93 protein-coding genes, 4 tRNA genes and 1 pseudogene are annotated in these 98939 nt (G+C 45.9%); 42 read left to right on the top strand and 56 right to left on the bottom strand.

The window, feature by feature from the left end:
- Positions 1–104 precede the first annotated feature (104 nt).
- Positions 105–1136 (bottom strand): L-threonine 3-dehydrogenase, encoded by a 1032-nt coding sequence (tdh, locus tag ACJB0T_RS13920; protein WP_418642975.1) that lies wholly within the window; start codon positions 1134–1136, stop codon positions 105–107.
- A 60-nt stretch (positions 1137–1196) separates the two neighbouring features.
- Positions 1197–2393, bottom strand: coding sequence for a glycine C-acetyltransferase (locus tag ACJB0T_RS13915; protein WP_479293246.1), 1197 nt, complete (start codon positions 2391–2393; stop codon positions 1197–1199).
- A gap of 166 nt (positions 2394–2559) precedes the next feature.
- Here ACJB0T_RS13915 and ACJB0T_RS13910 point away from each other — a divergent pair, with 166 nt between their 5' ends.
- The 5 genes from ACJB0T_RS13910 (at position 2560) to ACJB0T_RS13890 (ending at position 7506) form a co-directional block, all read left to right on the top strand.
- Positions 2560–3489, top strand: coding sequence for a LysR family transcriptional regulator (locus tag ACJB0T_RS13910; RefSeq protein ID WP_479293244.1), 930 nt, complete (start codon positions 2560–2562; stop codon positions 3487–3489).
- Positions 3490–3498: 9 nt separating this feature from the next.
- Positions 3499–3891: an SMU1112c/YaeR family gloxylase I-like metalloprotein gene (gloA2, locus tag ACJB0T_RS13905; protein ID WP_479293241.1), complete on the top strand. Its 393-nt coding sequence runs from the start codon at positions 3499–3501 to the stop codon at positions 3889–3891.
- A 360-nt stretch (positions 3892–4251) separates the two neighbouring features.
- Positions 4252–5346, top strand: a complete 1095-nt coding sequence (gene pdhA / locus ACJB0T_RS13900; protein WP_479293238.1) for a pyruvate dehydrogenase (acetyl-transferring) E1 component subunit alpha — start codon at positions 4252–4254, stop codon at positions 5344–5346.
- Positions 5339–6367, top strand: a complete 1029-nt coding sequence (locus tag ACJB0T_RS13895; protein ID WP_479293236.1) for an alpha-ketoacid dehydrogenase subunit beta — start codon at positions 5339–5341, stop codon at positions 6365–6367. Before pdhA ends, ACJB0T_RS13895 begins: the two co-directional genes overlap by 8 nt.
- Positions 6364–7506 carry a dihydrolipoamide acetyltransferase family protein gene (locus tag ACJB0T_RS13890; protein WP_479293234.1) on the top strand — a complete coding sequence of 381 codons (1143 nt, stop codon included), beginning with the start codon at positions 6364–6366 and terminating at the stop codon, positions 7504–7506. Before ACJB0T_RS13895 ends, ACJB0T_RS13890 begins: the two co-directional genes overlap by 4 nt.
- A 183-nt stretch (positions 7507–7689) precedes the next feature.
- Here ACJB0T_RS13890 and ACJB0T_RS13885 read toward each other — a convergent pair whose 3' ends face one another.
- From ACJB0T_RS13885 to ACJB0T_RS13860, 6 genes and pseudogenes are all read right to left on the bottom strand, one after another.
- A complete protein-coding gene (locus ACJB0T_RS13885) occupies positions 7690–8055 on the bottom strand; it encodes an MmcQ/YjbR family DNA-binding protein (RefSeq protein ID WP_479293232.1) in 366 nt (121 codons plus the stop codon).
- Between the two features lie 15 nt (positions 8056–8070).
- A complete protein-coding gene (locus tag ACJB0T_RS13880) occupies positions 8071–8508 on the bottom strand; it encodes an NUDIX hydrolase (protein ID WP_479293231.1) in 438 nt (145 codons plus the stop codon).
- Positions 8501–8899 (bottom strand): ACT domain-containing protein, encoded by a 399-nt coding sequence (locus ACJB0T_RS13875; protein WP_479293229.1) that lies wholly within the window; start codon positions 8897–8899, stop codon positions 8501–8503. The genes ACJB0T_RS13880 and ACJB0T_RS13875 overlap by 8 nt, the downstream gene beginning before the upstream one ends.
- A gap of 462 nt (positions 8900–9361) precedes the next feature.
- Positions 9362–9796 carry an electron transfer flavoprotein subunit alpha/FixB family protein gene (locus ACJB0T_RS13870; RefSeq protein WP_418643008.1) on the bottom strand — a complete coding sequence of 145 codons (435 nt, stop codon included), beginning with the start codon at positions 9794–9796 and terminating at the stop codon, positions 9362–9364.
- 41 nt (positions 9797–9837) lie between these two features.
- Positions 9838–10306 (bottom strand): annotated as a pseudogene (locus ACJB0T_RS13865) (electron transfer flavoprotein subunit alpha/FixB family protein); the annotation flags it as partial.
- A 19-nt stretch (positions 10307–10325) separates the two neighbouring features.
- Complete coding sequence (locus ACJB0T_RS13860) at positions 10326–11075, bottom strand: electron transfer flavoprotein subunit beta/FixA family protein (protein WP_479293227.1); 750 nt, start codon at positions 11073–11075, stop codon at positions 10326–10328.
- Between the two features lie 115 nt (positions 11076–11190).
- Between ACJB0T_RS13860 and ACJB0T_RS13855 the strand changes: the two genes are divergently transcribed.
- Complete coding sequence (locus ACJB0T_RS13855; protein WP_479293226.1) at positions 11191–12876, top strand: electron transfer flavoprotein-ubiquinone oxidoreductase; 1686 nt, start codon at positions 11191–11193, stop codon at positions 12874–12876.
- Between the two features lie 23 nt (positions 12877–12899).
- Here ACJB0T_RS13855 and ACJB0T_RS13850 read toward each other — a convergent pair whose 3' ends face one another.
- Positions 12900–13829 (bottom strand): alpha/beta hydrolase family protein, encoded by a 930-nt coding sequence (locus ACJB0T_RS13850; protein WP_479293224.1) that lies wholly within the window; start codon positions 13827–13829, stop codon positions 12900–12902.
- A 191-nt stretch (positions 13830–14020) separates the two neighbouring features.
- Between ACJB0T_RS13850 and ACJB0T_RS13845 the strand changes: the two genes are divergently transcribed.
- The gene (locus ACJB0T_RS13845) at positions 14021–14251 is read left to right on the top strand and encodes a PAS factor family protein (RefSeq protein WP_479293223.1); all 231 of its coding nucleotides are present in this window, start codon (positions 14021–14023) and stop codon (positions 14249–14251) included.
- Between the two features lie 70 nt (positions 14252–14321).
- Here the strand turns inward: ACJB0T_RS13845 and ACJB0T_RS13840 are convergent, their stop codons facing one another.
- Together ACJB0T_RS13840 and ACJB0T_RS13835 are read right to left on the bottom strand one after the other, a co-directional pair.
- Complete coding sequence (locus ACJB0T_RS13840) at positions 14322–14585, bottom strand: hypothetical protein (RefSeq protein WP_479293221.1); 264 nt, start codon at positions 14583–14585, stop codon at positions 14322–14324.
- A gap of 79 nt (positions 14586–14664) precedes the next feature.
- Positions 14665–15858: a C45 family autoproteolytic acyltransferase/hydrolase gene (locus ACJB0T_RS13835; RefSeq protein WP_479293220.1), complete on the bottom strand. Its 1194-nt coding sequence runs from the start codon at positions 15856–15858 to the stop codon at positions 14665–14667.
- Positions 15859–15993: 135 nt separating this feature from the next.
- On the opposite strand from ACJB0T_RS13835, the gene ACJB0T_RS13830 reads away from it, so the two are divergent.
- The 4 genes from ACJB0T_RS13830 (at position 15994) to ACJB0T_RS13815 (ending at position 18014) form a co-directional block, all read left to right on the top strand.
- Positions 15994–16407: a helix-turn-helix domain-containing protein gene (locus ACJB0T_RS13830; RefSeq protein WP_479293218.1), complete on the top strand. Its 414-nt coding sequence runs from the start codon at positions 15994–15996 to the stop codon at positions 16405–16407.
- Positions 16408–16540: 133 nt separating this feature from the next.
- On the top strand, positions 16541–16933 hold the full coding sequence (locus ACJB0T_RS13825) for a hypothetical protein (protein ID WP_479293216.1): 393 nt from the start codon (positions 16541–16543) through the stop codon (positions 16931–16933).
- Between the two features lie 63 nt (positions 16934–16996).
- Positions 16997–17506 (top strand): hypothetical protein, encoded by a 510-nt coding sequence (locus tag ACJB0T_RS13820; protein ID WP_479293214.1) that lies wholly within the window; start codon positions 16997–16999, stop codon positions 17504–17506.
- Between the two features lie 10 nt (positions 17507–17516).
- Complete coding sequence (locus ACJB0T_RS13815; RefSeq protein ID WP_479293212.1) at positions 17517–18014, top strand: outer membrane beta-barrel protein; 498 nt, start codon at positions 17517–17519, stop codon at positions 18012–18014.
- 130 nt (positions 18015–18144) lie between these two features.
- Here the strand turns inward: ACJB0T_RS13815 and ACJB0T_RS13810 are convergent, their stop codons facing one another.
- The 6 genes from ACJB0T_RS13810 to ACJB0T_RS13785 form a co-directional block, all read right to left on the bottom strand.
- On the bottom strand, positions 18145–18903 hold the full coding sequence (locus ACJB0T_RS13810; protein ID WP_479293211.1) for an SDR family oxidoreductase: 759 nt from the start codon (positions 18901–18903) through the stop codon (positions 18145–18147).
- Between the two features lie 13 nt (positions 18904–18916).
- Positions 18917–19831 carry a 3-hydroxyisobutyrate dehydrogenase gene (gene mmsB / locus ACJB0T_RS13805; RefSeq protein ID WP_479293209.1) on the bottom strand — a complete coding sequence of 305 codons (915 nt, stop codon included), beginning with the start codon at positions 19829–19831 and terminating at the stop codon, positions 18917–18919.
- Positions 19832–19892: 61 nt separating this feature from the next.
- Positions 19893–21062, bottom strand: coding sequence for an enoyl-CoA hydratase/isomerase family protein (locus tag ACJB0T_RS13800; protein ID WP_479293207.1), 1170 nt, complete (start codon positions 21060–21062; stop codon positions 19893–19895).
- 8 nt (positions 21063–21070) lie between these two features.
- The gene (locus ACJB0T_RS13795; RefSeq protein WP_479293204.1) at positions 21071–21853 is read right to left on the bottom strand and encodes an enoyl-CoA hydratase; all 783 of its coding nucleotides are present in this window, start codon (positions 21851–21853) and stop codon (positions 21071–21073) included.
- A 30-nt stretch (positions 21854–21883) separates the two neighbouring features.
- Complete coding sequence (locus tag ACJB0T_RS13790) at positions 21884–23038, bottom strand: acyl-CoA dehydrogenase family protein (protein ID WP_479293202.1); 1155 nt, start codon at positions 23036–23038, stop codon at positions 21884–21886.
- Between the two features lie 54 nt (positions 23039–23092).
- A complete protein-coding gene (locus tag ACJB0T_RS13785; protein WP_479293199.1) occupies positions 23093–24328 on the bottom strand; it encodes a thiolase family protein in 1236 nt (411 codons plus the stop codon).
- A 200-nt stretch (positions 24329–24528) separates the two neighbouring features.
- Between ACJB0T_RS13785 and ACJB0T_RS13780 the strand changes: the two genes are divergently transcribed.
- From ACJB0T_RS13780 to ACJB0T_RS13760, 5 genes are all read left to right on the top strand, one after another.
- Positions 24529–24900: a MerR family transcriptional regulator gene (locus ACJB0T_RS13780; RefSeq protein WP_479293196.1), complete on the top strand. Its 372-nt coding sequence runs from the start codon at positions 24529–24531 to the stop codon at positions 24898–24900.
- Positions 24901–24948: 48 nt separating this feature from the next.
- Positions 24949–26118, top strand: coding sequence for an isovaleryl-CoA dehydrogenase (locus ACJB0T_RS13775; RefSeq protein WP_479293194.1), 1170 nt, complete (start codon positions 24949–24951; stop codon positions 26116–26118).
- A gap of 63 nt (positions 26119–26181) precedes the next feature.
- Positions 26182–27732, top strand: a complete 1551-nt coding sequence (locus tag ACJB0T_RS13770) for a carboxyl transferase domain-containing protein (protein WP_479294532.1) — start codon at positions 26182–26184, stop codon at positions 27730–27732.
- A 9-nt stretch (positions 27733–27741) separates the two neighbouring features.
- Complete coding sequence (locus ACJB0T_RS13765) at positions 27742–28539, top strand: enoyl-CoA hydratase-related protein (protein ID WP_479293192.1); 798 nt, start codon at positions 27742–27744, stop codon at positions 28537–28539.
- Positions 28536–29441 (top strand): hydroxymethylglutaryl-CoA lyase, encoded by a 906-nt coding sequence (locus ACJB0T_RS13760; RefSeq protein WP_479293190.1) that lies wholly within the window; start codon positions 28536–28538, stop codon positions 29439–29441. The genes ACJB0T_RS13765 and ACJB0T_RS13760 overlap by 4 nt, the downstream gene beginning before the upstream one ends.
- On the opposite strand, the gene ACJB0T_RS13755 is transcribed toward ACJB0T_RS13760, so the two are convergent.
- From ACJB0T_RS13755 to ACJB0T_RS13745, 3 genes are all read right to left on the bottom strand, one after another.
- Positions 29413–29652 (bottom strand): putative quinol monooxygenase, encoded by a 240-nt coding sequence (locus ACJB0T_RS13755; RefSeq protein WP_479293188.1) that lies wholly within the window; start codon positions 29650–29652, stop codon positions 29413–29415. The two genes, ACJB0T_RS13760 and ACJB0T_RS13755, sit on opposite strands and share 29 nt — an antisense overlap.
- Positions 29653–29720: 68 nt before the next feature.
- Positions 29721–30572: a glyoxalase III HchA gene (gene hchA, locus ACJB0T_RS13750; protein WP_479293186.1), complete on the bottom strand. Its 852-nt coding sequence runs from the start codon at positions 30570–30572 to the stop codon at positions 29721–29723.
- 114 nt (positions 30573–30686) lie between these two features.
- The gene (locus ACJB0T_RS13745) at positions 30687–31307 is read right to left on the bottom strand and encodes a hypothetical protein (protein WP_479293184.1); all 621 of its coding nucleotides are present in this window, start codon (positions 31305–31307) and stop codon (positions 30687–30689) included.
- 555 nt (positions 31308–31862) lie between these two features.
- On the opposite strand from ACJB0T_RS13745, the gene ACJB0T_RS13740 reads away from it, so the two are divergent.
- Positions 31863–32093, top strand: coding sequence for a hypothetical protein (locus ACJB0T_RS13740; RefSeq protein ID WP_479293182.1), 231 nt, complete (start codon positions 31863–31865; stop codon positions 32091–32093).
- Between the two features lie 151 nt (positions 32094–32244).
- On the opposite strand, the gene ACJB0T_RS13735 is transcribed toward ACJB0T_RS13740, so the two are convergent.
- Both ACJB0T_RS13735 and ACJB0T_RS13730 read right to left on the bottom strand, forming a co-directional pair.
- Positions 32245–33183, bottom strand: a complete 939-nt coding sequence (locus ACJB0T_RS13735) for a LysR family transcriptional regulator (protein ID WP_479293180.1) — start codon at positions 33181–33183, stop codon at positions 32245–32247.
- Between the two features lie 88 nt (positions 33184–33271).
- Positions 33272–34678: a DUF1214 domain-containing protein gene (locus ACJB0T_RS13730; RefSeq protein WP_479293179.1), complete on the bottom strand. Its 1407-nt coding sequence runs from the start codon at positions 34676–34678 to the stop codon at positions 33272–33274.
- Positions 34679–35046: 368 nt separating this feature from the next.
- On the opposite strand from ACJB0T_RS13730, the gene ACJB0T_RS13725 reads away from it, so the two are divergent.
- Both ACJB0T_RS13725 and ACJB0T_RS13720 read left to right on the top strand, forming a co-directional pair.
- Positions 35047–35766, top strand: a complete 720-nt coding sequence (locus ACJB0T_RS13725; RefSeq protein ID WP_479293178.1) for a hypothetical protein — start codon at positions 35047–35049, stop codon at positions 35764–35766.
- Positions 35767–35815: 49 nt separating this feature from the next.
- Positions 35816–36157 (top strand): hypothetical protein, encoded by a 342-nt coding sequence (locus ACJB0T_RS13720; RefSeq protein WP_479293176.1) that lies wholly within the window; start codon positions 35816–35818, stop codon positions 36155–36157.
- An 88-nt stretch (positions 36158–36245) separates the two neighbouring features.
- Here the strand turns inward: ACJB0T_RS13720 and ACJB0T_RS13715 are convergent, their stop codons facing one another.
- On the bottom strand, positions 36246–37295 hold the full coding sequence (locus tag ACJB0T_RS13715) for a cysteine synthase A (RefSeq protein ID WP_479293175.1): 1050 nt from the start codon (positions 37293–37295) through the stop codon (positions 36246–36248).
- Positions 37296–37599: 304 nt separating this feature from the next.
- Here ACJB0T_RS13715 and ACJB0T_RS13710 point away from each other — a divergent pair, with 304 nt between their 5' ends.
- Entirely contained in the window at positions 37600–38451 is an 852-nt protein-coding gene (locus tag ACJB0T_RS13710; RefSeq protein ID WP_479293173.1) for a patatin-like phospholipase family protein, read from the top strand.
- On the opposite strand, the gene ACJB0T_RS13705 is transcribed toward ACJB0T_RS13710, so the two are convergent.
- From ACJB0T_RS13705 to ACJB0T_RS13695, 3 genes are all read right to left on the bottom strand, one after another.
- The gene (locus tag ACJB0T_RS13705; RefSeq protein ID WP_479293171.1) at positions 38441–39925 is read right to left on the bottom strand and encodes an EAL domain-containing protein; all 1485 of its coding nucleotides are present in this window, start codon (positions 39923–39925) and stop codon (positions 38441–38443) included. The two genes, ACJB0T_RS13710 and ACJB0T_RS13705, sit on opposite strands and share 11 nt — an antisense overlap.
- A 121-nt stretch (positions 39926–40046) precedes the next feature.
- Positions 40047–41240 (bottom strand): acetate/propionate family kinase, encoded by a 1194-nt coding sequence (locus ACJB0T_RS13700; protein WP_479293169.1) that lies wholly within the window; start codon positions 41238–41240, stop codon positions 40047–40049.
- Between the two features lie 279 nt (positions 41241–41519).
- Positions 41520–43442, bottom strand: coding sequence for a DEAD/DEAH box helicase (locus tag ACJB0T_RS13695; protein ID WP_479293167.1), 1923 nt, complete (start codon positions 43440–43442; stop codon positions 41520–41522).
- Between the two features lie 433 nt (positions 43443–43875).
- On the opposite strand from ACJB0T_RS13695, the gene rnb reads away from it, so the two are divergent.
- Positions 43876–45888: an exoribonuclease II gene (rnb, locus tag ACJB0T_RS13690; RefSeq protein ID WP_479293166.1), complete on the top strand. Its 2013-nt coding sequence runs from the start codon at positions 43876–43878 to the stop codon at positions 45886–45888.
- A 100-nt stretch (positions 45889–45988) separates the two neighbouring features.
- Here rnb and ACJB0T_RS13685 read toward each other — a convergent pair whose 3' ends face one another.
- The gene (locus ACJB0T_RS13685; RefSeq protein WP_479293164.1) at positions 45989–46336 is read right to left on the bottom strand and encodes a DUF3024 domain-containing protein; all 348 of its coding nucleotides are present in this window, start codon (positions 46334–46336) and stop codon (positions 45989–45991) included.
- A gap of 178 nt (positions 46337–46514) precedes the next feature.
- Between ACJB0T_RS13685 and ACJB0T_RS13680 the strand changes: the two genes are divergently transcribed.
- Both ACJB0T_RS13680 and ACJB0T_RS13675 read left to right on the top strand, forming a co-directional pair.
- Positions 46515–47327, top strand: a complete 813-nt coding sequence (locus ACJB0T_RS13680) for a phosphate ABC transporter substrate-binding protein (protein WP_479293162.1) — start codon at positions 46515–46517, stop codon at positions 47325–47327.
- A 156-nt stretch (positions 47328–47483) separates the two neighbouring features.
- Complete coding sequence (locus tag ACJB0T_RS13675) at positions 47484–47804, top strand: heavy metal-binding domain-containing protein (protein WP_479293160.1); 321 nt, start codon at positions 47484–47486, stop codon at positions 47802–47804.
- Positions 47805–47885: 81 nt separating this feature from the next.
- On the opposite strand, the gene pulA is transcribed toward ACJB0T_RS13675, so the two are convergent.
- The 9 genes from pulA to ACJB0T_RS13630 all read right to left on the bottom strand — a co-directional run bounded on the left by pulA (position 47886) and on the right by ACJB0T_RS13630 (position 55805).
- Entirely contained in the window at positions 47886–51896 is a 4011-nt protein-coding gene (gene pulA / locus ACJB0T_RS13670) for a pullulanase-type alpha-1,6-glucosidase (protein WP_479293157.1), read from the bottom strand.
- Between the two features lie 329 nt (positions 51897–52225).
- Positions 52226–52873 (bottom strand): hypothetical protein, encoded by a 648-nt coding sequence (locus ACJB0T_RS13665; RefSeq protein ID WP_479293155.1) that lies wholly within the window; start codon positions 52871–52873, stop codon positions 52226–52228.
- 20 nt (positions 52874–52893) lie between these two features.
- On the bottom strand, positions 52894–53286 hold the full coding sequence (locus ACJB0T_RS13660) for a hypothetical protein (protein ID WP_479293153.1): 393 nt from the start codon (positions 53284–53286) through the stop codon (positions 52894–52896).
- Positions 53273–54424 carry a hypothetical protein gene (locus tag ACJB0T_RS13655; protein ID WP_479293151.1) on the bottom strand — a complete coding sequence of 384 codons (1152 nt, stop codon included), beginning with the start codon at positions 54422–54424 and terminating at the stop codon, positions 53273–53275. The genes ACJB0T_RS13660 and ACJB0T_RS13655 overlap by 14 nt, the downstream gene beginning before the upstream one ends.
- A gap of 286 nt (positions 54425–54710) precedes the next feature.
- Positions 54711–54784: transfer RNA gene (locus ACJB0T_RS13650), tRNA-Cys, on the bottom strand.
- Positions 54785–54823: 39 nt separating this feature from the next.
- A tRNA-Leu gene (locus ACJB0T_RS13645) sits at positions 54824–54910 on the bottom strand.
- 63 nt (positions 54911–54973) lie between these two features.
- Positions 54974–55079: transfer RNA gene (locus ACJB0T_RS13640), tRNA-Gly, on the bottom strand.
- Positions 55080–55247: 168 nt separating this feature from the next.
- On the bottom strand, positions 55248–55493 hold the full coding sequence (locus ACJB0T_RS13635; RefSeq protein WP_479293149.1) for a nitrite reductase: 246 nt from the start codon (positions 55491–55493) through the stop codon (positions 55248–55250).
- Positions 55494–55731: 238 nt separating this feature from the next.
- Positions 55732–55805: transfer RNA gene (locus ACJB0T_RS13630), tRNA-Cys, on the bottom strand.
- 257 nt (positions 55806–56062) lie between these two features.
- Between ACJB0T_RS13630 and ACJB0T_RS13625 the strand changes: the two genes are divergently transcribed.
- Together ACJB0T_RS13625 and ACJB0T_RS13620 are read left to right on the top strand one after the other, a co-directional pair.
- Positions 56063–57001 carry a LysR family transcriptional regulator gene (locus ACJB0T_RS13625; RefSeq protein WP_479293147.1) on the top strand — a complete coding sequence of 313 codons (939 nt, stop codon included), beginning with the start codon at positions 56063–56065 and terminating at the stop codon, positions 56999–57001.
- Positions 57002–57230: 229 nt separating this feature from the next.
- On the top strand, positions 57231–58442 hold the full coding sequence (locus ACJB0T_RS13620) for a NupC/NupG family nucleoside CNT transporter (RefSeq protein WP_479293145.1): 1212 nt from the start codon (positions 57231–57233) through the stop codon (positions 58440–58442).
- Positions 58443–58522: 80 nt separating this feature from the next.
- Here ACJB0T_RS13620 and viaA (ACJB0T_RS13615) read toward each other — a convergent pair whose 3' ends face one another.
- The 3 genes from viaA (ACJB0T_RS13615) to viaA (ACJB0T_RS13605) form a co-directional block, all read right to left on the bottom strand.
- Positions 58523–59968 carry an ATPase RavA stimulator ViaA gene (gene viaA, locus ACJB0T_RS13615; RefSeq protein ID WP_479293143.1) on the bottom strand — a complete coding sequence of 482 codons (1446 nt, stop codon included), beginning with the start codon at positions 59966–59968 and terminating at the stop codon, positions 58523–58525.
- Positions 59969–60025: 57 nt separating this feature from the next.
- A complete protein-coding gene (locus ACJB0T_RS13610) occupies positions 60026–61687 on the bottom strand; it encodes an ATPase RavA domain-containing protein (protein WP_479293142.1) in 1662 nt (553 codons plus the stop codon).
- 172 nt (positions 61688–61859) lie between these two features.
- Positions 61860–63353 carry an ATPase RavA stimulator ViaA gene (gene viaA, locus ACJB0T_RS13605; RefSeq protein ID WP_479293141.1) on the bottom strand — a complete coding sequence of 498 codons (1494 nt, stop codon included), beginning with the start codon at positions 63351–63353 and terminating at the stop codon, positions 61860–61862.
- A gap of 193 nt (positions 63354–63546) precedes the next feature.
- Between viaA (ACJB0T_RS13605) and ACJB0T_RS13600 the strand changes: the two genes are divergently transcribed.
- From ACJB0T_RS13600 to yjeH, 4 genes are all read left to right on the top strand, one after another.
- On the top strand, positions 63547–64065 hold the full coding sequence (locus tag ACJB0T_RS13600; RefSeq protein ID WP_479293140.1) for an NUDIX hydrolase: 519 nt from the start codon (positions 63547–63549) through the stop codon (positions 64063–64065).
- Between the two features lie 10 nt (positions 64066–64075).
- The gene (ltaE, locus tag ACJB0T_RS13595) at positions 64076–65080 is read left to right on the top strand and encodes a low-specificity L-threonine aldolase (protein ID WP_479293139.1); all 1005 of its coding nucleotides are present in this window, start codon (positions 64076–64078) and stop codon (positions 65078–65080) included.
- Positions 65081–65219: 139 nt separating this feature from the next.
- Positions 65220–65561, top strand: a complete 342-nt coding sequence (locus ACJB0T_RS13590; protein WP_479293137.1) for a c-type cytochrome — start codon at positions 65220–65222, stop codon at positions 65559–65561.
- Positions 65562–65680: 119 nt separating this feature from the next.
- On the top strand, positions 65681–66919 hold the full coding sequence (gene yjeH, locus ACJB0T_RS13585) for an L-methionine/branched-chain amino acid transporter (protein WP_479293135.1): 1239 nt from the start codon (positions 65681–65683) through the stop codon (positions 66917–66919).
- A 99-nt stretch (positions 66920–67018) separates the two neighbouring features.
- Here the strand turns inward: yjeH and ACJB0T_RS13580 are convergent, their stop codons facing one another.
- Positions 67019–68311, bottom strand: coding sequence for a DEAD/DEAH box helicase (locus tag ACJB0T_RS13580; RefSeq protein WP_479293133.1), 1293 nt, complete (start codon positions 68309–68311; stop codon positions 67019–67021).
- An 81-nt stretch (positions 68312–68392) separates the two neighbouring features.
- On the bottom strand, positions 68393–68974 hold the full coding sequence (locus ACJB0T_RS13575) for an acyl carrier protein phosphodiesterase (protein ID WP_479293132.1): 582 nt from the start codon (positions 68972–68974) through the stop codon (positions 68393–68395).
- A gap of 362 nt (positions 68975–69336) precedes the next feature.
- Here ACJB0T_RS13575 and ACJB0T_RS13570 point away from each other — a divergent pair, with 362 nt between their 5' ends.
- The 10 genes from ACJB0T_RS13570 (at position 69337) to ACJB0T_RS13525 (ending at position 81401) form a co-directional block, all read left to right on the top strand.
- Positions 69337–70866, top strand: a complete 1530-nt coding sequence (locus tag ACJB0T_RS13570) for a hypothetical protein (protein WP_479293130.1) — start codon at positions 69337–69339, stop codon at positions 70864–70866.
- Between the two features lie 153 nt (positions 70867–71019).
- Positions 71020–71763, top strand: coding sequence for a VP0952 family biofilm-associated protein (locus ACJB0T_RS13565; RefSeq protein WP_479293128.1), 744 nt, complete (start codon positions 71020–71022; stop codon positions 71761–71763).
- Positions 71764–71946: 183 nt separating this feature from the next.
- Positions 71947–72552, top strand: a complete 606-nt coding sequence (locus tag ACJB0T_RS13560) for a DUF6198 family protein (protein ID WP_479293125.1) — start codon at positions 71947–71949, stop codon at positions 72550–72552.
- A 238-nt stretch (positions 72553–72790) separates the two neighbouring features.
- Positions 72791–73825, top strand: a complete 1035-nt coding sequence (locus ACJB0T_RS13555; RefSeq protein ID WP_479293123.1) for a TRAP transporter substrate-binding protein — start codon at positions 72791–72793, stop codon at positions 73823–73825.
- 18 nt (positions 73826–73843) lie between these two features.
- Positions 73844–74365: a TRAP transporter small permease gene (locus ACJB0T_RS13550; RefSeq protein ID WP_479293122.1), complete on the top strand. Its 522-nt coding sequence runs from the start codon at positions 73844–73846 to the stop codon at positions 74363–74365.
- Positions 74362–75660 carry a TRAP transporter large permease gene (locus tag ACJB0T_RS13545; RefSeq protein WP_479293121.1) on the top strand — a complete coding sequence of 433 codons (1299 nt, stop codon included), beginning with the start codon at positions 74362–74364 and terminating at the stop codon, positions 75658–75660. Before ACJB0T_RS13550 ends, ACJB0T_RS13545 begins: the two co-directional genes overlap by 4 nt.
- A gap of 294 nt (positions 75661–75954) precedes the next feature.
- On the top strand, positions 75955–76329 hold the full coding sequence (locus ACJB0T_RS13540; RefSeq protein WP_338166239.1) for a hypothetical protein: 375 nt from the start codon (positions 75955–75957) through the stop codon (positions 76327–76329).
- A gap of 170 nt (positions 76330–76499) precedes the next feature.
- The gene (locus ACJB0T_RS13535) at positions 76500–78479 is read left to right on the top strand and encodes a peptidase U32 family protein (RefSeq protein ID WP_479293119.1); all 1980 of its coding nucleotides are present in this window, start codon (positions 76500–76502) and stop codon (positions 78477–78479) included.
- Between the two features lie 193 nt (positions 78480–78672).
- Complete coding sequence (locus ACJB0T_RS13530) at positions 78673–80058, top strand: TldD/PmbA family protein (RefSeq protein WP_479293117.1); 1386 nt, start codon at positions 78673–78675, stop codon at positions 80056–80058.
- Positions 80058–81401: a TldD/PmbA family protein gene (locus tag ACJB0T_RS13525; protein ID WP_479293115.1), complete on the top strand. Its 1344-nt coding sequence runs from the start codon at positions 80058–80060 to the stop codon at positions 81399–81401. The genes ACJB0T_RS13530 and ACJB0T_RS13525 overlap by 1 nt, the downstream gene beginning before the upstream one ends.
- 137 nt (positions 81402–81538) lie before the next feature.
- Here the strand turns inward: ACJB0T_RS13525 and ACJB0T_RS13520 are convergent, their stop codons facing one another.
- The 12 genes from ACJB0T_RS13520 to ACJB0T_RS13465 form a co-directional block, all read right to left on the bottom strand.
- The gene (locus ACJB0T_RS13520; protein WP_479293113.1) at positions 81539–82000 is read right to left on the bottom strand and encodes a PACE efflux transporter; all 462 of its coding nucleotides are present in this window, start codon (positions 81998–82000) and stop codon (positions 81539–81541) included.
- A 358-nt stretch (positions 82001–82358) separates the two neighbouring features.
- Positions 82359–84062, bottom strand: coding sequence for a protein adenylyltransferase SelO (locus ACJB0T_RS13515; protein WP_479293111.1), 1704 nt, complete (start codon positions 84060–84062; stop codon positions 82359–82361).
- Positions 84063–84392: 330 nt separating this feature from the next.
- Positions 84393–85397 carry a substrate-binding domain-containing protein gene (locus tag ACJB0T_RS13510; protein ID WP_479293109.1) on the bottom strand — a complete coding sequence of 335 codons (1005 nt, stop codon included), beginning with the start codon at positions 85395–85397 and terminating at the stop codon, positions 84393–84395.
- A gap of 54 nt (positions 85398–85451) precedes the next feature.
- Positions 85452–86372: a ribokinase gene (rbsK, locus tag ACJB0T_RS13505; RefSeq protein WP_479293107.1), complete on the bottom strand. Its 921-nt coding sequence runs from the start codon at positions 86370–86372 to the stop codon at positions 85452–85454.
- A gap of 189 nt (positions 86373–86561) precedes the next feature.
- Complete coding sequence (rbsB, locus tag ACJB0T_RS13500; RefSeq protein ID WP_479293105.1) at positions 86562–87440, bottom strand: ribose ABC transporter substrate-binding protein RbsB; 879 nt, start codon at positions 87438–87440, stop codon at positions 86562–86564.
- A gap of 78 nt (positions 87441–87518) precedes the next feature.
- Positions 87519–88511, bottom strand: a complete 993-nt coding sequence (rbsC, locus tag ACJB0T_RS13495; RefSeq protein WP_479293103.1) for a ribose ABC transporter permease — start codon at positions 88509–88511, stop codon at positions 87519–87521.
- The gene (gene rbsA / locus ACJB0T_RS13490; protein ID WP_479293101.1) at positions 88508–90013 is read right to left on the bottom strand and encodes a ribose ABC transporter ATP-binding protein RbsA; all 1506 of its coding nucleotides are present in this window, start codon (positions 90011–90013) and stop codon (positions 88508–88510) included. Before rbsA ends, rbsC begins: the two co-directional genes overlap by 4 nt.
- 47 nt (positions 90014–90060) lie before the next feature.
- A complete protein-coding gene (gene rbsD / locus ACJB0T_RS13485; RefSeq protein ID WP_479293099.1) occupies positions 90061–90480 on the bottom strand; it encodes a D-ribose pyranase in 420 nt (139 codons plus the stop codon).
- Between the two features lie 390 nt (positions 90481–90870).
- Positions 90871–92475 carry a putative bifunctional diguanylate cyclase/phosphodiesterase gene (locus ACJB0T_RS13480; protein WP_479293097.1) on the bottom strand — a complete coding sequence of 535 codons (1605 nt, stop codon included), beginning with the start codon at positions 92473–92475 and terminating at the stop codon, positions 90871–90873.
- A 246-nt stretch (positions 92476–92721) separates the two neighbouring features.
- A complete protein-coding gene (locus ACJB0T_RS13475; RefSeq protein WP_479293095.1) occupies positions 92722–93291 on the bottom strand; it encodes a sugar O-acetyltransferase in 570 nt (189 codons plus the stop codon).
- A 139-nt stretch (positions 93292–93430) separates the two neighbouring features.
- Complete coding sequence (locus ACJB0T_RS13470; RefSeq protein ID WP_479293093.1) at positions 93431–94123, bottom strand: type 1 glutamine amidotransferase domain-containing protein; 693 nt, start codon at positions 94121–94123, stop codon at positions 93431–93433.
- 131 nt (positions 94124–94254) lie between these two features.
- Positions 94255–94872 (bottom strand): glutathione binding-like protein, encoded by a 618-nt coding sequence (locus ACJB0T_RS13465; protein WP_479293091.1) that lies wholly within the window; start codon positions 94870–94872, stop codon positions 94255–94257.
- Positions 94873–95080: 208 nt separating this feature from the next.
- On the opposite strand from ACJB0T_RS13465, the gene ACJB0T_RS13460 reads away from it, so the two are divergent.
- Entirely contained in the window at positions 95081–95674 is a 594-nt protein-coding gene (locus ACJB0T_RS13460) for a TetR/AcrR family transcriptional regulator (protein WP_479293090.1), read from the top strand.
- 212 nt (positions 95675–95886) lie between these two features.
- Here ACJB0T_RS13460 and ACJB0T_RS13455 read toward each other — a convergent pair whose 3' ends face one another.
- From ACJB0T_RS13455 to ACJB0T_RS13445, 3 genes are all read right to left on the bottom strand, one after another.
- Entirely contained in the window at positions 95887–96129 is a 243-nt protein-coding gene (locus ACJB0T_RS13455; protein WP_479293088.1) for a hypothetical protein, read from the bottom strand.
- 39 nt (positions 96130–96168) lie between these two features.
- Complete coding sequence (locus ACJB0T_RS13450) at positions 96169–96384, bottom strand: DUF3820 family protein (protein ID WP_446567164.1); 216 nt, start codon at positions 96382–96384, stop codon at positions 96169–96171.
- 265 nt (positions 96385–96649) lie between these two features.
- A complete protein-coding gene (locus ACJB0T_RS13445; RefSeq protein WP_479293086.1) occupies positions 96650–96967 on the bottom strand; it encodes a cupin domain-containing protein in 318 nt (105 codons plus the stop codon).
- 229 nt (positions 96968–97196) lie between these two features.
- On the opposite strand from ACJB0T_RS13445, the gene ACJB0T_RS13440 reads away from it, so the two are divergent.
- A complete protein-coding gene (locus tag ACJB0T_RS13440) occupies positions 97197–97814 on the top strand; it encodes a TfoX/Sxy family DNA transformation protein (protein WP_479293084.1) in 618 nt (205 codons plus the stop codon).
- Between the two features lie 513 nt (positions 97815–98327).
- On the top strand, positions 98328–98834 hold the full coding sequence (locus tag ACJB0T_RS13435; protein ID WP_479293082.1) for a hypothetical protein: 507 nt from the start codon (positions 98328–98330) through the stop codon (positions 98832–98834).
- The last annotated feature ends 105 nt before the right edge of the window (positions 98835–98939 follow it).

Raw genomic sequence — 98939 nt, 5'->3', positions numbered from 1 at the left:
ACGTATGACGTATGACGTATGACGTATGACGTATGACGTATGACGTATGACGTATGACGTATAGATATAAAAAAGCACCCCATCAGGAGTGCTTCCGCTTTTTGTTATTCCCAGTCAAGAATAACCTTGCCAGACTGACCACTGCGCATGACGTCGAAGCCTTCTTGGAAGTCGTCAACCTTGTAGTGGTGAGTAATGATTGGCGTTAGATCCAGACCAGACTGAATCAAGCTAGCCATCTTGTACCATGTTTCGAACATTTCACGACCATAGATACCTTTAATTACAAGACCTTTGAAGATAACTTGGTTCCAGTCAATGCCCATGTCTGATGGTGGAATACCTAGAAGTGCGATACGACCACCGTGGTTCATGGTTTCTAGCATTGAGCTAAAGGCCGCTTGTACACCAGACATCTCTAGACCTACATCGAAACCTTCGGTCATGCCTAGTTCAGCCATCACGTCTTTTAGGTTCTCATTCGCTACGTTAACTGCGCGCGTTACGCCCATTTTCTTAGCAAGGTCTAAACGGTACTCGTTTACGTCAGTGATAACCACGTGACGAGCACCAACGTGTTTTGCAACCGCTGCCGCCATGATGCCGATAGGACCTGCACCGGTGATCAGTACATCTTCACCTACTAGGTCGAAAGAAAGCGCTGTATGTACTGCGTTACCAAACGGGTCAAAGATAGACGCTAGGTCATCAGAAATACCTTCTGGGATCTTAAACGCGTTAAACGCAGGGATAACTAGGTACTCAGAGAATGCGCCCGTGCGGTTAACACCGACACCTACAGTATTACGACATAGGTGAGTACGACCGCCACGACAATTACGGCAGTGACCACATGTGATGTGTCCTTCACCAGATACACGATCGCCAATTTCAAAACCGCGAACTTCTTGACCGATACCGACGACTTCACCCACATATTCATGACCAACAACCATAGGAACAGGGATCGTGTTTTGTGACCACTCATCCCAGTTGTAGATATGGACGTCAGTACCACAGATAGCGGTCTTTTTGATACGGATTAGGATGTCGTTGTGACCAAGCTCAGGCTTGTCTACTTCGGTCATCCAGATGCCTTGTTCTGGCTTAAGCTTTGAAAGTGCTTTGATTTTCATAATATTTACCAAACTGTGCCCCAAGCCAAAGCTCAGGGCTAAAAATCAATGAAAGAGCGATTACTTGATAAGACCCATGTCTTTACCCACTTCGATGAATGCATCGATAGCGCGATCTAGTTGCTCACGTGAGTGTGCTGCTGACATTTGAGTACGGATACGTGCTTGACCCTTAGGTACAACTGGGAAAGAGAAACCAATGACGTAGATGCCTTTCTCTAGAGCACGCTCAGCGAACTCAGCCGCTACTTTCGCATCGCCTAGCATGATTGGAATGATCGCGTGGTCTGCACCACCCATAGTAAAGCCAGCGCCTTCCATACGAGTACGGAAGTGAGCTGCGTTTTCCCATAGATGCTCACGAAGGTCACCGCTTTCTTGTAGCAGGTCTAGAACGCGGATAGACGCGTTAACAATGGCCGGTGCTACAGAGTTAGAGAATAGGTATGGACGAGAGCGCTGACGCAACCAATCAATTACTTCTTTCTTACCAGAAGTATAGCCGCCTGACGCGCCGCCCATTGCTTTACCTAACGTACCCGTAATGATGTCGATACGGTCAACCACGTCGTGAAACTCGTGAGTACCTGCACCGTTTTTGCCCATGAAGCCAACTGCGTGAGAATCATCAACCATAACCAGTGCGCCGTACTTGTCAGCAAGGTCACAGATAGCTGGTAGGTTCGCGACCACGCCGTCCATTGAGAAAACGCCATCAGTCACGATAAGCTTGTGGCGAGCACCTGCTTCAGTCGCAGCGATAAGCTGCTCTTCAAGCTCTGCCATGTTGTTGTTTGCGTAACGGTAACGCATCGCTTTACATAGACGAACGCCATCAATAATAGATGCGTGGTTTAGTGCGTCAGAAATGATTGCATCTTCTTTGCCTAGAATAGTTTCGAACAGACCAGTGTTTGCATCGAAACAAGACGTGTAAAGAATGGTGTCTTCTTTACCTAGGAATGTAGACAGCTTTTGCTCAAGTTCTTTGTGAATGTCTTGAGTACCACAGATAAAGCGCACCGATGCCATACCGAAGCCATTTTTATCCATGCCCGCTTTACCCGCTTCGATAAGCGCAGGGTGGTTTGCTAGACCAAGATAGTTGTTCGCACAGAAGTTAAGGACTTCTTCACCTGTTGAGATTTCAACAGCCGCTTGTTGTTGAGACGTGATAACACGCTCAGACTTGTACAAACCTTCCGCTTTTACTTCTTCAATCTGATCTTGGATTTGCTTATAAAACGAAGCAGACATAGTAGATTCCTTTTTCAATCCTATTTATCAATAGGTTATGTAGGGGGTGAGAGTGCCAATTTCTATTGATTAGGTGTATCTCACGAATGCCATCATTTTAGTTCATTGTGCTGAAAACGATTATCCCTTAACATGGAAAACCATTAGTGAATCTGAGGCACGAATCATGTTTAGTCAGAAACTTATCGCGCTCCTGCCCGACTTAGCATCGTATATTTTGGTGGTCAACGAGGGCAGTTTCACCGCCGCAGCCAAGAAGTTAGGTGTCACACCCTCCGCACTCTCCAAGACAATCACTCGACTTGAAAGCGCCCTATCAGTAAAGCTGTTTGAACGAACTACTCGAAAGCTGCTCATAACTCAAGCAGGAAGAAAGGTTTATGATCAAAGCGTACTCATGGTCAATGCCGCTCAGCAAGCCATTGAAGTCTCTCAGTCGGATCATGCTGAACCAAGTGGCTCTCTTACCATTGCGGCACCAGAGGCCTTTCTCAACTCCGTATTGCAGCCATTTATCGCCCCATTTTTGCAGCAGTATCCAGAGATCCAACTTAAAGTGCGCGCTATCGATGGCAACTATGATTTGCTCAATTTAGGTATCGATGTCGCATTTAGGCTCACAGACAAGCCCGATGAAAACCTAGTAATGAAAGAGTTGGGTCCAACAAACTTGGTGCTTTGCGCCAGTCCGGATTACATCACCGCTAATGGCCTGCCTACTTCACCCAGCGAACTCGAACACCACGACTGCCTCTATTTAGCTGAAGTCGATAGAGACAATGTATGGGACTTTCTCAAAGACGATGATTTTCACACGGTCACTGTGTCCGGCCGTTACGCCATTAACCACTCGCAAATGCGTCTTAGTGGTGTAAAACAAGGTTTGGGCATCGGTATTTTTCATGACTTCGTGATAAAAGAATCACTTGATGATGGAAGCGTAGTGCCTGTACTTCCTGATTGGACAATAAAGAGTAACTATCATGGGGCGATTGCAATGCAGTACGCTCAAACTAAGTACATGCCAGCAAGGCTGCGCGTCTTCATAGACTATGTTGCCCGTGAGTTGCCGTCTAAACTTATCAAACACAACTAGGATCCGACCATGCTCAAAGGAACGCATCACATTGCCATCATTTGTTCTGATTATCCAAGATCGAAGCAATTCTATACCGAAGTTTTGGGGTTAACGGTATTGGAGGAGAACTACCGCGAGGCGCGTGATTCGTATAAACTCGATCTCGAACTGCCAGACGGTACCCAGATTGAATTGTTCTCTTTTCCTGGCTCGCCGCCACGTCCAAACTTTCCTGAAGCACAAGGCTTAAGGCACCTTGCCTTTGTAGTGGATGATATGGAACAGGCCGTAAACAAACTCGTCGGTCATGGAATCGCAGTCGAGCCCATCCGCATCGATGAATATACAGGCAAGCGCTACACCTTTTTCCAAGACCCAGACGGACTGCCTTTAGAGCTCTGTGAAGAGGTGACATTGTAACCTCCCTTTCATCAACAGACGATAAAAAGGCCAACACCATTGGTCTTTTTTGCTCAAACCTCGACGACTTTATACGTTTTTCTCCAAATTCTCATTCAGAATCATATTTCAGTTCGAAAGATCTCATCCTTTAAAATCTAGAATATTACACTGCTCTTAGCTCAATAATTAGCACTTAACATCCACAGACTAGCCCTGTAAGGTTTTATTTACTAAAAACCCATTTCTCTTTTGAAGCAAAATTTAACAATTTGTTTACACTTATGGTATCCAAGCGTTTGAAACATTGCGTATAAACACGTACTGGTTTCAGCCTTATCGACATCACTCTTATCCAGAGTATGTGAAAAGGAGTTCGAGATGAACGTACAAGCATTACCCATGCATCGTTTTATCGACTACCAAGGACACTTAGTTAGCCCACTACCCGATTGGGCTAACGAAGCAACCCTAAAGAAGCTGTACCGCGACATGGTAGTCGCAAGAACGTACGATGCTAAAGCCGTTGCCCTTCAACGCACCGGTAAACTCGGCACCTACCCTTCGCACCTTGGTGCCGAAGCAATAGGGATCGCCATTGGCCACGCCCTGTCTCACCGAGATGTTTTCATCCCCTACTATCGTGACATGCCCGCCATGTGGGTTCGTGGCATTCCCATGGAAAAAAACCTGCAATATTGGGGGGGTGATGAACGCGGCAGCAATTTTGAATTCACCAATAGCGAGAATCCCTGTACCGACCTCCCTTTTTGTGTCCCTATAGCGACTCAGTGCACCCACGCCGTAGGCGTCGCAGCGGCACTGAAGATCAAAGGCCATCACGATGTCGCGCTGGTGACGTGCGGTGATGGCGCCACTTCAAAAGGCGATTTTCTAGAATCTATTAACTGCGCCGGAGCTTGGAACATTCCTTTGGTCTTTGTGGTGAACAACAATCAATGGGCGATTTCAGTCCCTAGGGCACTGCAATGCGGGGCAGAATTCCTCGCTGATAAAGCCCAAGGCGCTGGCATTCCTGGACTCAAAGTCGATGGTAATGATGTCGTCGCCATGTTAGATGCAATCGGCGTCGCCATTGCCAATGCGCGCAAAGGTAAAGGTGCTACGCTGATTGAGGCGATAAGCTATCGACTCAGCGATCACACCACCGCCGATGACGCCACGCGTTATAGAAGCGATGACGAACTTGATACCGCTTGGGAGTATGAGCCAATTCAACGACTCAAGACCTTATTGGAAGCTCAAGGTTGGTGGCAAGATTCCGATGAAACTTCGCTCGTCACGGAAAGCAAGGTACTGGTTGAGGAAGCCGTCGCTCGCTATCTCAATACCCCACCTCAAGCACCAGAAACCGCGTTTGATTATCTCTACGAGCAACCCACCAAAGAACTTCGTCCGCAGCGCGATGAACTCATCAACAAATCGATGCGCATGCAAGGAGGACAACATGGCTGATCAACTGCATATTGAACCCCTAGCAAGCCCTATCGCCTCAGTAGAATCCACGCTGGTCGATGCGGTGAATTTAGCACTCCATCATGAAATGGGCAGAGACAAACGCGTTGTACTGCTTGGAGAAGACGTTGGCGATAACGGCGGCGTATTCCGCGCTACCGTTGGTCTTAAAGAACGTTTGGGGCTTAAGCGCGTTATCGATACCCCCCTCGCCGAAGCACTCATCGGCGGCGTTGCGGTAGGTATGGCAACTCAAGGGCTGCGACCTATTGCTGAATTCCAGTTTCAGGGGTTCGTGTTTCCTGCGATGGAACACATCATTTGTCATGCGGCTCGAATGCGCAATCGCACCCGCGGGCGCCTCTCTTGCCCAATTGTGTTTCGCGCGCCATTTGGCGGTGGCATACATGCGCCAGAACATCACTCCGAAAGTGTCGAAGCACTGTTTGCTCATATTCCAGGCCTGAGGGTTGTTATCCCGTCATCACCGCAACGCGCCTACGGTTTGTTGCTATCGGCAATACGCTGCAACGATCCGGTTATGTTCTTCGAGCCCAAACGCATCTATCGCACCGTTAAATCGAATGTGGTTGATAATGGTGAAGCCCTGCCTCTTGATACTTGCTACACCCTTCGCAAAGGGCGGGATTTAACGCTTGTGACTTGGGGAGCATGTGTTGTTGAGTCACTTCAGGCCGCGGATACACTGTCTAAAGCTGGTATCGAAGTGGAGGTGATTGATCTAGCGAGCATCAAACCCATTGATATGGAAACGATATTAAAATCACTTGAGAAAACCGGGCGTTTATTGGTCGTTCATGAAGCCAGCAGAAGCTGCGGCGTTGGCGCAGAGATCATTACTCGAACTTCAGAGCAAGCCATGTGCATGCTCAAAGCGCCGCCTAAGCGAGTAACCGGCCTTGATACCGTGATGCCTTACTACAAAAATGAAGACTACTTTTTGATCCAAGAGACCGACATCGTACAAGCAGCAAGAGAGCTAGTGGAGGGTTGGAAATGAAGTCATTTTTATTGCCAGACTTAGGGGAAGGACTCGCAGAATCTGAGATTGTCGAATGGCATGTGAACGTCGGCGACGATGTCGACTTAGACCAAGTCATCCTTACCGTTGAGACCGCTAAAGCCGTTGTCGAAGTTCCCGCGCCGTACAGCGGAAAAATAGTCAAACGTTATGGCGAAGAAGGCGATGTCATCAGTATTGGCAGCCTATTGATTGAAATCGAAGAGGCGGTCACGGAAGGTGCTAACCTTAGTGACTCATCAAGCAACAATGATGCAGCAACCGTTGTCGGCAATGTGTCCAACCACACACATCACGTTGAGGTCGATGACTTTTGGGTTGGCGCGGCGCACCACAACGCAGAGGAAAACGCGATTACCGCCATGCCCTCTGCTCGGCTGCTAGCGAAGAAGCTCGGAATCGATCTGCTTCGCGTCAAAGGCAGTGGCCAAGATGGCGTGATCACAGACAATGACATTTACGATCAAATAGACAAACAAGCACCCGGCACGGAAGTTCTTAAAGGCGCACGTCGAACCATGGTTGGCACTATGTCGCAGTCGCACCACTCCGTTGCTTCTGTCACCATCACTGAAGAAGCTATGCTAGACAACTGGCAAAATAACGAAGACATCTCAGGAAGGCTTATCAAAGCCGTGGTGCACGCATGCCAAACAGAGCCCGCTCTTAATGCGTGGTTCGACGCAGAAACCATGACCCGATGCGTCCATTCCAACGTAAACATTGGTATTGCCGTAGACAGTAGCCATGGGCTGTATGTCCCAGTGCTCAGAAACGCCAATGAATACGATCAAGCTGGCATCCGACACTGGTTAAATGAAACTGTCCAAGGCATAAGAGCCAGACGAATTGGACGAGAGCAGTTGCAACACGCCACCATCACCCTGTCTAACTTTGGTGCTATCGCAGGGATATTCGCGACACCCGTGGTGACACCACCTCAGGTCGCGATCGTGGGTGCGGGTCGAATTATTGAGAAAGTAATAATGCGGGATGGACAAGCGGTTGGAGTTAAAGCTTTACCGCTTTCGATAACTTTTGACCATAGAGCGTGCACAGGTGGTGAAGCTGCTCGCTTTGTTAAGGTGTTGGTGGAGCACTTACAGCAAGGTTTGTAATGACAAAGGACACTGTGGAAAGTGTCCGTCATTCGCTTGCAAAAGGGAATCTGGTACAGCGTGATTAAGAGGTTGTTTACGTGAATTAGTCTGCGTACTTTGGTAAGTCAAACGCTTTGGAAGATCTTCACTTACGTGAAGATGACGAGTCTAAATTATAAGTGGCTTCCTAGAGTAACTTCATCACTCCACAACAATCCCTAACTCCACTCTCTTTCGCTTACTAAGCCCCTTAGACACAATTTTGTATGACTCGCTGATGTAGTAACGAAGCTCCTCATCTAAATGACCGCTGGTATCTGTCTGCTGAATCCACTTCATTCCACGATTAGCAAAGTAAGGAGCCGGTCTGTATCCTTCATGATCGGAAAGAAAATCGAAGTTGAGATCCGAAGTTTTGAAGATATAAGCCTCACTCCCCTCCTTACTCCAGCCACCAATCGCGAACACCTTTCCGCCCACTTTCCACACGTGTGCATCTCCCCACTGAATCACATGTGAGGTAGCGGTAAAGGAACCACAATACTCATTAAACTCATCGTATTTCATTGAATCTCCTTTTCATCAACTCGTCGGTTGTAGCATAGACAGAATACCGTCTGGGTATACGGGAATCGATCCACTGATCACGTCCTCTTCTGGCACCCATCTTACGGTAAACTCAACGCCATTCGTCTCTATGCCCTTAAAACGTTCTTTCTGATAAAGATCGGGTTTTACAAGAATACCTTCGAAGACAAAAACCACTTCATGTCCGGGAACGCCATCGAACGTGAACCTGTTCTCACTCACGCCAAGTAAGTTTAAGTCTGAGACATCCGCACCTATCTCTTCGCGAACTTCACGAATCGCTGCTTGTTCAGCAAGCTCTCCAAACTCAACCCCGCCACCAATCGGCATCAAATAGTGCTCATTTTTTGTCGGATCATAACCTTCCGCCAGCAGTATTTTTCTATCATATCGACAAAGACAGACTGCTTTTACTCGAATAGGTTTACTCACTTAGGAACTCCTTAAGCGCAGCGAGCGCCGCATCTGCTTTGGAAGACTGGACAAAGATATGGTCATGATAATAGGCTGCTACCACGTTAGCGCTAATATTCCGCTCCGCAAGTTTGTTGGACACCGCTGCCGTTAAGCCGACCGCTTCAAGACTGGAGTGAACGTTCAAAGTGATCATTCTAAACACCCCTTCATAGTCGAGTTCAGCTTGCTCTGCCTGAAGCTTTGGAAGTATTAGAGTCAAGCCTTCCTGTTCTTTAAACGAACCTAAGATATCGAGCATAAGGTATTCAGCCAGTGAGCCTTTCACTGTACAAAACACAAATTCCCCATCGACTAAACGTGGCTCCATTGATGCGAGTAACTGTTCTAAATCGGTAATTCCTGACATCGTTTGCCCTAAGCGTTTCCACACATTTTCAACATGTTGCGCTTCGAAAACGCCTACGGCAAGCATCAACACTTCAAAGTATTTGCACCATCACGAAACCACCGTCGTCCGTATGATATAGTCGCAGCCTTCAGATAAATTGGAACACTGGCTCCAATTCAAAAATAGTAATCTAGATAGGAAGCTGTTCGTTTTGAATCGAGAATCAAAGCTACTCGTTGTCGCAATCGCTATTGCTGTGCTCAACATAGTGTCACATCTTTTGTTGTCAAAGTTCTTTGCTGAGTATTCGTGGGTCGAAATGTCTTTGGCTTCGATACCCTTTATTATGATGTTGATGTGTGTTTTTGCGGTTCGCTACGCGGCCAAAACATTAAAGGAAAGCGACAAACAAGAAGGCTAAGGTCGCTTGCAACAAACCTTAGCCCTTTCAGATAGTATGTTTGAACAACGAAAGATAGGCTAAGGCACCTTATCAATCAGCTCCGGCATGATTTCGAATAAGTCTCCAACTAACCCATAGTCTGCCACCTCAAAGATCGCTGCATCCGGGTCACTATTAATTGCCACGATAACCTTCGAGTCCTTCATTCCCGCCATGTGCTGAATAGCTCCGGAGATACCAATAGCAATATAGAGCTCAGGAGCGACAATTTTGCCCGTCTGACCTACTTGCAGGTCGTTAGAAACAAAACCGGCGTCGACCGCAGCTCTTGATGCGCCAATGGCACCACCCAGTTTGTCGGCCAAGCGCTCAACGAGAGCAAAGTTTTCTTTACTGCCTAGACCTCGACCTCCTGATATAACGACTTTTGCTGACGACAAGTCGGGGCGCTCTGATACCGTCTGTTGAGAATCAATAAAGCTAGCCAGGGTTTGTTGAGAAGTCTTTGACACAAGCGCTTCAACTGATGCATTTTCTTGGCTATCCGTACTCGCTGAATCAAACGCTGAGCCACGAATCGTCATCACCAACTTGGAATCGTTGGACTTTACTCTCGCTAGCGCGTTGCCGGCATAAATCGGACGAATAACAGTATCGGGTGATTCGATTTGAATAACGTCTGACAACTGCCCAACATCCAGCAGCGCTGCCACTGTCGGCATAAGGTTTTTGCCAAATGTTGTTGCTGGTGCAAGAAAATGAGTAAACACCTCGCTCAACTCAACAATAATAGGAGCGACATCTTCAGCGGTGGGATGTTTGAATTGCTCGGCATCGACACGGAATACCTGCGTTACTCCCTTCACTTTTGATAAGCTTTCCGCTATTGCTGTAACCTTGTTGCCTACCACAAGAACAGCAATATCACCGCCTATCTGGCTTGCAGCATGTAGCGTTTTCAGCGTATCTGCGGCGATATTGCTATTATCATGCTCAGCAATGACCAATGTTTTACTATCCATGATTTACCCTCCCCCTTAGTCAAAGCACTTTGGCTTCATTACGGAGCTTATCCACCAGCTCGTCGACACTCGCTACCGATTGACCCGGTGCGCGTGATTTCGGAGCCATCACTTCTAACACCTCTTGACGCGACTCAATATCAACCGCTAATGATTCAATGGGAGCGACATCTAGCGGCTTCTTTTTCGCTTTCATTATGTTGGGCAAAGAGGCATACCTTGGTTCATTGAGGCGTAAATCAGTGCTGATAATCGCTGGTAACTGCAAACTCAATGTTTCCAATCCGCCATCCACTTCTCTTGTCACTAATGCAGCATCTCCTTCGATAACAAGTTTCGATGCGAATGTACCTTGTGGACGATCAGTCAGAGCGGCGAGCATCTGAGCAACTTGGTTGTTGTCAGTATCAATAGATTGTTTGCCCACTAACACCAATTGAGGCGATTCTTGTGACATAACTTGCTTAAGCACTTTTGCCACGGCTAAAGGCTCTAACATTGACTCGGTTTCAACATGAATGGCGCGATCAGCCCCTAAGGCAAGTGCATTACGAAGTGTCTCTTGAACAGCAATATCACCGATACTGACGACAACGACTTCCGTTGCAACACCCGCCTCTCGCAACCGAATCGCTTCTTCGACTGCAATCTCACAAAATGGGTTCATCGACATCTTCATATTGTTGGTTTCAACCCCAGACCCATCGGCATTTACTCGGATTTTTGCATAGGGATCGATGACACGTTTAACCGCCACTATTACCTTCATACACCCTCCTGTTTTGAACTCAAACGCCATAAAGTGGTTATAAAATGAGCTTAGCCAAGTTTACGTTTACGTCAACTGCACTATAGTTATACGTAACATCTTTAAGATCCGATGGATGGCAACCAAGGTGTACAACATGCAAAGAGAATCAATGAAATTTGACGTGGTGATTGTAGGTGCGGGCCCCGCTGGGCTCTCGGCTGCCATTCGACTAGCTCAATTGCAGCAGCAAGAAAAGCCACTTTCAATCTGCGTGATAGAAAAAGGGGCTGAAGTCGGTGCGCATATACTCTCCGGTGCCGTTTTTGAAACTCGTGCATTAGATGAGCTTTGCCCCGGTTGGGCAAGCCTCGGCGCTCCAGTTAAAAACCCCGTCACCAATGATGAATGTTTGTATCTCACCACTTACCTTAATCATGTCGTAATACCTGAATTTCTGACCCCGAACAGTTTAAAAAACAGCTCAGACAACCATGTCATAAGCCTTGGTAATTTATGTCGATGGTTAGCAGATCAAGCAGAGCAGTTAGGAGTCGAAATCTTTCCTGGTTTCGCAGCGAGTAAGGTCTTATATGATTCAGCGAACACCGTGGTTGGTGTGCAAACCACTGACATGGGTCACGACAAAAACGGAGAGAAAAAATCTAACTTCGAGCCCGGTATTGATCTCATATCTCAATACACCATTTTTGCGGAAGGAGCTCGCGGTCATCTAGGTAAATCACTCATCGACAAGTATTCTCTCGACCATGACAAGCAGCCCCAACACTATGCGCTTGGATTTAAAGAGCTATGGCAACTGCCAAAAGACCATCCGCATTATAAACAAGGAAACGTTGTCCACGGTGTAGGTTGGCCACTCAATGAAACGGGCAGCACTGGTGGTAGCTTTTTATACCACTTACCCAATAACCAGGTTGCGGTTGGTTTGATTATCGACCTCAATTACCGCAACCCTCATCTCAATCCTTTTGAAGAATTCCAACGCTTTAAACATCATCGAGCTATTGCCAAATATTTGTCCGATGGCGAGCGTTTATGTTTTGGGGCAAGAGCCATTGCCAAGGGGGGATTGCGTTCACTACCGAAACAACAGTTTCCCGGTGGCCTGCTCATTGGCTGTGACGCTGGTACGCTCAATATGGGGAAAATTAAAGGCAGCCACACGGCTATGAAATCAGGTATGTTGGCGGGAGAAGCAGTATTTAAGTCTCTAGTGGCACCGCAACCAGAACGTGAGCCTGACTATCAAAGTGAATTTGAATCTTCATGGCTTTATGATGAGCTGGCAAGCACCCAAAATTTTGGTGCTAACCTTCATCGGTTTGGTGAACCCATTGGCGGGCTAGTCAATGTAGTCGAACAAAACTGGTGGCCAAAGCTATTCAAAAGATCTGCACCATGGAAAGTGCAGGATCTTACGGAAGATCATGCCTGCCTAGATCGAGTCAAACAGTCCAAGCCCATCGACTACCCTAAGCCAGACGGCAAACTAAGCTTTGATAAACCTTCCTCGCTGTTTCTCTCTGGTACGCAGCATGAAGAAAACCAGCCGTGTCATCTTCTTCTGCATGATCCAGATCTGGTTATCGAGACCCACCTACCCCAATACAACGAACCGAGTCAGCGCTACTGCCCAGCAGGTGTCTATGAAATCATCAATTCCGACGGACAACCACAGTTGCAAATCAACGCGACCAACTGCCTTCACTGTAAGACCTGCGACATAAAAGACCCATCGGCAAACATTAACTGGACATCACCTGAAGGCGGTGGAGGACCAAGCTATCGTGGAATGTGATCAGCAAGAAAATGGCTTTATCATCACGACTGTTTTTTTAGCCAGATTTGAATATCCTCAATCACCAGACTAAGAGCATCATCTCCCGTAGAGCGCTTCAATCCGTGGTTAAGATCACTGTATAACTTGAACTCTATATTGGGATTGCTACTCGCGATATCTTTGGCCATCTCGATAGCCGAATCGACCGAGACGTTTTCATCCTGACCAGCTTGGATGAGTAAAACAGGTGTATTGATTTGCTTTATTACCTCAACTTGGTCGACTGAGAATACACCTCGCCACCATTTATAACCGTGATTACTCATATCCAGTTCAAAGGGCTCACTGTCTAATAGGTGATTATAAAAACCCATAAACCCCTGACTTTCTTGTTCAAATACCTCTTCAGAAGAAGCGTTAACACGAATACTGTGGATTACGTCATCAATAAACTTTCTACCACCGCTATTAATGGAAACAGTATAAGAAATACGATCCGTGTTCGCTGTTAGCATATTGGCAATCAGTCCGCCTTCACTCCCTCCAACAATCATGACTCTATCGTAATGCTGGCCTGCTTCCACATGAGCCAACACTTGCAAATAATCACTGACACGTTGCTCAGGTGAATCATTGTCAATATACGCCTTAGGACAGCCCGCTCTCTCAATCTCCTCACTCAAACGTAAGCTTGCATCAATACCATACTTTTCGACAGTCAATACATCGGCGTTGGGGAGTATCTTTGGTAACTCTTGATTAATTCGGGCGTTTTGAGTAACGCTATTACAGTCTGAGCCTTGAACTAGAATGAGTAAGTCATCATGGTTTGGGGTATTCTTTTTTAAATAGTATTGAAGCTTTGAACCATCTTCCCTCAGTAGCCCAAGGGCTTCTAGAGCGAAGGTATGGTTTGAATACGACAGCAGCACCAAAAACAAAACAGAACTTACTTTATATACAACACTCATCACGCTTCACCCACTATCCGTCTAAGAATTAAACATCAAAGCATTACGCTAACCATGAGGCAAACCTTAGTTCAAAAGCTGCGAACAGTTTCATGTTAACTATCATTAGTGTGACAGTTGCATAAGAAACTTGCTTTAAAGCCCGATACAATCACGCTCCCCCGTAGTAAAAAAAGAAAAATGGATACACCATGAAGGATTTAATTTATCAAACGCTTGTAAGCCTCTCCAACAATACCCCAGAAGAACATGCCCAAATCAGACAGCATCTATATGAAGAGTTAGATTTACCTTTCAATAAACAAGCAGACCTTTATGCCAATGTACTTGGCCCTGCTGGTTCAGGTAAGCTTCAAGATGATCAGGCAATGAGTGCGGCTGTAGAAAGTGCCATTCGTTTGTTAGAAACACCTGAACATTAATCGATACAATGGCAGCCCTTTGTTAGGGCTGTTTTTGCCAATTTAATTACGACTTAAGCTGCATCAAAACCTAATCCACTTCATGCCTTAGCGAGTGCTCCACACTCCATAGAAAACGTCTAGCCTCGACTTCTTTTATCATTTCACGTTTGGCATCTCCGCATTCTTTATCAGTGGCAGACTGCCCTCTTCTCTCTAGTTCGCTGACCACCGCCTCATCGTAGCCATAAGCAAGCGATTGGCAGAGTTCATAGGAACCTTGATGTTCAATTGGCGTGCCAGCGCACCCAACCATCAAGGTGGCACCAAACCACATCACTAATGCACGTTTCATCATCACTTCCTAAAAACGCGCAAACCTAGAAAGGATTGCGCGTGACTATCTTATTCAGATTTACCGGTCGAATTTCAAATTACTTGTCAAGACATACTCGCTGGAAATCATTCCAATCACCCACACCTGGAGCCACTTCCATACAGCCCTCTTTGGCATCCATTACCGCTGTCAGTGTTGAAATAAAATCAGAACCATAAGCGGCATGCTGCGCGATTGGTTTGGTATTCAGAACATATTTGGCGGCATCAACATTGCCCTCTGGCGTGTTGTCGATGAACTGCTGCGCGAACTCTGCACGCCACTCGGTATACGCCGTCGCAATCGTGCGTTGTACGCTTTTCTCACCTAGACCAACAGACTCTGCGAAGGCTTGCATCACACCTGGACGCTCTGAGTGGTTGGCGTGGCCAACACCAGCAGGACGTTTGATCACATAGTTCTCACCATCAAGCATTTCAACGCCAACGGTATTACCGTTACTATCCGCAAAGTTAAAGTGAGAAGCGACCACTGTGCGGTATTGGTCTAGGATCTTTTCGGCATCATCAACATTCTTAGCATTTCGCACGAGATAGTTTTGAAGTGCACCTAGCTCAATCGCACTGTCTGCTTCAAGCCCAACACCTTTAGAGTCAGTGCCTTGGAAGTTAATCACAACGCCAATATCTTTACCGAGCGTCTGACCTGAGCCATAGAAGCCAGATGCCATCACTTGTACATAATCATCCGCTTGCAATACCCAGTAGTTACCCCCAGAAAGTGATGGCGTGTCGTTTACCTGACCAACCACACCCGTACCAGCGAAACTTACCGTGGTACACCCACTTAATGCAGACTGAGCGGCCGACGCCAACGCTGCATCTAATTGCGATAGAGTGAACATGGTTTCCAGTGAAATGCCACCCACTTTGGCCAGCGCTTCAACGATTTCAAAGTACTCAGGATTTAACTTTCGTGAATTTTCTAGTACCTTCATTGAGCTTTTCTCAAACTCGACAACATCAATCCCTGCTAGTTTATAGACGTACTGCGCTTCCTTAATACCACGTCGAACTTCTTCTCCTACCTGCTTTTCAAACAGCTCAGCGTACTCCGCTGGTTTTACGCCACGAATGTCCACAATTGGTAGGCTTTCTTGCTGCACATACGCCTGAGGCGCATAGTACGGCTGATTCACGTCCAGTCCTGGTGCTGGTTCAAGAGAAATCGCCTGAGCTGCGCCAGAGAGTGCAAGTGCGGTAGCAAGGATTGCGCGTTTCGTCGTTAGCATAGTGTTTACCCTTATATAAATGGTTAGTCAGTTGAAACGGTATGTGTCTTCGTGTCTGGCTATTAAATTATCATTTCAAATTTCCGAATTTCAGATACCATTAAAGGACTGATTCCAGAAAAACGGACAAAGGCGATGGCAGAAATAGAAACAGAAGGATTCGAGTTTTTTGGCGTTGAAGAGACGGTATTTCGAAAAATGGTCATAGAGCGAATCGAGGCGCTCATGGTTCAAGAGGGACTATCCAAAAACGGGCTGGCAAAAAAGGCGGACATTGGCCGTTCTGCCCTGTATGAGAAGATGGATCGAGAAGCGAAGAGTCATTTCACCATTTTGGACTTTTTCCGAATTGCCAAAGCACTCGATGTGAGCTTACTGCAATTGTTCCCTATGACTCAGTTAGAGCGTCTACATGGTGGTCAACTGCCGCTTTCGGCAAGTACGCTAAAGTTTCTCGATCTCATGCTAGCAGCGCCTAAAGAGGACATCGAGTTTCTCTCTAACTTCTACGCTTCTTTACAAAAGCGCGATGGTGACAACGAAGACTAATACCCAAAAGTCACATCCATAATTCATACAATTTACTCCGTTCCTTTCCGAATAATGGAAAATCTCTCTAGTAATCTAAGCCTCAGTCGCACACAACGTGCTTACTTTGAGCCCGAGATTACTGGAGGCAGCCATGAAAGCCATTCATAAAGTTTTTCTAACCCCTTTATTGACACTTGCCATGTGCTCAACTGCATTGGCTGCTAAGTCGCCAGAACCTAACTCGCCAGAACCTAAGTCTAGATCAAACCAAACCGAGCAATATGCGATGGTTATCGCGTCGGGGAAAATGCTCAGCCTTACCCAATGGAAAGTAGAAGTAGATTTCGGTCAAGCGCTCAAAATCGGCCTCAAAAATAAAGACCTACTTAGAGATGAGGAAGGCAAAACCCTTTCCTTTAACTCTCCAATGGATGCGCTCAATTATATGAACAGCCAAGGCTGGGTATTAGTGTCCGCCAATTCCACTGACAATCGATTTACTGCAGTCATCAAACGCAAGGTGATTGAAAGTGATGCTGAATAACACCGGGTTAGTTGCCACTCAAATTTGTTATTACTGAATTGAGCAATATAAGGCGGACTTCACGTGGAAAATAGACGAATTATACCGAGCATTTTTATTTCGGAAGCACATAGCAGTTTGATGCAAGAATCATTAGAAAACAAAGTGATCATTCCTGATCTATGTGCTCTATCGGCATCAAGTTATTCATCGCAAATTAGGCCAGCTCATTTATTAGATCATAATCAAGTAGCTGGCTTGTCATCAGAGAGACGCAAACTACTCGAGTCTGATACAAACCGACTAAGAATCAGAGCATTAAGCTGCTTGATTTTGAAACATCAACAGGAGTTTGAAGCCTTAAAACTGCCCCTGCTATCCGCACTCAAAGGCGACAAGCTCGACGTTGAACCGTCATGGGAGCTTGATCAAAGCCGACGACTATCTCTAATCCAGATATTGCATCTACTCAGCAATATGGTTAGCCGAAGAGAGTATCTAAGTAGCTCTTTAATTAGCACCGGTTTTACCGCTGCACTTAGTATTTTTGAATCATTAGATTTGGAAAAAACATCATTACACAACAATCGTTAGGAAATTGTATATGAAACTTAAGAATAAACTTTTATTACTATCAACATCACTATTTGCATTGCCAACGCTCGCACAAGGTTTGTATGCCGGAGCAAGCATTGGTTATGGAAACCAACAAAGTATCGTTAATGATGCAAGCACCGGTACTGGATATTTAATGGCTGGCTATCGATTTAATGACAATATTGGCGCGGAATATCGTTTCGGCGGTGTTGATAGCCATGATAGCTATATCAATGACCTTAGATCTTACAGCAGCCTATATGTGCGCGGAAGCTACGAAATCGATCCAGGATTTGAAGTTTATGGCCTTGCTGGCTTTACCAATGCTAAAGGTGGAGACGTTTATTCAAACGGTAGTAGAAACATCAATAGCCCTAGCGTTGGTCTCGGTGCACGTTACGAAATAGCAGATGACTTAGGATTAAACGCTGAATACGTGTCCGTCATTTCAAAGCGCGACTATTCATTGTCTGCGGTTTACTTTGGTATCGATTACCGCTTCTAATACCTCAATGACTAAGTGCACGGATGCACTTGCTCAGTCCAACCGAGCAATCAACCAGTTCTTTAAAAGAAAAGCAGCCCCCCAGAAATCATCCAAGGGACTGGAGTCACCTCACAGTTAACATCCCGCTTTAAATAACCAACCCACCATCCACTTCAATCACTCGGCCATTAACGTACTCATTTTCCAAAATGAAACGTACGGTATGAGCAATCTCTGTTGGATCCGCCATTCGACGTACTGGTACCATATTTTCCAGACGTTCACGCGCTTCTGGTTTCATCGAGGCTGTCATCGAAGTCTCCACAACGCCTGGTGCAATAGCAACAGAACGGATGCCGTAGCGAGCAAGTTCTTTACCCCATACGGATGACATCGTCGCGACTGCTGCTTTGGAAGCCGCGTAGTTGGTTTGCCCCATGTTGCCTGCTCTCGACACGCTGGAAATATTAATAATGACACCACGTGAATCGGATTCAATCATCTGTACAGCCGCTTCACGGCCGCACAGAAACGTACCGGTAAGATTGACATTGATAACGGCATTAAAGTCACCCAGAGACATTTTACTGATTTCACCGTCTCGAGATTTGACCAGCATTCCGTCTCGCAAGATGCCCGCATTGTTAACTAACCCATTCAAAGAGCCGAATTCCATGACAATGTCACGAAATACACTTTCTACTTGCTCTTCATTGGTGACATCGACCTGATATGTTTGCGCTTTTACCCCAAATGCCTCACAAAGTTCTTTTGTCTCTGTTAAGGCGTCTTGATTGACATCGAGCAGTGCTAAGCTCGCTCCTTGCTGAGCTAAGCTAGTCGCCATAGTTTGACCTAATCCTTGTCCTGCACCCGTAATAGCGATAACGCTCTGTTCAAGTTCCATTTACTTCTCCCTTCTACTGCTTATTGCGAAAAAACTCAAAAAGACTTGAGAAATCCAACTCCGCATTTCCGTTTCGGTTATGGAGTGCGTAGAGACTATGAGCTAACGCTCCCATAGGCACCGAAGACTGGCTCATTTTTGCCGCTTCTAGCCCAAGCCCCAAATCTTTTGACATCAACTTACACATAAAACCGGGAGTATATTGGGCACTCGCTGGCGCGTGCTCAATCACTCCCGGACAAGGGTTATATAGTTCTAAAACCCAGTTTCTGCCAGAGCTTTGCAGAATAATATTCGATAACACCTCAGGATTGAGACCGTTATCCACACCAAGACTAAGGGATTCACAAGTCGCTGCCATGACAGAGCCGAGGATCAGATTGTTGCAAATTTTGGCCATTTGCCCATCACCCGCTTTGCCCGCATGAAACACATTTTTACCCATGAAAGACAACAGGTTATTCGCTTTGGCAAACCCTTCATCGCTGCCACCAACGATAAACGTAAGCGTTCCTGCAGCAGCACCAGCAACACCACCGGACACAGGGGCATCGACAAACTCCAACCCTTTGCTTTGAGCTTCTCTTGAAACTAGGCGCGCAGAGTCAGGATCAATGGTTGAACAATCAATAAGAAAAGTGTCAGTCGTTGCAAGTTCAATGATGCCTTTCTCATCATCGCTGCCTAGATAAACCGCCTTGACGTGCTCACTGGCTGGTAGCATGGTCACAACAACGTTCGCGGAATCGAGCACCTGTTCCAGGCTATGGCAAACAAGAGCGCCCTTGTCGCCAAGAGGTTGCGATAACGCCGTTACGCGATCGTAAACTTGCACGCCAAAGCCTGCTTTGAGCAAGTTGTTCGCCATTGGACTGCCCATATTTCCTAGTCCAATAAAGGCAACCTTTGTGTCTGTTGGCTGACTCATCACAACCTCCTTGGCTGTTTCAATTCATCGATGGTTTAAACTCACTATTTACCAGCGCGAGTTAATGATGCCCTAGCAACGCAAGTGGATGCTCTTGCTCACGCCACAGTGAAGTGAACAAGTTGTCGATCACTGACTTTGGCACCTGGCTGATGTGCGCGTATGTCCAATGGGGCATGCCGTCTTTGTCCACTAAGCGTGCACGCACCCCTTCCTGAAATTCACCATGCTCGACGCTGCGCAGCCCCAAGATCAGTTCAAGCCTAAAACAATCGGCCAATGACAAATGGTGATACTGTTTTAACTGGCGAAAACAAATGTGCGCCGTAATTGGACTGCCATCCATCAAATTGCGCTGGGCCGTTTGCATCCATTTTTCGTGACAAGGTAACGCCTGAATGTTATCAAACACTTCTTCAAGCGTATCGGACGCACAAGCACGTTGAATGTCAGGAATTAACGGCAGAAGATGAGCAGCTGGTTTGGCGATGTTGGCATTGTCTGCAAGCTCGGAGAGTACTTCTGTTAAGTAGTCGTAGCTGTCTTCGATGCTGTTCCAATCCGTTTGCTGCAATTGATGCAGTAGCTTTTGTTTATCCGTCGGTGCGTTCATGTGATTGGCAAGACCAACGTCCAGAGCATCGGTGCCATTCATCATTACCCCCGTAAGCCCGAGGAATAAACCAATGTCATCGTCGAGACGGTTCAGAAAATAGGTCGCACCAACATCGGGAAACAAACCGATATGAATCTCTGGCATGGCAAGGCGGGAATCTGGTGTCACCACTTTGTGAGACGCCCCCATAAATAGCCCCATCCCACCCCCCATTACGATACCTTCGCCCCATGCAATAATAGGTTTGCTATAAGTATGGATGAGATAATCACATTGATATTCTGTACCAAAAAACGCTTCAGCATAGGCTTTTGCATCTTCTATTGGCGCGTATTTCATTTTGTCATGCAGAGTACGCACATCACCACCGGCACAGAAGGCTTTCTCTCCTTCACCGTACAGTATCACACACAGCACCGCGTCATCGTCGTGCCACTTTTCAAGTTGGCCATTAAGCAATACCAACATATTGTGAGTAAGCGCGTTGAGAGCTTTAGGGTTGCATAGTGTCGCAACGGCAATTTTGCTCTGTTGGTCGCTACAAATGATTTCTTGAAATCGAACGGTATCTTGAGTCGCTGGCGACGAACTTGACGTTGAATTGCTTATAGACATGACGCCTCCTAACGATTTTTCCATTGTGGTGAGCGCTTTTCTAAAAAGGCGTTGACGCCTTCTCGCTGATCTTCAGTATCAAACAACTGAATGAACAGCTCACGCTCTTTGACCAGCCCGTGAGAAATAAAATTCTGGCGGTTGTTTTGGATTAGAGATTTACAAGCAGTTACTGAAGACGGCGATTGGTGGGCAACTTGATTAGCAAGATTGGTCGCCGCAGTTAACGCCTCTCCCGAATTCACTATCTCTTCTACCAGACTTATTTGAAGGGCTTTTGACGCATCAACCTTCTCCCCGCACAAGATGATCCGCTTCGCCCAACCTTCTCCCACTAAAGCAGTTAAGTTCTGGGTACCGCCTGCACAAGGCAGTAGGCCAACTTTGGCTTCAGGCAGCGCCATCACTGCGTGCTCCTCGGCAATTCGAATATCACACGCTAAAGCAACTTCAAGTCCGCCTCCCATGGCATACCCGTTGATCGCCGCAATTGAAACGCCCCGAAAGTTAGACAGCGCTTCAAACGCTTCTCCAAAGACGCGAGACATGCGGCACGCACTCTCCTTGTCTCCAGCAGCAAACACATTCAAATCCGCACCTGCTGAGAAAAACTTGCTGCCTTGCCCGGTAATCACCAATGCATAGACTTCTCGGCTTCGATTAAGCTCCTCAACAAGCTGCTTGAGTGCCACTAAGCTGCCTGCAGTCCAAGTATTAGCTGGCGGGTTGTCGATGGTAATCGTTGCAACGTGCCCTTTAATCGTGTGTGGAATGAGTGTCGCTTCTGACATAACCATTCTCCCTTGGTTTGTTGAGCATCTTCATAGTAATGACTCACCGTCACTTAAGGCGCGTCTAGCGATGATCAGCCGCATGATTTCGTTAGTGCCCTCTAAAATTTGGTGGACACGAACATCCCGAAAGTGACGCTCTAACGAATACTCTTTGATATAACCGTAGCCACCAAATAGCTGCAATACACCATCACACACCTTAAAACCTACATCGGTAGCAAAACGCTTTGCCATTGCACAATACGTCGTGGCATCCGGATGTCCATGGTCTAGCTTAAACGCAGCTAATCGAACCATTTGCCGTGCTGCCACCAGCTCTGTCACTAAATCTGCGACATTGAATTGCAGCGCTTGAAAGCTAGCGAGCGGTTTTCCGAACTGCTTACGCTCTTGTAAATATTGAATCGCTAGGTTTAGAGCATGTTGCGCAGTACCTATCGAGCACGTCGCGATGTTAATTCGCCCACCATCCAGCCCCTTCATCGCAAAGGTAAAACCTTCACCCTCTTGGCCTAGGATTTGTGTGGCTGGCACAACGACATTGTCAAGCGTGACCGCTCTGGTGGGTTGGCTGTTCCAGCCCATTTTGGGCTCTTTCCGCCCATAGCTTAAGCCTTCGCTTGTTGCATCCAGTACAAAAGAGGAAATACCTTTGGCTCCCGAGTCACCAGTTCGAGCCATGACTACCAGAACCTCAGTCTCACCAGCACCAGAAATAAAGGCTTTAGAACCCGTTAAAATGTAGTTGTCGCCCTGTTTGACTGCCGTTGTTTTTAGTGATGCCGCGTCAGAGCCCGCTCCTGGTTCCGTTAAGCAGTAGGAACCAAGCCACTCACCTGTCAACAGTTTTGGTACGAACTGCTTGCGGATTTCATCATTGGCAAAACTGGCTACCATCCAAGTCACCATGTTATGAATCGTCATAAAGGCGGTCGTCGAGGTGCAGCCCATCGCCAACTGCTCAAAAATAATCGATGAGTCAAGACGGCTCAAACCCAATCCACCTTGCTCTTCACGGGTATAAAGACTCAAAAAGCCTAACTCGCCCGCCTGTTTAAGGACCTCTTTAGGAAAGTGGCAATCAGCGTCCCAGCGACCAGCATTTGGAAGCAGATTATCCATCGCAAACTGCTGAGCTGTCTCGGCGAATGCCCTTTGATCTTCGTTGAGTTCAAAATTCATTTCCGACCTCCATATAAAAGTAACGAGCTCACTATCTTGTTAATAACAACGTTTTCAATCTTTTTGACGGGTGACCGGCGCCACTTCTACTGCGATAGCCGTAGCTTCGCCGCCTCCGATGCACAACGTAGCGATTCCTTTCAACGGCTTACTGACTTCAATCTTCGTAGCTCGTGATTGCAATGCATGTATCAAGGTCACCAATATCCTCGCGCCGCTGGCTCCTATCGGGTGTCCTAGTGCACATGCCCCGCCGTTTACGTTGACCTTTGCTTCATCTAGACCAAGCGAATCAATCGCAATCTGAGTCACCACCGCGAACGCCTCGTTGATTTCCCACAAATCGACATCACCGCTTTGCCATTCAAGCCTATCGAGAAGCTTTCGAACTGCATCGACAGGTGCCAAGGTGAACTCTGAAGGTTGGCGAGCAGACGTTGTGAATCCTTTGATCACAGCGAGAGGTGAAATACCCAGCTCTAATACCTTGGTTTCGCTCATTAAAACAAGCACTGCCGCACCATCCGAAATCGCACTGGAGTTCGCCGCCGTGATAGACCCATTGACTTTAAAAACAGGTTTAAGCGCAGGAATTTTCTCTAGCTTGATGGTTTTGGGCAGTTCATCTTCATCAATGGAGCGCCCACCTCTTGAGGTAACGCTACAAATTTCAGATAGGAAATGATGATTCTCGACGGCATCCTTAGCTCGAGTCGCAGAGCGTGTTGCCCACCTGTCCATCTGCTCACGACTGTAGCCGAGCTTGTCTGCGGTTCTCTGTCCAAACACGCCCATAAGCTCCCCTTCATAAGCGTCTTGCAAACCGTCTGTAAACATATGGTCTTGAGTTTGATGGTGCCCAATGCGCAGCCCTGAACGAGCGCCACTAAGCAGGTACGGCGCATTGCTCATGCTCTCCATTCCACCCGCTATCACGCAATCAGCCTCACCTGCCTGTATTTGGGTACTCGCTAGCATCACGGTTTTCATCCCTGAGCCACACACTTTATTAACCGTTGTGCAAGGCGTATGGTTTTCTAGACCGGCCCCAATTGCTGCTTGCCGTGCGGGGGCTTGTCCTAAGCCAGCGCTGAGCACACAGCCCATTAATACCTCATCCACCAAGCTTGATGTCTTACCAACGGCGTTAATCGCATTCTCAATCGCAATACTGCCGAGCTCAGTTGCACTCAAGTGGGAAAGCGCTCCCTGAAACTTGCCCATTGGCGTGCGCTTCGCTGCCACAATGCATACGGCGTTTTGGCCTATGGCCTGCTGCAGTCGTTCCATCTTTGCCCTCCTCCTTGGAACTCGATGTGTTGGAGTTCTCAACGATTAGCTTGACGTTTTAGTAAGCATAGCACTAACATTTACGTAAACGTAAAGAAACAAATTTAAAACCTGGCTCAATAATCACAGTGATTGTGAACAACAGTGGTTGAGCATGTGTGGATTAAGACCCCAGACCCTAGCCCCCGGAGAGTTGTAACGTGGACACCTATAAGATCAGTGAACTGGCAAAAGAATTTGATATCACCACAAGAAGTATCCGTTTTTACGAAGATGAGGGGCTGATCCAACCGGACCGAAAAGGCACCATGCGCGTTTATCAACGTCGCGACAAAATACGTTTAAAACTTATTCTACGCGGGAAACGCCTTGGCTTTTCTTTAGCGGAGATCAGGGAACTGTTCGAGCTGTACGATACCCATCAAGAAGATGACCAGTTAACCAAAATGCTGAAAATCATTGATGAGAAGGAAGCCGTACTCAAGCGCCAGCTCGACGACATCAATACACTACTGGAAGACTTAACAACGGCGCGTGAACGCTGTAAGGCTGCGCTCGCTAAAGCGAAATAGCACCGTAACTACTCAAAGTTAAGTCCATGTCCAGTATGAGGAGGAACCATGTTCACTCATTATCGCGCCATGGATTTTGGCTTGGACGAATCCATCAATTTACTTCGTGACCATGTAAGCGCCTTTGCTCGCGAATGCATTGCCCCAATTGCCGGCGACATTGACCGCGACAACACATTTCCCAACCCACTATGGCCGAAACTCGGCGAGATGGGCCTCCTTGGCGTGACAGTGAGCGAACAATATGGTGGCGCTGACATGGGCTATTTGGCTCATGTTGTTGCCGTTGAAGAAGTTAGCCGCGCGTCAGCTTCCGTAGCTCTCTCCTATGGCGCACATTCCAATCTCTGTGTGAATCAAATTTACCGAAACGGAAATCAGGCTCAAAAAGAGAAGTATCTTCCTAAACTGGTTGATGGCTCCCAGATCGGTGCACTTGCCATGAGTGAGGCCAACGCTGGTTCAGATGTCATCAGCATGCAGCTTAGAGCCGAGCGCCGTGAAGACCACTTCATTCTGAATGGCAGCAAAATGTGGATCACCAATGGTCCCGATGCAGATGTGTTGGTTGTCTATGCGAAAACCGATCCGAACGCAGCTCAACACGGTATTACCGCCTTCATTATCGAGAAACAGTTTGATGGATTTAACCATGCGCAGAAGCTGGATAAGCTCGGTATGCGCGGATCAAACACCTGCGAATTGGTTTTCCAAGATTGCAAAGTGCCCATCGACAATGTGTTAGGTGAAGTCAATCGCGGTGTTGAAGTATTAATGAGTGGCCTCGACTACGAGCGTGTTGTACTCGCGGCTGGCCCACTAGGGATTATGCAAGCTTGCCTAGATTTGGTGGTTCCTTATGTTCATGAACGTAGGCAGTTTGGCAAGGCTATCGGCCAGTTTCAACTCGTACAAGCCAAGCTTGCTGATATGTATACGCGCTGTAACGCGGCGCGTGCTTACCTTTATGCTGTTGCTAGTGCCTGCGATAGAGGCGATGTGACTCGCAAAGACTCGGCAGGCGTTATTCTCTACACCGCAGAGCTCGCCACGCAAATGGCGCTCGATGCGATTCAACTGCTTGGCGGAAATGGCTACATCAATGATTACCCGGCAGGTCGTCTACTTAGAGATGCCAAGCTCTACGAGATTGGTGCGGGTACATCGGAAATACGCCGCATGCTCATTGGCCGTGAACTGTTTGACGAGTCGATGTAAGGAGCGCTTATGCCACAAATCGTCACTAAGATTAAACGCGACTCTGAGCTCTATCGAGACAATATGCAGGCCATGAACACGCTTGTCGAAGAGATGGAAACAAGAGTGACACAAATCAAGCAAGGCGGCGGAGAAAAGGCCATCGAACGCCAAAGAGCAAAAGGTAAGCTTCCCGTTCGTGAACGTATTTCTACCCTGCTCGACCAAGATTCCGCGTTTCTCGAAATCGGCCAGTTTGCTGCTTGGGAAGTTTACGATGAAGCGATTCATTGCGCGGGCGTTGTCGCTGGAATAGGCAAAATCAGCGGTATTCATTGCATGGTGATTGCTAACGATCCTTCCGTCAAAGGCGGTACCTATTATCCGTTGACGGTTAAAAAGCACCTAAGAGCTCAAGAGATAGCCGCTAAATGCCAACTTCCCTGTGTCTATTTGGTGGACTCTGGTGGTGCCAATCTTCCTCATCAAGCTGAAGTGTTTCCTGATAAGGAGCACTTTGGGCGCATCTTCTTTAATCAAGCACGCATGTCAGCTAAAGGTATTCCCCAAATCGCCGTTGTGCTCGGACTTTGCACTGCCGGCGGCGCTTATGTCCCTGCCATGGCGGATGTCGCCATTATGGTCAAACAGCAAAGCACTATCTTCCTAGCAGGCCCCCCTTTGGTAAAGGCTGCGACAGGCGAACAAGTGTCAGAGGAAGCCCTTGGTGGTGCTGATGTACACTGTAAGAAATCCGGTGTTGCCGACTACTATGCAGATAATGAGCACCAAGCGCTCGGTATGGCGAGAGAAGCTATCTCGAATACCGGTCAGTTGGCTCCATCGCAAGAGAGACACCAAGCGACTTTACCGAAATACGATGCTGAAGAACTGTATGGCATCGTCAATCGAGATTTGCGTCTTTCGTTTGATGTTCGCGAGGTGATCGCAAGGCTTGTTGACGACTCAGATTTTGATGAATTCAAGGCATTGTTTGGTACTACGCTTGTTTGCGGGTTTGCGCGAATTGACGAGAAGCTTATTGGTATTGTCGCCAACAACGGTATTTTGTTTTCAGAGTCAGCACAAAAAGGCGCGCACTTTGTTGAGCTGTGCGCGAAACGAAAGATCCCGCTGCTTTTTTTGCAAAACATCACTGGGTTTATGGTGGGTAAACAAGCTGAAGAAGGAGGCATTGCCAAGCATGGGGCCAAGCTTGTTATGGCCGTATCCTGCGCAGATGTTCCCAAGTTCACCGTCATTATTGGTGGCTCCTACGGTGCTGGCAACTATGGTATGTGCGGCAGAGCTTACGATCCCACCATGATGTGGATCTGGCCGAATGCGCGCATCTCGGTAATGGGCGGCATGCAAGCGGCTAACGTGTTGGCGCAGGTGAAACACGATGTTAAGCAGCGTCAGGGACTTCAATGGGATCCCGCTCAAGAGCAGGCATTCAAACAAGGTATCATTGACAATTATGAGCGTGAAGGTAGTCCCTACTACGCCAGTGCGAGACTTTGGGATGATGGCATTATTGACCCAAAAGAGACGCGCTATGTTCTAAGCCAAGCACTAAACGCCACGTTGAACGCACCAATACCAGACAGCGAGTTTGGTATTTTCAGAATGTAAGGCCGCACGATGAGTGAAGATCTAATAGTAGAAATTACTGACTTGGGTGTAGCGTCAATAACACTCAATCGTCCAGAAAAAGGAAACGCATTTTCATCCAAAACCATCCAAACATTAATCGGCGCATTGCATTCAATTCAAGAAAATAAGTCTGTGCGCTGCCTAGTACTCAGAGGCAAAGGCAAACACTTCTCTACAGGCGCCGATCTTAATTGGATGAAATCAATGGCCAAATGCAGCTATGACGACAACCTTGCCGACGCCGAGCAGCTTGCCTTATTGATGTCTACGCTCGATGAATTGCCGATTCCAACCATAGCTGCGGTACAGGGGTGCGCTTTTGGCGGTGCATTAGGCCTTATATGTTGCTGCGATATTGTTGTTGCTGAGCCTTCAAGTATCGCCTGTTTTAGTGAAGTAAAACTTGGCTTAGTACCAGCGACCATCGCGCCTTACGCTATCCGCGCGATTGGTGCGAGAGCTGCCCGTCGCTATATGTTAAGCGCAGAAAAGATATCAGCTCACACCGCTTTAGAGTTGGGGCTTTACCATCAACTCTGCAACGCTAATGAGTTAGAGCATGTCCTAGTTCAGCTCATCAACAGCGTACTTGCTAACAGCCCGAATGCCATTCGTGACACTAAGGCGCTAATCCGGCAATGTAATAATGCGATTGATTCGTCTCTTATTCGTCAAACAGCAACGGTGATAGCGAATGCCCGCGTCTCAGCCCAGGGTCAACATGGCCTTAATGCCTTCTTTGACAAAATACCGCCTGACTGGAGTGCTAAGGTAGATGAGCCATGAATATGACGCTGCCAAAGTCTGTTAACATCGTCGAAGTTGGCGCAAGAGACGGGCTTCAGAATGAACCCAAAGTTTCGGTAGAGGCTAAGGTCGCCCTTATTGATTCGCTATCACAATCGGGCCTTCGCTATATTGAGACTGGTGCCTTTGTTTCGCCCAAGCGTGTTCCGCAAATGGCAGATTCAGACCGAGTGTTCCAAAACATTCAACGCAAACCTGGTATCACCTATTCCGCTCTCACTCCCAATGTTAGAGGCCTAGAAGCAGCGATAGAAGCCAAGGCGGATGAAATTGCGGTATTTGCCTCTGCCTCCGAGTCTTTTAGCCAAAACAACATTCATTGCTCGATCTCCGAAAGCTTGGCGCGTTTTGAACCTGTCATCGCACTAGCCAAGCAGCACAATATTAAAGTTCGCGGCTATCTCTCTTGTGTGGTCGATTGCCCTTATGAAGGCGCGACTTCCCCAAACAAGGTTGCTGATATTGCTAAAGCCATGTACGACATGGGCTGCTACCAAATATCGCTAGGTGATACCATAGGTTCAGGCACACCGCTCCGTATTGCGACCATGATAGAAGCCGTTGCTGATCAACTATCTCTGTCTGATCTCGCCGTTCATTTTCACGACACCTATGGCCAAGCCCTTGCTAATATCTATCAGGCGCTGACTATGGGAATTAACACCATTGATAGTAGCGTTGCTGGATTAGGAGGGTGCCCCTATGCGCCGGGTGCCAGTGGCAATGTTGCGACGGAAGATGTGATATATCTTTGCCACGGGTTAGGTATCAATACTGGTGTTAATTTGAACACACTCGTTAAAGCTTCTTGGGCTATTTGCAATACACTCAATAAAGAACCTCAATCAAAAGTCACGCTTGCTCAGGTTCTTCATCGGTGAATACTTGGTAGAAACGCTTTACGTTTCCTGATACTCGTCCCCAATCGGAATCGGCAACGCGCGCTTGATGATGCTCAAATGCGGCTTTATCTACGAACTCTTCGTAAACGCTGAATCGAGTAGGCTCATTAACATCTTGCTCTACCGTAAACACTAAACAGCCAGGTTCAGCATAGGTCAGTGCTTTGTGTTTGTGCAGCGCTTCTATCACTACCGAAAGTAGCTAGCCTGTTCAACGACTAGAGAAAGTGTCGGCTGGGCGACACTTATCCTTATTAGTTATGTACGCGCTGACGTTAATGTTTCTGCGGCTAACTTGCCTAGCGCATCCGCAGCTAAAGGACTTGCTCCTGTAATTAATAAACGGTCACAGCAAACCGTTTTGTCAGCCTTGCTATTAGCCAGTTCAACACCAAGCCCTTTCAAAGTCTCACTCACCCCCCATGGCATTTTACCCGGTAAGTAACCGATTATAGGGGTTTGAGCGTCGACTGAATCAGGAAAAACAGCCATCTTATATCCCTGATATAAAAACTGAGAATCCGTCTGGCTCGTCGACAAGAAAGCAGCCGGGCCATGGCAGATAGAAATTGTAAATAGCTCGTTGTCATGCGCCCACTTGAGAACGGCACCAACAGATTCGTCTCCAGGGAGTCCTAACATCGCACCATGACCGCCAGGAACAAATACTGCTGCATAGTCTTCTGCGTTCAGGCCATTGGCAACAAGTTCACTTAGATTAATTGGGGCTTCAAACTGCTCTTTATATTCAATGTAAATTGAATTCACATGTTCGTCTTTCTGTGGGAATGCCCACATTTCGAGAATTGCAGGCTTACCACTAGGCGTTGATATTTCAAACTCATAGCCAGCATTTTTGAGATGCAACATGGGTACAAGTGTTTCAACTGGATGATTACCTGTTGAAAACAGCTTTCCATTTTTCATTTCCATGTTCTTTTGTTCCGTCGCTATGACTAAGACTTTCCGCTTAGGGCTATTTACCGGAGTGTATGCGACTTCTTTGTAATCTGTCGTATCTGCTGTAGCAAGCTTCAAAGCGACCTTTGAAGGTGAATATGAGCCATCCAATTCAAGCTTTGGAGCTAACCCTAACAAGTTCCTTAACATAATTCGCTTCCTTTTCAATATGTTTAATACTAAATACTAGTCCAAAGTACGGATTAGAACTGCTTGATAACGAGTCTTTCTGTTTCACCTATCACGTTCACGTGAGTCGTTAGACTACAGTCTTTTTTCATAGCTATTGTCGCTACCTTCCAATTTGTTAAAACCAACGTTGATTAAATAGTCGCTATGCTCTGAGGTATTGGCCGTTGCTCGAAGCACACTTATACCGCGGCTTTTTATGAGTTCTGGGTTGGTCTGATATAGATATTGAGCCAGTTTTAAGTCTCTATATTCTGGAGTAACGTAATCTAAGCAAACGTTGAACACACCATCGTCTTGCTTCGTCCCTACCAGCAGACCTGCAATAGCGTTGTTTCTTAGCATATAAAATGCTGAGTTCCCTGCCCTTAGTTCATTTACTGTGGTCTGTTGCTTAATGCCTTTGATATTGGTTGCCACAAAGTGATCAAAGTATTCAGAATCGACGGTGGCGGACACCAATTTAAACTTGTCTTTCGAGCCAGCAAGTTGATGAAGATAGTAGACATTAATGCAGGCAATGCCAAGATTCATCAACATGGTTGGATACGAGTCAATAAAATAAGCAAACGCTGCAAACAGTAAACAACCTATAAAGTTGATCACTCTAAGCTTGACGATCGATGTCATCGTTAGAGACACCAGCACCACCAAAGATGCTAAGTAACCAAACCATTCAACCCAATCAAATTCCATGATGCTGCCCTTATGTCTCGGTTTTCTATAAAGATAGCAAATTACTCATGGCTCATTCATACCCAGAATTGCTTATGCGTGCTAACTTACAAAACCAACAAAAAGAGAGAACTAGACGAGCTAAAACAATGAGAGTCAGTGACATCAAGCTGTATAAAAGCCGAAAACTAAAGTTGTCTGACGTTAAACCGGTCTTTGCCAAATCTCCACACAAATTCAACAATAAAAACAAAGAATTACGAAAGCATCAAAATTATCAACAGTGCTTTTTTGTCAAATTTACTTCGAGAAATTTCATATTTTCAAACCCAAAGGGATTAAAAAACAGACACTAGAACGCGAGTGATATCGCCTTCCTATTGACGATAGTTATAACCTCAAAGATATCAGTCGTGAATGATCATTTAGCTATCAATCGTCCAATGAGCTAAAGAACATTCCCATTTATCCTCATATACAACCATTCACGCCATGACATTACACTTCATCGCAATCCAAAAATGGCAGCCGTATAAGCCCGTATTATTTATCCGAACACAACAAAGGAGAAAGATTATGAACGGCCAGTTAATGAGACAGATTTTAAGATGGGTACATATTGTTTGCGCATTGTTCGTAGGCGCGGCGCTTTACTCTCCACTGCAAAACAACGAATCATTCATGACGGTAACACTGTTCGGCCTAGTTCCCATCGTAGCCATCACCGGAATCATGATGTGGAAGCAAGGGAAAGTCATGAAGTTCGTTAATCGCAACAGAAAGTTTGAGAAAGCGACGCAAGGATAAATTGGCTTGTATTTGTCGTGGTCAACTAAAATTGGAGTAATATTGTCAGGTAAATGTTCGAACTTAAGTATCCGGCCAGTTGAAAACACACAACTGGCCTTAGTGTAATCACAAGCTCTTCATTACTCGTTAGCTTGTACTACGGCACCGTCTACTCACTGTCTGATAACAACTCATTGATAACAGAAGACACCACATCGTAAAGCCATAATGTGTAAGGTGAATTTCGAGTTCGATGAGAGTAAAAGCAACCAATAGAGTAATCTGGAATCCCATCAAGGTGAGACAATGATAAAAGTGTCAGATCATTAGGTAGAATATGCTCTACAATTTCACTCACAGGAAGCAGTCCATTGTGGGCCCTCAAAGCATCAAAGCATAGCTCCATTTTATCAGAGCGTAATAGTACCTTTGGAGTCAGTCCCCTGCTCTTCAGGTAAATCTCGCTATAGTTATCGCCCGGATTATAGTCCGGCATAAGCATTAAGATGAGTGGGCTGAGTGCAATATCTTCCGCGGTGAATTCAGGCCGTGAAACTAGCGCGTGATCTTTCCGACAACAAACTCGAATTTTTGAAGAGCGTACCGGTTTTTGAATGATTTCTTTTGAGAGTTCTATCGGTTCAAAGTTAATACCTACATCCGCCTGGTTATTTTTAAGCTTGTGCTCAGTATCATTTGACCAGTTCTCCAAGCGTATTGTAGCGTTAGGAGCTAGGGTTGTGAGCTTAGAAAATAATGCTCCCATTATAGGGTGATAGAGAACAGTATTGAGATGTATGCTTATCTCTCCGGTATAGGTTGATGGCTCAAAGCTCGTGCCCTGCTCGAATAAGTATTCAAGCCTTGAGAGAATATCAGGAAGTTGAGCAAGGAGATCTTCACATTTCTGAGTAGGCTCCAGTCCATGCAGGCGGCGAGTAAACAACTGATCATTGAACTGTTCTCGCAACTTCTTAAGTGACTTACTCACCGCTGGCTGACTAATGAAAAGTCGTTCTGCCGCTCGTTTAGTGTTTTTTTCTTCACCAAGAATTTTAAGCAACTTTAGACTATTAAAATCAAGTCTCAACATTTCAATATCTTTCATGAATGATCCCTATCTATGACCTCTAAATAGGTTATCACAGTTAAGTTATGGGTGAATAGGTAAGGTACTTCCATGTACCAAAGGGTTATTATTTTTTGTAAATATTACCCATCGTCCACTCACCGTTAAAAAGCTCTGGTGTTGGAGAATACCAACGGAACAACGTCATCCACTCGGTACCCTCCTTAGTTGGTATCCAATTACCGTGATTAACACCTTCCGGCAGTCTGGGTGCAAAGTACACATCAACTGTCCCGTCTTTATTAACCTCTAAATCACTTTGTAAACTGTTCAATGCTACCGTATGAACATCCGAGTAAAAGGAAAATGTATCGGTTGAGTAAACCGTTGTAGACCAGAACGTTGCAGCCGGTACGTCTTTTGGTACAGAGAGGACATACGTTTCGCCACCATCATAGACTTGATTATCAGCATCAAACTGGTTCACCGTATAAAAAGTGCCTGCGCCAAGATATTTTGGAGCCCATATTGCCCAATGGAATGTTAATGCACGACGCTGCCAATCATATTCATTACCATGTAGATAAGTAAATTGTGTCACGGCTTCTTTTGTAATATCTACCGGGAGCTGCCAATTAGCGCCCTTGAACATTGGATGACCAATTCCAGTACGGAAAAACTCGAGCAATTCTGTTTTCACGTTGGCCATAACCATGTTTCCAGTTTCTACAGAAATATTATGACTGCCACTTCCTAACCCAAATTGCTTAGCCATCTCATGGAAACGCGCATCATGTGCCAGTAATGGCTCTGCTTGAAGTACATAGTCAACTTGGTCAAAGAACGAAACGTCATAATTTGGTAGTGGATTGTGGTAAATCCCACTAACATCCTTAAACGTCGCTTCACTGCCTAGTTGATAAGATTTAGCCATTTTTCCATATTTAGCGGCCGCAGCTAAATCCTTATCGGTAAATGACTTAGGCGTGATACGAAAGCCAGTTACGACATTAAATGTGCTTGATTCTCTGTGAATGACATTTTCAGGGATCTCCCCTTCATATCCTGGAGGAGTAATAAAGTACACGCCCCCTTCTCCAGCATCAATACCAAACCGACCAACATCTTCAATTGGCGTTTGCCAAGCATTCATAATAGAACCAAATACATTCAAACCATCTTGGTTAGGTGGTATTTCAACCACAACAGGAATACCATCACTCATATCGTGCTGAGTTGTAAAATATAAACTCGTATCATTTGGAGTTAATAGCTGTACTTCATCTGCGAATGGCTTTGACCAATAGACGGTTGTTCCTGTGGGCGCTTTAAAGTCTTTCTCCATCGCGTATTTCGTATTGAAAAAAGAGACCGCCGGCATAGCCCATTTCGCTATGTCTTCTAACATCTCAATCCCAATTTCTTGAACTACAATCGGATTGTTCATAATTGGTGGTTTCGGTTCTTGTTGAGCGAAGGCAGTCGCCGTTGACAGTGACATAACAATGCTTAATGCAATAACTGAAGTTTTCATATCTTTACCTAATAGTCGGAGCAGGAATAAATAATACTTGATAAACCGAACGAGAAGATCGACCGAAACAAGCTCTACTTTGTCGAAGCCAGGTAAGAATAGCGTGCTAATCCGTTACTAAAAAATTGCCTGTTGGACATTAAAATATAACCAAAAGTAATTACTACACCTTTGGTGACTCAAGTACCCCTCACTTGAGATAGTAAAATAACCAGCAGTTATTCATTATCGATGATTTGGTTATTTTTCTCCTGCTTAAGAGCCCTCTATCATTTGCTACCAGTACAGTACTTCGGACAAGTACTGAGCATCAAAACAAACCATGTCTATTACTCAAAGATGAGCAGTTAGCATGAAAAGGCTCGAACATGAAAACGAAAACAGTTACTGCATTAATCTTGGCACTTACTCATACCAACGCACTTGCTACAGACTCTGCAGATTCGCAAGCTTTACAAGATATGAGTGACCCAATGTCTGTCTACACGCAAATAGGAGGCGGCATTACCGATAAAGGGCTTAACATTAAACTTGGCAACGCATATGACACCAACAATTCGCACACCATTGCAATGCACGTATTAGAACTTAAAGGGGCATTGGGTCATTCGCTAAACTTGGAAGGTAGTGATTCTATTAATGAAGGACGTTATCGTCACTTTAAAGTTAATACTTTAAACGGTATCGGTAGCCAAATTGACTTGAATTGGAGTTTCGAGCAACAAGCTGGGCGAGCTTCATATTCTCTAATCCAAGCTCTACCTGCTATCGGCTCGCTAGAGCTCTATCCATTGGCCGGTGCTGGCCTAGTCATTAACGACAATGCAGGCTATGAAGTTCCCGCTAGTTTTGCCACTATTGGGCTTTATTCTAAGCTTAGTATTACTGACAAAATCTGGATGAACTACAACCCGACTTACTCTTCACAATTGGGGGGTAACTCTCAACTAGAATCAATATTTGGTTTGCTGCATGAAGCGGCCGTTAGTTATCAAATTGATTCGAAACAAAACGTGCGAGCGTTTGTAAACTGGGGTAAATCTCTCAACAGTACAGATATACGGTTGGAATACAACTACCAACTCTAGTCCGCTATATGGCCTTATGAATTAAGTAGCAATCAAACTCGGGAAATCAATGACTTCAGCGATAAAAAATCAAACCGGTAAATGGATTCATCATGCATTTGCTGCCACAAGTATGGCATTTTATCTCTCGATTGTTGGGGAGACGGTCTTAATACAAAGCTCAATTGCACTAAAAGTTGCCTCAATTGGCTTTACAATTTCGATCATCTTTAATGGTGTTTGCGCGTTTTCATATTTTGAATCTAACACACGCTCTAACCTGATTGGTCGACTGCTCAAAGTCAGTATCTTAACCAAACTGACTCAATGGCTAGCTGTCTATTCTTTTCTTATATCAACGGGCTGCATCATCTTTTACGTCTTAAAAACAGGAAATGTTTTAACATGGTAGAGTAACTGAATCACTTCCAGAGCGAAGAGCAGTGACCATTTAACTGGCAAGGACTGCCGGTTTGCCCTTACGACCTATTATCTAAACACTAGACGTCAACCACCATGCCGCCATCGTCTGACTGATACCTTAACCATATTTCGGCAAGAGTTTCCTTGTTGAGTTCTATTTCCTTTTCTCTCAGAAACTCTTCATTGTATAACTTGGAATAAGAGCGCTCAGCAAGATCACAACTGAAAGTAACAATCGTCTTTCCTTTTCCCATTCTAGCGGCGGCATACAAAGCCCCTGCTACATTCAACGCAGAACTACTTCCAAGCAATATACCATCACGCTCAGAGACAAGCCGAGAGATCGTCACTAGATCCTGATCAGGCAATGTTATTGCGTGATTAATTTTCGCCTGCCTAAAGTTCTCGACCTCACGCATAATTCCTATACCTTCGGTAAACGAACTTCCTGACGATCGATATTGCCCCGTTTTCAGAAAGGAATGAATGCCTGAGCCATCTGGATCGACTAACCAAGTTTTTAAGTTTGGCTGCTGCTGCGACAAGTAATGTGAATTTCCTGCGATGGTTCCGCCCGTCCCAGCGACAGTAACAAGTGCATCAATATTGCCTTCAGTTTGCTGCCAGATCTCTGGCCCTGTATGTAAATAGTGAGCTCGGTAATTGCTTAAGTTTTCAAATTGATTTGCCCACCAATAATCGTCGTGCTCGGCACCGATGCGCTTAGCGGTATGATAAAAATGATCAGGGTTAGAAAAAGGACAAGGGTCGACCAACAGTAGTTCCGCACCATGTAGAGCAACCATACGCTCTTTTTCTTGCGCTTGACCTTTTGGCATGACAACCAACATTTTGTAACCCATTGATTTGGCAACCAATGCCAGTCCAATACCAGTATTACCAGCAGTCCCCTCAACAATCGTCATCCCCGGTTTAAGTTCGCCACTATCAATCGCATCTTTCACGAGCTGCAGCGCTGCCCTATCTTTTATCGAGCCTCCTGGGTTTTGATGTTCACATTTAAGAAGAATGTTACAGCCGGACATTTCGGAAAGACTATTGATTCGGACTAAGTCGGTATGACCGATGAGTTCACTAACATTACTTGCGATACGGGCAAATGACATAACCGCTCCATGTGTTATCAGGTTCACTAATTAATTGATTTGTTACTTGAACTTCATAAGCTTAGCCGCACGTAGTGTGGAGTCAAGACTAGGAGTTAGCCGGGGCGACGTGACAGGTTGACTTACTTGTCACATCGACAGAAACGGAATTAATAGAGCAAATTACCCAATTTTTGATATGTTAGATGAGAGTATCTACTCAACGGACCACAAAATTGGTGATAGTTCAGCTTTACAATAACCCATTTGATAAGTTTAAAGTGGCGACAAGGGAGCTGCAAAAATAAAAGGGAATCGAATAGAGATGACACTCAAAACAAAACACGCTTTGGTCGTTGAAGGCGGCGCGATGCGAGGCATATTTGCTGCTGGGGTTTTGGACGGCTTTATCGACCACAACTACAAGCCATTTGATTTTTGTATTGGTGTGTCTGCAGGCGCCACTAACATCGCTTCTTGGCTATCAAATCAGCGTGGGCGAACCTACACCATCATATCCGACTACTCTTGCCGGCGTGAGTTTATCAACTTCGGTAAATTTGCCAGAGGTGGCCATTGGCTAGATCTTGACTGGCTCTGGGATCATATTGCGTTGCACTACCCCTATGACATGCAAGCTTTTAATCAACAGTCGACCCCTTTCCATATCGTAACCACAGATGTCACGACGGGCTCTCCCGTCTATACATTAGGCACTGAAAGTAATTTGGAACGCATACTCAAAGCATCTTGTTCACTGCCTGTTGCTTACCGAACCCCTATCAGTTTCGAAGGCCGAAAAATGATTGATGGCGGAGTGGCTGACTCTATCCCAGTTGTTGAGGCATACAACAAAGGCGCGAGAGTCATTACTGTGATTCTGTCTCAAAAGCAAGGTTACATGAAGCGTCCCCCAAAGGCACCTTGGATACTGCGTCAGATTATGAGAAACACACCACAGCTCGCAGAGGCCATGATTAGTCGTGCCAAGCAATACAACCAAACGATGGCATTTATTAATCATCCTCCAAAGGACTGCACAATCAATGTTATTACACCCGATGACAGCTTCTGTGTAGGAAGGCTCACGACAAACAAAGAGAAACTTGAAGCAGGGTATCAAATGGGATTGAGCGCGGCGCGAGACGCTGTTCAGCAAGCCCCGTCTACTCGCTAAGTTTCAACGCGGTAATTTCCATTGGTTTGCCATAAAAATAGCCTTGTTGTACTGCTACGCCTTTTGCTTTGAGATAATTTGCTTGCTCCAACTGCTCTACCCCTTCTGCAATCAAGCTGAGGTTTAGAGACTGAGCCATCGAAATGATCGCATCAAGCACAGGAACGTTTACACTGTTATGCCCAATGGAGTCAACAAAGCACTTGTCGATTTTCAAGTAATCTATTGGCGTTGACTCGAGCATTGACAACGAAGTTTGTCCCGTACCAAAATCGTCAATCAAGATTTCTAACCCATTAGATCTTAAGTGACTGATTGCGCTCTTGGCTTGACGGCTAAGCAACTGACGCTCGGTTATTTCAACTCCCAGAGTGATCCCATTAGCTTTAAGCTGCTCGGCGTGAAATATCAGCTTCTCGCATCTATCTTTAACTAAAAAGTAACCAGGTGGAAAGTTGATACCAAGGTGAAATGGCCGCGACAAAGAAATTTTTGAAAAATCACTAATCGCTTTGTCGACGACAATATCAGTTAATGAATTGATTAACCCACACTCCTCCAAAATAGGGATAAAGACATCTGGATAAACAAGACCACGCTCTGGATGGCTCCAGCGAACCAGAGCTTCAACTCCACTGACTTTGCCGCTAAGTACATCGAACTGAGGTTGATAATGTAATACGAACTGCTTGTGTTTGACCGCATTCTCAACGTCGCTATAGATACCCGAGCTTTGTGAAAGGAGACGACGGATATAAAAAAGAGCCATATAAGCGGTTAAGGTGCTTGGTATCGCGGCTAAGAAATAGAACCAACCCTTTTCTTTAATTAACTCTATACTGGCAATAAGTTGAATTTCTTGACCTGGAATATCTGTACTCGCCGTATACGCAAACAAACCATCGTTTCTGACTGAGTCACTCGGTGTGAACTGTTCGCCAATAAAGAGTGCCGCAGACTTGAGCCTAGGCTCAGTTCGATAGCCTAAATTAGCTCGCATATAGTCTACCGCGAGTAATGACACAGCATGATAAACTTGATCATTGAGGACCCTTCTATTGATCACGGCAACCGTCGTATCTTGCGATCTTGGCATCGGAACGAGTTCCATCGATTGTGGTTCATCTGTTAAATTACCCAAGTCAACGATTGAACGATTTATCACATTTCCCAGCGATGAACAGATAATTCTGCCGTCCGAAACAATCTGCATTTCAAGAATCTCACGCTCATATCGCAAAACTTGTTGAAGATAATTGCAATTGGTTGGTGCGACCAGAGCGGCTTTGTTTTCCATCGAGACATTGTATACGATCCTACTGTACGCATTCGCATACCCATCACCCAGCTGGCGAATCGTGTCTTTCACGCTCAGCAACGCTAGCACTAAAAGCGTCACAGTAACTAAGACGAGTGGTGCAAGAGCTGCTGCCCAAAACAGTACGCTTCGATTCGTCGTATTCAACCCAAACATATCATTCCAGTCTTTTACCTTAATCTTCTAACCATAAACGATGTCTATATCGAATAACACAAAAAACCCGAAGTGAGATACTTCGGGTTGAGGGATCATAAGATATTGGGGTATCAAATGATTACAAAAGCTCCACTGACTGTTGAGCAATCACAAATTCTTCATTAGTTGGGATGACCATCGCTACAGCATTGAGCATCTCAGACTTCGCAACAACACCTGCGTTACCAAAGCGAGCATCTTCGTTACCCTTCACATCTTCTTTAAAACCAAGAAGCTTTAGATTGTTTAGAATTTCACGGCGAATTGGCATAGAGTTTTCGCCAATACCACCAGTGAAGATGATGCCGTCAAACGAGTCTAGAGCCGCTAGGTAAGAAGCGATATATTTTGATACGCGGTAAGTAAATACTTGGAATGCGAGCGCTGCACCTTCGTGACCTTCCTCCATTGCCTCTAGAATGCCACGAGCATCGCTCGTTAGACCAGACACACCTAGGAAGCCAGACTCCTTGTTAAGTGCATTGAACACTTTGTCTTGTGACCAACCTTTCTTAAGAAGGTACTCGATGATGCCAGGATCTAGGTCACCACAACGTGTGCCCATCATAAGACCAGATAGCGGCGTAAAGCCCATCGAGGTGTCTACCGACTCACCGTTGTTAATTGCACATACAGATGCGCCGTTACCAAGGTGAACAGAGATAAAGCTTGCTTCTTCAACTGGCTTGTTAATCATCTTCGCAGCTTCACGGCTCACAAAATAGTGACTCGTACCGTGGAAGCCGTAGCGGCGGATACCGTAATCGGTATATAGCTCATTTGCGATAGCGCCAGTGTACGCGCGTTTAGGCATAGACTGGTGGAATGCAGTATCGAATACAGCGAACTGCGGCAGCGACGGGAATGCTTCCATTGCAGCGCGAATGCCGATAGCACCTGCTGGGTTATGAAGAGGCGCAAGATCGGCCAGTTTTTCAATTTCAGCTGTCACTTCTTCATTAATGCGTACAGTTTGTGTGAACTTCTCACCACCGTGAACAATACGGTGACCAACTGCAACAATGCTCTCTTGCAGGCCCAGTTCATCAGTTAGACCTACCAGTTTACCGATAGCAATTTTGTGGTGGCTGTCATCACCTTCGATTGCGATTTCAGTTTTTTCACCGTTGAATTTCCAGCTCATACGAGACTCTGGAAGACCGAAACACTCACCGAGACCAGACAGTACAGCTTCACCAGTTTGGGCATCAATCACTGCAAACTTCAGCGATGAGCTACCAGAGTTGATTACGAGAACAAACGAATTCGACATTGGGGGGGTATCCTGTTATTGAGCATGGATGGAAGACGACTTCCTTACATTGATTTGTATTATTCAATATTTTTTGAATCATTCAACTTTCTTTTAAGATTTTGAGTGTATCAAAATGATATTTATTGATAATGATCAAACCAGGATTTAATTCACGAGTTGAATTTAATCCATTACACCCCTTGATTATAGTAGCCTCGCGAACACGTTGCACATTCATCATACAAAAAAGCCGAGCTTACGCTCGGCTTTCAACTATTTTTGAATGCTCAATTTTAATTAAGCTTCGTCACGACGGTTGCCGCGTGAGAATGAACGCTCACCACGGTGGCTACCACGGTGATCGCCACCACGGTTACGGTCAAAACGACGCTCGCCATCACGACCACGGCCACGACCGCCTTCACGGTTACCGTCACGACCACCTTCGCGATTACCACGGTAGCCACCGCCATCACGGTTGCCATCGCGGTTACCACGGTAGCCGCCACCATCGCGACGACCGCCATCGCGACGACCACGAGGCTCGCGGAAGTCGTTGAAATCAACAACTACTGCACCCGCTTCTTTTTGACGGATACGTAGCTTCTGTAGCTTACCTGCAACATCTGAAGTCATGGCTTTTGGAAGCTGAACGTAAGTTGATTCACGATCTAGCTTGATAGCACCGATAGAACCTTTAGTTAGGCCTAGTTCGTTTGCTAGTGCACCAACGATGTCTTTAACTTGAACGCCTTGCTCGCGACCCACTTGAAGCTGGTATGTATCCCAGTCTTGAGTGTTGAAGTTACGGCCACCATCACGACCACCGTCGCGATCGCGGTTTTCACGACGCTCTTTGCGACGCTGCTTGTCACGCTCGATAGCCGCAATCATTGGGTCTTCACCAATGTAGAACAGTGGACGTTTACCCTGTTGGCGCTTAAGTAGAATTGCCGCTAGTGTTGCTGCGTCAATTTCTAGAGTTTCTTGTAGCTTCTCAACAAGCTCAGCAAACTTGTCTAGTGACTTGTGCTCAGTTTCTTGAGCAAGCTCTTCACCAAGCTTAACTAGACGAGCTTCTGCAACCTTGTCACGTAGAGGAAGTTGGATTTCTTCCATTGAAGACTTAGTTACACGCTCGATAGTGCGAAGCATACGGATTTGGTTAGTGCGAACTAGAAGTATCGCTTTACCTTTACGTCCAGCACGACCAGTACGGCCGATACGGTGGATGTATGACTCAACATCGAATGGAATGTCGTAGTTGAATACGTGCGTAATACGTGGAACGTCAAGACCACGAGCAACAACGTCAGTCGCAACTAGAATGTCGATAACACCTTGTTTGATGTGATCAACAGTGCGCTCACGTAAAGACTGTGGAATGTCACCGTGAAGTGCTGCTGCTTTGAAGCCGCGCGCTGATAGCCAGTCTGCAAGACGCTCAGTGTCTTGACGAGTACGTACGAATACGATTGACGCGTCAGTCTCTTCTGTTTCAAGAAGACGAGACATTGCTTCGTCTTTTTCTACGCCTTTAACAACCCAGAACTGCTGCTCTACTTTGTCAACTGTGTGGTTTTTACCAGCAACGTCGATGTACTCAGGCTCACGAAGGAAGCGATCAACGATCTTCTTAAGCATTGGAGGCATAGTTGCAGAGAAAAGTACGCGCTGTGCAGATTCTGGAGCGTGCTCCATGATTTCTGTTACGTCGTCAACAAAGCCCATGTTTAGCATTTCATCTGCTTCATCAAGAACAAACGTGTGTACTTCGTCTAGGTGTAGACGGTCACGATTGATTAGATCTTGAACACGGCCAGGAGTACCAACAACGATGTGAGCACCAGACTTAAGTGCGCGCATTTGATCAACGATAGATGCACCACCGTAGATCTCTAGAACTTTAAGACCAGCAACGTTTTTACCAAGGTTCTTAACTTCAGCAGCAACCTGAATCGCAAGTTCGCGAGTTGGTGCAAGAACAACAGCCTGTGGCTTACGTTGACCAAGATCTAGCTTGTTAAGTAGAGGAAGAGAGAAAGCCGCTGTTTTACCAGTACCGGTTTGAGCTTTACCTAGTGCGTCTTTACCTTCTAAAAGGTGAGGAATAGCTGCAGCCTGGATAGGAGTAGGAGAAACAAAACCCATTCCGTCAAGAGCAGAAAGGATTGCGTCGTTCAGCGCTAAATCGCTAAACTGGATAGTAGAATCTGTCATTGGGATCCCATTCTTAGATTAATAACTAGGTCCCACGAGCTCTACCAATTCCAAACTGATCCAGATTGTCTCTAAAAACAATCGATTAAGAGCTGATTCCATTCAGATGCGGATAAGTAACAAATCGCATCAAGCCGCTAGGGACGTAAACAAGGAGGCGGATTATTCCCTAAAAGCACAAAAAAAGCCAGAAAAAATTGAAATACATCACAATTTTCTCCTCTCTAGCAAAAATCTGTATAAAGCATAGTCAAATTGACACATTTGTAGTCTATAAACTTGGCGCATTGGGGTTTGCGCCAAGACAAGCTCACCTACCCTCTACACCATTGAATCGCCGAATTGCCGCAACTTGTATGTGACGCCATTCCTTTCCAATGATAGAATCCAGCACAATATTCGCTTCTCTTAAGCAAAGGTTTACAGACACTACATGTTCCAAGACAATCCGTTACTCGCTCAACTTAAGCAGCAAATTCAAGAAAACCTTCCTAAAAAGGAAGGCACTATTAAAGCGACTGAGAAAGGCTTTGGTTTCCTCGAAGTCGACGCAAAGAACAGCTTCTTTATCCCACCTCCATACATGAAGAAATGTATGCACGGTGACAAAGTCGTTGCGATTATTCGTACGGAAAAAGAGCGTGAAGTAGCAGAGCCTCAAGAGCTAGTTGAACAAGCAGTTACGCGCTTTATTGGTCGCGTTAAGCTATTTAAAGGCAAACTGAACGTTACGCCAGATCATCCACAGCTTAAAAAGCTAACGCTAAAGGCGAAAACGACTAAAGGTCTAAAGTCTGATGATTTAAAAGAAGGTGACTGGGTTGTTGCTCAGTTGATTCGCCACCCTCTTAAAGGTGACAACGGCTTCTTTGCAGAAATCACCGAGAAGATCACTGACGCCGATGACAAAATCGCACCATGGTGGGTAACACTAGCACAGAACGACTTGCCAAATACTGAGCCAGAAGGTCTTGAGCAGTGGGACATCAAAGATGACGCGGCGCTAGAGCGCGTTGACCTAACCGAGATGCCGTTTGTCACTATCGATGGTGAATCGACCAAAGACATGGACGATGCACTCTACGTTAAGAAAAACGATAACGGCCAGTTTGAACTGACCATCGCTATCGCAGACCCAACGGCTTACATCACTCCAGAAGATAATATGGATAAAGTGGCACGCGAGCGTGGCTTTACTATCTATCTTCCAGGTCGCAATATCCCAATGTTGCCACGTGATTTGGCTGATGATCTGTGTTCATTGATTGAAAACGAAGTACGTCCAGCAATTTGCTGCCAAGTTACCGTTGATGCTGATGGCGTGATTGGTGATGACATTCGCTTCTTCGCCGCCAACATTAAATCACACGCCCGCCTCGCTTATGACCATGTGTCTGACTGGCTAGAAAACGGCAGCAGTGACAAATGGAAGCCTTCTGAAGAAATCGCTACCGTTGTACGTGAGCTAAGCGAATTTGCACAAGTGCGTGCAACTTGGCGCGAAACACACGCTGTTGTATTCCCAGACCGTCCAGATTATCGCTTCGAACTTAGCGAAGATAACGATGTAGTGGCAATCCATGCTGACATGCGTCGTACAGCGAACCGCTTGGTTGAAGAATCGATGATCACCGCAAACATCTGTGCGGGTCGTGCGCTAAGTAAAGCATTTGGCTACGGTGTATTTAATACGCACCTTGGCTTCAAAGCAGACAAACTTAAAGACGTGGTAGAACTCGTAAACCAAGATAAAGAAGAAGCCACTTATACTGCAGAATCTCTATCGACACTTGAAGGTTTCGCAGCGCTGCGTCGTGATTTAGGTGCACTGGAATCTAGCTACCTAGATAACCGCATTCGCAAGTACCAAGCATACAGTGAAATCAGCAACCAGCCTGATGCGCACTTCGCAATGGGTCTAGACGTTTATGCAACATGGACATCGCCTATTCGTAAATACGGCGACATGGTTAACCACCGTCTTCTTAAGGCGCTTATTCTTGGCAATGAACCTATACAAAAGCCAGATGACGAACTAGGCGAAGAACTGGCTATCCACCGCAAGCATCACAAGATTGCTGAACGTACCGTTGGTGACTGGTTGTATGCTCGTACGCTAGAAAATGAACCAAAAGCAGGTACCGAGTTTACTGCAGAAATCTTCGACATTAACCGTGCAGGTATGCGTGCTCGCCTTCTAGAAAATGGCGCCGGCGTGTTTATTCCAAACCCGCTAATCGTTGCAAACAAAGAACGCATCGAAAGCAACAACGAAACCGGCACAGTCGCTATCGACAAAGAAGTGGTCTACCGCCTAGGTGACACGCTGAAGGTTGTATTAGCAGACGTAAACCAAGAAACACGTAGCCTTGTTGCTAAGCCTGTAGAAGTGTTTGCTGAAGCGCCTATCGAAGCAAAAGCGGACGCGGAAGAAGCGCAAAAGTAATTTCGTAAAATTACACGTTTAAAAGTAAGCACTTAAACGTAAAAATGGGAGCCAAAGGCTCCCATTTTTTATATCTGTTTAACTAGCTATCTTCGCCCTATCACCAAAAATACGCTTTCGGATCTTTTTCAATCTCACGCATTACCGCGGTTAAGTCAGAGCTCTTTCCAAGAAACGGATAAGGTATCCACGCGTCACCATCTTGCTCATCGGGCACATAAACCAACCATTGATTGTCATTAGCATCCAGTTCAACTTTGGCCACTGCACTGGTGTAACTGGAAGACTTTGAGTCGAGTAAATAGTGCGCTTTAGAGAACAGCACGCCATGTTCAAGCATTTCAAACAGGGACTTACCAAGCTCCACGGGCATACTGCGGTTTCGGTTACTACAAACAATTTCTGCGCACCGCTCCAGGCGGCACTGCGACATTTGAATTAACGTCATACACCCTTCCTCTCGATAGATACCTTTAATATAACTGCTTTTTGACGACTTTGTTAGCGTTGCATACCGCAAATAGATGCAATTGAGAGCTAACCCCAAAGCCGGCAAAGCTAATTCACAAAAGTGTCACACTAACGAAATATGATGTGGCAAATTCTTACTTTATTTGGAGTTATCTATGCTTCGCATTGCGCTAGCCACCCTACTCTCTATTACCAGCATTGCTCATGTTCAAGCAGAAGAAGTCAACGTATCCGGTTCGACCTCTGTTGCTCGTGTTATGGACGTATTAGCAGAACAATACAACAACCAAAACTCAGATACATTCGTGGCAGTGCAAGGGATTGGCTCTACCGCGGGCATCACTTTGTTAGAAAAAGGCGCCACCGATATCGGCATGAGCAGCCGCTTCCTAACCGTTCAAGAGAACAGCGAGTCACTTGAGGTATTCCCAATTGCTTATGATGGTTTAGCGGTGGTAGTAAACTTAGCTAACCCCGTGCAAAACGTAAGCCGTGAGCAACTGTTTGATATCTACAAAGGCAAAATCACTAACTGGAAACAGATTGGTGGTTCTGACCAAAAAATTGCCGTCGTCACTCGAGAAGCCTCTTCAGGCACACGCGCAAGTTTTGAAAGCCTACTTGGCCTAACACGCGTAATTAACGACAGAACCGTTTCAGACATCAACCCTACCAACCTAGTCGTTAATAGCAATAGCATGGTTAAAACGATCGTGAACCACAACCCACATGCGATTGGTTTTATCTCAGAAGGTTCTGTGGACCGCTCGATCAAAGCCATTACGTTCGAGGGCATCGAAGCTAACACCAAGAATATCTCAGAAGGTAAGTACAAATTAGCTCGACCATTTCTACTGCTTCATAAGAAAGACGACATCGATGACGATGCTGACAAATTCATTAACTACGTCCTTTCAAAAGAAGGCCAGTTATTGATTGAAGAGTATGGTTATACGCCCGTTAAATAGTTAATTTCATTGTTTATTTAAGGAGAGCATTGCTCTCCTTTTTTATTTATTAGATTGTGACAAAACCTTTGATTTCATTGATGGCGCTTTTCGATATGTAAGAACTCCTGCTAAGGTGTAACCACTTGTTTAGACATTCTCACACAGGAGCATTCAATGATAGTAACAACAACTCAAACGGTTGAAGGCAAAAGAATTGTCAGCTACAAAGGCGTCATCGCTGGGGAAGCCATACTCGGAGCCAATGTGTTTAAAGATATGTTTGCAGGACTGCGTGATATTGTGGGTGGCCGCTCTGGTACTTACGAACGTGAGCTTCAACGAGCTCGTGAAATTGCTTTGAAAGAGCTTGAACAAAAAGCCCGTGATATGGGTGCTAATGCAGTCGTTGGAGTGGATTTGGATTACGAAGTATTGGGGACAGGTAATGGAATGTTGATGGTTTCGGCTAGTGGCACCGCAGTCGTTGTCGACTAGCCACTGCTATTATTTCCTATCTCCCAAATAAAGAAAAGGCAGCGAAATCTCGCTGCCTTTTAAGTTATATGTTACATCAAATTATAGCTGCGTAACCGTAAGTACTGGTGCACCCTTATCAGCAAAGTTAACCTCAAAGCGGTAGTCGCCAGCACTTGGAATAGCAATACCTAAGTTCTGAGTGCCAGATCCCACACTTAGTGTAAGAGGCGTGCCAAATTCAACTGAAACACCTTCGGCGTCTGGTGCAAAGATAGTTGCATCTGACCAGTTAGAGTCCGCTACTTTCATGGAGAAGTTACCCGTACTTAGCGATACTTCAAGTGCGTAAACATCGTTTGCTACGTAAGTAAACTTCGCCGAGTCAATCGCCGCCCAACCAGAGTCAGTGACATCACCACGTAGGTATAATGCCGTATCACCCCAAGTTGGCGCATCTGGTGCTGCAACAACTGACACAACAGGTTTATCCGCCGTATCGTTTTGCATGTACGAAGCATCTACCGTGAACGTGTATTTGCCGGCAGTCTCAACCGAGAGTTTACAGTTACCCTCTGTACCAAGATCGATCGAGTCGCTTGCTTGATCAGCCCAATCACAAGGGATGTTTACATCACCCCAGTTAGCATCTCCAAACTTGAACTCATAATCACCAGCCTCAAGTGGCGCTGTCAGCGTGTACATACCATTGGCAATAAACTGCAGCTTCCAGTCCTCACTCGCTCCCCAGCCGTTCATACCACCACGGACGTAAACATTCGTCTCGCCATATGGTGGAAGATTTGACACATCTTTGTTTGAAAGATCAACCGGAAGACCTTCTCCTCGAGCACCATCTCGTGGTAGCACGAACACAGCTGTAGTTAGCGCAGGGACAGAGAATGTGCTATTTGCAAATGTTGCATCTTGCACAATGATATCTGCTGAGTTCTGTTGTACATCATGCAGAACGAAGCCTTCAGTCCCATCGATAGTAAAGTCTTGTTGCTCTGATGTTGAGTTAGCAACGACAACAATCGCATCAATTTCTTTATCAAGATTGTCACTACCTGCTTTCGTACCATTGTCAATCGACATCACAATTAGACCTTGAACCTGATCTTCGCCAACATTGCGGAAGTCAACACGGTTTTTAACATCTGCTGCTGTCGTTAGGCGGAATAGGTCACTACTGTTACGGATTTTAAGTAACTCAAGGAACTGCTGCTTAGACAGCTCGATATCGTCCGCATCTGGCTTAGCCGTTGAGTCTGCAATGATCTCTTTAATCAGCTTCCAGTTTGCGCCGTCTTTGTCTTCACGAGGTAGACCAACGTTCCAGTTGTTGTCTGAACCGTCAAAGCGAACGCGGTTATACCAGTCACCAGAATCGTAAGAGTCACGTTGCATTGACTTAGAACGAAGTAGCTCTGAGCCCATATGGATAAATGGTATACCTTGCCCCATCATCACAGTAGACAGAGATACCGTTTGCATACGAGCGCGCTCTGCAGACGATGTACCTGACGCAATCTTATAGGCATTGTTATCCCAAAGCGTTTGGTTATCGTGCTTAGACACATAAGAAATGTTTTCTGACGGTTGCTCTGTGTAACCTGCTGGCGCACCATTGTAATCTACGTTTTTGCCCAGAGTTGTGTTGCCTTCTGAATCAAGAAGAACGTAAGTTGCTAGGTTACCTGCCATACCCAAACGTACTAGGTCTTGGTTATGTAGCATCGCCTTAGTTGTTGCGGCAGTGTCTTCAACCTCATCGTTCATGTAAGCCGCATTACCAAAGCCTTGGTTATACTTAAGCGAGCGACGACCATCTTGATCTTCACCACCATCAAACGGGCTACCACCACGAACGGCATCACGCAGACGATCTGAGAAGGTACCGATGCCTGTGCCGGCCATCGCAATCTGTGTTGCTTGTTCAAAACGAGCGTGTTGAGCGACTTCACCAAAGTCCCAACCTTCACCGTAGAAGATGGTGTCTTCGTCAATCGCTTTAACCGCCTCAAGTGCTTCTACCATCAACGCTTTTGGTTGGTGACCCATTAGATCAAAGCGGAAGCCATCAACGTTATAATCCTCAGCCCACACTTTCAGCGAGTCGACCATCAACTTACCCATCATGAGGTTTTCAGTTGCTGTGTTATCACAGCACGTCGACATTTCAACGTCACCGGTGTTGATGTTTAAACGGTGGTAGTATCCAGGGACGATCTTATCCAGTACTGACTTGTCGTTCACACCAGACGCATTGGTATGGTTATACACAACGTCCATTACAAATTTCAGCCCCATATCATGAGTCGCCTGAACCATTTCACGGAACTCTTTAATACGAGCCGAGCCGTCAGCATCACTTGCGTAGCTGCCTTCTGGCACTGTGTAGTGGAACGGGTCGTACCCCCAGTTGAAGCTATCAAGCATGCGAAGATCATTCATCAGAGCTTGAGCATCACCCGTTGAGGTATCGTAATCTTCTAGAACAGACTCGATGGTGTCACCCATATTGCCAGTGGCACAAATTGCTGCGTCTGATTTAGCCTCACAGAGATCGCCAACCGTGTCAGTAATATCAACTCGATTAACTTCATCAACCGTTGCAATGTCAAACGCAGGAAGTACGTGTAGCGTTGTCATACCGGCATCTTTAAGTGCTTGTAGGTGTTTCACTGACTCACGTTCTGCTTCTGTGAACGCTAGGTATTTACCGTTGTTTGCGGTCGTACCATTTGCATCACTAAAGCTGAAGTCACGGATGTGGGACTCGTACAATACGTGGTCGATGTCATTCTTTGTTGGGCTTTCAAACTCACCACCCCAGTTTGCTGGCGCTAGAGCAGGATCACTAAGGTCCACAACATGTGAGTAACGAGAATTGGCTGACACGCTTAGTGAATATGGGTCGGTGACGAGACGCTCTTCTACCTTGCCCGTTGTTGGATGGTAAACCGTGACGTGATAGCGATAGAATTTACCTACCGCGCCAGAAACCGGATCGCTCGACCAAACACCATTCTCTGTGTTCTCATCCATATCGACCGTTTCTTCGAGATTTTTATCTTCATCGTATATTTCAAGGGCAACTTTTTGCGCAGTTGGCGCCCATAACTTAAATGTTGCTGAACTACCTTCTACAATCGCTCCAAGTGTCTCTGACATTGCATCGCCAGCTTCCTCTGAAGCATAGATAGCATCCAGTGCACCCGCCGATTGAATCTCAGTCGCTGCCATGATTTCATCATTACTGTTGTAAGCTACGATGACAACTTGGCCTTTAAGTAAGTTGTGAATCTCTTGCGCGGTAAAGCTATTGGTTACCGTCTTTAAGCTTGCAAGGTGTCTAAAACGTTCTTTTTGATCGTCATTAAGATCCCCCCCAATAGAAAGCTCAAGTTTTTCACCGCCAGAGATGTTTTTGTCTTCATCAAGTACAATGCCACCTGTACTGCTATGGTAAAGCGCAACTTTGCTCGCACTTCCCGCTGCTTCCCAAGCAATAGTGTCTGCATCAATCCAGTGTGCGGAGCGTCCATCAATAACTACCGGGCGCTCTTCAATAGGTGCATAGTAAAGTTTGCTGCTGCCGTGGAAGCCAAAAATACCTTTGCTTTCGCTATTTTGAAGATTACGAAGTTCCACTTGTAGGTTGTTGCCACCGAATGCTTTTTCGTCGCCTTTATGTAGAATAAAGTTCATACACTCATGAGGATCAGAGGCATCAGGATTCACTTTTAAAACATAGTACGCACCATAAGTGTCACTAACACCAGTGTAAGGGAATGGAGCGTCCCACCCTGTACCTCCAGCGCCAATACCCATCGCTTCAAGGTCAGTACTAGTACACCCTTCACCATTCCAAAGGTGCAAACCCCAACCCTCGTAAGAGCCACCAGATTGTGCTGCTACATCACGCTTATAATAGATAACTACTTCGTTCTCAGCCGCGGTGTACAACCCATCGATATTGCCGTTACTACCGCCTGCATCCGTGCCTGAATCGCTGCTACTAGAGTTACAACCCGCTAGAACCGCTGCAGAGAGCAACGGTATTAGGGTTTTAGCAACCACTGTCATGTTTAGTTTTTTATTGTCCACTTTCTAAACCTTTTGTTATAGAGGGAAAAGAGTCGTCTTACACATCAAAGACTTCACCTGCCTCTATCGTAAGAAAAGCGGCCATATACAAACTGTGAAAAATGTAATTAAAGTTATTGAAATGGATAAAATAACCATCTCGTTGGAGTCATTTCACACATAGTGCAAAAAAAAGCCAACAAAACGCAACCAAGCGCACAACATTCCGCCCAACCAGTCTCAGGCGTAGTTAAGGGGGTGGAGAACATAAGGCGTAGAAATCAACCTGCAATGAGATAGATGGATCAATATTTGACCCATCCTTATTTCAATATGAAAAATAAGATTCACTATTCCTGAGTAACGAGCTGAACGGTGACATTACCGCTCACCATGTTACCCTGCTCATCTTTGACGGTTGCAACCACAGCATTACCTGCGTTGGCATCAAAGTTTACAGCTGACACATCGTCGAGTCCGGCTACAAAGTCGATGACAAAGGCACATAGATAAGTATCACTTCCCGAGCCTGCATATTGGATGGTTTGATTCAATTGACATGCGGGGTAAGCAACTTCGTTGTAAACACCACCTACATTTCGGAACGTAAAGCCATCATCGACCAAATCGGCTTCAAGTACATTTTGATCAAACACGGTTAGCCCAGCTAACTGTACATCCTCGATACTGGTATTTTGAATTTGCAATACCACGACGATACGAGGTGCAAAGGCCAGATCAATGGTTGGAGGAAGGTCAGTGAAGTTGACTGTCTCAGTGGCAACGGCCATCACATTTTGACCATCGGCATCCTGCCCTTTCACATCCGCTTTGTTTACGTGACTATCCCCAGCAATACCTTGTAAGTTACGAGAGATAACACAAGAGAATACATCACCCGGATTGGCCACATACTCACTCAACTTGGTGACTCCGTCAACCAGACATTCATCAGCCAGTTCACCAAACTTGTCATCCAATAGTGAACTAAATGTCACTGTGTCGACACCTGAGCTATTTACACTAATGGTAAAGGTATAATCAACAGCTCGAACAACGGATGGATCGTCGCCTGTTTCGTTAGCGAGATACTGGAAGGAACATCGAGTATCGCAACAGCATGTGAGTTACTGCCACTTGCTGTGTCACCCTCATTGTCGGAAATCGTAACACTAGCGGTGTTTACAATCGCTATATCGCCAAAATTACCCGTGATGCTTTTGGTATAGGTACACACTGCTTGTTCACCCGCATTGAGTGTTCCTCCGGTAGTACAGGTGCCCGTTCCACTCGTTATATCAAACAAATTATCACTAAGGGCATCGATAGAAACTGGAGAGTCAAAATACGCCGACGTATTCGTGACAGTCACGGTATAAGTAACTTGGCCACCCGGCTCAGTTACTGCCATTCCCAGAACTTAGCCATGTAGGACATGTCGAACCATCCCCTACTGATTCATTGTTCTTATCCTCTAAGCCAACATTAACCACATCCCGATAGACCTCTGTTTTAGTGGTGTTATCAAGATCAATGTCTTTGATATATACAGAAAACGTGCAGCTAAACGTTGCTGAAGGGACCACTTCCGTTGGTTGTGTGTGACATGTATTCGCGACAAGATAAACGCCATCTGGATCAGATTGCGTTGGTGTTGAGACTGGCGGTAAGAGTAGGTTAACCGAGTAATCTGCTGGTGCACTACTTACTGGAGCGACGGAAACTTCGTCAATTAACGAAGTGACAAACAAGGATGAAGCGGTACTTGGGTTAGTGAAATTCACCGTATAGTCGAATTTACCACCAGGCTCCGAAACACTGCTTGCTGATACCAATTGTTTGTTAATAGCTGGCGGGTTGGGTCGTATAAACAAATCAATGTTGAAGGTGTCACAATTACATTTCGACTTAGTGTTTGGGATCTGGCCAGAGGAGAAGTTGGCATCTTCAACGGTACAGTTGTTCCTTTCAATATTGTCCCATGCTGCACAGTAGGTAAAATCTGCACGGCCATCTTGATCATTATCGACACAAAGCATGTTGATACGCTCATTGACTAGTACATACTGGGCGCCGGTATTAGTTTTGATGATATCCCCACATTGGTCGCCATCAATATCTACATCTTGGTCAGCTCCGCTGTCTCCTGGTTTGGGTAATATAAGACTACAGTTCTCCGCTCCACCTTGAACAACCTGAGGCGATTCCGGTGTTAGTGGAAGATAAAAAGTGGTGTCGTAACGCTCTTTAGCATTGGTGCGGATGGTCACATCGGCATCAAAGCTGACGACTTGCCCAGGTGTACATTCGCTGATCCCAACAGGTACAACATTGGTAATTTCCACGTCGTTGGCGGTACAGTTCAGTTGGTTTTGCGGTAAGGAGTTTCCTGGCTTGAGAAGATAGGCATCCGCCATACATCGGCGTTCATAATCATCGCCAAAGTCCCAGCCAGCGGCCTGAGTGTGAGATGGACTGGCATATAAAAACATACCAAGTGCGATAACTGCCCCTTGCCGAGGCAGGTGCTGTAATAGACTGTTGTTCATCGTTCTGTCCTTCTGAGCAAAAGAATACGCATACTGCTAAGTGCGCTTTGAGAGTCAGAAGCCAATGAGCATAGTTTATGCCAATGGTTAAGCTGCTAATTTAAAAAGAGTTATTATTTGTGGGAGGTTGGCCGTGATACAGAGTGTAAAGCACTAGTGCCGTTAGTTAGGTTAACTACAGGAAATCGTTGAAATCTTTTGCTCTTACAAAATGTAAACGTGTTTGTTAATCAAAAACCGTGTAGCGCTCTGAAAGGAAAATATTGGAGTAGAATTTAAAATTGAATGGAGGCGCCTCCCGGAGTCGAACCGAGGTCCACGGATTTGCAATCCGCTGCATAGCCACTCTGCCAAGGCGCCTTTATTTTTTCTGCTAAGTAACCACTCAGCTTTTAGAGATGGTGCCCCGGGCCGGACTTGAACCGGCACAACGCGAACGTCGAGGGATTTTAAATCCCTTGTGTCTACCAATTCCACCACCAGGGCACGCAATATATTGCGATGGGTAAACACCATCTTTAGTTACCGCTTTTGCAATAACTTTTAATTTGGAGCGACTCGACCCGATTGGGGCACGAGGTTCCCTAGCTCTTAATAAAAAAGGCATGACCTCAACCTTGGCAAGGTTGCGCTCTACCAACTGAGCTAGTGTCGCATTTTGTCTATTCAGACTTTGTTTCACCGGGCTTCCCCGTGAGAACGAGGTGTACTTTAACGGATTGAGATTTTCCGTCAACAGGTATTTTTCACTTTATGAATCATGTGATTAAATAGCGAACTTTGCGGTATGAAGCACGAACAATTCGCCGATAAATACAACAATCTACAAGTTGGTAATCTTGCGATCAAGCTGATATTTTTCATCTGTAACAATCTTTTCCAGTACCTCAACACGCTCGGATAGCCGTTCTACTTTCTCTAATAGATCACTATTTGCTCGCTCTGCTTGCGAATTCGCATTGTCTAACTCAACTACACGCATCTTTTCCCGATGCGCAGTAAAAGCCCGGATCATGCCCCGTCCAAAAATAGCGCCAAAAATAATCAGTACCACCAGAACGTCCGTCATAATCACCTCTATGCACAACCTACTTTTAAAGCCATTGAACGAAGCCGAAGGGATTGCGTGACACAAGACATCAACAAGGAGAGGCCATGGGTGATAGAAATATAGCTTGGTTCAAGTGAGAACAGAGTTAAATAAACAGATTTAGATTAAAGGCTAAGAGTGGCAACTGTATGAGAATACTAAATTTCTTAGCTTCAGAAACGACGAAACCCCGACATGAGTCGAGGTTTCTGAATGATGGAGGCGCCTCCCGGAGTCGAACCGAGGTCCACGGATTTGCAATCCGCTGCATAGCCACTCTGCCAAGGCGCCTTTCTTTTCAACACGTTAGAGAAGCTCTCTCGTCGTGTTCGAGGCATACTTTACGGATATGAGAAAATTAGTCAAACAAAAACTTGAAAAAAATGTTCGTTCGCTGACTTTCCGAGCAAGATGAACAAGAATGCATCTGCAATGACCAAATCTAAAACAACGCACAAGACATTTCCAAGATATTCCCTGCAAGAAAACTTGATCAGAAGACTCTCGCCATTCTAAAGTTAACGCTCCAACGCCGCAAAAAGAATCTTATGTTAGAAAAAGCCAATCAACTCATTGTCCTACATGCCATCCACAGACACGGTTCTATGAGCAGTGCTGCACAAGCGCTCGAGTGTTCCGTCTCTTATGTAAGTAAACAGCTCAATAAACTTGAGTCTGTGCTCGGTGTTCAGTTAGTGCAGCGTACAAGTCGACAGATAACCATCACCGATGCGGGACACGCAGTCCTAAAACAAGCAGAAAGAATCGTCGATGCACTCAGTCACGTTGACGCAGAGGTAGAGAGTTTTTCTAATGAGGTGGCCGGCGTGGTTCGAATTGCCCTCGCCCAATCATTTGGAACTATGCATATTATTCCGATGATTGCGGAGTTGAAAAATACCTACCCCAAGCTAGATGTGGAAGTTTCCCTAGTTGATTATCGTATCGACATGCTCAAAGACAATGTCGACCTTTGGATCACCAATGTTGAGCAAATTCCTGAAGGTTATGTCGCGCAGCGAATGGCAGATTGTCAGTTTGTCCTAGCCGCATCGCCTGAGTACCTTATTGAGAATCAAACACCACTTGAACCCAATGAGCTACTCAATCACAACTGCATCACGTATCAAAGCCGCGATCGTGTCTACAACGATTGGTCATTCTACAAAGAAGATGAAACGCTCACTGTGTCCGTCAAAGGCAACTATAAAGTAGATTTGGCAGAGGCGGTACGTGATGCCGTTATCAGTGGCTGGGGTATCGGTTATTTGGCCTCCTACCTTCTTCAAGATGAGTTTCAGAACGGCAAGCTAATACAACTGATGCCAGACTGGAAACTCGGGCAAGTTATGCCGTTTTACGCTGTCTACCCTAAACGTGAGCATTTACCTAAAAAGACAAGAATCATCATCGATTTCATTAAGAATAAGATTGGTCAACCTCCGTTTTGGGACGTGCGGTTGAACAAACATATCTCTTTGTTGTAACCGAGTATGGCTTATCAACCTGAGCCTTAGCTCAAAGTATACACCACCAAATAGACAAGCACCTTTTCTCTATGGAAAAGACACACTTCAGAATCACCATAAACCACTGATTATATTAGCCATACCAAGTTACCACAAAAAGCCCATTACATTGCCGTAACAAGTCTATATTGCATCAAACTTTATAGTCAATACACTTCGCCACCTAGTTTAATACAGGCTTCCTATTATGACTTCTATACTCGGCATGGTGGTAATTCTTGCCACTGCTTATCTTCTTTCGACGAATCGCAAGAACATTCCTTTGAGAACCGTTTCCCTTGCATTGTCACTACAAATCCTCTTTGCAGTGCTGGTGCTTTACGTTCCTGCGGGCAAGCAAGCTCTATTTGGTGTATCCCAAATTGTGAGCGGCGTAATCAACTACGGACAACAAGGCATTCAGTTCCTGTTCGGAGACCTAGCAACAGGAAGCGCTGGGTTTATCTTCGCCATTAACGTACTTGGCGTTATTGTCTTTTTCTCTGCGGTTATTTCAGCTCTGTATCATTTAGGCATCATGCCACGCATTATTCAGTGGATTGGCGGAGCGCTTAGCAAGCTGCTAGGCACTGCAAAAGCAGAGTCATTGTCTGCCACTGCGAACATCTTCGTAGGCCTCATTGAAGCGCCACTAGTTGTAAAACCTTACCTTGGCAAAATGACCGATTCTCAATTCTTCGCGGTGATGACATGTGGTCTAGCGTCCGTTGCTGGCGGCACACTCGTTGGTTATGCGTCGGTGGGAGTTGAACTCAACTACTTGATTGCGGCAGCATTTATGTCTGCACCAGCGGGTCTACTTATGGCTAAGATCTTAGTTCCACCAGCAGATACCGACTCCTTCGATCAAGACCAAGACTCGAATATCGACCTTCCAAAAGCCAACAACGTAGTAGAAGCCATCGCTGACGGCGCAATGTCAGGCGCACAGATTGCTTTTGCTGTAGGAGTTACCCTTCTTGCATTTGTTGGCGTAATCGCCCTTCTTAATGGCATGCTTGAACAGTTTGGTTTGCTATTTGGCGCTGAGCTTAGCTTTGAGATCATTCTAGGTTATCTATTTGCTCCAGTCGCGTGGCTTATCGGTGTTCCTTGGGAAGAAGCTATCGTTGCGGGCTCACTGCTTGGAAACAAGATTGTCGTAAATGAGTTCGTTGCTTTCATCCAAATGATCTCTGTAAAAGATCAGTTGTCTGAACACTCTCAAGCCATCGTAACCTTTGCGCTGTGTGGATTTGCCAACATCTCAAGTATGGCTATGTTAATTGGCGGGCTAGGCAGTTTGGTTCCTGAACGTAAAAAGTTCATTTCTACCTATGGCTTTAGAGCAATCGCGGCTGGCGTTCTCGCTAACCTAATGAGCGCAGCGATTGTAGGTGTGATACTTACCCTCGGTTAAACCGACAACCCTAGGCTCAAGAACGAAAGGATCGGTTCTTTTGATACAAGGATGTATCACCTCTCCACTACTAGTCTTCTTTACCACTTCTTCATCAAACGCCCCACCAAAGTGGGATGATACGACCAACAGTGGTCAAACATGCTCATCAGTGACGGATTACCATATTTTGACAAGTTAATTGCGTGAAAGCGGTTCTTGCGTGATTTAAGCCCATCGACTTTTTCTATAAGCTCTTGCGACTGCTCTGGTGCAATGAAATCCGAAATCACCACCATGTCCGCATTTTTATAGGTATCGCTCTGCATTAAGTCGATGGATTTTTCTAATACCGGTTCGAGATCGGTACCGCCATGAAAGGAATAACTAAGAAAGTCTGCCGCTTCACGAAGGCCGTCTTGTTTGGTGAGTTCATAAGTGATGTGAGTAGTTGAGAACAGAATCACATAACATTCTCGCTCCTCAGCTAAGGCGATTTGCATTAATGCATAAGCCATACCCTTTGCGCACTGCTCTGGAAAACCGCTCATTGAGCCTGAAGCGTCAATACAAACGATGAATGGGCCTTTTTCAAGCTCGACTTTACTGTTGTCGGGTGCAGTAGTGCGAACTTTCTTTAACGTTCTCGATTTACCTTGTGTTTTATAGTTCATCAAACGTTTGTCGGCCAAGTGTTTGTAAAACACCACTTCTAGCTCTGGGTATGCGAGAAACATGGTTTCATTGGGAAGCAGTTTATTAAGATCATCTGATTCGTGAATGCCAACAATGTCATCGGTTGCTTCATCACTTTGCTCTTCGACCATTTCCACATTATCGGCCTGAGCTTTATTTAACTCCGGATCATCTTGCTCACTCGCCATTCGGCCCAGTTGTTCCGCGATTTGCTTTAACGCGCCATTCTTTTTCAGAAACTCCGCATGGCTGTGCATTGTTTTCAAATCGGTTTTGGTCAGCTTAGCGGCAGCCATATCCCACAGTCGTCCCATGGTTGCTTCATCGCCCTGCTGAGTAACCGTATCCATATCCTTGATGGTTTCCATGCGTTGATACAAATCAGCTAAGAACTTCTCTTTGCTGGCTTCAAGCTCAGAGACTTCTGCCTGCTTGATGGCATCGGCGAGGCTCTTGTACCAGAGATCGCAGAAGTAACGGGGAAACATAGGATTGTTAACAGACTTATTTTTCTCCAGAAGTCTTCTGGCTTGAAGGTAAAATGCAGAGTGCCACTCTAACTTCTTGACAACGCTGGGAATGCGCTCGAAAAATGTCGCCTCGTCCCAGTGAATCACTTCTTGATACAAGGCAAGTTCTTGTTGAAAACGCTCGGTTTCACAAACACGGGTCATGCGCTTTTTCACCGAACCACGCCATTTGAGCAGATGGTTTTTGACTGAACTGCGCATCCCGCGATTTTCACTTATCGCCAGTACTTGTGAGCGCGCCATCAAATCATTCACCGCCGAATCAATAAGCCCTGATTCGGCGACCATCAACGCAAGGTTTAACCCATCTGCTCCCAGCATCACAGCCTCCGTTCGATATTTTAACCCACAAAGCTCGCCATAGGCTGTCACGCCTCATTAAGCAAAATAGGTTTCTAGTCCCTTAATTCGAGCGACTGCTTTTTCAGCTTCCGCACTGGTCGACTCGAGTGTTTGTGTCACGTTTTGAATGCTGACTTCCATTTCCGTTGGAATATCAGGCTGAATAAAGCCATGAGGCAGCGCACCATGAAACTTCGAACGCACCGAGCGTAGATGATGCTCAGCGTGTTTAATTTGAACCAGTACCTGCTCAGACTTTGTCACCCACTCTTGAAGCATGGTTTCATCAAGACCATTGGTTGTGACCAAGGTGGCTAAAACAGAACGGTTAGCGATGTCCTTGATAACCAGATGACTAGAGGCGTTGATGTCAAGTCTTAGGCGGCAAAGGTGAGTATTTTGGTTCACGTAGCCATAGACCTCACTGCCACCCTCTTTGATCGCACGACTAAGTTCATCTTTGGCGATATAAACCCAGCGACTGTCGCCTTTTTCACTCTCTGAGACCGACATATTGCTTTGAAGCAACACCAGCTTCACCAAATCCGTGGCTGCGCCAACCTTGTATGATTTTGCGTTGCTGATGTCGTATTGGTAGACATCTTTGCGAAGCAGTCCTGTCCCCGCTTCCATGGAAAGTGGCATGGCAAACTCGGCTTCAATTTCATCTTGAATATCGGCCAGTTGCTCTTTGCCTTCTTCAATTTGCTGGAAGACTTCTTGTTGGTCAAAGGCATGATTCAGAGCGAATTCTTTAATAACGGTGCGCACTATTTCTAGTGATTCAGGGCTGTTCCAGAGACAGTCTTGAAGCAAGAGTAGATCTAGCGGGTTAACACTGTCGCGGCCATTAAAGAACGCGCTCGCCTTGAGCAATTTGACGGCTTTTTTCCAACGTCGGTCGGATACGTAGAGATCCGCCTCAGACAAGGTTGAGCGATGCTCTTCAGCCGCTGCTTCAAGCATGGTTTTAAGTTGGTAGAGCTTTTCAAAAACATCATCACTAAGCTTGACGTCATTAAGCTCTCGCTGCCACTGATGGTACTCATCGTCAGTGATGGCGAGGCCTTCCGGAATTTTGGCTTCTTCCGATGTGCCAACCGTCAGCATGGATTTGAAGTTTTGCTTATTCTGAATGCGATTAACAAAAATACGCACTAGCATACGATCATAGAGAGCCTCTAGCCCGCTATCTTCATCTGGCAATTCGTTGGAAGCAGACACCAACAGACGCATTGGTACTTTTTCAATATCGCTACCGTTTTTAAATGTCTTTTCATTCACTACAGTAAGTAGCGTATTCAAAATTGCAGGGCCTGCTTTCCAGATCTCATCTAAAAACACGACCTGCGCTGTTGGTAGGTAACCCTCAGTAAGTCGTAAATAACGACCGTTATCTTTTAGCTCTTGAATACTAAGAGGGCCGAACACTTCTTCTGGTGTCGAGAAGCGCGTCATTAAGTATTCAAAGTAGCTACTACTATCAAAGGCTTGGATGAGTCGTTTGGCAATCAAACTTTTTGCGATACCCGGAGGCCCTAAAAGAAACACACTCTCCCCAGCCAAGGCAGCTAGCAGGCAGAGTTTGATGGTCTCTTCACGCTCGTATACACCATCAGAAAGTGCTGAGGCGAGTTTATTAATTCGTTCTGAAAGCAACGCTTTATCAGCGTGTGAAACTACTGTGGGCTTAATCATGCCAATACCTCAGAGCACAAAATTTAGATGCATAGTAAATTTATACATTTGTTATCATTTTGTTACAAGATCTTTTGAAGGCAGATTTTTAACCCTAATCTCATAACGCATTTTTATTACATTGATTTTATTCAGATTATGACGAATTCAACGGCAATCCATGCCGCCGATATTAGCCAAAAGTATGAGAGAAAGCTTGCTTAGCTCGATGAAAACCCATGGTCGGCTTTTTAACAATTTTACCCATAAGACTTGGGTGGTAGCGCCATTGGCTATCAAACAATGACAACACCTCAGGATTACCATATTTTGACAGACACAAAGAGTGGAAACGGTTGAAACATCCTTTCAAAGAGAGCATGTTTTCCATCGTCTCCTGCTCTTGTTTCGGCGCAATGAAATCGGAAATCACAAGCAAGTCTGCATTCTTATACTGCTCACCCTGCATGATATCGACAGCATAATTGAGTACCTTGCTTAAATCAGTACCACCCTTAAAGGTATAGGAAAGAAAATCACACGCTTCTTTGAGTCCCTTAGAACCAGACAAGTCATAAGTAATAAAGGTAGATGAGAACAAAATGACATGGCATTCACGCTGCTGCTCTGCCGCCATTTTCATCAATGCGTAGGCCATTGCCTTCGCTGATTTCTCTGGTGCACCTTGCATTGAGCCAGACACATCAACCGCAATCAACATCGGCCCTTTCTCTTTGGTCGCTTCTCCATGAGACTGCGTGGGCGCGTGTAGCTGACGGATAGTGCGTTGCTTCCCTTCGGCCTTGTAGGTCAATAGGCGCTTTTCCACTAAATGCTGATAAAACACCGTTTCAAGCTCAGGATAGGCAAGATACATGGTTTCGTTCGGCAGAAGTTTATTGATGTCGTTGCTAGCGTGAATACCCACGATGTCGTCCGTGGCGAAGTCTGACTTTTCTTCGACGACAACATCATCATGGCTCTCAACTCGATTTAGCTCTGGCGCATCCACCTCTTCCGCCATTCGACCCAACTTATCCGCAATCGCCGTGAGTTCACTGTGTTTAGTAAGGTAATCTGCCGTCAGTTCAATCGACTTCCAATCTTGCTTGGTGAGCTCTGCACCTGCCAAGTCCCACAATCGGCCGAGCTGCGTATTTTCGCCAGACTGGGTCAGGTTTTCCATATCTTTGAGGGTATCGATACGTTGGTAAAGCTGCTTTAAGAAACGAGATTTCTGCTGTTCTAGCGTCACTTGCTGCTTGTCTTCCACCGCACCTTTTAAACTTCCATACCATTGCATGCAGAACTGACGGGCGAACAAAGAACTGGGGTAAGTATGCTTGGAGGCCAAAAGCTGATTAGCTTTATCACGGAAAGGCGAATCTTGCGGAAGCTTAGTGATAATATCTTCAAAGTTCTGCTCGAATTCGGACTCAGTGAGGTATACAGCGTATTGATAGAGGTTCAGCTCAGCTTGGATAGAGTCAGTTTGCTGGGTTTTAACGAGCTTGCGCTTAACACTGTGTGTCCACTTCGCCATAGACGAAGTAAGACTCTGCTTGACGCTGTCTTCATTACCAAGCCCCATTAGCTCTGTATGCTGCATGATTTCACGGACAGCGGAATCGATCATGCCCGACTCTGCTACCATCAATGCTAAATTTAACCCGTCTGCCCCTAACACGCCTGTCTTACCTCGACTAAAACCGCTCGAACACTCTGATATACAGAAACTTATTGATACAAAATAGAGGATCAATCAGTGTTTCCATTTTCGATACGCATCCAAATCCAGATACGCCGGTAAGTTTGCCCATCGACATTTGATTATTTGTATGCTCATATTGAGCGTTCAACATCGAAGTCACGGAAGCTTTATGACTCACAAAACCCTTCACCAATGGAAGTCGATTTCACTCATTGAGGAGCAAGTCACCCTACCCAACCAGCAAACCATTACTCACACCACGATCAAACACCCGGGCGCTGCAGTCATACTCCCTGTGACTGAGAATGGAGAGCTTTTGCTGCTCAATCAATACCGTCCGTCTTTGAAAAAATGGCTACTGGAACTGCCTGCGGGCACCACGGAGTTAGATGAGGACCCAACACAATGCGCTCACAGAGAATTGATTGAAGAAACTGGCTATGCTGCTAAGACAATGATTTCTCTTGGACAAGTGACGCCATTAGCCGGCTTTTGTGACGAAATTCAGCATTTGTTTATCGCCAAGGATCTTGCTCCTAGCGATCAGTATCAGTGTGATGACGATGAAGTCATCGAGCTTGTGACAATGTCACTAAAACAACTACAACAACACATCATCGACGGTACCATTACCGACGCAAAGACCATAGCGTGCTTAAGCAAAGCCTCGTTATGTGGATACATTTAGGAGATATTCAATGGACTTTCGCTCAGACACAGTCACCAAACCTACCCAAGCAATGCGCGACGCTATGGCCAATGCGCCCGTCGGCGATGATGTGTACGGCGATGACCCAACCGTAAATGAACTCGAAGCGTGGGCAGCAGAGCGTCACGGGTTTGAAGCGGCCATGTTTACTACTTCTGGCACGCAAGCAAATCTTCTTGGATTGATGGCACACTGCCAGCGCGGTGACGAATACCTTTGTGGTCAGCAGGCACATAATTATAAATACGAGGCGGGCGGCGCCGCAGTGCTTGGCTCAATTCAACCTCAGCCGATTGAAAACAACCCCGATGGCACACTGGATTTTGGCAAGCTTAAAGCCGCAATCAAACCTGACGACAGCCATTTCGCGCGCACTAAGCTGCTCAGCCTTGAGAACACCATCAATGGTAAGGTATTGCCCCTCTCCTATCTTGCTGACGCGAGAAAATTCGTTGATGAGCACGGCCTAAACCTGCACCTTGATGGCGCTCGTGTCTACAACGCAGCGGTTGCACTGGACGTTGATGTGATTGAAATCGCCAAGCACTTTGATTCTATGACTATCTGTTTGTCCAAAGGACTTGGCGCCCCTATTGGCTCTTTGCTTCTTGGCTCTAAAGCCTTTATCGAACGCGCACGACGACTGCGTAAAATGGTCGGCGGTGGCATGCGTCAAGCGGGTATTTTGGCGGCGGCAGGCAAGCTGGCATTAACCGAACAAGTAGCTCAGCTCGCCACAGACCATAGCAATGCCAAAAAGCTGGCTGAAGGCTTGAATGCCATCCCTGGGTTTAGTGTGAATAGTGAGTTTGTTCAAACCAACATTGTATTTGCTAAGTTGGCCGAATCCGTAGACATTGATGCGATCGCTAAAGAACTAGCGCAGCAAGACATCACGATTTCACCAAGTAATCCAGTTCGCTTTGTCACGCACAAAGACATTTCTAGCCAGGATATTGATGTATTGCTAGAGAAGCTGTCAGCGTTGGTCTAACTCAGTTTTGGCCAGTGGCAACACTGGTTACCACTAAGCACACTTACTGATCAACATCGCATTTCTTTCTGAAATGCTTGAGCTTAACCTAGGGGCAAGGTTTATCTTGTTGCCTAGGTTAAGTCATTTATGAGTCCTTATGAACATACTTTCCACGGCCATCACTGGCCTAGCATTATCCCTGTCATTTATTACCGCTCAAGTACACGCCTCTCAAGCTAGTACCACGACGTTTGGTGATGCCAAACTCGGAGAGATGAAAGCGCCTAGCTGCGTGTTTTGCCATAACCCTAATGGCGCCCCAAGCCAAGCCAGCTACCCCAACCTGAATGGCCAAGATCCTTTGTATTTGTTTAATGCGATGAATGCCTACTTAAACGATGAACGCTCTGGCGCGATGGCTGCTTTAATGAAAGCGCAGTTGCAGAATTTATCAGAACAAGACTTACGTGACGTAGCGGCGTTTTACTCGTCAAAATAAGCACTCTGGATAGAGCGATGTGCGCCCAAATTGAACAACGATTAAGTTGTTAATTCTATTGATGAGTTATAAGCTAGAGCGTCATTCAGTCATCAATAAATAACAGTAATTGTTTAGATATGTCGCAATTAAAACAAGAAATTACGCTGCTTGGCGGCATAGGACAAATGTCCACGACTCTATTGGGTACCGGCCTGTTTATGGTACCCGCTATCGCTGCTAGCATAGCGGGAGAGCAAATTCTTTGGGCGTGGTGTGCACTGCTTATAGCTATCTTCCCCATAGCTATTACCTTTGCCTCGCTAGGCAAGCGCTACCCTAACGCAGGTGGTGCTTCATTCTTCGTCCGCCAGGCATTTGGCTCTAGGTTGGAACAAGCGATAGCGCTGCTGTTTATCAGCGTGATCCCTGTTGGTGTGCCCGCCGCTATTGCAATTGCAGGCGGTTTTGCTCAGCAGTTTTTACCGAGTTTCTTCTCTCACCCTATAGCTTCACAGCTGTTTGTAGTTGCGCTGCTTATGGTAGTCAACTTTTCGGGCAGCAAATCCTCTAGCCGTCTTCAAACCTTTATTGCCATAGGAATCATTCTTTTGGTAGTCGGTTTCGTAACCAGTAGCGATATCAATAGCTCAGATTTTCTGCCGTCGACTACCTCTGCCATCGAAATAGCACCTATCACTCAAGCTATCGCTGTGATGTTTTGGTGTTTTGTCGGTATCGAAGCCTTTGCTCATATGGGAGAAGAATTTAGGCGCCCAGAGCGTGACTATCCCATCGCCATACTGGTCGGTTGCTTGTTAGCTGGTGCGGTTTACTACGCTTTCTCTGTTGTGGTTCTTGAGCATCATGCTTTTGGTACACAAGCGCTGAACACTGCCTCGGTACCTTTTATCGCCGAGCAGCTTTACGGTCAACAAGCGAAATGGCTGATTAGCATTGTGGGCTTTTTAGCCTGCTTTGCGACCATCAACCTTTACACACAAAGCTTGTCACGAATGATTTGGTCACTCGCCCGTGAGTATCGCCCAGAAAGCGCTGCTGCGCGTGTCTCGGTTAAGGGTGTACCAACAGTCGCCACGCTGATCGTTGGTGCAACACTCACCGTTTCATGTGTATTTGGTCATTGGTCTGGGATTGATATTGATGTCTTCCTAACCCTAGCCAACGGCATCTTTGTTGTTATTTATCTATTCGCCATGTGGAGTGCCGTTCGACTGCTGACAGGGTGGCGTAAAAATCTCGCCGTGCTTTCATTGGTTTTATGTGTCGTCGTGCTATTTTCAATTGGTTTAGCCATGTTGTATGCCATTGCGATACTAGCATTGCTGTGGATATTGGTAGGTAAATTAAAACCTTAACTGAGTGCCAACTAGCAAAGAAGAAGGGAAATATGCGGCTTAATGACAAGCCACGTAAACGACAAAGACAAACACTAAGGTTTGTCTTTGTCGTTAGCTTTAGCGCTTCTTACCGCGTCCCGCGTGGATCTTAAGCTTGGCTTTCATCTTACGCTTATCCGCACCTCGGCCACGTCGACGTGGCGCACGATCGGGCTCTATTTCAGATTCAGGACTTGGTTCAAAACCCTCTAGCCATTCTTGAGGCAAACGTGTGTCCAGCAAGCGCTCTATGGCTTCCAGTAGGTACTGCTCATCGTGGCTCATTAATGACACCGCAAGTCCTGCTTGTCCTGCGCGGCCAGTACGGCCAATGCGATGAATGTAGTCTTCTGCTTTGTATGGCAAGTCGTAGTTCACAACTTGCTCAAGCTGCTGAATGTCTAGGCCACGGGCAGCTACATCGGTAGCAATCAATGCACGAACTGCACCCGATTTAAAATCATCGAGGGCTTTTTGGCGGGCTCCTTGGCTTTTATCACCATTAATCGATACGGCTTTAATACCATCGAGCTTCAGCTCTTTCGCCAATGCATCGCTGCCCTGCTTAGTTTTGGTGAAAACCAGAACTTGCTGCCAATTGCGTGAACCAATTAAGTAAGCCAATAGTTCATGTTTGCGCTTTTTATCTACCGGGTAGACCATTTGCTTGACGGTATCTGCTGTAGAGTTTGCAGGCGTCACCTGCACTTCTACTGGCTGATCCATGATGCGATGTGCGAGAGTTTTGATGCGCTGCTCAAACGTTGCTGAGAACATCATGTTTTGACGCTCTTTTGGCAGACGTTTCAAGATTCGGTTCAAATCCGGCATAAAGCCCATATCCAACATACGGTCTGCTTCATCCAGCACCAAATACTCACACTCAGCAAGTGTTAAGTTGCGGGTATGTTGGTGGTCAAGAAGACGACCGGGCGTCGCTACTAAGATATCCGCGCCGCCGCGCAAGTTCTTCGTTTGCACACCGATGCTCGTTCCGCCGTAAGCTACAACGACTTTGAGCTCAGTAGATTGTGTGTACTGAACTAGGCTATCAAACACTTGCTGAGCAAGCTCTCGTGTTGGAGTCAGAATTAGGGAGCGAATGACTTTGCTGTCCACTTCTCTCTGTTTTGGAGCATCCAGCAGTTTCTGAATCAATGGCAAACCAAATGCGGCGGTTTTGCCTGTACCGGTTTGTGCTCCTGCAAGAATGTCTTTACCGTCCAAAACGTAGGGAATAGCTTTTTCCTGAATCGGTGTCGGCGAGGTGTAATTAAGATCAGCAAGGTTTTGCTTTAGCGTGTCGCTAAATGCAAAGGCATCAAAGGTGGACTGCTCACTGGCAGTATCGTGTATAGTCTTGTCTGTCATAACGTCGCCAACAGGATGTATTCAAAAGGGTCGCGAGTGTACCAGAAACCAAGCTAGAGGTTAATGCTATTCTTTTCGACTCTATTGATTAGCCTGTTGTTTTGCTTTTTCTAATACCTCTGGATACAACTGGCTGAAAAACTCTGAAAATTCTTGATAGTTTTCCCCCAACTGTTCGCCGCATTCTGCCAGCGGTGCCATTCGCATACTTCTCAGAGACATCCTCTCAAGCGCAAATTTGATGTTATCGAAATCTTGATACGATTCTAGCCAACGTCCTTGCCACATATGGGTACTCATGTGAACAAAACGCTGAGGTAACGGCGCAGGGGTTTGTTTAATTGTCCGTTCAGCATTGTCCACAAACATAGAGATCGACTGAGCGTGATATACAGACCACTGTTTAGCAAGGCAGTGATCCCAAAACATATCCATTGCGATAGGTGCAAACCGCTTTAAGTCAGAATCAAACCGGAGCTTGCACTGCTTCATAATGGCGTGATTGTCGGTAAAGGAGTCAACAAATCGATGCAGCATAATGCCTTGGGCAACATTGTCCTCGTAGACTTTCGTTGGATCGCCTTTAACAAAATCTCCAAGCAAGTTTCCCAATAGATTACTGTCACAGTGTTCAGCGATATGTAGGTGGGCTAGAAAATTCATAGCGCTCCACGTTAATTAAGCTTTGCTTCATTGTGATTGGCTAATCGTGAGACGTCAAACCAAGACCATGATTAGGGTGTGGATTCAACCGTTATATCGAGCAAAAACCTCGAAAAAACAGAAGTCCCCAGAATACGAAAAAAATAGATGAATCATATTATCCTCTGATTTATATAAGCTTTTCATAAACACTGCAAATAAAATACGATTCAAGAAATACCTTCACTTTCTATTTGTATGATTAAGTGTTTCAGCCGTTACATTTTTGAAGTACATGGCTCCTATGAATTCTTATAGGATCGCCACCATAAATTTATGGCTGGCTAATGTCGCCATTTTCAAAGACTTATCTGGTGTAATTAATGGAACACTTTTCGTATCTGATTTCGTTTAATCATTTATTGTTTTCAATGGTGACTGTGGTCATCATGGTTCTACTTTCAAGAACCATTGTCGCAAATACTAAGTACTCGGCGGTTCTCGTCATTGTTGTACTTGGTCTACTTATGGGTACCTTGTTTGTAAAAACCGGGCTTGCTCAACCGGGGCTTCAAGAGTTCCCCGCTATCGTCTTATTAAGCCAAACTACCGTTATTGCACTCATCGCGACATTCTTTGTCGGTGGGCAAGAGATCCGTCGATTGCTGTCCAAGCAAACAGGCCACGTCGATGTGTTAGCCGTTCCCGCAAAGAATGAAGTGTTTTTTGGCACGACAAGCACCCAGTTCGTGTACATCATTCGAGCGTTCGTTTTGCTGATGGGCATTGAAATGATCTCGGCACTACTGACAGGTCGAAGTGGCGCCAACCCAATGGGTGATTCTTATTTAGCGATGGCGTACCTATGTATTGGTGCTGCTATCATCTTCATCGATAGCAAAAAAGAAGTCGCTAAGATGCGCACTTATTTGGCCAAAGGTGCTGTAGAGATTCTTACCATTGTTATCATTATGATGCTGTCACTAAGGCTTTCTCACCTTGTCGCCAGTGTGATTGGTTTACCGCAAATCTTCTTTGCGATGATCATTTCCTCGGGGTTAGGCATGCTGTTACCTAAATGGAAAGCAGGCCCAACACTGAATTCACTACTGTTCGCAGGCATCCCAGTGCTACTAACCGGTACCTTCTTGGTTGGTGGCTCGCACATGTTGGAAGCGTTCAGCATTCCAGGTCTACAAAGCGTGATCGTTTATGGCTTTGCGGGACAAATGTTCTGGATGTTTGGTGGTCTGACTATCCTTATCTTCCTAGCTAAAGCGAACCATGTTCGTAACTTAGCTCCTGGGATGGCAGGTGGCTTGTCACACTCTGGCTTAACGGGCGCATGTACAGCGGGTGACTTTGGCTACACGGCAGCGGCGCGAGCGCCAATCATGATCAATATTCCATTCCTTGGTCATATCTTTGTATTTACGATCCTTGCGGCAAGTGCAGAGCGTGGCGCGTTGCTTGTTGGTTGGACTCTGCCTCTTGTGATTGCTGGCTTGGCTTGTGTTTATCTTGCGACCCAGAACCTTCGCAAAGCCAATGGCGACCACGCAGTTGAAGTGAAAGGACTGATGCAGTTCTCGTTCGGCTGGCAAATTGTTGCGGTATTCGGCAGCTTCACGATTCTCCACTTCGCAGGTATGCCTATAGAGCACGCATCAATGGCAGCGGCTTCGGGTCTGTCTCACTTCGGCTTATTCGCAGCAACGCAAGGTGGAATGTTTGGCGATAGTGCGGCAAGCATGATCACCTTTATCTTCGCCACACCATTCTTGGTACACCCTTTAGTGTTCGGCCTATTTGGTAAAGCGACAGAGAACAAAGGTGGAATGTCTAGCAAGATCGTATTGCTTATTTTCACACTCGGTACGCTTGGTGTGCTCTACTCAGCGTTCTCAATTTAACCGCTGATAACTAGAACCCAGCCTCTTTGGTTGGGTTCTAGTTCTGCTTGCGAGCTCAAGCGAAACACTTTGTTTTTTGGCTTTGCTCTTGTAGCAATAGTTCTGTGACTAACGCTTTAGCCTAACGTTATTGGCTTCTTGATTGAGAGGGTTATGATGGTTTCTAGTTTGCATTTTGTCATTACAACTTTATTGGCCATTACTTGTGCCAAAGCGATTGGCGTGAGTGACGGTGATATCTCCGTTTTGGCGTTAGCCATTCCTGCTCTATGGGTGCTACCGCGCAAAGGAGCCAGCGGGCTAGTATTGCTTGCAGGTATGTTATGCTACGGACTCACTCTGCCCCATCAATCCATCTCTCTTTCTGTGACTCAGTGGACTCTATTCCCTTTACTTTTTGTGGCATTTTCAAAGCGTAGCAATCGCAATGTCAGAATCATTACCGCAGCGATAGTCAGTGCTTTACAAGCTGGTATCATGGTGAGTCAGATGCTTGGCACAATAGATGGTTCGCCACTCGTTACCCTAGTTCAGATGATTTCAATTTGTATTATTTGGTGGGCTGCAAGGCGCAAAAACACGTCTCGTAAACAAAATTGGTGGGTACTGGCGCTTATCTTACCGCTGTGGTTCGCGGATCAGGCGTACACCATTGTCGTCGCGCTATCCATTACTGGCATTATTGCTTCACTGGAAAGCTTGTCCGAGCTCAAAGGCATTCGCTGGAACAAGCTCATCTATTGGACAGTACCAGCGGTAGGCTTTGCAACTCTCGTTGTTTGGTCAAGAGTCGAAGTGCCTCATCAAGTTGTCGTCGTATGGATGTGTCTACTCGCCACCGCTTGGATGACGGACTACATTCTTCGAAGTATGGAGCTTGAAGCAAGAAGGCGTTAATAGCTCCTTCAGCTCCGCCCCATTCACTCACATTGCGACCCATGTGTAAATCTGACTAAACACTCAATAAAAATCGAAAATCCACCACATTATCGACATAAGTATCCATACAAAGCTAACATCGCGGCAAATCACTTGTTGTAACACGCTATTTTTGGCGTTTTTGAAATCGGAATTTTCTTTATGGATAAAGATCATAGCCTGCGCGAGAATTTGCTCGCCCTCACGCTTGGTAGTGCTTTGGTGTCTCTTGGCGTAATCTTCTTCAACCAAGTTGGCCTCCTAACTGGCGGCACTGCTGGTTTAGCCCTGTTTATCACCAAAATCACAGCTCTGAGTTTTGGTCAGGTTTTCTTCGCACTTAACCTGCCATTTTATATTTTGTCGGTCACTCGTATGGGTTGGCAGTTCACCATCAATACGTTCATTGCGGTAAGCATCGTCTCGTTTGCGGTAGATCATTTGCATCACGTTATTCAGATTTCTCACATCGAACCGATTTACGCGGCGCTACTGGGTGGTGGACTGATTGGCATGGGAATGTTGGTGATTTTTAGACACAAGATGAGCTTAGGCGGATTCAATATTCTGGCGCTGTTTCTTCAGGAACGATTCGGGATCCGTGCTGGCAAGGTGCAAATGGGCTTAGATTGTTCAATCGTCGTTCTGTCACTCTTTGTCGTCGATATCTACCTAATTGGACTCTCCATACTAGGCGCAATTGCCACCAACCTTATTTTGGCGATGAACCATAAACCTGGACGCTATCAGCCTGTAGTGGCCAATTAATTCGTCCATATTTGCAGTCGAGAGTCACAGCATGCCTGTCACTCTCGACTGTCAATGAATCCACTCACCTCGCTCTCTTATCTTGTTGCATACGCGCATGTTTCATAAATGTTAAACCACGATCACACCTTGGCAACAAACTACCCACTACGTAACCCTATTTAGTAATGCGGTTGCACAGTTCTTGTGCAATGTTGTTTTCTCACTTTCTTTTTTAGTGACAAAACAGGACATTACAATGAAAACAACAAACCTTTTACGAGCCCTTAGTTTGGTCTCTCTTGCCGCCTTACCCTCTTTTTCAGCACTGGCCGACAGTAAGCAATTGCGTGTCGGCACATGGTTAAGCCCAAACCATACAATGAACGCTGATGTCATCCCTACTTGGGGTGAGTGGATTGAACAAGCAACTGACGGACGAGTCACCGTTAAGATCGAATACAACATGGGACACCCCAAGAGTTTAGTCGACCTGGTCGAAGACGGGGCTGTCGATGCGGCGTGGACATTCCATGGCTATATCCCAGGGCGCTTCCAACTTCCACAAATGGTGGAGCTTCCAGGGGTTAAAGCAGGTGCGGAAGCCGTATCTGTCGCACATTGGCGCATCAATCAGGAGTATTTTGCCAAGTCGGGTGAGAACGATGGTGTTGAGCTTGCTGCGCTCTTCGTCCATGGTCCTGGGCACATCCACTTGCGTCAGCCAGTCGATTCATTGGAATCTGTGAAAGGACTGAAAATTCGTATTGGCGGAGGCGTTTCCACTGAGATCGGTAAACGCCTTGGCGTCACAGGCGTCAATGCACCAGCAACTAAAGCATACGAGTTGCTCGCACAAGGTGTGGCAGACGGCATCTTCATGCAAATGGACTATATGCGTGTCGGCCGCTACAAAGAGGTAGCACCTTATACCATTAAGATGCCGCACGGCATGTATCTTGGCTCATTTGGCATGTTCTTGAGTCCCGATTTCATGTCCAGCCTAAGCGAGGAAGACAGACAAGCGATCCGTCAAGTGTCAGGAGAAAAACTGTCTGCACTGGCTGGTCGCGCATGGGCAACCGCCGATGATATAGGAGAAGCAGACATCCGTGCCACTGGCAGTACTGTCGTCGAAGCCACTGATTCAGATATCGCTTACTTCGAAAAAATCACCGAGGGTATGGATGAAGAATGGATTAAAAAAGCTAACCGTCGAGGTGTTGATGCCAAAACCGCATTGCATGCATTTCGTCAAGAAGCAGAACTCTATCAGCCACTCGAATTACCATAGATCGTAGCGATTATTATCATGCTTAAAACACTATTTCGATACTGGGAACACTTAGCCCAGTATCTTTATCACTTACTTGGATTTCTTGCTTGCCTGCAACTCCTCGCGCTTATGTCAGTCACATGCGTCGATGTGGTTGGGCGCTATGTATTTTCTAGCCCACTTGTCGGGAGCGTTGAGCTTACCGAGTTATTATTAGGAAGCCTCATTTTTACCTCGTTACCGTTAGTCACCTGGCGCAAAGAGCACATCAGTGTCGATCTTATGGAGGGTTTGATGAACCACCGGGTACGTTCGCTTCGCGATGTCCTGTTCAATATCGCCATTGCCCTTAGCTTGTTCGCTATTGGCAACAAAGTCTGGCAGTTAGCGACACGCTCCCATCGTTATGAAGAAGTGAGTGAGTATTTGGAGCTTCCCATCTACTCCCTGATCTACTTTCTGGCGATCACCTGTTGGTTAACCGCTATTACTTGTGTAGTTCTCATTTTGACTCACCTTTTTGACAAACATTATCCGACGCAAGGAAGCCCACAATGATCATTACTCTGCTAGGATTTGCTGCACTGCTGTGCCTGATCTTGCTTCGAATGCCTATCGCTTTTGCCATGGGGGTCGTAGGCTTTTTTGGCTATGCTGCTCTTGGAGACTGGAACTTTAACAGTGCCCTATCAATCAGTGCAAAACGCCTTATCGACACCGCGCAAGATTATGGGCTGTCTGTCATCCCAATGTTTATTTTGATGGGAAACCTCATCACTAAAGCCGGTCTATCACAAGAGCTTTACCGCGCTTGCTACGCATTTTTGGGACACCGAAAAGGTGGGCTTGCGATGGCAACGGTTGCTGCATGTGGTGGCTTTTCTGCGATTTCAGGCTCAAGTCTGGCCACGTCAGCCACTATGGCTCAAGTAGCGATGCCATCGATGCGCAAATACGGTTATTCAGATGGACTTGCGGCAGCATCCATTGCGGCAGGCGGCACTTTGGGTATTTTGATCCCCCCTAGTGTAATTCTGATCATCTACGCCGTGCTCACCGAGCAAAGTGTCCGTGATCTGTTTGCGGCGGGCTTTATTCCGGGCCTAATGGGCATTCTGCTCTACATCATGGCAACCCGCTTTGTGGTATGGAGAAACCCAAAAGCTGGGCCGTGTGGGGATAAACTGTCACGCCGTGAGCGTTGGCAAGCTTTGCGCTCCGTGTCCTCCATACTAGGCCTATTTGCCTTAGTCATGGGCGGAATCTACGGTGGTGTATTTACCCCTACAGAAGCGGCAGGTGTGGGGGCATTTGGTGCATTTGTGATTGCCCTTTCGCGCCGAGCACTTAGTTGGCGAATACTCCATGATGTACTTATAGACACCGCTCGAACGAGTACCATGCTATTTGGCGTTGTGATTGGCGCACTCATCTACTCCAACTTTGTTAACAGAGCTGGACTCCCGAGTGAGTTGGTTCAGTTCGTCAGTTCTTGGGGAACAGAACCTATCATCATTATGTTGATGATTTTATGTGTGTATATTTTGATGGGCACCGTTTTTGAAAGCTTATCAATGTTGCTACTCACCATTCCCGTTTTCTACCCACTTGTAGAGAGCCTAGGGTTTGATCTCGTATGGTTTGGTATTATCGTCGTTGTTGTCACGGAAATTAGTCTGATCACCCCTCCCGTTGGGCTGAACATATTCGTTCTAAAAGGTGTCATCAAGGACATCAAGACCAGTACTATTTTTAAAGGGGTGACACCGTTTTGGTGCGTCGATATCGTGCGCTTAGCACTACTACTGTTCATCCCAAGCCTATCACTTTGGCTACCTAGCTTACTTTACTAAGCCAATCGTGAAGAAAGCTATTAGTACGTAGGGGCTACCCGCACCCTACGTACTATTTCTCTACCCTCTATCGACCTCAACACTTCTCACTTCGCACAACCAAATGTGGGTTACACTACAAATAGTCATACTTTTCTGTCATGATGAAGGTTAAATCCAAGTAACCTCCTTACACAGATTACTTGGTTATGCACCTGCGTAGTTTTAACAAGGTCTGTCTATTGTGGTATCGACTCTATCTTTATGCCTAGACCTATTGCCCAATACATCCCAGTCGAAGGAGTAGATTCAGCGATGAATCAAGAAACAAAAACCATGGAAGTACCCGTTGCAATTGCAGACCGTGTACAGGCCCTGATCGACGGCCACATTGCCAAAGAAAAGTTTAATGCTGAGCGACGCGAGGTCGTGAATAACCTACTCGCTATGGATGGTCTTAGCTGTGAGATGGCTGTATACAGCCTACCCCAAGATGAATTGATGAATACCTTGCGCTTTGTATATGAGCTGTCAGGTACCAACAGCCGATTCGTTAAAAACATCCTGACTCAAACGCGTGAGAACCCAAGCAAGAAGCTCTCTGATTCTCAGCGCTCATCAGCCAAAAGCTTGCTGTTTAATCTACTGAATGATCCGTCCGTCGTATCTGCGATGAAAGAAACGTCATAATCAACGACCGCCTCACCAAAGTAACCCTATGATGAGGCGCCTTCCTTTCTTCTTCCAAATCAAAACTCTTTCCAACTCTCATTACATTGATATCGGCTGACGTCAATTTGAGACGAAATCTGTCGAAAATTACTGTAGACTACGCCCTCATTTTTTCTAAGGGTATGGTTGTGACAAGAGATCAGTTTGAATTGTTGGCACCGGGTGGTGATGTAGAGTCAATCAAAGCAGCGATCGCAGCGGGTGCAGATGCGGTGTACTGTGGATTGGATCGTTTCAATGCGCGAAACCGTGCAGCGAACTTAACACTAGACAACCTTGCAGGCGTTCTTGAGCTTGCTCATGCCAATCAGTGTCAAGTGTTTCTGACGCTTAATGTACTAATCTTAGAAAGTGAAATTGCCGCTGTGATGCGCCTACTGGCTCAGTTGGTCAATACCGATATTGATGGCGTTATCGTTCAGGATCTTGGTTTAGCGTATTTGGTGAAACGCCACTTCCCAAGCTTAGATGTTCATGCTTCAACGCAGCTTAACACTCACAATACTGGGCAAATCGAGTTTCTCAAACAGATGACTGCCAGCCGCGTTAACCTGTCTCGTGAGCTTAACATTGATGAAATTGCTCATCTCGCTCATTTTGGGCATCAACACGATGTGTTAATGGAAGTATTTGTTCATGGTTCATACTGCATCGGATTCTCTGGGCTTTGCTATATCAGCTCGGCGCGCAATGGCGCCTCTGGTAACCGTGGTCGCTGTAGTCAACCGTGCCGTGAGCAATACCAAACCACCAAGCAAGGTTATGACTACCCACTAAACCTAAAAGACAACTCAGCATTTGGCGATCTTCAAGCGCTTGCCGATGCAGGTGTCTATTCACTAAAAGTCGAAGGGCGCATCAAAAAACCGCATTACGTTTATACCGTTGTGGACAACTGGCGCAAGCAAATAGACCGCTTGTGTGAAGGTGAAACGCTTTCAGAAGATACCAGCGAGCTTTACACCGTATTTAACCGTGATTTCTCTAATGGTTTCTTACAAGGTGAATACGGCAAAAGCATGTATATCGATAACCCAAGAGACAACGCGGTTACCCATTTCTCTAAGGTGTATCAATGTACCAGTACTGAGCAAGTTCAAGTCGTTAAGCAACGTCTTTACGACAAAAAAACCGATATCATCCAGCACGTTGACGCAAAAATCGCAGCCATGGATATCAATGCTGACCGTCCATCAGCAAGTTTGAAAGGCTCGATTGAAGCGCCAGAGTTAGAAAAGTTAGCGCAAAACCCAGAGCTAAGCGGCCAAAAACCACTATCGGTGTTAGTTTCAAGTCCTGAAGATGCAATTCTGAGTTTGGAATCAGATGTTGAGGTCTATTTTCAGCTACCTATGGGATTCAGTGCCGAGTTGCCCGCTATGATTTCGCTTTTTGAATCTAACCCTAATCTAAAGCCTTGGTTCCCGGCCATTCTCATCGGCGATGATTTTGAGGCCGCTACAGTCTTCTTAGAAACCATTAAACCAACACTACTTATTACGAATAACTCAGGTGTCGGTTTCCACGCTCAAACGCTAGGGTTAGATTGGGTAGCTGGTCCGCAAATGAACAGCACCAACTCGTACACATTGAAATGCCTTCAAGAAGAGTACTCTGCCGCGGGAGCATTCCTATCTAATGAACTGAGTAACAAACAACTCCGCTACATTCGAAGACCAAGTGGCATGCGCACGTTCTATAGCGTGTACCATCCGAATACGTTGCTGACTAGTCGCCAGTGTTTGTTCCAACAAACGGAAGGTTGCAAGAAAATCAAAGTCAACAAAGGCTGCTTGAGACGCTGCAGTAAACGTACGTCTATCATCAACCTCAAAGACAACCCTTATGTGGTTCAAAAGCAAAAAGGCTCGCACAACAGTCTCTACAGCGAGCACAATATTCTGAACCTAGATGTGCTGGCTGACCATCGCGACCTTATTACCGATGTTCTTATCGACCTAAGAGATATTCAGACGGAAACAAAAGTGGGCGGTAGCAAACTTGAGATCATTAACGCATTCAAAGCGCTACTTCTTGAGGACGAGCGCGATATCGTTGGCAACCTGATCCAGAACACCAGCAACCAACAATACCAAAAAGGCATTTAGGTTAAAGCGCCCACCTTCCTCAAACCTAGCCATTCAAAACCGCAAGCTTTTTGATTTGTTCAAGAAGCGCTTTGGCTTCAGCGGTTAATTTCGAGCACATTCTGTGCTCGCCATTTGTTCTATAAATGTTAATATTCTGATATGCCTCAGCTTTCACTGAGGCTCTCGGACGTTCCACGAGCAAGGAGATTTCATGCTTAATTCTGTAACGGCGAAAGCAGTGATTGACCACGCCCTATTCCTAGGGGCAGATTTTGCTGAGCTATTCGTCGAGCACCATCAGACTAATTCGGTCCAAATCGCGTCTGGCGAAGTGGACAAAGTGAACTCAGGCATCGATTTCGGTATCGGTATCCGCCTCTTCTTCGGACACAAAGTGCTTTACGGCTACACCAACAACTCCGATGAAAGCGAACTAAAGCGTGTTACCTCATTGCTAGCAGCAAAAGACAAACGTGAGCAAATAGCGACGGCGGGTGCGCTTAATCTTAATCGCTACCCTATCCAGCATGATTGCCGTTTACCGCTTAGTAAAGACGCCAACCTAGATTCTAAAATCGCCTTCCTACTTAAAATCGATGCAGCGGCGCGCGCCGAAAGCGAATTCATCTCTCAGTTTATTGGCAATGTTCTGCAGCGCGAGCAGCAGGTTTCCATTTTCAATTCTGAAGGTCTACATGTTGATGACACGCGCCACTATATTCGCGTGTCTGGTAACACTGTTGCTCAAAAGGGCAACGAGCAATCCTCTGGCTCAGAAGGCCCCGGCGCACTGTCAGGCTGGGAATTTAGCGAACAGATTGATGCTCAAGAGCTAGGCCAAATCATTGCCCAGCAAGCATTGGTTAAACTCGGCGCAGATACGTGCCCTTCCGGCGAAATGCCCGTAGTCATTGGCAATGGCTTTGGCGGCGTTATCTTCCACGAAGCGTGTGGTCACCTACTTGAAACAACATCAGTGGCTAAAAAGGCTTCTGTGTTCCATGACAAAATGGGCGAGATGATCGCTCATACAGCAGTAAGTGCCGTTGATGATGGCACTATGACTAATGAATGGGGCTCTATCCATGTTGACGACGAAGGCATGGCCACTCAGCGAACACAACTCATCAAAGACGGCAAACTGACCAGCTTTATGGTCGACAAAATGGGCGGAATGAAGACCGGCTTTGAACCAACGGGCTCTGGTCGTCGCCAAAACTACAAGTTTGCGCCTACGTCACGTATGCGTAATACCTTCATTGAAGCAGGAGAACATTCTCTTGATGACATGTTGGCGGGCGTTGAACGTGGTATTTACGCTAAGAAAATGGGCGGCGGCTCAGTACAGCCAGGTACAGGCGAATTTAACTTTGCCGTGCGTGAAGCCTACTTGATTGAAAACGGCAAAATCACCAAACCTCTCAAAACCGCAACGCTGATTAGCACTGGCCCAAAGGTGCTCAAAGAAATCAGCATGGTTGGTAAAGATATGGCACTTGCCCCAGGCATGTGTGGCTCTGTAAGCGGTGCAGTGCCGACAACGGTAGGTCAGCCTTCGCTGAAAGTCGATAACATTCTTGTGGGAGGTGGTAACTAATGAGCCGAGACAAACAACTTCTTGATGCCGTCGATTACGTCCTTTCAGAAGCCAAGCGCCAAGGTGCTGAAGCCGATGTCATCGTTAATCGTAGCAACAGCTTTTCCTTGAAAGCGAACCAAGGTCAACTGGATGAGTACAAAGTAAGCTCAAGCCAAGTCCTTGGGGTTCGCGTTGTCAAAGATGCGCGCATTGCCACCAGCTACTCAGAATCGTTAGAGTCTACAAGCTTAGATTTGATGCTCACTAACGCTCTACAAAGTACACGTTTCTCTAAACAAGACGAGTATCAAACCATCAGCTGTGTCGACAGTAAACTGATCACAGATGTCGCAGAGATTGCTCAGCAAGATACCACTTCTGCCGATGAGAAGATTGAGCTATCACTTGCATTAGAGCAAGGGGTTGTTTCCCTTCCCCACGCGTCGAGCGCACCCTACAACGGATATGCCGATGGAGAGAGTCAGCTTATTCTCGCCAACACGCAAGGGACACTTTGCCAGCATTTTGAGCGCTCATTTAGCTGTTACGCGTACACGCTATTTGAGAAAGACGGCAAGCAATCTATGGCGGGTAAAGTCTCGGTGGGTCGCAGCTTTGATGAACTGAACCCGAACTACTGTATCGAGCAAGGCTATAACCTAGCGCGAGATTTACTCGATGGCGCACCGGTTACTACTGGTGAGTATTCGGCTATTTTCAATATCAACGCGCTCAGCAGCCTATTCGGCGCCTTTGGCAGTGCATTCTCTGGTGTTAGTGCCATGAAAGGCGTCACGCCACTTGGAAACAAGATAGGCGAGTCAATTGCCAGTGAGCTGATTACTCTAACCGATATGGCGTATATGCCAAACGGCATGGCAATCACCAGCTTCGACAGCGAAGGTTTTGCGACCCAAGACAATGTGCTTATCTCGGGCGGAAAGCTCAATACGTTATTGCATAATAGTCACACCGCAAGCTACCTGGGTGCAGTATCAACCGCCAGCGCTGCTCGAGGCGCGAAATCCAGCCTAGATGTTTCTGCCAACCATAAAGTGATCGCTACTGGCTTAAGCAATACTAGTGAAGTTAAAGCAGGTGAATATCTGGAGCTTGTTGAGTTGCAAGGCGTCCATTCTGGTGCCGATCCAGTCAGCGGTGACTTCTCGTTTGGCGCTAGCGGCTTCTTATGTCGTGACGGAGTAAGAATCCAACCAGTACGTGGTATTACGGTTGCGGGTAACTTCTACAAAATGCTGCAAGAAGTGGATGCGGTGGGTGATAGCCAACTGATTAATGACAGCCGAACTTTCTTTGCACCAGATGTGAGGTTTGCTCGGTTGAGTATTGGTGGTAAGTAGGTAATGATGAAGCCCAGTTTAGTAAGCTGGGCTTCATTATATAGTGACTAAGGTTAATTATTTGCAAACAGTATTCACATACAAGTTCCCATCGCGTAGTCAAAGCTCAATAATGACGAGCTACTAGACTACGAGCATTACACAAAGGATGATTTGTTGTTCATATTTTGTAATGTCTCGCCAGTAGGAAATAGTCTGTCATATATGTAATTGAATATGTAACTGTAGAATAAGGCGAAAATGACAAACCCTATATCAACAATAAGAGCTTGCAAAATAGAAATTTGAAGTGTGTACGCAATAACGGGTAAGGATAGAGCCAATAATCCTAATTCGAATAGAAGTGCGTTTAATATACGGTGTCTCCGAGACTTTGCAACAACCCCTGTTCTCTTGACCATGAAAAAGTCAAAAATAAGATTGAAAGCAAAGTTCCAAACCATTGCAATAATTGATAAGAAAATGGCTGACAATGCTGCCGCCTGAACACCTTTATGACCTACTAGCGCTAGTATTGGGGTCGCAACTGCTAATAATATCGATTCGAATAGGATGGTATGCCTTAACCTATCTTTAAAGTCACGTCCTGTTTTTTGCACAAATTTTACCTTTCCTTGATAAGTGTCAACTTTTACAGAGATTACACCATGATAAATGAGACATGAACTCCACACCTAACGAACAACGAAATAATACAACCCATTACATAGGCAATTCCCTTATAGGTGATGCTAAGTCGTTAATTTTTATAAGATAGCGTAAGGCAAACTATTGATTGTAAATTAAACGCACAAGCTCAAGTGATGCTTTAGGCGCCACCTGTTAACTTGAATTTTAGCTGATTTTAATGAGTACTAAGCCATTTAGTCGTGCGTTCTATACTATTTTTTGTGACCACCATAATTACTGGATTAATAGATAGCTGTACTTTAAGTAGTGATTACAGCAACCGAACAACTACGACGAACAACTATAATGTGTCACCCCACCCACGTCGAACAACGCCAACGGGCGACGTTGATAATGCTTATTTTCGACTTCTCCCCCTTGCACATCATATGGTTTAGAGAAGACCTTCTGTACTTCATGAATAAGCGCATAGTCGCCTAACTCTGCTTGCTTATAAGCCGGTACTACTAGCCATTCTCGCCATGTGTACTTGGGATTAACCTGTTTCATTTTTGACACGATGTCTTCCCTTGGGTTTGAAGATGGCAGTTTTTCACGCCATTCATTCAGCCAAGCTTGCCACTCGAACATGACCTTTTCATCAGGCTCGGTATAAAAGCTTGCCGTAAGCGCAGAGGCATTGTCAGGTAGTGTCGACAGTTCTCGGAAGAAAATCGTGTAATCAACGTGCGTCATCATCATGAGTTTAAAAAGGTTTTGCAGTAAGTCGCTATCAAACTCTTCAAGACCTAGCTTTCTCGACCACATATCAGTGAGTTTCGTTTGCATCACTGTCGAAAATTCATCCTGAATTAAGCCAAGTTTTTCTACCGCTGCTTCGTCTGAAGCGATGAGTGGCATCAATGCAGAACAAAAGGACTCGAAGTTTTTCTCTGCTGCTAAAGGCTGATTAAAGAACGAGAAATGGCGCCCGCCACCAGTCCAAGGCTGAAAATATGGTTCGAAGCGCTCACAAAAACCGAATGGACCATAGTCGAGAGTAAATCCACCAACAGCACAGTTGTCACTGTTGAAATTGCCTTGGCAGAAACCAACGCGCATCCAGTGTGTTACTAATGTGGTCAAACGCTCTCTAAACTCTGTGGCAAGTGCGAGTACTTTCTCATGCAGAGGTAGGCATGGGTCTATCTGTTGTGAATATTCTCGTTCTATCGCGTGCTTAACTATCTGTTCAAGCTCTTGCATCGCTGTTGGATAGGCTTGGCTACGCGCTCGGCGAGCGAACAACTCAATCTGTCCAACTCGCAAAAAGGAAGAGGCAACTCGGGTCGTAATAGCAACAGGGTTCGAAACCATAGTATCAGGATTTTCAGAGTGTGAGCCCTCACGATACCAAGGTCGGTCAACAGTATCTGATTGTGATGCAAATAAGCACAAGGAACGGGTAGAAGGAATGCCGAGTGCATGCATGAATTCTTGAGCTAAAAACTCACGCACGCTGGAACGTAATACTGCTCTACCATCTGCGCCCCGGCAATAAGGGGTAGTACCGCCACCTTTGAGTTGCATTTCCCATCGCTTGCCATTAAGTACACCTTCAAATATCGATAGAGCTCGACCATCACCATAGCCATTACCCGTTTTGAAAGGACACTGCTGGTTATACTCGGTGCCATAAATGGAAAGTGCGTAACCCGTTGCCCAGCCATAGGGCTTCATTGGAGCAGGTACGCCGGACAAATCACCCGAGAACATCGCTTCAAACTGTTTGTGTCGCGCCAGTGCCGGGTCAATTCCTAGTTCGGTAAATAGGCTGGTACTGTGGCTAACGTAGACCGGATTTCCGATAGGTGTTGGTTTCACTGGAACATAGTGACCCGAGAACACTTGTCGCGGCCAGTAGTCTTCACCACTATCGGTTGCGTCGGGATCCGCATTCAGCGTCTCTAGTAGCGAATAGCTTGCTGTGTTTGCAAACTCATCCATGTCGGCAATCGAGTTTAGTGTCTCTGATGATTTTGGTTCGCCCATCGTCAATCCTACTCCGTGCAATGATGCGTGATATTGTTGATGTCATGATACGAAGATCGCCTGATAAAGCCCAATAACCTTATGATATAGTCTGATTCATTTAGATTTACCCTAAATAACCTATGGATATTGGCAAACGATAGCCAAAGTACTCTTCAATGACATACTATCTTGGGTTCTTCGCAATCGCTTTTCTCTAAGTATGGGACTGGTGCTACCTTCACTGCCTTGGATAGCGATTGTGATCACGCTATTTGCGTTGGTGACGTTTAGTAATATTGTTCGTGGTTTTCGCGTTGCTCAGCCTCAATAGAGGCTGCGCACAAAACACTATTTAAGGTTTTTGACACTGCCACGTACGACGAGCGAGGGCTCTAGTTGCACGACATCTGCAGCAAGACTGGTTTTTTCAATTTTCGCAAGCAAAGTTTCAACGGCCGCTTTTCCTAAGCGATACTTGGGTTGATGTATCGTAGTAAGAGACGGTGACATGAACTTGGCAATGTGGATATCATCGTAACCAATGATCGAAAGATCGTTAGGAACATGTATCCCTTTTTCATGGGCAACATTGATAGCTCCCATGGCCATCATGTCATTACAAATAAACAGCGACGTTGGTAGTGCGCCTCTGCTCATTAACACCTCTAACGATTTCGCACCGCCATCACATTCAAAGTCCGACTCAACAATCCAGCCTGGACTAATAGCAATATGATGTTCTTTCAATGCCTTTTTGTACCCCTCATAACGCATGAGCGCTTGGTGGCGATTCAAAGGCCCAGTGATACAGCCAATCTCTTTGTGGCCGCTTTCAATTAAGTGCTTAGTGGCAAGATAACCACCAAGAAACGAGTTGTCTTGGATCTTGTCGCTTTCAAAATGCATTGGTCCCCAATCCATTACAACTACGGGAATGGATGGGTACTGGTCAAAAATATCCAGCTTCTCCCCTTCAAGGGTTGAGCACATTAGAATCAGACCATCGACACGCTTTTGTAGCAAGGTATCGATAGAGGCTTTCATGCGCTCAGTATCACCTTCGGTATTACAAAGGATGAGGTTGTAGTTTTGACGATAACAACTGCGTTCGACCCCTTTTACTACTTCACCAAAGAATGGGTTGGTTGAGGTAGTCACTAACATTCCAATTGTTCGTGTACGATTCATTTTTAAGCTGCGTGCCAATGCAGAAGGCGCGTAGTTGAGCTCCTTCGCTGCACTGTTAACACGCTCAGAAATCTCTTCACTAACGAATCGCGTTTTATTGATGACATGACTTACGGTCGAGGTTGACACACCCGCGAGTCTTGCTATGTCCTTCATCGTTGCCATTGGGCAAGGGTCTCCACTGCTTCTTCTTGTAATTGAGCGCGTTAGTTTCTCAACTTAGGCTTGCTGATCTAAAAACTGTTGTACTTCATCTAGCGTTGGAATGGAAGTCTGTGCACCAAATCGAGTCACTGAGATAGCCGCTGCTGCATGAGCAAATACAATCGCCTCTTCGATAGACTTACCTTCAATTAACCCTATCACCAAAGCGCCGTTAAAAGTATCACCTGCGGCTGTGGTGTCCGTTGCTTCAACTTTAAAGCCCGGAATTCGCGCACCACGACCATTTTGGCTAAGCCATACACCTTTCGAGCCTAAAGTGATCATGACAATTTCAATGCCCTTACGATGCAGAGCGTTTGCCGCTTCTTGTGCAGATTCGTCATCGTTGACCGTTATTCCGGTTAGAACCTCTGCCTCAGTTTCATTCGGCGTAATCACATCGACACAGCATAGTAATGAGTCAGGAAGCTCTCTAGCCGGTGCTGGATTGAGGACGACGTTTGTTTTCGACGCCTTTGCAATTTTCGCTGCGTATTCGATGCCTTCAATTGGCGTTTCTAATTGGGTTAGCAGGTAGTTTGCTCCTTCGATCAACCCCTTGTGGGGCTCGACACGTGCTGTCGTGAGCTTAGCGTTGGCTTCTGCCGAAATGCAGATACTGTTCTCACCGCTTTCTGCTACTTGAATCATGGCAATACCGGTCGGCGTGCCTGGCTCTAATTGAACACCCGCGATGTTGATACCATCAGCTTTGAATGCTTCGCGAATATTAATACCAAATGCATCATCGCCTACACAGGCGATAAAACCGGTATCACCACCTAATCTTGCGGCAGCAACGGCTTGGTTCGCCCCTTTGCCACCGGGAATGACTTGGTAATTAGCACCATGTAGCGTTTCGCCGGGACGAGGGAAAGAAGGAACTTGCAGAACGTGGTCTGCATTCACACTACCCAGCACAATGAGTTTATTCATACTTTGTTCCTTTAACTCTTTTGTTTGTTACTGATTTTTTAGTATCAGTTTGATAGATAACTTGGGGTTGCCTCGGAGTGGCAAGCCGAAGGTATTTGGATGTTTTCAGTCGATGCGTAGCTACCTTGATAGTCCCTCCCCTTAGTAAGGGGAGGAACATTAGGCTGGCGCCTTTCTTCGCTTCGCCGATTACTCAGCGACTACTTTTAGAGGTACTGGGATGTACTCTTCTACTGTTTCGCCTTTCAGTACTTTGTCAGCCGTTTCTACACCTAGTGCACCGATCATGTCTGGTTGCTGTGCGATGGTTGCTGCTAGTTTGCCGCGTTTCACCGCTGCCATGCCATCTTCAGTGCCATCGAAACCAACGATCATCACGTCTTTCCCCGCTGCTTGAACTGCGCGAAGTGCACCCAGTGCCATTTCGTCGTTCTGTGCGAATACCGCTTGTACATCTGGGTTCGCTGCTAAAAGGTTTTCCATTACGTTTAGACCTTTAGTACGGTCGAAATCCGCTGGTTGGCTAGCAAGGAGTTCCATTTGAGAACCTTTAACTGAGTTCATGAAACCTTCACCACGCTCACGTGCTGCTGAAGTACCCGCAATACCTTCTAGTTGGATCACTTTTGCTTTCTCGCCTACTTTCTCCATGATGTAGTGACCAGCCATTTCACCACCAACCACGTTGTCTGATGCGATGTGGCTCACTACATCACCACGGCTAGCGCCACGGTCCAGTGTTAGGACAGGGATGTTCGAGCGGTTAGCCATGCGGATTGCGTTCGATACTGCATCTGAATCTGTTGGGTTGATAAGGATTGCTTTCACGCCACGTACTGTTAAATCTTCGATGTTCGACAGCTCTTTGCTTGGGTCATTTTGCGAGTCCAAAACGATTAGGTTGTAACCTAAATCCTTGGCTTTCGCTTCTGCACCTTCTTTCATCGTTACGAAGAACGGGTTGTTAAGCGTAGAGACAACAATCGCCATCGTGTCTTGTGCTGATGCAGCTGTAGACATAGAAGCAGATAGCACGGCAGCAGAGATTAAAGTGGCTAGTTTTTTCATCGTTTTAGTCCTTTGTGTAGGGGGCGGCTCAACTTATTGTCGAGCCTGTTATTGTAAATAATCTAGTGTTAATCGAGGTTACTTGTTTTTGTTGTCTACCAGTACCGCAAGCAAGATAACCACTGCTTTTGCGATCATTTGGTAGTAGGAGGAAACATCTAATAGGTTAAGTGCGTTGTTCAAGAAGCCGATGATCAGAGCACCAATTAGCGTACCCATAATTCGACCTTTACCACCCATCAAGCTGGTGCCGCCAAGAACAACCGCGGCAATGGCATCTAGCTCGTATCCCATACCTGCGGTAGGCTGAGCAGATGACAGGCGAGAAGTAACAATAATGCCAGCTAGTGCTGCAAGCAGACCACAGATGGCGTAAACACCAACCTTCACTTTGTCGACGTTGATACCTGACAAGCGAGTCGCGGATTCGTTACCACCTAACGCGTAAACGTAGCGACCAAAGCGAGTGTGGTTAAGTAGATACCAAACTGAAGCGAATACGACGACCATAATCCAAACTGGAACTGGGATGCCCAGAGCGTAACCTGTACCAAACCATGCAAATGCGTCAGCCGTATCAGTAAAGCCAGTAGAAATTGGACGACCGTCGGTGTACACCATAGTGACACCACGTAGAAGTGTCATCGTCACCAAAGTGGCGATAAACGCCTGAACCTTACCCTTGGCAATGATAATTCCGCTGATAGCACCAAGAGCTGCACCCGCTAGAAGCGCGGTTGGAACAGCGATCAATACAGGGACTTCCATCGCTATCAAACTGGCCGCAAAGGCGCCACAAAGAGCGAGCACTGAGCCCACGCTTAAGTCGATACCTGCGGTTAAGATGACCAAAGTCATACCCACTGCGATAATGGCATTCACGGAGGTTTGGCGGAGAATATTCAGAATATTATCGACGGTGAAAAAGTTCGGGTTTAGAAAAGACACCACGATAATTAGGAAGATCAGCGCAATCAGTGATTTTTGCTCAATCAACCATTCTTTATTGAAAAGAGGCTTTTTGTTTTCCATCTCGACGCTCATCTCTTTGTTGATGGTTTTGTTGTTCATGCTGCTTCCTCACTTACATTTTTACCGACAGCGCATGCTAGTAATTTCTCTTGGTCGGCATCTTTAGCCATAAACTCGCCGCTTACGTGCCCTTCATGCATCACCAAAATTCGATCGCTCATGCCAAGTACTTCTGGCATTTCAGATGACACCAAAATGATGCTCATGCCATCTGCTTTAAATTTATTGATCAGTTGATAGATTTCTTTCTTAGCGCCTACGTCGACACCGCGAGTTGGCTCATCCAAAATGAGCACTTTGGGTTTGGTCATCAGCCCTTTAGCAATCGCCACTTTTTGTTGGTTACCACCGGACAAATTGCCAATAATCTGATCACGTGTTGGCGTTTTGATGTTGAGCAGCTTAATGAAGTCTTCAACCGCAATGACTTCTTCGCTGTGTTGAATTTGCATGCCTTTCGACAACTGCTCCAACGCACAAATCGACATATTCTCTTTTACTGATAAGCCCAGAACTAAGCCATCACCTTTGCGATCCTCAGAAATGTAAGCAATACCATTGGCGAGGCCTTCTTGAGGACTGTCTGGATTGATCGTTTTTCCATTGAGAATTACCTCACCGGATTGACGTTTTAGTGCGCCGTAGATAATTTTCATTAGCTCGGTACGCCCTGCTCCCATCAAACCCGAAATCCCGAGGATCTCGCCTTGATCGAGTGAAAAGCTCACATTCTCAACACCTGGGCCAGATAGTTTTTTCACTTCAAGGCTGGGTTTTCCGTGGACGGCGTCAATACGAGGGTATTGCTCATCGAGCTTACGGCCTACCATCATCTCAATTAAGGTGTCCTCGTCTGTTTCGGCAACGGTACGCTGACCGATGAACTTGCCGTCACGCAGTACGGTAATGTCATCACAAATCTCAAAGATCTCTTTAAGGCGGTGCGAGATGTAAACAATGCCGCAACCTTGCTCACGAAGTTCATTAATGACACTGAAAAGGGATTCGGTTTCCGTATCTGTCAGTGCATCGGTTGGTTCGTCCATGATGATAACTTTCGACTCAAACGACAGAGCTTTCGCGATTTCAACCATCTGTTGCTCGCCCAAGCTCAGTTCACCTAGAGGTGTTTTCGCACTGTGTTTCACATTCAGTCTGGCCAGCAATCGATCGGCTTCTGCGTACATTTCCGACCATAAAATACGTCCAAATGCATTGGTCTTTTCACGACCTAAGAAGATATTCTCGGCAATGGTTAGCTCAGGGATCAAATTGAGCTCTTGGTGAATAATACTGATACCCGCTTGTTGCGAGTCTCGTGGTCCCTTGAACCCAGTCTCCTCGCCTTGATAACGAAGCTCACCAGAGTCTTTCGAGTAGATGCCTGTCAGCACCTTCATCAACGTAGACTTACCTGCACCGTTTTCGCCAAGTAATGCCATCACTTTACCCGGGTAGACGTTAAGGCTCGCTTTATCCAAAGCCTTCACTCCCGGGAAAGCTTTTTCAATCTCGCTGAGTTGTAAAATTGGTTGCAGCATGAAGATGTCCTGTATATTTCGCTGAACTTAGCTCGTATCGTGGCGGCTTAAAAAACGACGCCCGCTTGGAAAATTACGTTCGCATAAGGTGTGCATTCACCTGTTCTTACCACTGCTCTTGAGTCCACTGTTTTAGCTTTAAACTCTTCGTGAGTCACATAACGAACAGTAATCTCTTTCCCACTATCAGCTTGCTCTTGCTCTATTACTGCTATCAATACGTTGTGAAGCTCTGGGCTCACCGCTTTAAATTCTTCAGCTAGTATCACACCTTCAATCTGAGCTTCTGATAGATAGACCTTAACGGTGTCAATGAAGGCTGGTACACCGTGAGTAAGCGCTAAGTCGATGCGTTGTACTTCATCGGCAATCGGCAGACCTGCATCGCAAATCGTCACCTGATCGGTGTGCCCTAAGGTTGACACCAAATAGGAAAGTTCTGAGTTAATTAGGGCGCTTTTTTTCATTATTAGTACCTGCTTCATGCGGCTTTATCGAGACTGTAGGGCTTGATGAATGTTCTTAGTCACTTTGCTGCTATTGCTGTTGACAAAACAACCATCGAAACGTTTCGATGGCAATCCTAGCGTAGAGATTGCAAAGATCGAGGCAAGTGACATTCAAGTGTGACTTAGATCGCCCCATCGAAACGTTTCGATGCATTTTTCGTGAATGGATTCAAATTCCCATTTGAAGAGATTTCTTCAAGAATGGATTGCGCAACAAGATCATTGCACAGCATATAAAAATAGCTCAGCAGAGTATCAGAAAGGAAGATCAAGCTTGATGTTGCATAGCCTGTCGCCAATTGATCGGAGAGGATGAATCAGAGTTTCACTTAAGTATAAAAGCGCTAACTACATATTAGCTGAGATGTAAGGACCGGAGGCATAATGACAGCCAATGGTCTTGAGAGAATCAAGTTGTCCCGCTGTCTCTACCCCCTCAGCAATCGTCTCGATGTTTAGCACCTTAGCCAGGCTTACAATCGCTTTCGCCACTTGCTCGACTGAGCGATCTTGAGCGATCTCTGCTACCAATTGGGCGCCAACTTTGAGTTTTTGTAGTGGTAGTTCGCGAAGCTCAGATATCGAGATGTGCCCCATCCCAAAGTCTGCCACGGTGATTTGGCAGCCGAGTTCCACCAGTTGGTATAACTCATCCACACAACGTTTCTTAGACAACATTTCCTCGAAGACTTCTAGTGCCAAACAATGTGCTGGGAGACGATATTTGTTAAGAATCCCTGCTACTTCCTTGGTGAACAATCCATGACCAAAGTTCTTAGAAGAGACTTTAACTGCGACCGTTTTTAGCTCACCGACTGAGGCGTACTTGCACGCTTGCTCAATGGTGAACAGGTTCAATTTACGAATCAGTTGTGACTCTTCAGCGATAGGAATGAACTCGAATCTATCGACATCACCGAACATCGCATCAGTCCACTCAAGCCGACTTTTAAATGCGACAACATGATGTGTTTCAATGTCGACAACCGGTAAAAAACTGACTTCTAGCTTGTGTGACTCGATAGCCTGAGACAGACGTTTAGCCATCGCTGTTTTGCGCCCCCAGTGCTCACCCATCGCTTCATCATAACTCATCCATGTGGTTTGACACTGCTTAGCACGATACATGGCAAGATCGGCTTGCTTCAGCAACAAGCTCGTTGGAATATTGCGACTTACGTTAGTGGTAACACCAACTGAGGCAGACCCTCGCTCTGATTTGTTACCAACCTCTATAAATGCAATCGCGTCAACGAGGTGCTGAGCATAGTGTTCCGCGCGCGTTTGTGAGCAATTCGGTAACAGGGCAACAAACTCATCACCACCGAGTCTTGCGACTAAGCCGTTGTCTCCAACCTCGGTTCTAAAGCGTCTTGCTACCTCTTGAAGAAACAAGTCACCAAAGTCGTGCCCTTTGCTATCGTTAATCGATTTGAACTCATTGAGGTCTATTAACAGCAATGAATAAGGGTGCAGCGTTTGCTGCTCTTCGACTAAAAATCGTTGTAGGTGTTCAAAGAATGAGGTGCGATTAGGTAAACGTGTAAGCGGGTCAAAATAAGCAAGATCGCTCAGCTTATCGTTCAGGTGCTTTTCAGATGTGACATCGCGTTTCACCGCAATGTAGTAAGATTCACCTAGATAGTTGAAAGGACTGATATGAGCGTGCTCAATAAACAGTGACCCGTTTTTCTTCTTGTTGACCAGTTCTCCAACCCAATCGTGACCTTGAAGCAGCTTCGACCACATATCTTCATAGGTGGCCAGCGTGGTTTTTCCAGACTTGAGTAGTTTAGGGTTTTGGCCCAGAACTTCCTCGCGGGTATAGCCGGTCAGCTTGACGAACTGTTCATTGACGAAGCAGATTTGAGCTTGTTCGTCAGTAATAATGACAGCAACAGACGCGCTCTCTAACGCCGACTCCATCAAACCTAACGACAATTCAAATTCCATATAACGCAACGCCATGCTTACAACTAATGTTTTACGAAGTATTACAAAGCGAACATGATAGAGCTTAATGGAACTAACATCAAATAAAACGTCAAAAAGCCGATGATTTGACAACAGTTTTTTGACGCACCATAAACTATTGGTACTAATTTGAATAACCAAAGAGAAGGTCACCTAACATGTACCCACATTAGGTGACCTAAAGGCAAGTTGGCAAGCGCCAATAAAAATAATTGAGGGTCAGTTCTAATCGTTATTGATTTGCTTAATAACTCGACACGGGTTGCCTACTGCGAGCGTGTTGGCCGGAATGTCTTTAGTGACCACACTGCCCGCACCAATTACCGCATTATCACCAATCGTAACGCCAGGACAAACGATCGCCCCTCCACCAATCCAAACGTTATTGCCGATCTTAATTGGTAAACCAAATTCAACTTCATCTTCAACGCGGCCTTTTGCATCTAATGGATGACTTGCCGTATATATTTGAACATTTGGCGCAAATAATACGTTGTCTCCAATTTCGACCACGTTGACATCTAGAATCACGCAATTGAAGTTAGCGTAGAAGTTCTTACCTGCATGGATGTTTTCACCATAATCGCAGCGAAACGGAGGCTCAAGATATAAGTTACCTTTACGGTTGGGGATCAGCGCTTCTTGCGCTTCCTTCCATTCTGGTGTGTTTGGAATGCTATCGTTGAGTTTCTTTAGTGTATGACGGCACTTAACTCGCGCAGATAATAGCTCTTCATCCCACGCTAAATAAGGCTCGCCTGCCAGCATTTTTTCTCGTTCTGTTCTTGTCGACATCTTTTCTTCCAACAATGTTACGGACTGTTTGTATTGAAAATATTAACATCGAGAACAATGTCAGAATCCTGTCATAGCGACACGTTATTTTTCTTGAACCATAATCGTTGTCACACTGGGTAGAGTAAAAACGTTAGGCTTAATCGGATAGAAGAAGTTTGACCAATGCGTTTGCTGCGGCTTCAGAACTGGCCGGATTTTGACCGGTAACGAGTAGTCCGTCAACGACAACATACTCTTGCCAGTCCGCCGCTTTTGAAAAGCTCGCCCCACGCTTCTCAAGCTCATCTTGTAAGGAAAATGGCACGACGTCATTCAACCCAACGGCATGCTCTTCACTATTGCTAAATCCAGTCACCTGCTTTCCTGCGACCATTGGTGATTCGTCTTCATTGGCAGCGTTAATCAACACACCAGCAGCATGACAAACTGCACCTATCGGTTTTTGAGCACTGAAAAAGTCATCAATCAAGGTTACAGAGTCCGGGTCGCAAGTGAGATCCCAAAGTGGGCCGTGACCGCCGGGGTAAAAGACTGCGTCGTAGTCGGCCTCTCTCACTTCAACAAGGCGCAAGGTATTGGTCAGGTGGGTTTTCGCTACTTCATCTGCTTCAAAACGCAAAGTGGCAGGAGTTTGCTGATCTTCCGCTATGCTATTGGGGTCAATGGGAGGGTGTCCACCAGCCGGTGAGCATAAGGTGATATGAAAGCCTGCATCTTTAAACACGTAATAGGGAGCCGCAAACTCCTCGAGCCAAAACCCAGTTTTATGTTCCGTCTCTCCTAGTCTGCTGTGCGATGTTAAAACCACTAAGATTTTTTTTTGGCTCACTCGATGCTCTCCATTAGGCACTCTTTATAAACCTAGTGAAATACTGAGATTTTTCAAATACAAAGGGGGGAATAATATTCACCCCTTTGTATCTAGCCATAAGCCGCTCTTCAAAAATTGTGGCGTATTGTTCAGCCTTGCAGAGCCGGACGTGAAGATACGTCATCAAACCAACGTTTAATGTGCTGGTGATTATCAAACACATCAACCTTAAGTGCATTGACAACCACGATAACGAAAATATAGGCACTGATGTCTGCGATAGTGTAATTGTCCGTCGCTACGTACTTAGACTGACTCAGCTGCTTATTAAGTTTAGGTAGGAACAACTCCACTCGATGCTTCGCCTCTTCTCCCCATGCTTCAACACAGTTTTCACGGTCGCTATAGATGCCGGACAAATTTCTGAAGGCTTGGAATGCGTTTTGAACACCATCGATTTCAACAATGCGATTCCACATTTCAACTTTGGCTCGCTCCAGTGTATTGCCACCAAACAAGTTAAGGTCGTTTGGCGTAATTTCATCAAAGTAGCGACTGATCGCGACAGTCTCACTAAGGTATGTACCGTCATCAAGCTCAAGCAGTGGCACTTTGCCATTTACGCTCTTGTCTTGATAGCTTTGGTCAAGATTCCCACCTTCCCTAACATTCACCTCTACTCTTTCGATATCGGTAACACCAATCTCTTTCAGAAACAGGTTTAAACGCTTCGAGCTGACTGTGACTGTGTGATCATACAATTTCATGTGTTCATTCCTTTTGGCACGTATGTGTTTAGAGTTTTACCGTCTTGATGGGACTTTTGTTTGATCGATTTTGATTTATAACCGATCGTTTAGATATACTCTATGCAATTACTAAACGATCGGTCAAGAATTAATTAGAGAATAACAGCAAGGACTTGTACAATGACTGAAAGTGCTGTGTAACGTGTTTTTTATCCCAGAGGGGCGTATGGCAAGAAAAGCCAATTTTTGTAAGCAAGAAAAGTTAGAACAAGCGATGACACTGTTTTGGAGTAAAGGCTATGCCAATACATCCATTAGCGATCTCACCGAAACGCTCGCCATAAACCGCTTTAGCCTTTACAACAGTTTTGGGGATAAAGAGACGCTTTATTATCAGGCACTTGATAACTACCTTACCTCTGTTTCATTCCCAAAATTGGAACCGCTTCGCGACAAGAACTCTAGCATCGATACCCTTTGTCACTTTCTTCTAGCGTTTGCCGACAGACAAAAGCAGGACAACTGTGGCTGCTTTATTCAAAATGCTATTGTTGAGCATGCTGGAGAAAACGCAGAGGTGTTAGAGCGAAGCAACTTGCTGTTCGATACCCTAGAACAAGCTATTGTGACATCACTATCCAACGCCAAGCAGCGCGTTGAAATTAGCGGTATAGAAGATGTGAAAGCCGTAGGACAGTTTGTCATCTGCCAAATGCAAGGAATGCGAGTACTTGGAAAGGCAAAGCGCTATACAGAGATTGATGTAGCCACAAAAGTGCTTTGCGACTACTTGAAAGGGCTTCGAGCTAAAACAGCCTAAATGTGAGATCCATTGCGAGTTAATACAAGTCAGTTTTTGCAATTCCCTAGCCACTATTTTCTCGCCAGACTTAAACACGACGAAAGTTAGAGACATTACAAAAGCCAAAAAGAAAATGAACACAAAACCAAGCCATCGCAGCCCTTGGGTTAGTGCTCTGTTTAGCGTTTTAAGTAGGAATAATAAGAAAAAGTGGCAAGCCACTTTTACTCTTATTTAGTCTGATAACTCGTCTTTTTTGACAAGATTTGCATTGCTTCAGCAAAGGTTGTTGTTCGTCCTTTGGCCTGAAGCTGTACAACTTTGAACCCCATTTTTTCCAACGCTCGGCGCTCCGCTAGAACGGCTTCATCATTATGCTCACTTCCCTTTGCGGGTTGGTGGATATAACATCCCTCTAGTTGACCATCTTCCACCAGTTGGTGGTGTTTAAGTGCATCAATATCAATATTCATAGAAAGTTACCCATTATCTTAGTGGCGCTATTTACTCAATCACATGCGTTTTAGAGGCTTAACCACACTATCGAGCCCCTCTATCTTCAGTGCTAAGCAGAGTTTCAACAAATCACCCAACTCCCCGTTCGGGAAACCTTTTTTATCGAACCAGAGTAAATATTCCTCTGGTAGATCGATTAGAACTCGCCCTGCGTATTTGCCAAAAGGCATTTGCATTCGTGCGAGCTTCACTAAGTTTTCTTTTTGTAACATCGCTGTACCTCTATTATCCAGCTATCGCCAACGTATTCCACTCTATCCAACACCACACTGTCATACTTTGAAAAAATGTTGCTCAGTTGCTCTCGCGTCGAGATACCTTCACTAGCCCAAACCAAATCAACCCATCCTTTGGACCGGGAGAAAAATCACTGTAAGTTTTAAACTGAGAAATTTGAGCTTTATCTGTTGAAGAGCACCCGACAAGAACGAGTAAAGCGGCGGTTAACGCAGCAGATACAAGTTTCATCATTCGCCCTTAATAAAAAATAGCCAACCAAACCGTCGTCGAGCAAAACAATGTCGACTTCACACGATGCTTAACATGGGCGGGAATGTTGACATAATCGCCAGCGTTTAACGTCACAACCTGCCCATCTTCATACTCCAATACTCCCTGACCTTGAATCACAGCTACCCACTCGTTCTGTTCTTGGTCATACCATTCGCCCTCAGATGTATAATGCCCATCTGAAATTATCCGCTCTATTCGGACGTTTGGGGTACTGATAATGTCTTCGAATAGTTCGTTTGGTAACTGGCTCGGGATGTTGGCGAGTAAATTCCCTTGTTGCATTAAGCTTCTCCTATGTAACTTCATAAATTATACGTTAAGGAGACGTCAGATACTGCCAAAATTCACCTAGCCGCCACGACCTTGGCCCTGCAATCACCGCAAATTCATCGTGAAACTCTCAACATTTTGTAATGAAACTAAAAGTTGGAACGCTTAATGCAGGACTCATCACAGTTTTAGTTTGATAGCTGTCATTTGAGCACGCTAAATACATTTCAAGGAGAGAAATATGATGTTGGAAACCTTTGTCGAGTCTATCGAAGCTCATACCGCACTGGATGACATTAGCATTCGTTCTGTTTTTGGCGGAAAAGGGGTACTTTCTGGAGGGATCATGTTTGCACTAATTAAGGGCGACGATGTCTACCTTAGGGCAAGCAATTCAGCTTTAAAAGAAGAATTCAAAGCATTGGGCTGCACACCTTACGAGTTCAACTGGCGTTCTCACTCTCGTAACTACCCGAGTTTATCTAACTACTACTCACTACCAGAAACGGTCGCGCATAGCCAAAAACAAGTCGCAACGCTGTGCGAGGAAGTCTGGAGCGCAGGGCTAAAAGAAAAAGTACGCAAAGAGACGCCAACGCGCATCAAAGATCTCCCGAATATGCAGTACAAAACCGAAAGAATGCTTCGTAAGGCCGGTATTAATTCTATTGATGAACTTAGAGAGCATGGCCCTGTCAATGCGTTTAAGGCGGTTTGCGTCAGTCAGGAAAAACATCCCGGGATTAACCTGCTCTTTTGTTTAGCAGGAGCATTAGAAGGCATTCACTGGACGATTCTTCCTGAACCACAGAGACAAACACTCACAAACCAAGCCGGTTGTGAATACCTAACACATTAGACTCCAAACAAAAAAACGCCCTGCTGTTTTCACAGCAGGGCAAACATAAATACAATGTTGGATGTGTGTGGTTAATTGAAAGTGGACAGAACAACTAAACACGAGATTAATTAAACCACCCGAGTCTCCTTGTGAATAGCGAAGATGTATATCAAACCATTTCGAGCCGATGTAAAACTGTGAAGCATTGTTTCGAAATGTGGCAAAGAGCTTAAAACTTAATCGCACGAATTTTTTTCAACCAGATCGTGTTCAAGTTGTCATACCCAAGCACTTAAACTCAACATCTTAGTTTCTTTGCTCTAATAGCCAGCAATAATCCAAGCTTATCTCGTCATTCAAACCTCAAATGCCCCCTGCCCAAATTTCAAACACCAATTCATATAGTTATCAATAGAGTGTCTTTACTCCTTACATTCATAATGGTTGCCGATTTCCCCATAGTGACCCAAAGCGCAACTCACTATAGACTCCGCGCCCAAACTCCTTACACACACCCTATGAGAATAAACCATGAATCAAGTATTCAACTCAGCGCACATGACTAAAACGCTAATGCTAACGATCTGGATCGTAGCTGGCACTGTTATCCTTCAGAAACTAGGTATCCACGACAAGTGGCCTGCTTTCCTAGCGCTTATTTTCTTCTTCGAAGCGAAGTTCGATCTATCTAAGCTAAAGAACATCTTTGCTGCTGGTATCGTTGGTATCGCTATGGGTATGTTGATCCCGGCTACTCTTGGCGCACTTGCTCCAGTCGTTGGTGGTGAAAACGCATTCTACATTTATGTTGCCGGTGTAGTACTTGTAACCATCGGCATGGGCCCTGTTGCTCACTTTGCCTTCAGCTACATCACATTTGCGTACGTTGTAATGTGTATTCTTCACAAAGATCACGTGGTTGAGCACGGTTTCTCTTGGATGGCGGTTGCACTTCTTGGTGGTGCTATGTACATCGCAGGTGTTACAGCTATCGCTAAGTTTCTTGAAAAGCGCGCTCTAACGGCGCAACAAGCTTAATTAGAAATCGGCCAATGCAGAATAAAAAACCCCGCTACAAGGTAGCGGGGTCAGATTGCTGACGAACCCCGCTTTTTAGCGGGGTTCTTTTTTCATAAGCGACCG

It is taken from the genome of Vibrio sp. CB1-5, assembly GCF_059412285.1.
Note: the sequence above shows the minus strand (reverse complement) of the source record. Positions and strands in the feature narration are given on the sequence as shown.

Excerpts from the sequence above, each read along its gene's own strand:
- ACJB0T_RS13910 (WP_479293244.1), top strand. The coding sequence starts at position 2,560 with ATGTTTAGTCAGAAACTTATCGCGCTCCTGCCCGACTTAGCATCGTAT.
- rbsD (WP_479293099.1), bottom strand. The coding sequence starts at position 90,480 with ATGAAAAAAAGCGCCCTAATTAACTCAGAACTTTCCTATTTGGTGTCA.
- ACJB0T_RS13735 (WP_479293180.1), bottom strand. The coding sequence starts at position 33,183 with ATGAAAGATATTGAAATGTTGAGACTTGATTTTAATAGTCTAAAGTTG.
- ACJB0T_RS13720 (WP_479293176.1), top strand. The coding sequence starts at position 35,816 with ATGACTTCAGCGATAAAAAATCAAACCGGTAAATGGATTCATCATGCA.
- ACJB0T_RS13775 (WP_479293194.1), top strand. The coding sequence starts at position 24,949 with ATGTTCACTCATTATCGCGCCATGGATTTTGGCTTGGACGAATCCATC.
- ACJB0T_RS13705 (WP_479293171.1), bottom strand. The coding sequence starts at position 39,925 with ATGTTTGGGTTGAATACGACGAATCGAAGCGTACTGTTTTGGGCAGCA.
- ACJB0T_RS13915 (WP_479293246.1), bottom strand. The coding sequence starts at position 2,393 with ATGTCTGCTTCGTTTTATAAGCAAATCCAAGATCAGATTGAAGAAGTA.
- ACJB0T_RS13525 (WP_479293115.1), top strand. The coding sequence starts at position 80,058 with ATGAGCCGAGACAAACAACTTCTTGATGCCGTCGATTACGTCCTTTCA.
- ACJB0T_RS13560 (WP_479293125.1), top strand. The coding sequence starts at position 71,947 with ATGGATAAAGATCATAGCCTGCGCGAGAATTTGCTCGCCCTCACGCTT.
- ACJB0T_RS13555 (WP_479293123.1), top strand. The coding sequence starts at position 72,791 with ATGAAAACAACAAACCTTTTACGAGCCCTTAGTTTGGTCTCTCTTGCC.
- ACJB0T_RS13840 (WP_479293221.1), bottom strand. The coding sequence starts at position 14,585 with ATGAAACGTGCATTAGTGATGTGGTTTGGTGCCACCTTGATGGTTGGG.
- ACJB0T_RS13860 (WP_479293227.1), bottom strand. The coding sequence starts at position 11,075 with ATGAAGGTAATAGTGGCGGTTAAACGTGTCATCGATCCCTATGCAAAA.
- rnb (WP_479293166.1), top strand. The coding sequence starts at position 43,876 with ATGTTCCAAGACAATCCGTTACTCGCTCAACTTAAGCAGCAAATTCAA.
- ACJB0T_RS13465 (WP_479293091.1), bottom strand. The coding sequence starts at position 94,872 with ATGAAATTGTATGATCACACAGTCACAGTCAGCTCGAAGCGTTTAAAC.
- ACJB0T_RS13580 (WP_479293133.1), bottom strand. The coding sequence starts at position 68,311 with ATGACAGACAAGACTATACACGATACTGCCAGTGAGCAGTCCACCTTT.
- ACJB0T_RS13455 (WP_479293088.1), bottom strand. The coding sequence starts at position 96,129 with ATGAATATTGATATTGATGCACTTAAACACCACCAACTGGTGGAAGAT.
- ACJB0T_RS13800 (WP_479293207.1), bottom strand. The coding sequence starts at position 21,062 with ATGTCTATAAGCAATTCAACGTCAAGTTCGTCGCCAGCGACTCAAGAT.
- ACJB0T_RS13850 (WP_479293224.1), bottom strand. The coding sequence starts at position 13,829 with ATGAGTGTTGTATATAAAGTAAGTTCTGTTTTGTTTTTGGTGCTGCTG.
- ACJB0T_RS13510 (WP_479293109.1), bottom strand. The coding sequence starts at position 85,397 with ATGGCAACGATGAAGGACATAGCAAGACTCGCGGGTGTGTCAACCTCG.
- ACJB0T_RS13765 (WP_479293192.1), top strand. The coding sequence starts at position 27,742 with ATGAGTGAAGATCTAATAGTAGAAATTACTGACTTGGGTGTAGCGTCA.
- ltaE (WP_479293139.1), top strand. The coding sequence starts at position 64,076 with ATGGACTTTCGCTCAGACACAGTCACCAAACCTACCCAAGCAATGCGC.
- ACJB0T_RS13770 (WP_479294532.1), top strand. The coding sequence starts at position 26,182 with ATGCAGGCCATGAACACGCTTGTCGAAGAGATGGAAACAAGAGTGACA.
- ACJB0T_RS13725 (WP_479293178.1), top strand. The coding sequence starts at position 35,047 with ATGAAAACGAAAACAGTTACTGCATTAATCTTGGCACTTACTCATACC.
- ACJB0T_RS13695 (WP_479293167.1), bottom strand. The coding sequence starts at position 43,442 with ATGACAGATTCTACTATCCAGTTTAGCGATTTAGCGCTGAACGACGCA.
- ACJB0T_RS13575 (WP_479293132.1), bottom strand. The coding sequence starts at position 68,974 with ATGAATTTTCTAGCCCACCTACATATCGCTGAACACTGTGACAGTAAT.
- ACJB0T_RS13655 (WP_479293151.1), bottom strand. The coding sequence starts at position 54,424 with ATGAACAACAGTCTATTACAGCACCTGCCTCGGCAAGGGGCAGTTATC.
- ACJB0T_RS13885 (WP_479293232.1), bottom strand. The coding sequence starts at position 8,055 with ATGAAATACGATGAGTTTAATGAGTATTGTGGTTCCTTTACCGCTACC.
- ACJB0T_RS13570 (WP_479293130.1), top strand. The coding sequence starts at position 69,337 with ATGGAACACTTTTCGTATCTGATTTCGTTTAATCATTTATTGTTTTCA.
- ACJB0T_RS13855 (WP_479293226.1), top strand. The coding sequence starts at position 11,191 with ATGGCAACCAAGGTGTACAACATGCAAAGAGAATCAATGAAATTTGAC.
- ACJB0T_RS13730 (WP_479293179.1), bottom strand. The coding sequence starts at position 34,678 with ATGAAAACTTCAGTTATTGCATTAAGCATTGTTATGTCACTGTCAACG.
- tdh (WP_418642975.1), bottom strand. The coding sequence starts at position 1,136 with ATGAAAATCAAAGCACTTTCAAAGCTTAAGCCAGAACAAGGCATCTGG.
- ACJB0T_RS13675 (WP_479293160.1), top strand. The coding sequence starts at position 47,484 with ATGATAGTAACAACAACTCAAACGGTTGAAGGCAAAAGAATTGTCAGC.
- ACJB0T_RS13445 (WP_479293086.1), bottom strand. The coding sequence starts at position 96,967 with ATGCAACAAGGGAATTTACTCGCCAACATCCCGAGCCAGTTACCAAAC.
- ACJB0T_RS13740 (WP_479293182.1), top strand. The coding sequence starts at position 31,863 with ATGAACGGCCAGTTAATGAGACAGATTTTAAGATGGGTACATATTGTT.
- ACJB0T_RS13795 (WP_479293204.1), bottom strand. The coding sequence starts at position 21,853 with ATGTCAGAAGCGACACTCATTCCACACACGATTAAAGGGCACGTTGCA.
- ACJB0T_RS13540 (WP_338166239.1), top strand. The coding sequence starts at position 75,955 with ATGAATCAAGAAACAAAAACCATGGAAGTACCCGTTGCAATTGCAGAC.
- ACJB0T_RS13660 (WP_479293153.1), bottom strand. The coding sequence starts at position 53,286 with ATGGCAGTAACTGAGCCGGGTGGCCAAGTTACTTATACCGTGACTGTC.
- viaA (WP_479293143.1), bottom strand. The coding sequence starts at position 59,968 with ATGCTGGGAGCAGATGGGTTAAACCTTGCGTTGATGGTCGCCGAATCA.
- ACJB0T_RS13590 (WP_479293137.1), top strand. The coding sequence starts at position 65,220 with ATGAACATACTTTCCACGGCCATCACTGGCCTAGCATTATCCCTGTCA.
- gloA2 (WP_479293241.1), top strand. The coding sequence starts at position 3,499 with ATGCTCAAAGGAACGCATCACATTGCCATCATTTGTTCTGATTATCCA.
- ACJB0T_RS13620 (WP_479293145.1), top strand. The coding sequence starts at position 57,231 with ATGACTTCTATACTCGGCATGGTGGTAATTCTTGCCACTGCTTATCTT.
- yjeH (WP_479293135.1), top strand. The coding sequence starts at position 65,681 with ATGTCGCAATTAAAACAAGAAATTACGCTGCTTGGCGGCATAGGACAA.
- mmsB (WP_479293209.1), bottom strand. The coding sequence starts at position 19,831 with ATGAGTCAGCCAACAGACACAAAGGTTGCCTTTATTGGACTAGGAAAT.
- ACJB0T_RS13565 (WP_479293128.1), top strand. The coding sequence starts at position 71,020 with ATGATGGTTTCTAGTTTGCATTTTGTCATTACAACTTTATTGGCCATT.
- ACJB0T_RS13530 (WP_479293117.1), top strand. The coding sequence starts at position 78,673 with ATGCTTAATTCTGTAACGGCGAAAGCAGTGATTGACCACGCCCTATTC.
- ACJB0T_RS13890 (WP_479293234.1), top strand. The coding sequence starts at position 6,364 with ATGAAGTCATTTTTATTGCCAGACTTAGGGGAAGGACTCGCAGAATCT.
- rbsA (WP_479293101.1), bottom strand. The coding sequence starts at position 90,013 with ATGCTGCAACCAATTTTACAACTCAGCGAGATTGAAAAAGCTTTCCCG.
- rbsK (WP_479293107.1), bottom strand. The coding sequence starts at position 86,372 with ATGAATAAACTCATTGTGCTGGGTAGTGTGAATGCAGACCACGTTCTG.
- ACJB0T_RS13625 (WP_479293147.1), top strand. The coding sequence starts at position 56,063 with ATGTTAGAAAAAGCCAATCAACTCATTGTCCTACATGCCATCCACAGA.
- ACJB0T_RS13440 (WP_479293084.1), top strand. The coding sequence starts at position 97,197 with ATGATGTTGGAAACCTTTGTCGAGTCTATCGAAGCTCATACCGCACTG.
- rbsB (WP_479293105.1), bottom strand. The coding sequence starts at position 87,440 with ATGAAAAAACTAGCCACTTTAATCTCTGCTGCCGTGCTATCTGCTTCT.
- ACJB0T_RS13845 (WP_479293223.1), top strand. The coding sequence starts at position 14,021 with ATGAAGGATTTAATTTATCAAACGCTTGTAAGCCTCTCCAACAATACC.
- ACJB0T_RS13550 (WP_479293122.1), top strand. The coding sequence starts at position 73,844 with ATGCTTAAAACACTATTTCGATACTGGGAACACTTAGCCCAGTATCTT.
- ACJB0T_RS13825 (WP_479293216.1), top strand. The coding sequence starts at position 16,541 with ATGAAAGCCATTCATAAAGTTTTTCTAACCCCTTTATTGACACTTGCC.
- ACJB0T_RS13710 (WP_479293173.1), top strand. The coding sequence starts at position 37,600 with ATGACACTCAAAACAAAACACGCTTTGGTCGTTGAAGGCGGCGCGATG.
- ACJB0T_RS13450 (WP_446567164.1), bottom strand. The coding sequence starts at position 96,384 with ATGTTACAAAAAGAAAACTTAGTGAAGCTCGCACGAATGCAAATGCCT.
- ACJB0T_RS13785 (WP_479293199.1), bottom strand. The coding sequence starts at position 24,328 with ATGGAACGACTGCAGCAGGCCATAGGCCAAAACGCCGTATGCATTGTG.
- ACJB0T_RS13460 (WP_479293090.1), top strand. The coding sequence starts at position 95,081 with ATGGCAAGAAAAGCCAATTTTTGTAAGCAAGAAAAGTTAGAACAAGCG.
- ACJB0T_RS13830 (WP_479293218.1), top strand. The coding sequence starts at position 15,994 with ATGGCAGAAATAGAAACAGAAGGATTCGAGTTTTTTGGCGTTGAAGAG.
- ACJB0T_RS13600 (WP_479293140.1), top strand. The coding sequence starts at position 63,547 with ATGACTCACAAAACCCTTCACCAATGGAAGTCGATTTCACTCATTGAG.
- ACJB0T_RS13745 (WP_479293184.1), bottom strand. The coding sequence starts at position 31,307 with ATGGAATTTGATTGGGTTGAATGGTTTGGTTACTTAGCATCTTTGGTG.
- ACJB0T_RS13475 (WP_479293095.1), bottom strand. The coding sequence starts at position 93,291 with ATGTCGACAAGAACAGAACGAGAAAAAATGCTGGCAGGCGAGCCTTAT.
- ACJB0T_RS13895 (WP_479293236.1), top strand. The coding sequence starts at position 5,339 with ATGGCTGATCAACTGCATATTGAACCCCTAGCAAGCCCTATCGCCTCA.
- ACJB0T_RS13435 (WP_479293082.1), top strand. The coding sequence starts at position 98,328 with ATGAATCAAGTATTCAACTCAGCGCACATGACTAAAACGCTAATGCTA.
- ACJB0T_RS13760 (WP_479293190.1), top strand. The coding sequence starts at position 28,536 with ATGAATATGACGCTGCCAAAGTCTGTTAACATCGTCGAAGTTGGCGCA.
- ACJB0T_RS13700 (WP_479293169.1), bottom strand. The coding sequence starts at position 41,240 with ATGTCGAATTCGTTTGTTCTCGTAATCAACTCTGGTAGCTCATCGCTG.
- ACJB0T_RS13875 (WP_479293229.1), bottom strand. The coding sequence starts at position 8,899 with ATGTCAGGAATTACCGATTTAGAACAGTTACTCGCATCAATGGAGCCA.
- ACJB0T_RS13835 (WP_479293220.1), bottom strand. The coding sequence starts at position 15,858 with ATGCTAACGACGAAACGCGCAATCCTTGCTACCGCACTTGCACTCTCT.
- ACJB0T_RS13635 (WP_479293149.1), bottom strand. The coding sequence starts at position 55,493 with ATGACGGACGTTCTGGTGGTACTGATTATTTTTGGCGCTATTTTTGGA.
- pdhA (WP_479293238.1), top strand. The coding sequence starts at position 4,252 with ATGAACGTACAAGCATTACCCATGCATCGTTTTATCGACTACCAAGGA.
- ACJB0T_RS13810 (WP_479293211.1), bottom strand. The coding sequence starts at position 18,903 with ATGGAACTTGAACAGAGCGTTATCGCTATTACGGGTGCAGGACAAGGA.
- ACJB0T_RS13480 (WP_479293097.1), bottom strand. The coding sequence starts at position 92,475 with ATGGAATTTGAATTGTCGTTAGGTTTGATGGAGTCGGCGTTAGAGAGC.
- ACJB0T_RS13680 (WP_479293162.1), top strand. The coding sequence starts at position 46,515 with ATGCTTCGCATTGCGCTAGCCACCCTACTCTCTATTACCAGCATTGCT.
- ACJB0T_RS13685 (WP_479293164.1), bottom strand. The coding sequence starts at position 46,336 with ATGACGTTAATTCAAATGTCGCAGTGCCGCCTGGAGCGGTGCGCAGAA.
- ACJB0T_RS13610 (WP_479293142.1), bottom strand. The coding sequence starts at position 61,687 with ATGATTAAGCCCACAGTAGTTTCACACGCTGATAAAGCGTTGCTTTCA.
- hchA (WP_479293186.1), bottom strand. The coding sequence starts at position 30,572 with ATGTTAAGGAACTTGTTAGGGTTAGCTCCAAAGCTTGAATTGGATGGC.
- ACJB0T_RS13815 (WP_479293212.1), top strand. The coding sequence starts at position 17,517 with ATGAAACTTAAGAATAAACTTTTATTACTATCAACATCACTATTTGCA.
- rbsC (WP_479293103.1), bottom strand. The coding sequence starts at position 88,511 with ATGAACAACAAAACCATCAACAAAGAGATGAGCGTCGAGATGGAAAAC.
- ACJB0T_RS13515 (WP_479293111.1), bottom strand. The coding sequence starts at position 84,062 with ATGGGCGAACCAAAATCATCAGAGACACTAAACTCGATTGCCGACATG.
- ACJB0T_RS13790 (WP_479293202.1), bottom strand. The coding sequence starts at position 23,038 with ATGAATTTTGAACTCAACGAAGATCAAAGGGCATTCGCCGAGACAGCT.
- ACJB0T_RS13545 (WP_479293121.1), top strand. The coding sequence starts at position 74,362 with ATGATCATTACTCTGCTAGGATTTGCTGCACTGCTGTGCCTGATCTTG.
- ACJB0T_RS13715 (WP_479293175.1), bottom strand. The coding sequence starts at position 37,295 with ATGTCATTTGCCCGTATCGCAAGTAATGTTAGTGAACTCATCGGTCAT.